The 113,110-nt window shown below is 72.7% G+C and carries 100 protein-coding genes (2 of these 100 cut by a window edge); 41 read left to right on the top strand and 59 right to left on the bottom strand.

Features of this window, described 5'->3' with window-relative positions; translation table 11 throughout:
- Positions 1-27, bottom strand: the 5' portion of a protein-coding gene (locus ACIPPS_RS18145) for a LuxR C-terminal-related transcriptional regulator (protein ID WP_401432691.1). It extends 3,084 nt beyond the left edge of the window; 27 of the gene's 3,111 nt are visible here — the first part of the coding sequence; the start codon lies at positions 25-27; the stop codon falls past the left edge of the window.
- Between the two features lie 395 nt (positions 28-422).
- Between ACIPPS_RS18145 and ACIPPS_RS18140 the strand changes: the two genes are divergently transcribed.
- Positions 423-2,165 (top strand): putative Ig domain-containing protein, encoded by a 1,743-nt coding sequence (locus ACIPPS_RS18140; RefSeq protein ID WP_401432688.1) that lies wholly within the window; start codon positions 423-425, stop codon positions 2,163-2,165.
- Between the two features lie 29 nt (positions 2,166-2,194).
- Here the strand turns inward: ACIPPS_RS18140 and ACIPPS_RS18135 are convergent, their stop codons facing one another.
- Positions 2,195-2,377, bottom strand: a complete 183-nt coding sequence (locus tag ACIPPS_RS18135; protein ID WP_401432685.1) for a hypothetical protein — start codon at positions 2,375-2,377, stop codon at positions 2,195-2,197.
- Between the two features lie 137 nt (positions 2,378-2,514).
- Positions 2,515-2,829: a MazG-like family protein gene (locus ACIPPS_RS18130; protein ID WP_401432682.1), complete on the bottom strand. Its 315-nt coding sequence runs from the start codon at positions 2,827-2,829 to the stop codon at positions 2,515-2,517.
- Positions 2,830-2,939: 110 nt separating this feature from the next.
- Here ACIPPS_RS18130 and ACIPPS_RS18125 point away from each other — a divergent pair, with 110 nt between their 5' ends.
- Complete coding sequence (locus ACIPPS_RS18125) at positions 2,940-3,263, top strand: nuclear transport factor 2 family protein (protein WP_401432679.1); 324 nt, start codon at positions 2,940-2,942, stop codon at positions 3,261-3,263.
- 206 nt (positions 3,264-3,469) lie between these two features.
- Here ACIPPS_RS18125 and ACIPPS_RS18120 read toward each other — a convergent pair whose 3' ends face one another.
- Positions 3,470-4,225, bottom strand: a complete 756-nt coding sequence (locus tag ACIPPS_RS18120) for an SDR family oxidoreductase (protein ID WP_401432676.1) — start codon at positions 4,223-4,225, stop codon at positions 3,470-3,472.
- Between the two features lie 135 nt (positions 4,226-4,360).
- Here ACIPPS_RS18120 and ACIPPS_RS18115 point away from each other — a divergent pair, with 135 nt between their 5' ends.
- A complete protein-coding gene (locus ACIPPS_RS18115; protein ID WP_401432673.1) occupies positions 4,361-6,004 on the top strand; it encodes an alkaline phosphatase D family protein in 1,644 nt (547 codons plus the stop codon).
- On the opposite strand, the gene ACIPPS_RS18110 is transcribed toward ACIPPS_RS18115, so the two are convergent.
- Positions 5,991-7,016: a Gfo/Idh/MocA family protein gene (locus ACIPPS_RS18110; protein WP_401432670.1), complete on the bottom strand. Its 1,026-nt coding sequence runs from the start codon at positions 7,014-7,016 to the stop codon at positions 5,991-5,993. The two genes, ACIPPS_RS18115 and ACIPPS_RS18110, sit on opposite strands and share 14 nt — an antisense overlap.
- A gap of 80 nt (positions 7,017-7,096) precedes the next feature.
- On the opposite strand from ACIPPS_RS18110, the gene ACIPPS_RS18105 reads away from it, so the two are divergent.
- Together ACIPPS_RS18105 and ACIPPS_RS18100 are read left to right on the top strand one after the other, a co-directional pair.
- Entirely contained in the window at positions 7,097-8,386 is a 1,290-nt protein-coding gene (locus tag ACIPPS_RS18105; RefSeq protein ID WP_401433148.1) for a Bcr/CflA family multidrug efflux MFS transporter, read from the top strand.
- Positions 8,387-8,523: 137 nt separating this feature from the next.
- Complete coding sequence (locus ACIPPS_RS18100; protein ID WP_401433145.1) at positions 8,524-9,471, top strand: small ribosomal subunit Rsm22 family protein; 948 nt, start codon at positions 8,524-8,526, stop codon at positions 9,469-9,471.
- 129 nt (positions 9,472-9,600) lie between these two features.
- Here ACIPPS_RS18100 and ddaH read toward each other — a convergent pair whose 3' ends face one another.
- Positions 9,601-10,425: a dimethylargininase gene (gene ddaH / locus ACIPPS_RS18095; protein ID WP_401432667.1), complete on the bottom strand. Its 825-nt coding sequence runs from the start codon at positions 10,423-10,425 to the stop codon at positions 9,601-9,603.
- A 174-nt stretch (positions 10,426-10,599) separates the two neighbouring features.
- On the opposite strand from ddaH, the gene ACIPPS_RS18090 reads away from it, so the two are divergent.
- Both ACIPPS_RS18090 and ACIPPS_RS18085 read left to right on the top strand, forming a co-directional pair.
- Entirely contained in the window at positions 10,600-11,244 is a 645-nt protein-coding gene (locus ACIPPS_RS18090; protein WP_401432664.1) for a TetR/AcrR family transcriptional regulator, read from the top strand.
- A gap of 100 nt (positions 11,245-11,344) precedes the next feature.
- Positions 11,345-12,115 carry a bifunctional DNA primase/polymerase gene (locus ACIPPS_RS18085; protein WP_401432662.1) on the top strand — a complete coding sequence of 257 codons (771 nt, stop codon included), beginning with the start codon at positions 11,345-11,347 and terminating at the stop codon, positions 12,113-12,115.
- A gap of 87 nt (positions 12,116-12,202) precedes the next feature.
- Here the strand turns inward: ACIPPS_RS18085 and ACIPPS_RS18080 are convergent, their stop codons facing one another.
- From ACIPPS_RS18080 to ACIPPS_RS18050, 7 genes are all read right to left on the bottom strand, one after another.
- Positions 12,203-13,222, bottom strand: coding sequence for a hypothetical protein (locus tag ACIPPS_RS18080; protein ID WP_401433143.1), 1,020 nt, complete (start codon positions 13,220-13,222; stop codon positions 12,203-12,205).
- Between the two features lies 1 nt (position 13,223).
- A complete protein-coding gene (efeU, locus tag ACIPPS_RS18075; protein ID WP_401432659.1) occupies positions 13,224-14,099 on the bottom strand; it encodes an iron uptake transporter permease EfeU in 876 nt (291 codons plus the stop codon).
- Positions 14,100-14,141: 42 nt separating this feature from the next.
- On the bottom strand, positions 14,142-15,413 hold the full coding sequence (gene efeB / locus ACIPPS_RS18070; RefSeq protein WP_401432656.1) for an iron uptake transporter deferrochelatase/peroxidase subunit: 1,272 nt from the start codon (positions 15,411-15,413) through the stop codon (positions 14,142-14,144).
- A gap of 11 nt (positions 15,414-15,424) precedes the next feature.
- Complete coding sequence (gene efeO, locus ACIPPS_RS18065; RefSeq protein WP_401432653.1) at positions 15,425-16,579, bottom strand: iron uptake system protein EfeO; 1,155 nt, start codon at positions 16,577-16,579, stop codon at positions 15,425-15,427.
- 153 nt (positions 16,580-16,732) lie between these two features.
- Complete coding sequence (locus ACIPPS_RS18060) at positions 16,733-17,614, bottom strand: heme ABC transporter ATP-binding protein (protein WP_401432650.1); 882 nt, start codon at positions 17,612-17,614, stop codon at positions 16,733-16,735.
- Entirely contained in the window at positions 17,611-18,648 is a 1,038-nt protein-coding gene (locus ACIPPS_RS18055) for a FecCD family ABC transporter permease (protein WP_401433141.1), read from the bottom strand. Before ACIPPS_RS18055 ends, ACIPPS_RS18060 begins: the two co-directional genes overlap by 4 nt.
- Positions 18,649-18,665: 17 nt before the next feature.
- Positions 18,666-19,658 carry a hemin ABC transporter substrate-binding protein gene (locus ACIPPS_RS18050; protein ID WP_401433138.1) on the bottom strand — a complete coding sequence of 331 codons (993 nt, stop codon included), beginning with the start codon at positions 19,656-19,658 and terminating at the stop codon, positions 18,666-18,668.
- Between the two features lie 141 nt (positions 19,659-19,799).
- Between ACIPPS_RS18050 and ACIPPS_RS18045 the strand changes: the two genes are divergently transcribed.
- From ACIPPS_RS18045 to ACIPPS_RS18035, 3 genes are all read left to right on the top strand, one after another.
- Complete coding sequence (locus ACIPPS_RS18045; RefSeq protein WP_401432647.1) at positions 19,800-21,212, top strand: HtaA domain-containing protein; 1,413 nt, start codon at positions 19,800-19,802, stop codon at positions 21,210-21,212.
- A gap of 227 nt (positions 21,213-21,439) precedes the next feature.
- Entirely contained in the window at positions 21,440-22,972 is a 1,533-nt protein-coding gene (locus ACIPPS_RS18040; protein WP_401432644.1) for an HtaA domain-containing protein, read from the top strand.
- A gap of 155 nt (positions 22,973-23,127) precedes the next feature.
- Positions 23,128-23,808: a PhzF family phenazine biosynthesis protein gene (locus ACIPPS_RS18035; protein ID WP_401432641.1), complete on the top strand. Its 681-nt coding sequence runs from the start codon at positions 23,128-23,130 to the stop codon at positions 23,806-23,808.
- Between the two features lie 145 nt (positions 23,809-23,953).
- On the opposite strand, the gene ACIPPS_RS18030 is transcribed toward ACIPPS_RS18035, so the two are convergent.
- Complete coding sequence (locus tag ACIPPS_RS18030; protein ID WP_401432638.1) at positions 23,954-24,607, bottom strand: heme oxygenase (biliverdin-producing); 654 nt, start codon at positions 24,605-24,607, stop codon at positions 23,954-23,956.
- Positions 24,608-24,722: 115 nt separating this feature from the next.
- Entirely contained in the window at positions 24,723-25,580 is an 858-nt protein-coding gene (gene map / locus ACIPPS_RS18025; RefSeq protein ID WP_401432635.1) for a type I methionyl aminopeptidase, read from the bottom strand.
- Positions 25,581-25,638: 58 nt separating this feature from the next.
- On the opposite strand from map, the gene ACIPPS_RS18020 reads away from it, so the two are divergent.
- Complete coding sequence (locus ACIPPS_RS18020; RefSeq protein ID WP_401432632.1) at positions 25,639-25,881, top strand: hypothetical protein; 243 nt, start codon at positions 25,639-25,641, stop codon at positions 25,879-25,881.
- Between the two features lie 105 nt (positions 25,882-25,986).
- Here ACIPPS_RS18020 and ACIPPS_RS18015 read toward each other — a convergent pair whose 3' ends face one another.
- A complete protein-coding gene (locus tag ACIPPS_RS18015; protein ID WP_401432629.1) occupies positions 25,987-27,357 on the bottom strand; it encodes an MFS transporter in 1,371 nt (456 codons plus the stop codon).
- Between the two features lie 64 nt (positions 27,358-27,421).
- Positions 27,422-28,024 (bottom strand): hypothetical protein, encoded by a 603-nt coding sequence (locus ACIPPS_RS18010; protein WP_401432626.1) that lies wholly within the window; start codon positions 28,022-28,024, stop codon positions 27,422-27,424.
- A 286-nt stretch (positions 28,025-28,310) separates the two neighbouring features.
- Here ACIPPS_RS18010 and npdG point away from each other — a divergent pair, with 286 nt between their 5' ends.
- Together npdG and ACIPPS_RS18000 are read left to right on the top strand one after the other, a co-directional pair.
- Complete coding sequence (gene npdG / locus ACIPPS_RS18005; protein WP_401432623.1) at positions 28,311-29,009, top strand: NADPH-dependent F420 reductase; 699 nt, start codon at positions 28,311-28,313, stop codon at positions 29,007-29,009.
- Positions 29,010-29,090: 81 nt separating this feature from the next.
- The gene (locus ACIPPS_RS18000; RefSeq protein ID WP_401432620.1) at positions 29,091-29,324 is read left to right on the top strand and encodes a hypothetical protein; all 234 of its coding nucleotides are present in this window, start codon (positions 29,091-29,093) and stop codon (positions 29,322-29,324) included.
- Positions 29,325-29,362: 38 nt separating this feature from the next.
- Here the strand turns inward: ACIPPS_RS18000 and ACIPPS_RS17995 are convergent, their stop codons facing one another.
- Entirely contained in the window at positions 29,363-30,157 is a 795-nt protein-coding gene (locus tag ACIPPS_RS17995) for a site-2 protease family protein (protein ID WP_401432617.1), read from the bottom strand.
- Positions 30,158-30,256: 99 nt separating this feature from the next.
- Between ACIPPS_RS17995 and ACIPPS_RS17990 the strand changes: the two genes are divergently transcribed.
- A complete protein-coding gene (locus tag ACIPPS_RS17990; RefSeq protein ID WP_401432614.1) occupies positions 30,257-33,673 on the top strand; it encodes an AfsR/SARP family transcriptional regulator in 3,417 nt (1,138 codons plus the stop codon).
- 11 nt (positions 33,674-33,684) lie between these two features.
- Here the strand turns inward: ACIPPS_RS17990 and ACIPPS_RS17985 are convergent, their stop codons facing one another.
- The 3 genes from ACIPPS_RS17985 to panB form a co-directional block, all read right to left on the bottom strand.
- On the bottom strand, positions 33,685-34,539 hold the full coding sequence (locus ACIPPS_RS17985) for an ABC transporter permease (RefSeq protein ID WP_401432611.1): 855 nt from the start codon (positions 34,537-34,539) through the stop codon (positions 33,685-33,687).
- Positions 34,536-35,537 carry an ATP-binding cassette domain-containing protein gene (locus ACIPPS_RS17980; protein WP_401432608.1) on the bottom strand — a complete coding sequence of 334 codons (1,002 nt, stop codon included), beginning with the start codon at positions 35,535-35,537 and terminating at the stop codon, positions 34,536-34,538. The genes ACIPPS_RS17985 and ACIPPS_RS17980 overlap by 4 nt, the downstream gene beginning before the upstream one ends.
- 155 nt (positions 35,538-35,692) lie before the next feature.
- Positions 35,693-36,556, bottom strand: a complete 864-nt coding sequence (gene panB, locus ACIPPS_RS17975) for a 3-methyl-2-oxobutanoate hydroxymethyltransferase (protein ID WP_401432606.1) — start codon at positions 36,554-36,556, stop codon at positions 35,693-35,695.
- A 346-nt stretch (positions 36,557-36,902) separates the two neighbouring features.
- On the opposite strand from panB, the gene ACIPPS_RS17970 reads away from it, so the two are divergent.
- Positions 36,903-37,925, top strand: coding sequence for an endonuclease/exonuclease/phosphatase family protein (locus ACIPPS_RS17970; protein ID WP_401432603.1), 1,023 nt, complete (start codon positions 36,903-36,905; stop codon positions 37,923-37,925).
- A 114-nt stretch (positions 37,926-38,039) separates the two neighbouring features.
- A complete protein-coding gene (locus ACIPPS_RS17965; RefSeq protein WP_401432600.1) occupies positions 38,040-39,338 on the top strand; it encodes an MFS transporter in 1,299 nt (432 codons plus the stop codon).
- Here the strand turns inward: ACIPPS_RS17965 and ACIPPS_RS17960 are convergent.
- Together ACIPPS_RS17960 and ACIPPS_RS17955 are read right to left on the bottom strand one after the other, a co-directional pair.
- Positions 39,304-41,064: an NAD+ synthase gene (locus ACIPPS_RS17960; protein ID WP_401432597.1), complete on the bottom strand. Its 1,761-nt coding sequence runs from the start codon at positions 41,062-41,064 to the stop codon at positions 39,304-39,306. The two genes, ACIPPS_RS17965 and ACIPPS_RS17960, sit on opposite strands and share 35 nt — an antisense overlap.
- Positions 41,065-41,247: 183 nt before the next feature.
- On the bottom strand, positions 41,248-42,039 hold the full coding sequence (locus ACIPPS_RS17955; RefSeq protein ID WP_401432595.1) for a DUF4190 domain-containing protein: 792 nt from the start codon (positions 42,037-42,039) through the stop codon (positions 41,248-41,250).
- A 357-nt stretch (positions 42,040-42,396) separates the two neighbouring features.
- On the opposite strand from ACIPPS_RS17955, the gene ACIPPS_RS17950 reads away from it, so the two are divergent.
- Both ACIPPS_RS17950 and ACIPPS_RS17945 read left to right on the top strand, forming a co-directional pair.
- Positions 42,397-43,347, top strand: coding sequence for a DUF998 domain-containing protein (locus ACIPPS_RS17950; RefSeq protein WP_401432592.1), 951 nt, complete (start codon positions 42,397-42,399; stop codon positions 43,345-43,347).
- Positions 43,348-43,391: 44 nt separating this feature from the next.
- Positions 43,392-44,249: an alpha/beta fold hydrolase gene (locus ACIPPS_RS17945; RefSeq protein ID WP_401433135.1), complete on the top strand. Its 858-nt coding sequence runs from the start codon at positions 43,392-43,394 to the stop codon at positions 44,247-44,249.
- On the opposite strand, the gene ACIPPS_RS17940 is transcribed toward ACIPPS_RS17945, so the two are convergent.
- The 4 genes from ACIPPS_RS17940 to ACIPPS_RS17925 all read right to left on the bottom strand — a co-directional run bounded on the left by ACIPPS_RS17940 (position 44,246) and on the right by ACIPPS_RS17925 (position 46,612).
- A complete protein-coding gene (locus ACIPPS_RS17940) occupies positions 44,246-44,665 on the bottom strand; it encodes a CBS domain-containing protein (protein ID WP_401432589.1) in 420 nt (139 codons plus the stop codon). The genes ACIPPS_RS17945 and ACIPPS_RS17940 overlap by 4 nt on opposite strands.
- A 180-nt stretch (positions 44,666-44,845) precedes the next feature.
- Positions 44,846-45,481, bottom strand: a complete 636-nt coding sequence (locus ACIPPS_RS17935; protein ID WP_401433132.1) for a DUF305 domain-containing protein — start codon at positions 45,479-45,481, stop codon at positions 44,846-44,848.
- Between the two features lie 2 nt (positions 45,482-45,483).
- Positions 45,484-46,137 carry a DUF3105 domain-containing protein gene (locus ACIPPS_RS17930; protein WP_401432587.1) on the bottom strand — a complete coding sequence of 218 codons (654 nt, stop codon included), beginning with the start codon at positions 46,135-46,137 and terminating at the stop codon, positions 45,484-45,486.
- Between the two features lie 82 nt (positions 46,138-46,219).
- Complete coding sequence (locus tag ACIPPS_RS17925) at positions 46,220-46,612, bottom strand: hypothetical protein (protein WP_401432585.1); 393 nt, start codon at positions 46,610-46,612, stop codon at positions 46,220-46,222.
- Positions 46,613-46,847: 235 nt separating this feature from the next.
- On the opposite strand from ACIPPS_RS17925, the gene glnA (ACIPPS_RS17920) reads away from it, so the two are divergent.
- Together glnA (ACIPPS_RS17920) and ACIPPS_RS17915 are read left to right on the top strand one after the other, a co-directional pair.
- Positions 46,848-48,209 carry a type I glutamate--ammonia ligase gene (gene glnA / locus ACIPPS_RS17920; RefSeq protein WP_401432582.1) on the top strand — a complete coding sequence of 454 codons (1,362 nt, stop codon included), beginning with the start codon at positions 46,848-46,850 and terminating at the stop codon, positions 48,207-48,209.
- A gap of 51 nt (positions 48,210-48,260) precedes the next feature.
- On the top strand, positions 48,261-48,773 hold the full coding sequence (locus ACIPPS_RS17915) for a GNAT family N-acetyltransferase (RefSeq protein WP_401432579.1): 513 nt from the start codon (positions 48,261-48,263) through the stop codon (positions 48,771-48,773).
- Positions 48,774-48,864: 91 nt separating this feature from the next.
- On the opposite strand, the gene ACIPPS_RS17910 is transcribed toward ACIPPS_RS17915, so the two are convergent.
- The 3 genes from ACIPPS_RS17910 to ACIPPS_RS17900 are packed head-to-tail and all read right to left on the bottom strand — an operon-like array spanning position 48,865 to position 52,212.
- Positions 48,865-49,296, bottom strand: coding sequence for a VOC family protein (locus tag ACIPPS_RS17910; protein ID WP_401432576.1), 432 nt, complete (start codon positions 49,294-49,296; stop codon positions 48,865-48,867).
- An 11-nt stretch (positions 49,297-49,307) separates the two neighbouring features.
- Positions 49,308-49,808, bottom strand: coding sequence for a pyridoxamine 5'-phosphate oxidase family protein (locus tag ACIPPS_RS17905; protein ID WP_401432573.1), 501 nt, complete (start codon positions 49,806-49,808; stop codon positions 49,308-49,310).
- A 58-nt stretch (positions 49,809-49,866) separates the two neighbouring features.
- Entirely contained in the window at positions 49,867-52,212 is a 2,346-nt protein-coding gene (locus ACIPPS_RS17900; protein WP_401432570.1) for a PIG-L family deacetylase, read from the bottom strand.
- 293 nt (positions 52,213-52,505) lie between these two features.
- On the opposite strand from ACIPPS_RS17900, the gene ACIPPS_RS17895 reads away from it, so the two are divergent.
- On the top strand, positions 52,506-55,493 hold the full coding sequence (locus tag ACIPPS_RS17895; protein ID WP_401432567.1) for a bifunctional [glutamine synthetase] adenylyltransferase/[glutamine synthetase]-adenylyl-L-tyrosine phosphorylase: 2,988 nt from the start codon (positions 52,506-52,508) through the stop codon (positions 55,491-55,493).
- Between the two features lie 34 nt (positions 55,494-55,527).
- Here ACIPPS_RS17895 and ACIPPS_RS17890 read toward each other — a convergent pair whose 3' ends face one another.
- On the bottom strand, positions 55,528-56,148 hold the full coding sequence (locus ACIPPS_RS17890; protein WP_401432564.1) for a TetR/AcrR family transcriptional regulator: 621 nt from the start codon (positions 56,146-56,148) through the stop codon (positions 55,528-55,530).
- 105 nt (positions 56,149-56,253) lie between these two features.
- On the opposite strand from ACIPPS_RS17890, the gene ACIPPS_RS17885 reads away from it, so the two are divergent.
- Positions 56,254-57,846, top strand: coding sequence for an APC family permease (locus tag ACIPPS_RS17885; RefSeq protein ID WP_401432562.1), 1,593 nt, complete (start codon positions 56,254-56,256; stop codon positions 57,844-57,846).
- Positions 57,750-59,324 (top strand): amidohydrolase, encoded by a 1,575-nt coding sequence (locus ACIPPS_RS17880; protein ID WP_401432559.1) that lies wholly within the window; start codon positions 57,750-57,752, stop codon positions 59,322-59,324. Before ACIPPS_RS17885 ends, ACIPPS_RS17880 begins: the two co-directional genes overlap by 97 nt.
- Positions 59,325-59,384: 60 nt before the next feature.
- Here the strand turns inward: ACIPPS_RS17880 and ACIPPS_RS17875 are convergent, their stop codons facing one another.
- From ACIPPS_RS17875 to ACIPPS_RS17865, 3 genes are all read right to left on the bottom strand, one after another.
- Positions 59,385-60,293 (bottom strand): phosphatase PAP2 family protein, encoded by a 909-nt coding sequence (locus tag ACIPPS_RS17875; protein ID WP_401432556.1) that lies wholly within the window; start codon positions 60,291-60,293, stop codon positions 59,385-59,387.
- Positions 60,294-60,407: 114 nt separating this feature from the next.
- Positions 60,408-61,436, bottom strand: a complete 1,029-nt coding sequence (locus ACIPPS_RS17870; RefSeq protein ID WP_401432553.1) for a LacI family DNA-binding transcriptional regulator — start codon at positions 61,434-61,436, stop codon at positions 60,408-60,410.
- Positions 61,437-61,461: 25 nt separating this feature from the next.
- On the bottom strand, positions 61,462-63,153 hold the full coding sequence (locus ACIPPS_RS17865) for a glycoside hydrolase family 13 protein (RefSeq protein WP_401432550.1): 1,692 nt from the start codon (positions 63,151-63,153) through the stop codon (positions 61,462-61,464).
- A gap of 347 nt (positions 63,154-63,500) precedes the next feature.
- On the opposite strand from ACIPPS_RS17865, the gene ACIPPS_RS17860 reads away from it, so the two are divergent.
- The 7 genes from ACIPPS_RS17860 to pulA all read left to right on the top strand — a co-directional run bounded on the left by ACIPPS_RS17860 (position 63,501) and on the right by pulA (position 76,716).
- On the top strand, positions 63,501-64,781 hold the full coding sequence (locus tag ACIPPS_RS17860; RefSeq protein WP_401432547.1) for an extracellular solute-binding protein: 1,281 nt from the start codon (positions 63,501-63,503) through the stop codon (positions 64,779-64,781).
- Between the two features lie 19 nt (positions 64,782-64,800).
- Positions 64,801-65,814 (top strand): carbohydrate ABC transporter permease, encoded by a 1,014-nt coding sequence (locus ACIPPS_RS17855; RefSeq protein ID WP_401432544.1) that lies wholly within the window; start codon positions 64,801-64,803, stop codon positions 65,812-65,814.
- The gene (locus tag ACIPPS_RS17850) at positions 65,808-66,662 is read left to right on the top strand and encodes a sugar ABC transporter permease (protein WP_401433129.1); all 855 of its coding nucleotides are present in this window, start codon (positions 65,808-65,810) and stop codon (positions 66,660-66,662) included. The genes ACIPPS_RS17855 and ACIPPS_RS17850 overlap by 7 nt, the downstream gene beginning before the upstream one ends.
- Positions 66,663-66,742: 80 nt before the next feature.
- On the top strand, positions 66,743-68,395 hold the full coding sequence (locus ACIPPS_RS17845; RefSeq protein WP_401432541.1) for a glycoside hydrolase family 13 protein: 1,653 nt from the start codon (positions 66,743-66,745) through the stop codon (positions 68,393-68,395).
- Positions 68,383-69,453, top strand: coding sequence for a LacI family DNA-binding transcriptional regulator (locus tag ACIPPS_RS17840; protein ID WP_401432538.1), 1,071 nt, complete (start codon positions 68,383-68,385; stop codon positions 69,451-69,453). The genes ACIPPS_RS17845 and ACIPPS_RS17840 overlap by 13 nt, the downstream gene beginning before the upstream one ends.
- Positions 69,454-69,587: 134 nt before the next feature.
- A complete protein-coding gene (locus ACIPPS_RS17835) occupies positions 69,588-71,291 on the top strand; it encodes a carbohydrate-binding module family 20 domain-containing protein (protein ID WP_401432535.1) in 1,704 nt (567 codons plus the stop codon).
- 67 nt (positions 71,292-71,358) lie between these two features.
- Complete coding sequence (gene pulA / locus ACIPPS_RS17830) at positions 71,359-76,716, top strand: pullulanase-type alpha-1,6-glucosidase (protein ID WP_401432532.1); 5,358 nt, start codon at positions 71,359-71,361, stop codon at positions 76,714-76,716.
- Between the two features lie 203 nt (positions 76,717-76,919).
- Here pulA and ACIPPS_RS17825 read toward each other — a convergent pair whose 3' ends face one another.
- On the bottom strand, positions 76,920-77,642 hold the full coding sequence (locus ACIPPS_RS17825) for a TetR/AcrR family transcriptional regulator (RefSeq protein WP_401432529.1): 723 nt from the start codon (positions 77,640-77,642) through the stop codon (positions 76,920-76,922).
- Between the two features lie 38 nt (positions 77,643-77,680).
- On the opposite strand from ACIPPS_RS17825, the gene ACIPPS_RS17820 reads away from it, so the two are divergent.
- Positions 77,681-77,947 (top strand): hypothetical protein, encoded by a 267-nt coding sequence (locus ACIPPS_RS17820; protein WP_362013524.1) that lies wholly within the window; start codon positions 77,681-77,683, stop codon positions 77,945-77,947.
- Positions 77,948-77,963: 16 nt separating this feature from the next.
- Here the strand turns inward: ACIPPS_RS17820 and ACIPPS_RS17815 are convergent, their stop codons facing one another.
- The 4 genes from ACIPPS_RS17815 to ACIPPS_RS17800 form a co-directional block, all read right to left on the bottom strand.
- A complete protein-coding gene (locus tag ACIPPS_RS17815; RefSeq protein WP_401433127.1) occupies positions 77,964-79,028 on the bottom strand; it encodes a PDR/VanB family oxidoreductase in 1,065 nt (354 codons plus the stop codon).
- On the bottom strand, positions 79,025-79,909 hold the full coding sequence (locus tag ACIPPS_RS17810; protein WP_401432525.1) for a metal-dependent hydrolase: 885 nt from the start codon (positions 79,907-79,909) through the stop codon (positions 79,025-79,027). Before ACIPPS_RS17810 ends, ACIPPS_RS17815 begins: the two co-directional genes overlap by 4 nt.
- Before the next feature lie 82 nt (positions 79,910-79,991).
- Complete coding sequence (locus ACIPPS_RS17805; protein ID WP_401432522.1) at positions 79,992-81,935, bottom strand: hypothetical protein; 1,944 nt, start codon at positions 81,933-81,935, stop codon at positions 79,992-79,994.
- Positions 81,936-82,089: 154 nt separating this feature from the next.
- Positions 82,090-82,890, bottom strand: a complete 801-nt coding sequence (locus ACIPPS_RS17800; RefSeq protein ID WP_401432519.1) for a tyrosine-protein phosphatase — start codon at positions 82,888-82,890, stop codon at positions 82,090-82,092.
- Positions 82,891-83,010: 120 nt separating this feature from the next.
- On the opposite strand from ACIPPS_RS17800, the gene ACIPPS_RS17795 reads away from it, so the two are divergent.
- Complete coding sequence (locus tag ACIPPS_RS17795) at positions 83,011-83,415, top strand: hypothetical protein (RefSeq protein WP_401432516.1); 405 nt, start codon at positions 83,011-83,013, stop codon at positions 83,413-83,415.
- Between the two features lie 49 nt (positions 83,416-83,464).
- Here ACIPPS_RS17795 and ACIPPS_RS17790 read toward each other — a convergent pair whose 3' ends face one another.
- Entirely contained in the window at positions 83,465-84,838 is a 1,374-nt protein-coding gene (locus ACIPPS_RS17790) for a DUF1996 domain-containing protein (RefSeq protein WP_401432514.1), read from the bottom strand.
- A gap of 212 nt (positions 84,839-85,050) precedes the next feature.
- Between ACIPPS_RS17790 and ACIPPS_RS17785 the strand changes: the two genes are divergently transcribed.
- Positions 85,051-85,674 (top strand): hypothetical protein, encoded by a 624-nt coding sequence (locus ACIPPS_RS17785; RefSeq protein ID WP_401432512.1) that lies wholly within the window; start codon positions 85,051-85,053, stop codon positions 85,672-85,674.
- 45 nt (positions 85,675-85,719) lie between these two features.
- Complete coding sequence (locus ACIPPS_RS17780; RefSeq protein ID WP_401432509.1) at positions 85,720-87,135, top strand: PepSY-associated TM helix domain-containing protein; 1,416 nt, start codon at positions 85,720-85,722, stop codon at positions 87,133-87,135.
- A gap of 97 nt (positions 87,136-87,232) precedes the next feature.
- On the opposite strand, the gene ACIPPS_RS17775 is transcribed toward ACIPPS_RS17780, so the two are convergent.
- The 3 genes from ACIPPS_RS17775 to glnII all read right to left on the bottom strand — a co-directional run bounded on the left by ACIPPS_RS17775 (position 87,233) and on the right by glnII (position 89,150).
- Positions 87,233-87,763: a winged helix-turn-helix domain-containing protein gene (locus tag ACIPPS_RS17775; protein ID WP_401432506.1), complete on the bottom strand. Its 531-nt coding sequence runs from the start codon at positions 87,761-87,763 to the stop codon at positions 87,233-87,235.
- Between the two features lie 96 nt (positions 87,764-87,859).
- On the bottom strand, positions 87,860-87,982 hold the full coding sequence (locus ACIPPS_RS17770) for a hypothetical protein (RefSeq protein ID WP_401432503.1): 123 nt from the start codon (positions 87,980-87,982) through the stop codon (positions 87,860-87,862).
- A 136-nt stretch (positions 87,983-88,118) separates the two neighbouring features.
- Complete coding sequence (gene glnII / locus ACIPPS_RS17765) at positions 88,119-89,150, bottom strand: glutamine synthetase (protein ID WP_401432501.1); 1,032 nt, start codon at positions 89,148-89,150, stop codon at positions 88,119-88,121.
- Positions 89,151-89,611: 461 nt separating this feature from the next.
- Here glnII and ACIPPS_RS17760 point away from each other — a divergent pair, with 461 nt between their 5' ends.
- Entirely contained in the window at positions 89,612-90,544 is a 933-nt protein-coding gene (locus tag ACIPPS_RS17760; RefSeq protein WP_401432498.1) for a Gfo/Idh/MocA family protein, read from the top strand.
- A 29-nt stretch (positions 90,545-90,573) separates the two neighbouring features.
- On the opposite strand, the gene ACIPPS_RS17755 is transcribed toward ACIPPS_RS17760, so the two are convergent.
- A complete protein-coding gene (locus tag ACIPPS_RS17755) occupies positions 90,574-90,933 on the bottom strand; it encodes an arsenate reductase family protein (protein WP_401432496.1) in 360 nt (119 codons plus the stop codon).
- Between the two features lie 149 nt (positions 90,934-91,082).
- Here ACIPPS_RS17755 and ACIPPS_RS17750 point away from each other — a divergent pair, with 149 nt between their 5' ends.
- Positions 91,083-91,358: a hypothetical protein gene (locus ACIPPS_RS17750; RefSeq protein WP_401432493.1), complete on the top strand. Its 276-nt coding sequence runs from the start codon at positions 91,083-91,085 to the stop codon at positions 91,356-91,358.
- Positions 91,359-91,442: 84 nt separating this feature from the next.
- Here the strand turns inward: ACIPPS_RS17750 and ACIPPS_RS17745 are convergent, their stop codons facing one another.
- Together ACIPPS_RS17745 and glnA (ACIPPS_RS17740) are read right to left on the bottom strand one after the other, a co-directional pair.
- Complete coding sequence (locus ACIPPS_RS17745; protein WP_401432490.1) at positions 91,443-92,171, bottom strand: excalibur calcium-binding domain-containing protein; 729 nt, start codon at positions 92,169-92,171, stop codon at positions 91,443-91,445.
- 306 nt (positions 92,172-92,477) lie between these two features.
- Positions 92,478-93,887: a type I glutamate--ammonia ligase gene (gene glnA, locus ACIPPS_RS17740; RefSeq protein WP_401432487.1), complete on the bottom strand. Its 1,410-nt coding sequence runs from the start codon at positions 93,885-93,887 to the stop codon at positions 92,478-92,480.
- A 221-nt stretch (positions 93,888-94,108) separates the two neighbouring features.
- On the opposite strand from glnA (ACIPPS_RS17740), the gene ACIPPS_RS17735 reads away from it, so the two are divergent.
- Positions 94,109-94,576, top strand: coding sequence for an RDD family protein (locus ACIPPS_RS17735; protein WP_401432484.1), 468 nt, complete (start codon positions 94,109-94,111; stop codon positions 94,574-94,576).
- A gap of 193 nt (positions 94,577-94,769) precedes the next feature.
- Here the strand turns inward: ACIPPS_RS17735 and ACIPPS_RS17730 are convergent, their stop codons facing one another.
- The 4 genes from ACIPPS_RS17730 to lipB all read right to left on the bottom strand — a co-directional run bounded on the left by ACIPPS_RS17730 (position 94,770) and on the right by lipB (position 97,886).
- On the bottom strand, positions 94,770-95,474 hold the full coding sequence (locus tag ACIPPS_RS17730; protein WP_401432481.1) for a DUF4191 domain-containing protein: 705 nt from the start codon (positions 95,472-95,474) through the stop codon (positions 94,770-94,772).
- Positions 95,475-95,484: 10 nt separating this feature from the next.
- A complete protein-coding gene (locus tag ACIPPS_RS17725) occupies positions 95,485-95,697 on the bottom strand; it encodes a hypothetical protein (RefSeq protein WP_401432479.1) in 213 nt (70 codons plus the stop codon).
- A 298-nt stretch (positions 95,698-95,995) separates the two neighbouring features.
- Positions 95,996-96,964: a lipoyl synthase gene (gene lipA / locus ACIPPS_RS17720; RefSeq protein ID WP_401432476.1), complete on the bottom strand. Its 969-nt coding sequence runs from the start codon at positions 96,962-96,964 to the stop codon at positions 95,996-95,998.
- A 106-nt stretch (positions 96,965-97,070) separates the two neighbouring features.
- On the bottom strand, positions 97,071-97,886 hold the full coding sequence (gene lipB, locus ACIPPS_RS17715; RefSeq protein ID WP_401432474.1) for a lipoyl(octanoyl) transferase LipB: 816 nt from the start codon (positions 97,884-97,886) through the stop codon (positions 97,071-97,073).
- Between the two features lie 298 nt (positions 97,887-98,184).
- Here lipB and ACIPPS_RS17710 point away from each other — a divergent pair, with 298 nt between their 5' ends.
- A complete protein-coding gene (locus ACIPPS_RS17710; protein ID WP_401432471.1) occupies positions 98,185-99,663 on the top strand; it encodes a regulator in 1,479 nt (492 codons plus the stop codon).
- Positions 99,664-99,739: 76 nt separating this feature from the next.
- Here the strand turns inward: ACIPPS_RS17710 and ACIPPS_RS17705 are convergent, their stop codons facing one another.
- Together ACIPPS_RS17705 and ACIPPS_RS17700 are read right to left on the bottom strand one after the other, a co-directional pair.
- Entirely contained in the window at positions 99,740-101,134 is a 1,395-nt protein-coding gene (locus tag ACIPPS_RS17705; protein WP_401432469.1) for an NAD(P)/FAD-dependent oxidoreductase, read from the bottom strand.
- Between the two features lie 166 nt (positions 101,135-101,300).
- Positions 101,301-102,197, bottom strand: a complete 897-nt coding sequence (locus tag ACIPPS_RS17700) for a TIGR01777 family oxidoreductase (protein WP_401432466.1) — start codon at positions 102,195-102,197, stop codon at positions 101,301-101,303.
- 52 nt (positions 102,198-102,249) lie between these two features.
- Between ACIPPS_RS17700 and ACIPPS_RS17695 the strand changes: the two genes are divergently transcribed.
- The gene (locus tag ACIPPS_RS17695; RefSeq protein WP_401433125.1) at positions 102,250-102,753 is read left to right on the top strand and encodes a GNAT family N-acetyltransferase; all 504 of its coding nucleotides are present in this window, start codon (positions 102,250-102,252) and stop codon (positions 102,751-102,753) included.
- A 129-nt stretch (positions 102,754-102,882) separates the two neighbouring features.
- Here ACIPPS_RS17695 and ACIPPS_RS17690 read toward each other — a convergent pair whose 3' ends face one another.
- Positions 102,883-103,524: a TetR family transcriptional regulator gene (locus ACIPPS_RS17690; RefSeq protein ID WP_401432464.1), complete on the bottom strand. Its 642-nt coding sequence runs from the start codon at positions 103,522-103,524 to the stop codon at positions 102,883-102,885.
- A gap of 135 nt (positions 103,525-103,659) precedes the next feature.
- On the opposite strand from ACIPPS_RS17690, the gene ACIPPS_RS17685 reads away from it, so the two are divergent.
- Positions 103,660-104,445, top strand: a complete 786-nt coding sequence (locus ACIPPS_RS17685; RefSeq protein WP_401432461.1) for an SDR family NAD(P)-dependent oxidoreductase — start codon at positions 103,660-103,662, stop codon at positions 104,443-104,445.
- A gap of 105 nt (positions 104,446-104,550) precedes the next feature.
- On the opposite strand, the gene ACIPPS_RS17680 is transcribed toward ACIPPS_RS17685, so the two are convergent.
- Positions 104,551-105,081 carry a DUF4240 domain-containing protein gene (locus tag ACIPPS_RS17680; protein ID WP_401433123.1) on the bottom strand — a complete coding sequence of 177 codons (531 nt, stop codon included), beginning with the start codon at positions 105,079-105,081 and terminating at the stop codon, positions 104,551-104,553.
- Positions 105,082-105,181: 100 nt separating this feature from the next.
- Between ACIPPS_RS17680 and ACIPPS_RS17675 the strand changes: the two genes are divergently transcribed.
- Positions 105,182-106,120, top strand: coding sequence for an SDR family oxidoreductase (locus ACIPPS_RS17675; protein WP_401432458.1), 939 nt, complete (start codon positions 105,182-105,184; stop codon positions 106,118-106,120).
- On the opposite strand, the gene ACIPPS_RS17670 is transcribed toward ACIPPS_RS17675, so the two are convergent.
- From ACIPPS_RS17670 to lpdA, 5 genes are all read right to left on the bottom strand, one after another.
- On the bottom strand, positions 106,111-107,076 hold the full coding sequence (locus tag ACIPPS_RS17670) for a helix-turn-helix transcriptional regulator (RefSeq protein WP_401432455.1): 966 nt from the start codon (positions 107,074-107,076) through the stop codon (positions 106,111-106,113). The genes ACIPPS_RS17675 and ACIPPS_RS17670 overlap by 10 nt on opposite strands.
- 59 nt (positions 107,077-107,135) lie before the next feature.
- Complete coding sequence (gene aceE, locus ACIPPS_RS17665) at positions 107,136-109,841, bottom strand: pyruvate dehydrogenase (acetyl-transferring), homodimeric type (RefSeq protein WP_401432452.1); 2,706 nt, start codon at positions 109,839-109,841, stop codon at positions 107,136-107,138.
- A 283-nt stretch (positions 109,842-110,124) separates the two neighbouring features.
- Positions 110,125-110,748, bottom strand: coding sequence for a GntR family transcriptional regulator (locus tag ACIPPS_RS17660; protein ID WP_401432449.1), 624 nt, complete (start codon positions 110,746-110,748; stop codon positions 110,125-110,127).
- 121 nt (positions 110,749-110,869) lie between these two features.
- Complete coding sequence (gene sucB / locus ACIPPS_RS17655; RefSeq protein WP_401432445.1) at positions 110,870-112,696, bottom strand: 2-oxoglutarate dehydrogenase, E2 component, dihydrolipoamide succinyltransferase; 1,827 nt, start codon at positions 112,694-112,696, stop codon at positions 110,870-110,872.
- A 62-nt stretch (positions 112,697-112,758) separates the two neighbouring features.
- Positions 112,759-113,110: the final stretch of a dihydrolipoyl dehydrogenase gene (gene lpdA, locus ACIPPS_RS17650; RefSeq protein WP_401432443.1), read on the bottom strand. 1,037 nt of this gene lie beyond the right edge of the window; 352 of the gene's 1,389 nt are visible here — the last part of the coding sequence; its start codon lies beyond the right edge, outside the window — the gene reads right to left on this strand; its stop codon occupies positions 112,759-112,761.

Below are 113,110 nucleotides of genomic sequence, written 5' to 3'. Positions count from 1 at the left end.
GAACTCAGGTACCCCGGGTCCCTTCATACCGGGCACCGTAGTTGCCGCCCTTCCGGCCCGGAAGGCCGTCGATCCCGGTGTGCAGGCACGCAAGGGATACCCCCGATGCCCGTCCGGTCGTCCGCCGCCCCCCCTCGCCACCCGCAACGTCCCGTTCTGTCGCGTCCGTCGGCGAACCGCCGGCGCAGCGGCAGGCGTCCGCACGGCTCCACCCGGAGCCCGGTGTCCGGATTCCGGCGCCGGTGACGCAAGGGAACGCCCGGATACCCAGGCCGACTTCGTGCGATGACGCTGTGGCCCTCCGGGACAGCGGTCCCACCCGTGCCCTCCCCGCACCCCGCTTCCCGGAACGTCCCGGCCGGCCGGTGAAACCCCCCTTCCACCGGCGGCCCCAGCGGTTTCATCGCCGAAAGGAACGCCCCATGCGCGTTGCAAGCAGCCGGTCCGCCCTGGCCGGTCTCGTGGCCGCGGCGGCGCTGGCCGGACTGGCCGTCGCGCCGGCCCACGCCGGTGCCCCGTCCGGTGCCTCGCCCGCCCACCAGGTGCCCGCCGACATCCAGGCCGCCATGGCCCGCGACCTCGGTCTGACGGCCGACGGGGTCCGTGACCGCATCGCGGCCGAACAGCAGGCGACCACCGCCGCGACCGTCGTCCGCGCCACGATCGGCGACCGGGTGGCCGGACTGTGGTTCGACGCCGGTGACGGTCGGCTGCACGCCGCCGTCACCGGCGCCGCGGACGCGGCGGCGGCCCGCCGGGCCGGCGCCGTCGCCCACGACGTGCGCCACACCCGCGTCCAACTCGACGACGCGGTCCGCTCCATAGGCAGTTGGGCCGAGGACGTTCCTGGCGTGCTGTCCTGGGGCGCCGACGGGCGCGCCAACCGGATCGACGTCACCGTCGACCCGTCCCGCTCCACGACCGAGACCACCGCACTGCGCGCCCGCCTCGCCGCTCTGGGCGACCTGGTCCGTGTGGTGGAGTCCGGCGACGCGCCCCGGCAGCAGGGCGGAAACGTCGTGGGCGGCGACAAGTGGGTCCCCGGCAGCGAGAGCCCCTGCTCGATCGGGTTCGCCGTCACACGAGCAGGCGGCGGCAAGGCGTTCCTGACGGCCGGCCACTGCACGAACGACGCGAACCAGGCCGCGTACGGCAAGGACGGCACCCGGGTCGGCACCTCCAACAAGGGCGGTACGGGCAGCGTCAACGCCACCGAGGGCGACTTCGGCATCGTCGAGGTCGACCAGGCCGGGTGGAACCTGTCGCCGACCGTCTCCAAGGGCAGCCAGGGCGAGGTCGCCGTCACCGGGTCGGCCGAGGCCGTCGTGGGGACCGCCGTCTGCCGGTCCGGCCAGACCACCGGCTTCCAGTGCGGTGAGGTCACCAAGGTCAACCAGACCGTCGACTACGGCAACGTGGTCATCGCGGGCCTGTCCTACTCCAGCGCCTGCTCCGCGGGCGGCGACTCGGGCGGCGCCTACGTCACCGCGACCGGAGGCAAGGCGGTGGGCCTGCACTCCGGCGGCGGCAGCGCGACCTGCTCCGGCGGTTCGGGGGAGAAGTACACGATCTTCCAGCCCGTCAACGAGGCCCTGAACCGCTTCGGTGCCTCGCTGGTCACCTCCGCCCCCCAGCCCGGTGAGGTGACCGTCGGCGCCGTCTCCGCGAAGACCTCCGCGACCGGCACCCGGGTCGAGGCCACCAACACCGCCGAGGGCGGCACCGCCCCCTACACCTGGAGCGCGAGCGGCCTCCCGGCCGGCCTGACCATCGCCTCCGCCACCGGCACCATCACCGGCACACCGACCACGGCCGGCTCCCACACCGTGACGGTGACCGCCACCGACGCCACCGGGAAGAAGGGCTCCACCAGCTTCTCCTGGACCGTCACCGCCCCGGGCTCCGGCACGCCCACCCTGGCCCACCCCGGCAGCCAGACCCTCTCCGTGGGCCGCGCCTTCGGCCTCGCCCTCACGGCCACCGGCGGCACCACCCCGTACACGTTCGGCGCCGTCAACCTGCCCGCCGGGCTCTCCCTCAACGCCTCCACGGGCGTCGTCTCCGGGACCCCGACCACCTGGGGCTTCCGCAACGCGACCCTGACGGTCACCGACGCCGCCGGCAGGAAGTCCTCGGTGTCGGTCACCTTCACCGTCTGGTCGTAGCAGGTCCGCACTGTGACGCCGTCGCCCCGTCAGAAGAGCGGCATCGTCTCCTCCACTCCGGGGGCCGCCTGGTCACCGGAGTGGAGTTCCAGCTGCCAGGCCGTCGCGTGGGCCAAGGGCACATGGGTCTCCGAACCGGCGCACAGCATCAGGGACTTCCGCTCGCGCTTGTGGTCGACGACCACGCCGTGGCCCAGTCTCCTCGTGGGCATCAGGGCGACGGCACGGCCACAGACGGGGCAGGCAGCTCGGGGTAGGGGCATGTCACCAGGATGACGTACGGGACTGACAGCGAGGCCCGCCGGCCGCTCCGGCAGCGGCGGGGCCGCCGGGCCGCCGGGCCGGCCGGTCAGGCTTCCAGCGAGCGTTCCGCGACCCGCCGGACGTGGCCCGCGAAGACGTCCGGCGCGTCCGGGGTCAGCGTGCGCAGGGCCACCATCGCCGTGATGATCACGTCGCACAGCTCCGACTCGACGTCCTGCCAGCTGTGTGTCGTCCCCTTGCGCGGGTTCTGGCCCGTCGCGCCGATGACGGCCTGGGCCACCTCGCCGACCTCCTCCGAGAGCTTCAGGACCCGCAGCAGGACGTCCTGTTCGGGCGGGAGATCGTGGTGGGCGGAGATCCAGGAGGCGAGCCGGTCGATGGTGTTCCACGGGTCGGTCATGGCGGTCAGCCTGCCAGCTCGCCCAGGTGGCCGAGTGCGGTCACCGGCGCGCGCCACACCTCTGGCCGGGGTCCCCTGCGAGGAGGGCGGCGCGGTGTACGGCTAGGGCCATGACCATCCCCGTGGACAGACTCAGCGACCCTGCCGTACGTGCCTTCGTCGCGGCCCTCAACGCCAACGACCGCGACGCCTTCTTCGCGGTCCTCACCCCCGACGCCACCATGTCCGACGACGGCTCGGACCGGAGCGTCGACGAGTGGACCGACAAGGAGATCTTCTCCTCGCGCGGCCACATGGAGATCGAGTCGGAGAAGGACGGCGGGCGCGCCCTCGTCGCCCGCTACCGCAACGACACCTGGGGCGAGATGCGGACCGCCTGGCGGTTCGACGTGAAGGACGGGAAGGTCGCCCGGTTCGAGACCGGGCAGGCGTAGGGCTCCGCGGGCCCGAGGCCTCCGCGGGCCCCAGGCCCCCGCGGGCCCGAGGCCTCCGCGGGCCCCAGGCCCCCGCGGGCCCCAGGCCTCCGCGGGCGTACCCCCACCCGCGGGCGTACCGATGTGCCCCCCGGGCAGGGGCGGAGCCTCTCCCCCGGGCTGGGGCGTACCCCTGTGCCCCCCCGGGCGGGGGCGGAGCCCCGCTCCTACCCCCGCCCGATGTACGGCATCGTCGTCGCCATCACCGTCGCGAACTGCACGTTCGCCTCCAGCGGCAGGGCCGCCATGTGCACCACCGTCGCCGCCACGTCCGCCGCGTCCATCACCGGCTCCGCCGCCAGCTCCCCGCTGGCCTGCAGGATGCCCGTCTGCATCCGCGCCGTCATCTCCGTCGCCGCGTTGCCGATGTCGATCTGACCGCAGGCGATCCGGTACGGACGCCCGTCCAGCGACAGTGACTTCGTCATCCCCGTCATCGCGTGCTTCGTCGCCGTGTACGCGATCGAGTGCGGGCGCGGTACGTGCGCGGAGATCGAGCCGTTGTTGATGATCCGGCCGCCCTGCGGCGACTGCTCCTTCATCGCCCGGAACGCCGCCTGGGCGCACAGGAACGCGCCCGTCAGGTTGACGTCCACGACCGCGCGCCAGGTCTCGTGGGGCAGGTCCTCGACCGGTGTCCCGCCGCCCGCGAACGTGCCGGCGTTGTTGAAGAGCAGGTCGACCCGGCCCCACCGGTCCCGTACCGCCTCGAAGAGCGAGGCCACCGCCTCCGGCGACGTCACGTCCGTCGGGACGCACAGGACCTCGGCTCCGCCGGCGGCCGACGCCGTCTCCTGAAGGGGCTCGGCGCGCCGGCCCGCCAGCGCCACCGACCAGCCCGCCCCGGCGAGGGCCAGGGCCACCCCCCGGCCGATCCCCGAACCCGCTCCCGTCACCACTGCGATGCGCGACTCAGTGCTCATGGGCGCGCAGCGTACGGGAGATCCGTGCACAGGGAACTCATCTGTCCGACACGCGGATGTCCTGTACCCGACAAGCCGCCGTCGTTCCGTGCCACTCCAATGCCTCACGGACACCATCCGTCAGGGGAGGGGCATATGACACCCGCACAGGCTTCCATGCCGAACCACACCGACGAACTCCGCGCCGCGGCCCGGCACTTCGGGCGGCGCCGCTTTCTCACCGCCACCGGCGCGGCCGCCGCGCTCGCCTTCGCCGTCCAGCTGCCGGCCGCCGGCGCGGCGAGCGCCGCCGAGCTGAACCCGCGCCGCATCACCGAGAACCCGTTCACCCTGGGGGTGGCGTCCGGCGACCCGCTGCCCGGCTCCGTCCTGCTGTGGACCCGGCTCGCGCCCCGCCCCTTCGAGGCCGACGCCGGGCTGCCCCGCGCCCGGGTCGCCGTCCGCTGGGAACTCGCCCACGACGAGCGCTTCACCCGGACGGTCCGGCGCGGCTCGGTCACCGCCCACCCCGAGTTCCAGCACAGCGTCCACGTCCCCGTCGACCACCTCGACACGGACCGCGTGTACTACTACCGGTTCCTCGTCGGCGACTGGACCAGCCCCGTCGGCCGCACCCGCACCGCCCCCGCCGCCGGCGCCCGGATCTCCGAGCTCAGCATCGCCGCCGTCTCCTGCCAGGCGTACCACGACGGTTACTTCACCGCCTACCGGCACCTCGCGCAGGAGGACGTCGACGTCGTCTTCCACCTCGGCGACTACCTCTACGAGTACGCCGTCACCGCCACCGGGGGCGCCCGCGCCTACACCGACCGCCGGCTGCCCGCCGTCTTCAACCGGGAGACGATCACGCTGGAGGACTACCGGCTGCGGTACGCCCTCTACAAGTCGGACCCCGACCTGATGGCCGCCCACGCCGCGCACCCCTTCGCCGTCACCTGGGACGACCACGAGACGGAGAACAACTACGCGGGCGGCACCCCCGAGAACGACGTGCCGCCGGAGGAGTTCCTGCTCCGCCGCGCCGCCGCCTACCGCGCCTACTGGGAGAACCAGCCGCTGCGCAGGCCCCAGCAGCCCGAGGGCGCGGACATGACGCTCTACCGGCGCCTCCGCTTCGGCCGGCTCGCCCAGTTCGACATCCTCGACACCCGCCAGTACCGCTCCGACCAGGCCTACGGCGACGGCTGGCGGGTGCCGGGACCCGAGTCGGAGGACCCGGCGCGCACGATGACGGGCGCCACGCAGGAGCGCTGGCTGCTCGACGGCTGGCGCGCCTCGAACACGCTGTGGAACGTCGTCCCGCAGCAGGTCGTCTTCGCCGAGCGGCGCGACGTGCCGACCGCCGACTTCAAGCTCTCCATGGACTCCTGGGACGGCTACCCGGCCTCCCGGCAGCGGATCCTGGACGGCGCGGCGGCGGCCGGCGTCGAGAACCTGATGGTGCTCACCGGTGACGTCCACGTCGGCTACGGCCTCGACATCAAGGCCGACCACCGCGACCCGGGCTCCCGCACCCTCGGCACCGAGATCGTCGCCACCTCGATCGCCAGCGGCAAGGACGGCGCCGACCGGCCGGCCAACTACGACAACCTCACCGCCGCCAACCCGCACCTGAAGTTCTACAACGGCCGGCGCGGCTATGTGACGGTCGCGCTCGGCGAGGACGGCGCCCGCGCCGACTTCCGTACGGTCTCGGCCGTGACGACCCCGGGCGCACCGGTCACCACGGCCGGGTCCTTCGTGACGGAGGTCGGCGACCCCGGCCTCAAGCCCGCGTAGCGACCAGCCCGGCGGTCTCCTCGCCCGCCCCTTCGCCGGGATAGCGGACGCCGATGCGGTCCCGTACCGCGTCGAGCGTCCGCATCACGGCGAGCGAACCGGCCTGCGGGACGAGCGGGGACTCGGTCAGACCGGCGCGCAGGCACCGCATGACCTCCTCCGCCTCCGGCCGCAAAGACTGCCGGTCGCCGTCGAGGACGAACTCCTCCGGCTCCCTGCCGGGCCGCCGCAGCGTGAACCGGTCCGGGAAGAAGAAACCGGCCGGGAGGTCGACCCGGCCCGCCGAGCCCGTCACGGACGCGGTCATCGGGGTGTCCGCCACGAGCGAGCAGGACAGCAGGGCCGAGGCGCCCGAGGACCAGCCGAGGAGCATCCCCGTGTTCAGGTCCACGCCCTCGGGCGAGAGCAGCGCGTGCGCCTGCACGCTGTCGGGCTCGCCGAGCAGCAGCTGGGCGAAGGAGACCGGATAGACGCCGAGGTCCAGGAGCGCCCCGCCGCCGACCGCCGGATCGCGCAGCCGGTGGTCCGGGGCGAACGGGCCCGCCAGGCCGAAGTCCGCCTGGACGGTCCTGATCTCGCCGATCGCCCCGTCCCCGACCAGCTCCACCAGCCGCCGGACCAGCGGGTTGCAGTACATCCACATGGCCTCCATCAGGAAGAGACCACGGTCCCGGGCGAGCGCGACCAACTCCTCTGCCTCGCGCGCGTTCAGAGTGAGAGCCTTCTCGCAGAGGACCGCCTTGCCCGCCTCCAGAGCCAGCCCGGCGGCCTGCCGGTGCGCGTGGTGCGGGGTCGCCACGTACACCACGTCGACGTCCGGGTCGGCGACGAGCGCGGACCACGCGCCGTACGCCTTCGGTATCCCGAACCGGTCGGCGAAGGCCCGCGCCGACGCCTCCGTACGGGAGGCCACCGCCACCACCTCCGCGTCCCGCGCCGCCCGCAGATCCTCGACGAACTTCGCCGCGATCCCGCCCGTGGCCAGCACACCCCACCGCACGGTCCTCGCCATGCCCCACCCCTTCAGAAAGGTCCCGACCCGCCCCGACGAGCTGAGAGCATAGGGAAGGTTTCAACGAAATGGAGCAGTCGATGCCGGAGAGCGGCCAGCCCACGAAGCAGGGATCGCAGGAACACATACCCGGGGGCCCCGCCGGCCCCCTCGCGAACACCCCCGCCCGGCGCGCGAGCCTGCTCGTCACGCTCGTCCTCGGCGGGCTCACGGCGCTCCCGCCACTCTCCATGGACATGTACCTCCCGGCGCTCCCGGAGGTCACCGAGGCGCTGCGCTCGCCCGCCGCGACCGTCCAGCTGACCCTGACCGCCTGCCTCGCCGGCATGGCGCTCGGCCAGCTCGTCGTCGGCCCCATGAGCGACAGGTGGGGCCGCCGCCGCCCGCTGCTCATCGGCATGATCGTCTACGTCGCCGCCACCGCCGTCTGCGCCTTCGCGCCCACCGTCGAGCTGCTCATCGCCTTCCGGCTGCTCCAGGGCCTGGCGGGCGCGGCCGGCATCGTCATCGCCCGGGCCGTCGTCCGCGACCTGTACGACGGCGTGGCGATGGCCCGGTTCTTCTCCACCCTGATGTTGATCTCCGGCGTCGCCCCGGTCGTCGCCCCGCTCATCGGCGGCCAGATCCTGCGGATCACCGACTGGCGGGGCGTCTTCCACGTCCTGGCCGTCATCGGCGTCCTGCTCACCCTGGTCGTCTGGAAGTGGCTGGGCGAGACGCTGCCGCCGGAGCGGCGCCACGAGGGCGGGGTCGGCCAGGCGCTGCGCACCATGCGCGGGCTGCTCGCCGACCGGGTCTTCACCGGCTACGTGCTGGCCGGCGGCCTCGGCTTCGCCGCGCTCTTCGCGTACATCTCGGCCTCCCCCTTCGTCGTCCAGGAGATCTACGGCGCCTCGCCGCAGACCTTCAGCCTGCTCTTCGGCGTCAACTCGATCGGTCTGGTCGCCGTCGGCCAGATCAACGGCAAGCTCCTCGTCGGCCGGGTCAGCATGGACAAGACGCTGGGCTGGGGGCTCGGCGTGATCCTGCTCGCGGCGGTGGCGCTGCTGGTCATGACGAGCGGGGTCCTCGGGAAGCCCTCGCTCGCGGCCGTGGCCACCGGCCTCTTCGTCCTGATGTCGGCGATGGGTCTCGTGCTGCCCAACACCAACGCGCAGGCGCTGATGCGCACCCCGCACGCGGCCGGCTCCGCCTCCGCCCTCCTCGGCACCTCGTCCTTCCTGATCGGCGCGATCGCCTCGCCGCTCGTCGGCATCGCGGGGGAGGCCACGGCCGTGCCGATGGCCGTCGTCCAGCTGGTCTGCGCGGCCGGGGCGCTCGCCTGCTTCCTGGGCCTGTGCCGCCCGTGGCGTACCCCGGAGACCGTCTGACGGAAGGCGCCTAAAATGTCGAGGTGAACGCCTTCCCCTCCCTCCCCTCCGGCGACCGGCTCCCGTCGGGCGACGCCTCCGCCGACGCCCCCGCCGACGCGGACGGCGGAGCCTTTGGTGACGCTTCCGGTGACGCGCTGCGTGGAGCGCTCGCCGGACTCCTCGCCGGACTGCCGCCGCGCCAGGCGACCTCGGCCGTCGACCGGCTGATCGCCAGCTACCGGGGCACCACCCCGACCGACGCCCCCGTGCTGCGCGACCGCTCCGACGTCGCCGCGTACGCCGCGTACCGGATGCCGGCGACGTTCGAGGCCGTACGGGCGTCCCTCGACGCCCTGCGGGACGCGGCGCCCGCGTGGCGGCCGGCCACGCACACCGATGTCGGCGGCGGCACCGGAGCGGCGAGCTGGGCGGTCGCGGAGGCCTGGGACGGCACCCCGCGCACGACGGTGCTCGACTGGGCGGAGCCCGCCCTCGCGCTGGGCGAGGAGCTCGCGGACGGGGTCTTCGACGCGCAGTGGCGGCGGGCCAGGATCGGCGGCGCCCTGCGCCTCGACCCGACGGACCTGGTGACCGTCTCGTACGTGCTGAAGGAGCTGACCGAGGCCGACCGGACGGCGCTGGTGACCGAGGCGGCGCGGGTCGCGCAGGCGGTCGTGATCGTCGAGCCGGGCACGCCCGACGGCTACGAGCGGATCATCGCCGCGCGCTCCCTCCTCGTCGAGGCGGGCTTCACCGTGGCCGCGCCCTGCCCGCACAGCGGGAGCTGCCCGATCGAGCCCGGCAAGGACTGGTGCCACTTCGCGGCCCGGGTGAGCAGGTCCTCGCTGCACCGGCAGGTGAAGGGCGGCTCGCTGCCGTACGAGGACGAGAAGTTCGGTTACGTGGCGGCGACCCGGTTCCCCGTCACGCCGGCGGTCGCGCGGGTGATCCGGAAGCCCCAGATCCGCAAGGGCCAGGTCCTGCTGGACCTCTGCGGTCCCGAGGAGACCGGGCTGACCCGCGAGACGGTCACCAAGCGCCACGGTGCGCTGTACAAGGCGGCCAGGGACGTCGACTGGGGCGACTCGTGGCCGCCGGAGTAGTCGGCACGAGGCCGCCGCGCGCCCCGGCCGGGATCGCCGGACGGGACGCGCGGCTGCAAGGACGTCGGGAACGTCAGCTGACGTCCGAGACATCGGGAATATCGGCTGACATCCGAGACGTCGGGAATCTCAGGGACGCAGCTCCTGGGTGCAGCACTTCACGCTGCCGCCGCCCTTGAGCAGTTCCGACAGGTCCATGCCCAGGGGCTCGTAGCCCCGGTCACGGAGCGGCTCGAAGAGGCCCACCGCGGCCTGGGGCAGCACCACGTGGAGGCCGTCGCTGACCGCGTTCAGGCCGAGCGTCTCGGCGTCCCGCTCCGTCGCGAGCAGGGCGTCGGGGTAGAGCCGGGACAGCACCGCCCGGCTGCCCGGGGAGAAGGCGCCGGGGTAGTACATGATCTCGTCGCCCTCGGCGTCCAGGACGCACAGCGCGGTGTCCAGGTGGTAGTAGCGGGGGTCCACCAGCTCCAGGCCGATCACCGGGCGGCCGAAGAACTCCTGCGCCTCCAGGTGCGCGAACGGGATGGAGCGGAAGCCCCGGCCGGCCAGGATCCACGACGAGGTCACCGCGAAGTCGCCCTCGCCCTCGTTCACGTGGTCCGGGACGCGCACCTCCGCGTAGCCGTTGGCGCGGAACCAGTCCAGGTGCGCCTCCTCCTCGCCCGTACGCTCCGGGTGGGCGAACCGGGCGCCGAAGACGCGGCCGTCCACCACGGTCGCGCCGTTGGCGGTGAAGACCATGTCCGGCAGGCCGGGACGCGGGTCGAGGAGTTCGACCGTGTGGCCGAGGGCGCGGTAGCGGGCCGTCAGGTCCTCCCACTGGGCGAGGGCGAGCGGCAGGTCGACCGGTTTCGTGGGGTCCATCCAGGGGTTGATGGAGTACGTCACCTCGAAGTGCGCGGGTGGGCACATCAGATAACGGCGGGGCGAGGCCTCGCGCGGGGTCTGGCGCAATGAGGGCTCCTCACGGACGGAGAGAATGTCGTCTGACGGTGCCCATGGTCCGCCCTCCACCGGCTCGGCGCAGTGAACCGTTCGGGTGGTTCCGTCGACCACCGGACGGGGCATAGGGACGCGCGGGCCGCGCCAGGCGAGACGTAGCGTCTCGCCCGCTGCTAGATTGGGGCCATGCCCGACACCACGAGCCCCCGGGACCCCGCCGCGAGGACCCCCGACGCCTCCCGTCGCAGCGAGCGCTCCCGCCGCGCCATCTTCGACGCCGCCCTCGCCCTCGTCTCCGAGACCGGTTACGCGAAGACGACCGTCGAGGGCATCGCCGCCCGTGCCGGAGTCGGCAAGCAGACCATCTACCGCTGGTGGCCCTCCAAGGCCGCCGTCCTCCTCGACGCCTTCCTGGACCTCGCCGCCCAGGCGAACGAGGCGCTGGGCGGCGACGCCGACAGTGAGATCCCCGACACCGGCGACCTCGCCGCCGACCTCAGGTACGTGCTCCGTGCCACCGTCGACGAGCTGAACGACCCCACCTACGACGGCCCCTCCCGCGCCCTCGCCGCCGAGGGCGTCGTGAACCCCGAACTCGGCGCCCAGTTCGTCGAGAAACTCCTGGAACCCCAGCTCCAGCACTACGTACGCCGCATCGAGGCCGCCCAGGCCGCCGGCGACGTCGACCCCGACATCGACCCCCGCGTCGCCCTCGAACTCCTCGTCGGGCCCCTGAACCACCGCTGGCTCCACCGCACCCTGCCGCTCACCCACGCCTACGCCGACACCCTCGTCGACTACGCGCTGCGCGGGCTCGCGCCCAGGGCGTAACCCCGGTACGTACCCCGGTTGGGTACTCCGGTCACCTGAAGCACGGGAAGATGCGACGATGGGCAGAGCCGAACAGGCGAGTACAGGTGTGAGGGGATAGATGGGCGACGGTATCGGCCGCTACCGCGGCACGGAGAGCAGAATCCCGCAGTGGCTGCGCAGGCGCCCGAAACGCACCGCGGCCGAGGACGAGAACCGCCGCGAGGAACTGCTCCTGGCCACCGCCGCCGCCGGCTTCCCGCTCGCCCCCGCCGCCTATCCCGTCGGCTACCGCTGTTCCTGCGAGCGCATCGGCTGTCCCACCCCCGCCCGGCACCCCGTCTCCTTCGCCTGGCAGACCCAGTCGACCACCGACAGCGCCCAGATCGAGCGCTGGGCCCGCAACGAGCCCGAGGCGAACTTCATCACGGCCACCGGCATGGTCCACGACGTCCTCGACGTACCGCTGGCGGCCGGCCGGGCCGCCCTGGAGCGGCTGCTCGACCAGGGCATCGAGGTCGGACCCGTCGCCGGGTCCGCGGAGAGCGCCGGCGACGGCGGCCGGATGCTCTTCTTCACCGCGACCCGGGGCACCCCCGAGGACGAGGACGAGTGGTGGCCCTGCGAGCTGGACTGCCATCCGGAGACCATGGACGAGCATCCGGGGCTGCGCTGGCACTGTCGCGGCAGCTACGTCCTCGTACCCCCGGCCCGGCTCATCGGTGACGAGGACGAACAGCCGTCGGTGGCCTGGGTCCGCGGCCCCGAGCACGCGCTGCCGGACCCGCTGAACCTCCTGGAGACCCTCACCGACGCCTGCGCCCGCCACGCGGCCGAGCGCGGCGACCAGCACGTCGAACCCGAGGTCGCCTGGCCGCTGGGCCGCCGCTGAGCCGCGGGACCTTGGGCCGCCGCTGAGCCGCGGGACCCTGGGCCGCCGCTGAGCCGCGGAACCCCGAGCCGTCGCGGCCCGCTCCCGTCACGAACCCTTCGCGCTCGTGACGCCCTGGAGCCTGCCGGTGACCGTGACGCCGTCGCGGTCCGTGCCCGCGGGCCTCACCAGGACGGACTGGCTCGACACCCACTCCTTCGTGACGGTGTTCTTCACCTCGCCCGTCATCAGCGCCTTCACATCGGCGCTGACCTTCGGCCGGTACCCCTGGGCCGCCGTCTGCTGCTCGAAGAAACGCGTCGCGAAGAAGACCAGCGCCCCGCCGTCCTCGGTCGCGAGGGCCAGCGGCGTGAAGTCCCCGGTGTCCGTGGGCTGGTCGGCGTACTGCGTCGCCATCCCCACCCGCTTCGCGTTCTTCTTCCGCTGCTCCCGCCACTCGGTGGTGTGCGGCCCGGCCGCGAACGGCCCCGGCTCCCCGTCCGTCAAGAACGAGACGTACTCCCGGCCCAGGTCCTTGGGCGCGACGGCGAGGGCGGTGGAGTCCGTCGGGACCGGCACCGCGAACCCACCCTCCGTCCTGAACGCCGGGATCTCGTCCGGGGTCAGGATCGCCATGTAGGCGACCTCCCACAGCTGGTCCGGGCCGTTGCGCACGAACGCCAGGAGCCAGCGGTTGTCGCCGCTGCCCTCGTCGGTGTCCCGGTTGGAGTCGGTGTCCGCGACGAACCAGCGCGGCCAGCCCGCCTTCTTGGGGAGGACGAACGTCGCGTCGGTGAGCTCCAGGGGCTTGTGCTCCGCGTTGCCCTCGGGCGCGGTGATCGAACGGGACTTCAGACCGGCCTGGTTGATCGCCCCGAGCGGCCCGGTCACCCGGTCCGCGTCGAGGGTCGGATCATGGGCCTTGTCGGCCTTGTTGTAGGCGGCGGTGAAGTCCTTGAGGGCCTGCGCGGCCTCGGCCTCCGTCGCCGCCGGCACCAACTCCCGCTCGCCGTGCACCGTCACGCAGCCACCGGCCGTCAGGGCCAGCACGCTCGCCGCCGCCGTCGCCAGCCACGTCCTCGACGGTCGTCGCCCGAGCCCGGCACCCGCCCTCGACGCTCGCCCCAGCTCAGTGCGTGCCCTCGACGGGCGCCTCGGCCTTCTCATCGGTCGCCTTCTGCTCCTCCACCGGCACGGACGGACCCGACCCTACCGGGGCGAGGAACAGCGCGAGCGTCGGGACCAGATAGAGCGCCCACACCGTGACCTGGAGGACCGTCGGGTTCGGCTGGAAGTTGAAGACGCCCTTGAGGAGCGTCCCGTACCAGCTGTCCGGCGGGATCGTCGCCGAGATGTCGAAGGCCTTGTTCGCCAGGCCGACCAGGAAGCGCGCCTCCTGGAGGTCGTGCACTCCGTACGCGAGGACACCGGCCGCCACCACGACCAGCATGCCGCCGGTCCAGGTGAAGAACGTCGCGAGATTGATCCGCAGCGCGCCCCGGTAGAACAGCCAGCCGAGCAGCACCGCCGTCGCGATGCCGAGCAGCACCCCGACCAGCGGCGCGGAGGTGCCGTCCGAGGAGGCCCGTACCGACGCCCACACGAAGAGCGCGGTCTCCAGACCCTCGCGGCCCACCGCCAGGAAGGCGGTGGCGACCAGGGCGCCGGTGCCCATCCGAAGCGCCGTGTCGAGCTTGCCGTGCAGCTCCGCCTTCAGATGCCGGGCCGTGCGCCGCATCCAGAAGACCATCCAGGTGACCAGGGCCACCGCCAGGAGGGAGAGCGAGCCGCCCAACAGTTCCTGCGCCTCGAACGTCAGCTCACGCGAGCCGAATTCGAGCGCGGCGCCGAAGGCGAGCGCGATGCCGACCGCCACCCCGATGCCGATCCAGATCGGCCTCAGGGCGTCGCGGCGCCCGGTCTTCACCAGGTACGCGATGAGGATGCAGACGACCAGGCTGGCTTCCAGCCCCTCGCGCAGACCGATCAGATAGTTGCCGAACACGTCGGTCCTTCCCGTCCCGGAGAGCCCGGGGTCTCTCGTTCTCTAGGAGAAAAGCGCACGGCCCCACCAGTCGTCCTCGTCGTGGACGCCCGGAGGGACGGCGAAGAGCGCCGAACCCACGTGCTGGATGTACTCGTTGAGGACGTCCGCGCGGGCCAGCGAGGTCTGCACCGGGATGAAGCCGGTGCGGACGTCCCGCTGGTACGCGAGGAAGAACAGGCCCGCCTCCAGGCGGCCCAGGCCGTCGGTGCCGTCGGTGAAGGAGTAGCCGCGGCGCAGGAGCGTCGCCCCGCCGTTGGTGTCGGGGTGGGCGAGGCGGACGTGCGCGTCGGGCTTCATCGCCTTCAGGAACGGTTCGTCGTGCTCCTTGGCCTTGCCGACGGGCGCGCCTTCCTTCTTGTCGCGGCCGAAGATGTCCTCCTGCTCGGCGAGCGGGGTGCGGTCCCAGGTCTCGACGTTCATCCGGATGCGGCGGGCGACGAGGTAGGAGCCGCCGTCCATCCAGGAGGCGGCTCCCTCGGCGTCCCTGCCGGAGACCCATACGTGCCTGTCGAGCCGCTCGGTCTCGGTGCCCGCGATGTTGCGGGTGCCGTCCTTGAAGCCGAACAGGTTGCGCGGGGTCTGGGCGTCGGGCGTGGTGGAGGAGGTCTTGCCGAAGCCGAGTTGCGACCAGCGGACGGCGACCTTGCCGAAGCCGATGCGGGCGAGGTTGCGGATGGCGTGCACGGCGACCTGCGGGTCGTCGGCGCAGGCCTGGACGCAGAGGTCGCCGCCGCTGCGTGCCGGGTCGAGGTTGTCACCGGGGAACCGGGGCAGGTCGACCAGGGCCCCCGGGCGCCTGTCCTTCAGGCCGAAACGCCCGTCGAAGAGGGTGGGCCCGAAGCCGAGGGTGAGGGTGAGCCGGGACGGCTGGAGGCCGAGGGCCTCGCCGGTGTCGTCCGGGGGAGCCTCCGGCAGGCCGCCGTAGGCGCCCTCGCCGACCTCGTGACCGGCCGTCATCCGCTCGGCCGCGCGGGTCCAGTCCTTGAGGAGCTGGATCAGCTCGGCGCGGTCGGTCGTCTTCACGTCGAAGGCGGCGAAGTGCAGCCGGTCCTGGACGGCGGTGGCGATGCCGGCCTGGTGCGCGCCGTGGAAGGGGACGGCCGAGCCGCTGTCGGCCGCGGGGACGGTCTCCTCGTCGGTACGGGACAGGGCGACGGCGCCGCCGGCCGCGGCGGCGCCGAGCGCGAGCCCGGCACCGCCCCAGCTCAGGACCGTGCGCCGGGAGGCGCCGGGGGGCGCCGTGCTCGCCCCGTTCTCGTGGGTGTCGGGCATGCCGGCGCCCCCTACTTCACGACCGCGGCGGCGAGCTTGGAGAGCGGCTCGGCCAGCGCGTTGACGCCGTCCGACAGCTCCTTGCGCTGGTCCTTGCCGACCTTGTCGTACGAGGTGAAGACGTAGCTCGCCTTGTCCGTGCGGTACTTGTCGAGCAGCGCGTTCAGCGCCGCGAACTGCTTGTCGAGCGTGGTGACGAGCGCGGGGTCGTTCTTCGAGGCGACCGGCTTGAGGAGCTCGAAGGACTTCTGCGCGCCTTCCACGTTCGCCTTGAAGTCGACCAGGTCGGTGTGGGAGTAACGCTCCTCCTCGCCGGTGACCTTGCCGGTGGCGACCTCGTCCAGGAGCTCCTTGGCGCCGTTGGCCATCGAGGTCGGGGTGATGTCGGCCTTGCCGACCCGCTTCACCCAGTCCGCGAGGTCCTTGTCGAGGATGTCGGCGAGCTGCTTCTCGCGGTCGCCGATCTTCTTGTCCTGCCAGAGCGCCTTCTCCAGGCGGTGCCAGCCCGTCCAGTCCTTCGCCGGGTCCTGACCGGCCTCCAGGCCGTCCTCGCGGACGTCGACCTTCGGGTCGATGTCGCCGAAGGACTCGGCGACCGGCTCGGTGCGCTCCCAGCCGATACGCGAGTCGGCGTACGCCTTCTTCGCGGCCTCGACGTCACCCGCGCGGACGGCGTCGGTGAAGACCTTCACCTTCGGCAGGGTGGCGTCGGCCTGCGCCTGCACGTACTGGCGGTAGGCGGCGACGGCGGCGTCCATCTCGGGGGAGCGCTTGGCGGCCGCGGCGCCACCGGTGACGGTGACCTTCTGGCGGATGCCGTCACCTGTCATGCCGGGCTTGCAGGCGATCTCGTACTCACCGGCCTTGACCTCGGCGGTGATGGTGGCCTTGGTGCCGGGGCCGATGTTCTCGCGCTCGGTCACGATCCGGTCGTCCGGGTGGAGGACGTAGACCTCGGTGACCTTGGTGCCGCGGTTCTCGACGGCGAGCTCCACGTGCCCCGCCGGGAACTCCTTCGCCGAGACCTCGCAGGAGTCGTCCTTGGCGACGACCTGGACGGAGCCGTCCCCACCCTTGGCGTCGCCCTTCTCGGCGCAGCCCGTGACGGCGGCCAGAGCCGCGGCGGTGGCGGCGGCGGTGACGACGGTGAGACGGACGGCGCGCATAGGGGCTCCAGGAAGGGCGACGGCGAGGTGAGGCGGGCCTAACTTAACCGAGGCTTACCTCACCCGAAACGGGACGTCCAGTGATTCGGCTCTCACCTTCCGGGCTCGGCTACGGCAAGGTCACAGACCCCCCATCGACGTGCCATGGGTGCGTCAAGTGCGGGTCAAGACGCCCGGTTCGTCCGTTTCGCCGCTGTGGGCGGCGCGGCGCGGAACGACCAGCGGAACCCCGGTCCTCGGATGCGCGAGCACCTCCACCGGCTGCCGGTACACCCGGCTCAGAAGCTCCTCCTCGAAGACCTCCGACGGCGGCCCTTCGGCGGCGATCCGGCCGGCGTGCAGCACCCCGACCCGATCCGCGTGCGCGGCGGCCAGGCCGAGGTCGTGCAGGACGACCACCACCGCCACGCCGGCGGCGGCGCGTTCGCGGCAGACCCGCAGGACGAGCTCCTGGTGGCGCAGGTCGAGCGCGGCCGTCGGCTCGTCGAGCAGCAGCAGCGCGGTGCGCTGGGCGAGCACCCGGGCCAGGGCGACCCGGGCCCGCTCGCCGCCGGAGAGCGCGGAGAAGGGGCGGTCCGCGAACGGGGCCACCTCGGTGGCCGCCATCGCCTCGGCGACGGCCGCCTCGTCCTCCTCCTCGCACCGGGTCCCCGCCCAGGGGGCTCGGCCCATCCGGACCACCTCGGCGACCGGGAACGGGAAGGCGAGCGCCGCCGCCTGCGGCAGCACCGCCCGGCGCAGGGCGAGTTCGGGCGCCGACCAGGCCGTGGCGGGCCGGCCACAGATCCGTACCTCGCCGCCGGCCGGGGCGAGATCGGCGGCGAGGGCGCTCAGCAGGGTCGACTTCCCGGCGCCGTTGGGCCCCACCAGAGCCAGCACCTCACCGGCCCGTACGCGGGTGTCCACCCCGCCGAGGACCTCCCGCCCGCCGAGCCCGACCCGAAGTCCCCGGGCCTCGGCCACGACCTCGCCCGGCGCCGGCGGGTCGGGAAGCTCGCGGCCCCGGACCGTGAGACGTGACAGACCGCGGATCATGCCCAACCACCTTGCCTACGACGGGTCCTGCGCAGCAGCCAGAAGAAGAAGGGGCTGCCGAAGAGGGCGGTGAGGACGCCCAGGGGGAGTTCGGCCGGGGCCGCGACCGTGCGGGCCGCCAGGTCGCCGGCGGCGAGGACCACCGCGCCGCCGAGCGCGCTGCCCGGGACCAGGAAGCGGTGGCCCGGGCCGTTCGCCATCCGCAGCAGGTGCGGGACGAGCAGGCCCACGAAGGTGATGATGCCCGCCACCGCGACCGCCGCGGCGGTGAGCAGGGCGACGACCAGGATCAGTACGATCCGCAGCCGCTCCACGTCCACGCCCAGGTGTCGGGCGGGCCGCTCGCCGAGGGCGAGGAGGTCCAGCCTGCGGGCGTAGAACGGGGCGACGGCCAGACCGGCCAGCGCGCACGGAAGCACGGCGAGCACCTTCGGCCACGTGGCCTGGGCGAGCGAGCCGAGCTGCCAGAAGGTGATCTGGGTGATCTGCGTGTTGTCCGCGAAGAAGATGAACAGGCCGATCAGGGCGCCGGCGAAGGCGTTCACCGCGATGCCGGTGAGGATCAGGGTCACCACTTCCGTACGGCCGCCCGCGCGGGACATCGCGTACACGAGGAAGACGGTGGCGAGCCCGGCGACGAACGCGCAGACGGTCACGGTCCAGTTGCCGAAGAAGCTGAGTCCGAGCGCGATCGCCCCGACCGCGCCCACGGCCGCGCCGGCCGAGATGCCGATCACCCCGGGCTCGGCGAGCGGGTTGCCGAACACGCCCTGCATCAGGGCGCCCGCGCAGCCGAGCGAGGCGCCGACGAGGATCGCGAGGACCACCCGGGGGAGCCGGATGTTCCACAGCACGCTCTCCGCCGACCGCTCCAGGGCGTGGCCGCCGAGGCCGAGCCGGTGCTGCACGGAGGCGAGCACGTCCCCGAGCGGGATCTCGTACGCCCCGATGCCGGCCGACAGCAGCGCGAGGACCACCAGGACGGCGAGGAGCACGAGGGCGAGCGTGGCGGCCCTGCCACGCGGCTGTGCCACCGAGTCGTCGACGGCGGTCACTCGGTCGCCCCGTACAGCTGGTCGACGAGAGACTTCAGGACCTCGTCGGTGCGCGGGCCGTAGTTGAGGAGGACGCCGTCGTCGATGGAGACGACCCGGCGGTCCATGCCGGCCGGGGTCTCCGCGACGCCCGGGATCTTCACCAGTCCGTCGACACCGCCGACCGACTGGAGTCCCTTGCTCATGACGAGGATCGCGTCGGGCGCGGCGGCGGCCAGCGCCTCGCTGGTGATGGGCGTGAAGTCCTTCTTCAAGCCCGACTCCTTGCCCGCGTCGACCGCTCCCGCCGCCTCCAGGAGGGAGGCGGCACCGGACTCGGCGCCGCCGAGCAGGTAGACGGCGGCCGAGCCGCGCACGTAGAGGAAGGCCACGCGCGGGCTGTCCTTCGTGCCGTTCCGGGCGGGAATGCCCTGGCGGACGGCGTCGATCCGGTCCTGGGTGCGCTGCTTCAGCGCGGCCCCGGCCGCCGGTGCGCCGAGCGCTGCGGCGACCGTGTCGATCCGGGAGGACACGTCCGCGAGCTCCTTCGCCGGCGTCACCACGACGAGCGGGACGCCCGCGTCGCGGATCTGGTCGATCGCCTCGGCCGGGCCCGTGGAGGTGTCGGCGAGGACGAGCGTCGGCCGCAGCGAAAGCACGCTCTCGGCGGAGACGTCGTGAGCGCGGGTCACCACCGGGAGCTTCGCGGCCTGTTCGAAGGTGGCCGTGATGTCCCGGGCGACGACCCGGTCGCCGAGACCGAGGGTGAAGACGATCTCGTTGAGGGAGCCGGTGAGCGGGACGATCCGCTCGGTGGAGGTGACGGTCACCTTCCGGCCGTCCGCCGAGTCCACGGTCGCCGGGAGCGTGGACTCCGGGGCGCCGGGCAGCGGTTCGACCCGGTCGGGGGCGGCCTTCGCCCGCGTGGAGTTCGCCGGGGAGGCGTCCTGCCGCGGGGCGCTTCCGTCGCCGCAGCCGGTCGCCAGGAGTGCGAGCGCGAGCGCTGACATCAGCACGCCCGCGAGGCGGGATCTCTGCACGAGGAAGCACCGTCCTGTTCCGTCCTGTTCGTTCTGGGTGGCAGTCTGTCGCCCCGCCTCCGGATAGCTTAGGTTAGCCTTACCTCACTTGCTAGCCCTCGGAGGGGTTCCATGCTGCTGTCCAGACCCGCCCGGGTCTTCGTCGTCATGCTCTTCGCGGCGCTCCTCGGTTCCCTGCTTCCGGCCACCGCCGCCCAGGCCGCGGGCCGTACCGTGCAGGGGGGCAGGCTCGACTGGGGAATCAAGTCCTCGTTCCAGAGCTACGTCACGGGTCCCATCGCACAGGGCGGTTGGAGCCTCACCGGCGGCGCCGCCACCGTCGGCGGCAGCCAGTTCCGCTTCCACTCCGCGCGGGGCTCGTACGACCCCGCGACCGGAGCCTTCACCGCCGGCTTCTCCGGCGGGGTCCGCTTCCTCGGACACCGCAGGAGCGACGGCGCCCACGAGCTGGATCTGACGATCAGCCGGCCCCGGGTGCGGATCGAGGGCGGGCGCGGCACGCTCTACGCCGACATGGCGAGCAAGGCCAAGGGGTCGGGGCGGACCACCACCTCCTCCCAGGTGCCGCTCGCCTCGCTCGGCCTCGGCGGTATCGACATGCGCGGCGGCGGCAGCCCGGTCTCCCTGACCGACGTGCCCGCCACGCTGACCTCGCAGGGCGCGAAGGCCTTCGCCGGGTACTACACCGCCGGCACACCGCTCGACCCGATCAGCCTGACCGTGGACGTGCAGGCGGGCACCGCCGCGCCGACGGCGACCACGCCGCCCCAGCCGTCCGCGTCCCCCTCCGCCACCACCGGCGGCTTCGCGGACGGGGCCGTCGACTGGGGCGTGCGCCGCACCTTCCGCGAGTACGTCACCAGCTCCATCGCCCAGGGCAGGTGGACCCTGTCGGCGGGCGCCCAGGACGGCGGCGCACTCTTCCGCTTCCCCCGCGGGAAGGGCACGTACGACCCGAGGAAGCAGAGCCTCGACGCCGACTTCGCGGGCTCGGTCCGCTTCACCGGCGCCCACCTCGACCTCGCCCTCGACCAGGTCTCGGTCACGGTGACCGGCGGCACGGGCACGCTCAGCGCCGATGTCACCAGCGCCGGTACGGTCCGGAAGGCCGTGCCCCTGATCACCTTCACGGCCCGGGACTTCGCCCCGAAGAACGGCCTCGCCGTCCTGACCGAGGCGCCGGCGACCCTCACGGAGGGCGGCGCGAAGGCGTTCGGGGGGATGTACAAGGCCGGTACGGAGATGGACCCCGTGTCGCTGGCCCTCGCGGTCGACGCGAAGGCGCAGCTCCCGGCCCTGCCCGACCTCGGCAGCGACACCAGCCCCTCGGCGTCGGCCGCCGCCCCGGGGCGGGCGGCGGGATCCGCGTCGGCTTCCGCCCCGGCCGCTCCGGCGAACGCGGCGGCCGCCGACGACTCCTCGACGACGGCCCCGTACGTCGCGCTCGGCGTGGGTGTGCTGTCGGCGGCGGCGATCGCCGTCTTCGTCGCCGTACGCCGCCGCTCGCGCACGTCGGCTTCCTGAGCCCCACTTCCTCCCCGCCTCACCCCCGGATCCCACCGGATCCCACCGATCCCCCCGGATCCCACCGATCCCCCCGGGTCCACCGGATCCCGCCGATCCCCCCGGGTCCCACCGAACCCCGCCGATCCCGTAAGCCCCCCGGCCCCCCGGGATCCCGCAATCCCCCGATCCCCCCCCGGGATCCCCCTGATCACCCCCGATCCGTTTCCCGTAGGAGACCACCCACCATGGCCACGACCACTCGCCGACCCGTCGCCCTCGCGGCGGCCGTCGCCACCGCCGCCGCCCTCGGGGCGAGCGTCCTCGCCCTGCCCGCCCTCGCCGCGGACGGACCCGACAAGGCGGCCGGCGGCTCCCCCGTCATGGAGCTGAAGGAGGGCACGCTGGACTGGGGCTTCAAGGAGTCCTTCCGGACGTACCTCGCCTCTCCGATGGCGCAGGGGAAGACGACCGTCGCGGGCGGTGCCAAGCAGGCCGCGAACAACGGGGTGTTCACCTTCGTCGACGGCACGGGTACGTACGACACCGGCACCCACGCCACCGCCAACTCCTTCAAGGGCAGCGTCCACTTCGAGGCCCACCACGGCGTCCTCGACATCACGCTCTCCGACGTGAAGCTCTCGACCAAGGGCACGGCCGCGCCGACCGGCGAGATCACGGCCGACACGGTCACGAAGGCCAATGACGGCACGTTCGTCACCCGCGACGACGTCGCGATCGCCGCGCTCGACATGACCGCCGTGCGGCCGGGGCAGGGCGCGGGCGGCGCGATGGTCTTCAAGGACATACCGGCGAAGCTGACCAAGGCCGGCGCCGAGGCCTTCGCGGGCTTCTACCAGGAGGGTGCCGCGCTCGACCCGGCCACCCTCACGGTGAAGGCGGGCGGCGGCCCGAAGCCGACCCCGACGAAGACCACCACGCCCACCCCCACCCCGAAGCCGACCAGGACCACCGCCCCGCCGACGGCCGCCCCCACCACCGCGGCCCCCACGACCGCGCCGACCACCGGCACGCCGTCCGTCCTGAACGGCAAGCTCACCTGGGGCGTGAAGGAGTCCTGGCGCTCGTACGTCGTGAACACCTGCGGCGGCAAGGCCACCACCACCGGCGGCGCGACGAAGAACGGCGCGGTGTACGACTTCGCCCTCGGCTCGGGGACCTGGGACGCGAAGGCCCGCGAGACCGACGCCGCGTTCACGGGCACGGTCCGCTTCGAGTGCGCCGCGCACACCATCGACCTGGCGATCAGTGATGTGAAGGTGAAGGCCGACGGCTCCTCCGGCACGGTCGTCGCGGACGTCACCACGGCCAAGGGCACGAGGAACGACGTGACGTTCGCCGCCCTCGACCTCGCCAAGGCGGACTACGCGGCCAAGAACGGCGTCGTCACGCTCACGAACGTCCCGGCGACGCTGACCAAGGACGGCGCGGCCCAGTTCGCGGGCCCGAACGGCGAGGCCTTCTACACGCCGGGCACCGCCATCGACCCGGTGACCGTCGCCCTCACGGTCGACAAGGACGCCACGCTGCCGTCCACGACCACCGGCGGCACCACCGGCGGCACCTCGGGCGGTGGCTCGGGCGGTGGCTCGACCGCCGGCGGCTCGACCACGGTCGGCGGCACGGTCGGCGGCTCCGGCGCGCTCGCCGCCACCGGCGCGGACCTCCCGACCGGCGCCCTGCTCGGCGCGGCCGGCGCCACCGCCGCCGCGGGCGCGGCCGTCGTCCTCGCGGTCCGCCGCCGCGCCACGCGGTCCTGACGCGACGACGCCCGAGACAGCCACCCCCCACCAGGCATGGCCGCACCCCCGACACGGCGGTGCGGCCCTGCCGCATGCCCGGGGTCTGTGCCCGCCCGGCTGCCGATTCCGGGTGCGTCCCGCGCGCGGGACGAGCAGGATGCTTGAATTCCTGCATGAACACGACCGGGACGAGGGCGGCCACCGACATCGACGTGCTGCGCGTCTTCTGCGCCGGTGACGGCGGGTACGGCAACGCGCTGGGAGTCGTACGGGACGGGCGCGCGTACCCCGACGAGGCGGCGCGACAGGCGCTGGCCAAGGAACTCGGGTTCAGCGAGACCGTGTTCGTCGACGACCCCGAGCGCGGGGTCGTCGACATCTACACGCCCGGAGTCCGGCTGCCGTTCGCCGGGCATCCGCTGGTCGGGGCGGCCTGGCTGCTCGACCTGGAGGCCGTCCGGCCGCCCGCGGGCGAGGTGTGGGTGCGCGGGGACGGGGAGTTCACCTGGATCGAGGCCCGCGCCGAGTGGGCCCCGCCGCGGACCCTGCGGCGGTACGGCTCTGCCGCCGAGGTCGACGCGCTGGACGTGCCCGAGCCGGGGGACTGGATCTACGCCTGGGCCTGGGAGGACGAGGCCGCCGGGCGGGTCCGGGCGCGGGGCTTCCCGGGGCGCGGGGACGGCATCGAGGAGGACGAGGCGACGGGCGCGGCGGCCCTGCTGCTCACGGCCCTGCTGGGCCGGGCCCTGAACATCACGCAGGGCCGGGGGTCGCAGCTCCTGACCGCCCCCGGCCCTGATGGTGTGATCGAACTCGGCGGCCGTGTCCGCCTGGAGCGGACCCTCACCCGCTAGGTCACGCCCTTCACCGGCTAGGACGCGCCCTTCACGCGCCAGGTCACGCCCCGCCAGGTCACGCCGGCCAGGTCATGCCCCGCCAGGTCACGCCCTCCATCCGCCAGGACGCGCCCTTCACCCCTTGGTCACGCCCGCCGTACGGTCAGGCGGCGGTCAGCGGGAACTCGCTGCCCAGCTCCCGGAAGACCGCGCCGTTGAAGTCGAACGCGCGCTTGCACTCGTCGATGATCCGCTGCTTCTCCAGGTCGTCCGCGTTCACCCCGTCGAGCAGTTCGCGATACCCGCGCTTGAAGGCCGCCGGGTTCGTGATCTCGTCGAAGACGTAGAAGCGGACGCCGTCGCCCTTGCGCGTGAAGCCCCAGGTGCGCTCCGCCTTGTCGCGGATGATCTGGCCGCCCGAGAGGTCCCCGAGGTAGCGCGTGTAGTGGTGCGCCACATAGCCGGCCGGCCACTCCCGCGCGCACTCGGCCACCCGCGCGGCGTACGCGGCGGTGGCCGGCAGCGGGGAGAGCCCGGCGCGCCAGTCCGGGCCCCGCAGATGAGCGAGGTCCTGCTCCAGGGCGGCCGTGCGGAACAGCTCCGGCTGTATGAACGGACCCGCCACCGGGTCGCCCTTCAGCGCCTCGGCGCCGTCCTCCAGCGCGCGGTAGACGAACCAGAGCTGCTCCGTGTACCGCGTGTACGCCTCGACGGCGAGCCGGCCGCCGAGGAGGTCGCTCATGAAGGTCGACGTCTCCGCCTCGGTGTGCTGCTCGTGAGAGGCCGTGCGGATGAGCGTCGAGAAGGGCGTGTCCAAGGCGTGCCTCCGAGGCCGATGGGGACGGGAACCTGTGAAGATACTGCTACTTAGGCTTACCTAAGTCAATTGGTTCCCGACGTCCTGTCGGTAAAAACGCTACCCCGGGGAGGTGTCAGGGCAACGTGAGAATCTCGGCCCCGGTGTCCGTGACGACGAGCGTGTGCTCGAACTGAGCCGTCCGCTTACGATCCTTGGTCACGACCGTCCAGCCGTCCTCCCACATGTCGTACTCGTGCGTGCCCAGCGTCAGCATCGGCTCGATCGTGAACGTCATGCCGGGCTGGATGACCGTGGTGGCGTGCGGGGAGTCGTAGTGCGGGATGATCAGCCCGGAGTGGAACGACGAGTTGATGCCGTGTCCGGTGAAGTCGCGCACGACGCCGTAGCCGAAGCGCTTGGCGTACGACTCGATGACCCGGCCGATGATGTTGATCTGGCGGCCCGGCTTGACCGCCTTGATGGCCCGTTCGAGCGACTCGCGGGTCCGCTCCACCAGCAGCCGGGACTCCTCGTCCACGTCGCCGCACAGGTAGGTGGCGTTGTTGTCGCCGTGGACCCCGTTGATGTACGCCGTGACGTCCAGGTTCACGATGTCGCCGTCGCGCAGGACGGTCGAGTCGGGGATTCCGTGGCAGATGACCTCGTTGACCGAGGAGCAGAGCGACTTGGGGAAGCCGCGGTAGCCGAGGGTGGAGGGGTACGCCCCGTGGTCGCACATGAACTCGTGCGCGACCCGGTCCAGCTCGTCCGTGGTGACCCCCGGAGCGATGTGTTTGGCGGCCTCCTCCATCGCCTGCGCGGCGATGCGGCCGGCGATCCGCATCCGCTCGACGGTGTCGGAATCCTGCACCTCGGGCCCCGCGTACGGGGTGGGTGCGGGCTTCCCGACATACTCGGGACGGCGGATGGCTCCGGGGACGGAGCGGTGGGGGGAGAGCTCCCCGGGTACGAGCAGCGACTGGCCAGACATGCCAGCGAGTCTAACGACCGCGACTGGGGCAGCATGGCCTCAGAGGAAGGAGCCGACGATGGCCCTGTTCAAGAAGCGCACGGTGGGCAAGCCGGGCGAGTGGTTCTACTGCCTGGAGCACAAGAAGGTCGAGGAGGGCCCGGACTGCCCGGCGAAGAATCGGTTCGGCCCGTACGCCAGCCGTGAGGAGGCGTCCGCCGCGATGGAGACCGCGGCGGAGCGCAACCTGGAGTGGGAGACCGACCCGAAGTGGCACGACGCCCCCAAGGACGCGCCGAAGACGGACGGGACGCCCGACTAGGCCCACACGGCGAGGGCGGCCGGACCGCGCCGTAGCGCACCGTGCACGGCATCGCGCCGCACCACGCGGCTGCGCGTCGCGCCGGACCGGTCCGGTCCGGTCCGGTCAGGCCGGGGCCCCTGTGGTCCCGGCCTCGCGCGCCTCGTCCCCCTCCGGCGCCTCGTTCCCCCCGCGCGCCTCGTCGGCCCCCGCCGCGTTCCGCGCCTCGCGTGCCCGCTGCGCCTCCCGGTGGCGCCGTGCGTCCTCGTCCGTGTCCGCGTCGTACGTGAGCAGCTTCGGCAGCGTCAGGCAGAGCAGCCCCACCGCCGCCACGCAGGCCACGCCGCCGCTCCAGACCGACGCCCGCGTCCCCGTCCAGCCCGCCATCGCGCCCGCCCGGACCTGGCCGAGCTGGGGGCCGACGCTGTAGGACAGCACCTCGATCCCGGCGAGCCGCCCGCGCAGCTCCTCCGGGATCGTCTGGTTCCAGATCGTGGAGCGCCCGAGTCCGCTCAGCATGTCGCCGGCGCCCGCGAACCCCAGGCAGAGCAGCACCAGCCACACGTTGTCGAACCAGCCGGCCGCCGCGATCGCGAGCCCCCAGCCCGCCGCACCGAAGACCACGAGCAGCCCGTGCCGCCGGACCCTCGACGTCCAGCCGCTGGTCATGCCGAGGGCCAGGGAGCCGACCGAGCCCGCCGCGTACATCAGACCGAGCGACCACTCCGCGTCCAGCTCCGTCGCCAGGAACGGGAAGATCGCGTTCGGGAAGGCGAAGAACATCGCCGCCAGATCGATCGCGTACGTCCCGAGGAGCACCGGCCGCGACCAGGCGTACCGCGCGCCCTCCACGATCCCGCGCAGCGACGGCTTCTCGGCGTCGTGCGCGGGCGGCGCGGGGGAGAGGCGGCGGCACAGCAGGACGGAGAGCGCGAAGCCGGCGACGGTCACGCCGTACGCCGTCCCGTGCCCCGCGTACGCCACGACCAGGCCCGCGAGCGCGGGGCCCGCGATGGCGCCCATCTGCCAGCGCAGCGAGTTCAGCGCGGCGGCCGCCGTCATCTGGTCGTGCGGGACGATCCGGGCCATGAGCGAGTCGAGCGCGGGGCGCTGGAGCCCGGCCAGCGCGGAGACGCCGGCGGCGACGACGTACAGCGGCCACAGCAGCGGCTCCGCCAGCAGCGCGTTCAGCAGCAGGATCAGGGCGAGCAGCCCGATCCCCGCCTCCGTCGCGACGATCACCTTCCGCCGGTCGACGGCGTCCGCGAGCGCGCCGCCGTACAGCCCGAAGACGACCAGGGGGACCAGTTCGACGGCGCCCATCAGACCCACGGCGAGCGGTGAACCGGTCAGCTCCATGATCTGCAGCGGCAGCGCGATCAGCGCCATGAAACTGGCGAAGGTGGTCACCAGCCCCTGGACCCAGAGGAGCCGGAAGTCACGGGAGGAACGCCAGGGCGCCGGATCGGGCAGGACGGCGGAGAGCTTCGAGGTCACGAAGGGCCATGCTCCGTCGCCCGCCGACCGGCGAGCAAGCCAATTATCGGGCACGTGACACGGGTCACCAGCCCGTCGGCGGTGGTGACGTCAGATGGTCCGCGAGGAGCGAGAGCCGGTCACGGAAGCGACGCCGTCCGCGCGGCGGCGGCAGGCTGTTCTCCCCGGCCGCCGCGCTCACCAGGTGCTGGACCGTGTCCAGGTCCACCTCCGCGCCCGCCCGTACCGCCAGCACCTCGTGCGCCAGGGCGTCCACCTCCGGGTCACCGTCGTCGAGCGAGAGCACCGTCGCCCCCGCCCGGCGCGCGTCGTGGACCCGCTCCAGGAGCCCCGCGTCGGGCCGCTCCGGCGCAACGAGCAGCAGCGTCGCCCCGCGCCGGGCCGCCTCGAGCCGCCCGAGACCGACGGCCAGGTGCGCCGGGTCGCCCGGCCGCACCCGGTGACGTACCAGCGTCGGCGCCAGCTCCGGCTGCCCCGACCAGGCGGCCTCGTCCACGAGGTGCGCCGCCAGGTGCCAGGGCTCGTACCCCTCCGTCCCCACCAGCAGCAGCCCGCCCCCGTGCGCGACGACCGAGGACCGGAGCGACCCCGCGAACCGACGGGCCGCCCTCGGCCACTCCGTCCCGGCGAGCACCTCGCGCAGCAGCGCGACCCGTACGGCATCCATGGGGCCGCATCCTGCCGCAGCGGGACCGCCCGTGCGGCCCGGTTGCCGAGGGTCCACCCGTACGGGAGGTGGAGGCCCCCGTACGGGAGGCGGAGTGCCGACCCGTACGGGAGTCGGGGGCCCACCCGTACGGGAGGCGGAGGCTTCCGTACGGGTGGGAGTCGGGGGCCCGATACGGCGGCGGAGGGTTCCGTACGTACGGGGAGGCGAGGGTCCACCCGTACGGCGGCGGAGGGCTGCGCACGTACGGGGACGGACCGGGCGACCGGCCAGTAATGTCGGGGCCATGACTACGACTGACAGCAAGCCCGCCCCCAAGGACCCCTGGGACCTCCCGGACGTGTCCGGCCTCGTCGTCGGCGTCCTCGGCGGCACCGGCGACCAGGGCCGCGGCCTCGCCTACCGGCTGGCCAAGGCCGGCCAGAAGGTGATCATCGGCTCCCGCGCCGCCGACCGCGCGCAGACCGCGGCCGACGAGCTGGGCCTCGGCGTCGAGGGCGCCGACAACGCCGAGTGCGCCCGCCGCAGCGACATCGTGATCGTCGCCGTGCCGTGGGACGGGCACGCCAAGACGCTGGAGACGCTGCGCGCCGAACTCGCGGGCAAGCTCGTCGTGGACTGCGTCAATCCGCTCGGCTTCGACAAGAAGGGCGCCTACGCCCTCAAGCCCGAGGAGGGCTCCGCCGCCGAGCAGGCCGCCGCCCTGCTGCCCGACTCCCGGGTCGCCGCCGCCTTCCACCACCTGTCGGCCGTGCTGCTCCAGGACCCCGCGATCGACGAGATCGACACGGACGTGATGGTCCTCGGTGAGGAGCGCGCCGACGTCGAGATCGTCCAGGCGCTGGCCGGCCGTATCCTCGGTATGCGGGGCGTCTTCGCCGGTCGGTTGCGCAACGCCCATCAGGTCGAGGCGCTCGTGGCCAACCTGATCTCGGTCAACCGCCGCTACAAGGCCCACGCCGGCCTCCGGGTCACCGACGTCTGACCGGCCCGGCCGCGCCGGACGCGACCGGTGTCTCCGGCCCGGCCGCGCCGGACGCCGACCGCGTGCCGTATGCGCGGGGGCATGGGGGACACTGGACGGGCACCATCAGCCGTACCCGGACAGGAGCCGACCCCCATGCCCCGCCTCGCTCTGTACGCCCTCGCCGTCTGCGCCCTCGCCGTCGTCGCGGCCGTCATCTCGTTCGCCGCGGGCAGCTGGCTGGGGATCGTCTGGGTCCTCCTCGCCGGCCTCTCCTCCAACATGGCCTGGTACTACTTCCGCCGCGCGAAGACCCGGACCGCCGAGACCGCCTGAACGGCGGACCGGGCCAACCGGTCAGACCGGCCAACCGGTCAGACCGGGCAGAGCTCCGGGGCCTCCTGCCAGAACCGGTAGAGGTTCGAGCCGCAGTAGCGGGAGATCTCCGGCACGCCGAGCGCCCGCATCAACGCGTCGATCGTGTCGAAGAACGCCCCGTTGATCGCCGGGACGAAGAGCAGCGCGATCACCACGAAGAAGCCGTACGGCGCGTACGGCTCGATCCGCCGCTTGAACCTGTACGACAGCCAGGGCTCCACCACGCCGTAGCCGTCGAGGCCCGGCACCGGCAGGAAGTTCAGCAGCGCCGCCGTCACCTGGAGGAACGCCAGGAAGGCGAGCGCGTACTGGAACGCCGGCGGGACCCCGTCCAGCGCGTCCAGCCAGAACGGGGCCGTGCAGACGATCGCGAACAGCACGTTCGTCAGCGGGCCCGCGGCCGAGATGAGGCTGTGCTTCCAGCGGCCCCGGATCCGCCCCTGCTCGATGAAGACCGCGCCGCCCGGCAGACCGATGCCGCCCATGATCACGAACAGCACCGGCAGGACGATGCTGAGGAGCGCGTGTGTGTAGGCGAGCGGGTTGAGCGTGAGATAGCCCTTGGCGCCGACCGTGATGTCCCCGCCGTGCAGCGCGGTGCGGGCGTGCGCGTACTCATGGAGACAGAGCGAGACGATCCACGCCGAGGTCACGAAGAGGAAGATCGCCAGGCCCGTGGAGGACGCGAAGTCGCTCCACACCGCCCAGCCGGTGACCGCCATCACGGCGAGGATCGCCAGGAAGACCGGGCTGATCCTCCGCTCGTGGGTGCGGGTGGTGGCCGTGGTCATCGGTGGGTCTCCCTGGGGCGCGGCGGGGTGTGTGCGGGAAACGTGCCGGGGCGGGGGTGAGTTCCTGCGAAGATCCCCGGCTCACGGAGAATAGGGCCTGTGCTCTATTCCGTCCTCGGTCCCACCCAGGTCCACACCGCCGACGGCGGCCCCGTCGCCCTCGGCGGCGCGCGGCTCCGGTCGCTGCTGACCGTGCTCGCCCTCCGTGCGGACCGGACGGTTCCGGTCGGGGCCCTGGTCGCCGAGGTCTGGGCCGACGACCCGCCGGCCGACGAGGTCGCCGCGCTCCAGGCCCTGGTCGGCCGGTTGCGCCGGGTGCTCGGCCGGGACGCCGTGGTCTCCGCGCCGGGTGGCTACCGGCTGGCGGCGGGCCCCGACGACGTGGACGCGCACCGGTTCGAGCGGCTCGTGGGGGAGGGCGTACGGGCGCTCGACGCGGGCGACCCGGCTCGGGCGGCGCGGCTGCTCGACGAGGCGCTGGCCCTGTGGCGCGGGCCCGCGCTCGCGGACCTGCCGGACCGCGCGGTGGAGGTCGCCCGCTGGGAGGCGCGGCGGCTCGACGCCCGAAGAGCCCGCTTCGCGGCGGCCCTCGCGCTGGGGCGGGCCGCCGCCGTCCTCCCCGAACTGGCCGCCCTCTGCGAGGCGCACCCCCTGGACGAGCCGTTCCAGGCCCTGCGGATCCGCGCGTTGCGCGCCGCGGGCCGCGAGGCGGAGGCGCTCGCCTCGTACGAGTCCTTCCGCCGCGCCCTCTCCGACAGTCTCGGCACCGACCCCTCGCCCGAACTGCGCGCCCTCCACGCGGAGCTGCTCGCCCAGGAGCCCGCGGCCCCGGCCCCCGCTCCCTCCACCGCCCCTTTCCCGGCTCGTTCCTCCGCCCCTCCCTCCGCTCCTTCCTCCGCCCCTTCCTCCGCTCCTTCCCCTGCCCCCGCCCAGGCTTCCACCCACGCCGCCGCCTCCGCCCCCGCCACCGTCCGCCCCGGCAACCTGCGGGCCCGGCTGACCAGCTTCGTCGGGCGGGACCAGGACATCGCCCGGCTTCAGGAGGACCTGCGCGGCAGCCGGTTCGTCACGCTCCTCGGTCCCGGCGGGGCCGGCAAGACGCGGCTCTCGCAGGAGGCGGCCGAGCGGGCCGCCGACGCCGGAGCCGCCTGGCCCGACGGGGTGTGGCTGGCCGAACTGGCGCCCGTCACCGACCCCGAGGCCGTCCCCGAGACCGTGCTCGGGGCCCTCGGGGCGCGGGAGACCGTGCTGCGCGGCGCGGGCGCCGAGGGGCTGCGGACCACGGACGACCCGCTGGGGCGGCTGGTGGAGCACTGCGGGACCCGCCGGCTGCTGCTGGTGCTGGACAACTGTGAGCATGTGATCGGTGCGGCGGCGTCGCTGGTGGAGGTGGTGCTGGCGCGCTGCCCGGGGGTGTCGGTGCTGGCGACGAGTCGTGAGCCGTTGGGTGTGCCGGGGGAGTTCGTGCGTCCGGTGGAGCCGTTGCCGCAGGACAAGGCGGTGCGTCTGCTGGCGGACCGGGGTGCGGCGGCGCGGCCGGGGTTCGATCCGGCGGACGACCCGGGGGCGTGTGCGGAGATCTGCCGCCGTCTGGACGGCCTCCCGTTGGCGATCGAGCTGGCGGCGGCGCGGTTGCGGATGTTGTCCCCGCGTCAGGTGGCGGACCGGTTGGACGACCGGTTCCGGTTGCTGACGTCGGGTGCGCGGACGGTTCTGCCGCGACAGCAGACGTTGCGTGCGGTGGTCGACTGGTCGTGGGAGCTGCTGGCCGAGGCCGAGCGGGCGGTGTTGCGCCGGTTGTCGGTCTTCTCGGGCGGGTGCGGTCTGGAGGCGGCGGAGGCGGTCTGTGGGGCCGGGGCGGAGGGGGAGGTCCTGGATCTGCTGGGTTCCCTTGTCGACAAGTCGCTGGTGGTGGCGGCGCCCGGCGACGACGGGGGGATGCGGTACCGGTTGCTGGAGACGGTGGCGGAGTACGCGGGGGAGCGGCTGGAGGAGGCCGGGGACCGGGCCGAGACCGAGCGGCGCCACCTGGTCCACTACCGCGAGCTCGCCCGCCTGACCGATCCCGAACTGCGCGGCGGCGGCCAGGTACGGGCGATGGCCTGGTTCCGGACCGAGTACGAGAACCTGCGCACCGCCCTGCGCCGCGCCGTCGCCGCCCGGGACGAGCACGAGGCGCTCGTGCTCGTCCATTGCCTCCTCTGGTACTGGCAGATGCGGGACCTCCGCGCCGACGCCCTGCACTGGGCGGAGGCCGCCGCCGCCCTCGGCCCCGACCCCTTCGAGCCGCCCACCGCCCCCGTCGTACCGCTCCACGAGCCCTGCACGGCCGCGCCCCCGCCGCTGAGCCAGGAGCAGCTGTGGGAGGCCCGGCGCGGGGTGCGGCTGGTCGGGCTCCTCAACATGGACCACATGACGGCCGACTGGACCTCCCCCGAGGGGGTCGCGCGGCTGAAGCGGATCACCGCCGTGTACCCGCCCGGGCTCCCGCAGACCTGCCGGCTGCCCGGCTCCTTCGTCGTCTTCGCCGTCATCCTCGTCGGCGAGCCCGGCCGGATGCGCGACCTGCTCGACGCCACCGTCGAGGCCTGCCGCCGCTTCGGCTACGACTGGGACCTCGCCAACGTCCTCCAGCTGCGCGCCAACCTGCTGGCCAACCGCGCCGACTGGGCCGGTGACGCGGCGGACGACGCCGAGGAGAGCCTGGAGATCTTCGTCCGCCTCGACGACTCCTGGGGTGCGGCCGAGGCCCTCTCCTCACGGGGCGAGGCCCAGGAGCGGCAGCTCCGCTTCGAGGGCGCCGCCGAGGACTTCGCCGCCGCCATCGGCTACGCCGAGCGGATCGGCGCCCAGTCGCAGATGGCGCTGCTGCGCGCCCGGTACGCCGACATGCTCGCGCTGACCGGTCGTGCCGAGGAGGCGGAGCGGATCCTGCGCGAGGTCCTGGCGGCGGGCGAGAACCGCAGCCACGAACCACTGCTCGCCGCCCGGCTGTTCCTGGCGATCCTGCTCGGCAGGACGGGCCGCGTCGCCGAGGCCCGCGCGCAACTGACCTCGCTCCTCGACGACTTCAGCCCCGAGACCCTGTCGATCTTCGGTGGGTTCACCCTCGGCCACCTGGGCTGGCTGGACAACCTCGACGGGCGGTACGTCTCGGCGCTCGGCCTCGCCCGGGAGGCCCTGGAGCGCTCTCTGGGCACCCTGTCGATGATGGTCGCCCCACAGATGCCCGCCATCCACCTGGCCACCGCCGCCTGGGCCCTGGCCGGTCTCGGCGGCCCCGCGGCGGTCCTCGGCGCCCAGCTTCTCGGGGCGCACGCGGGCCTGCTCCCGGAGGGCCACCTGCTCGCCCCGGTCGAGCGCGAGAACCTGGAGCGCGCCACGAAACTGGCCCGCTCCGCCCTCGGCGACGAGGCGTTCGAGGCCGCGTACGCCGAAGGCGGCGGCCTCTCCGTGGAGGAGGCCGCCGCCCTGCTCGTACGCGCCGACGCGATCCAGGGGCGCGCCGAGTCCTGAACTCCGCTGGGTCAGGTCTTCTTGCGGAACTTGGACACCGCGAGCGGCGCGGTCACGGCCGTGATCAGCACGGCCCAGCCGAGCACCATCCACACCGAGTTGCCCACCGGGGTGCCGTTGATCATGGCCCGGGCGGCGTCGGCGAGGTTCGACAGCGGGTTGTAGTCCGTGAAGGACTCCAGCCAGCCGGGCATCGAGGACGTCGGGGCGAAGATCGAGGAGCCGAACTGGAGCGGCATCAGCACGAGCATCGCCATGCCCTGGACGGCCTGCGCGGTCTTCATCGTCAGACCCAGCAGGATGAAGATCCACATCAGGGAGGCGCCGAAGACCATCGACAGACCGATCGCGCCGAACAGGTCCAGGACCGAGGTCTTGATCTCCAGGCCGAGCAGGAAGCCCATGCCGAGCAGGATCGCGGTGGCGATCAGCATCCGGCCGATCTCGACGACGATCTTCGCTATGAGGACGGAGGACCGGGCGATCGGCATCGTGCGGAACCGGTCCATCACCCCCTTCTTGAAGTCGTCGTTGACCCCCGTGCCGACGGCCATGGCGATGTTCATGCCCATCATCGCCATCAGGCCGGGGACCACGTAGTTGACGTACTCGTCGTTGTTGCCCTTGCCGGAGATCGCGCCGCCGAAGACGTAGACGAAGAGCAGGACGAAGATGATCGGCATCAGGACCGCGTCGAACATCGACTCCGGGTCCTGCTTGATCTGCAGCGCGTTGCGGCGCACCAGGGCGCCGATGTGGCGGAGGTTGGCGCGCAGGCCGATGCGGCCCTCGTCGACGGGCTCCCGCCGCACCCGGGGAGGGGTGTCGACGGGCGGCTTGGTGACCGTGGTCGTGGTCGTGCTCATGCGGCGACCTCCTCGGTGATCGTGTCGGAAGCGGACGTGGCGGAGGTCTTCTCGCCCGTGATGGCCAGGAACACCTCGTCCAGGCTGGGCAGGTGGGTGCCGATGTGCGCGATGCCGAAGCCGCGCGCGCCCAGCAGGCCCACGACGGCGGTCAGCTGCTCGTCGCTCAGGATCGGGACGTACATCGCGCCCTCGTCGGGGACGACGGACGAGCCGGCGATGCCGTCCAGACCGGTCTCGCGCAGCGCCGTCGCCATCGCGGGCAGGTCGGCCGGGTCCACCGGGCGGACCGTGAGCGTGCGGCCGCCGACGCGGGCCTTGAGCTCGTCCACCTTGCCGTTGGCGATGACCTTGCCCCGGTCGACGACCGTCAGCTCGCTCGCGAGCTGCTCGGCCTCCTCCATGTACTGGGTGGTGAGCAGCACGGTCACTCCCTCGGCGACCATCTGCTTGACCTCGTCCCAGACCTCGTTGCGGGTGCGCGGGTCGAGGCCGGTGGTGGGCTCGTCCAGGTAGAGGACGGCCGGGCGGCCGATCATCGACGCGGCGAGGTCGAGCCGGCGGCGCATACCGCCGGAGTACTGCGCCGCGGGCCGCTTGGCGGCCTCGGTGAGCGAGAACCGCTCCAGCAGCTCGTCGGCGCGGCGCCGGGCGTCCTGGCGGGAGAGGTCGAGCAGCCGCCCGATCATGTACAGGTTCTCCCAGCCGGACAGCTTCTCGTCGACCGAGGCGTACTGGCCGGTGAGACCTATGGTGCGGCGGAGCTGGCGGGGCTGCTTCACCACGTCGTAGCCCGCGACGGTGGCGGTCCCGGCGTCCGGGACGATCAGGGTGGACAGGCAGCGGACGAGGGTGGTCTTCCCGGCGCCGTTCGGACCGAGCACGCCGAGGACCGTGCCCTCCCGGACATCGAGGTCGACCCCGTCGAGGGCCTTCGTCTCGCCGTAGTGCTTCACGAGGCCTCGTACCTCGACGGCGTTGTGTGTGGATCGCGTCATGGAGCCACTACATCAGGCACCACCGACAACGCACCGACAGACGACCGACAGGCGGCCCACATCCCGTCGACGGAAACCGACAGCCCGCCGATGGGGGAAGGTCGGCGGGCTGTCGTTCGTACCACTGTGGCCAGGGGCGACTAGCCGAGGGGGGACTAGTGGAAGGTGTGCTCCTCGGCGGGGAACGCCCCGCCGCTGACGTCCTCCGCGAAGGCCCGGGCGGCATCGCCGAGGGTGGCGCGGAGGTTCGCGTACTGCTTGGTGAAGCGCGGCACCTTGCCGCCGGTCAGCCCGGCCATGTCGGTCCAGACGAGGACCTGGGCGTCGGTGTGCGGTCCGGCGCCGATGCCGATGGTCGGGATGTGCAGGGAGCGGGTGACCTCGGCGGCCAGCTCGGCCGGGACGAGTTCGAGGACGACGGCGAAGGCACCCGCGTCCTGGGCGGCCTTGGCGTCGCTGAGCAGCCGGTGCGCGGCCTCGTCGGTGCGGCCCTGCACGCGGTAGCCCATGGTGTTCACGGACTGCGGGGTCAGGCCCAGGTGCGACATGACCGGGATGCCGGCCTGGACGAGCAGCTCGGTCTGCGGCAGCGAACGCTCGCCGCCCTCCAGCTTGATCGCTCCGACGCCCGCGTCCTTGACGAGCCGGGTCGCGTTGCGCAGGGCCTGGACGGGCCCTTCCTGGTACGAGCCGAAGGGGAGGTCGCCGACGACGAGGGCGCGCTTGGTGCCCCGTACGACGGCGGCGGACAGGAGGGTCATCTCGTCCATCGTGACGGGCACGGTGGTGTCGTACCCGAGATGGCAGTTGCCCATGGAGTCGCCGACGAGCACGACCGGGATGCCGGCCTCGTCGAAGACGGACGCGGTCATCGCGTCGTAGGCGGTGAGCATGGGCCACTTCTCGCCACGGGCCTTGGCGGCGGCGATGTCGTGGACGGTGATACGGCGCGTGCCCTTGCCTCCGTACAGCGCCTTGCTGCTGTCGGGGGACTGCGTCGGGGCAGGCTGAGGCGTCATGGTGAACGGCTCCTTCGTCATCTCGAGGCGCCCTGACGGCGTCCCCGGACCACATCCATGGTGGCACTTCCCGCGGGGGCGGGGGAAGTGCGGCGAAGTGGCGCTCTTCACACCACCGTGGCCGCCGCACGGCCGCCGTCGTGCCGGCCACCGGCACCGAAGATTTTCGGCATGTGCGTACGAATGTGCGCGTTCTGTCACAGCCCCCGGCAGGGCGTCGAACGCCGGAACCCGCCGCGCGGCCCTGTCGTCCCACGTGGCAGTACGGCGGACCCCGGCATCACCTAGTGTCGACGTCGGGTCGCAGAGCAAGGCAGCACGACGGCAAGGCAGTGAGGACTGAGTGATGGCGCGGGTGGACATGGCGGAGACCGAGAACGGCGGCGCCCGGGACGAGCGCTCCGGATCCCGGTTCCGAGCGGCGCTCGGCCGCCTGCGCGAGGACCGGGGCATCTGGCGCCGGGGCATCGTCCTGGCCTTCTGCGCGGTCCTGGTCACCCTGCTCATGGTCTTCCACGCCGAGATCCCCAACCGGATCGGCAACCTGGGCAGCCTCACCGAGACCTTCCTGCCCTGGCTGGGCGTCCTCCTGCCGGTCCTGCTGGTCCTCGCCCTGCTGCGGCGCTCCGCGACCGCGCTGATCGCCCTGCTCCTGCCGACCGTGGTCTGGGCGAACCTCTTCGGCGGCCTGATCACCGACAAGTCGGAGACGGGCGGCGACCTCACCTTCGCCACCCACAACGTGAACGCCGACAACCCCGACCCCGAGGGGACCGCACGCCAGATCGCCGGGTCCGGCGCGGACGTGGTCGCCCTGGAGGAGCTCAAGGGGGACATGGTCCCGGTCTACGAGAAGGGCCTGGCCGACACGTACAAGTACCACGCGGTCGAGGGCACGGTCGGGCTGTGGAGCAAGTACCCGCTGCGTGGCGCCGCCCCCGTCGACATCGGGATGGGCTGGACCCGGGCGATGCGCGCCACCGTCACCACGCCGAAGGCCGAGGTCGCCGTCTACGTCGCCCACCTCCCCTCCGTGCGGGTCAAGATGAACGCGGGCTTCACCGCCAACCAGCGCGACAACAGCGCGAACCTGCTGGGCGAGGCGATCGCCGGCGAGTCGCACGAGCGGATCGTCCTGCTCGGCGACCTCAACGGCACGATGAACGACCGCGCCCTCAACGCCGTCACCGCGCAGATGCGCTCGACCCAGGGCGCGTCCGGCGACGGCTTCGGCTTCAGCTGGCCGGCCTCGTTCCCGATGGCGCGGATCGACCAGATCCTGGTGAAGGGCGTGGAGCCGGTCTCCTCGTGGACGCTGCCGGAGACGAAGAGCGACCACCTGCCGATCGCGGCGCGCGTCACGCTCTGACCGAACCGCGGCCGGGACGAAACCTCCTCGTCACCGGGCGGAGGCCGAGCGGAACATTCCACCTGAGAGTATTTGTTCAGTCGAAGAACTATTTCGTCTGGAAAGGCTCTCCCCATGCCCCTGGCGCTGCTCGCGCTCGCCGTCTCCGCCTTCGGCATCGGCACCACCGAGTTCGTGATGATGGGCCTGCTGCCCAACGTCGCCGCCGACCTCGGCACCTCCGTCCCGACGGCCGGGCACCTCGTCTCCGCGTACGCCATCGGCGTCGTCGTCGGCGCTCCGCTGCTCACCGCGCTCGGCTCGCGGGTGCCGCGCAAGCGGATGCTGCTCCTGCTGATGGCGCTGTTCGTCGTCGGGAACCTGGCCTCCGCGCTCGCACCCGGCTTCGGCTGGCTGGTCGCCGGCCGGGTCCTCGCGGGCCTGCCGCACGGCGCGTTCTTCGGCGTCGGCGCCGTCGTCGCCGCCCGCCTGGTGGCGGAGGGGCGGCAGGCGCGGGCGGTCGCCACGATGTTCCTGGGTCTCACGGTCGCCAACATCCTCGGCGTACCGGCGGCGACCCTGCTCGGCCAGCACCTCGGCTGGCGCTCCACCTTCCTCGTGGTCACCGTCATCGGCCTGCTGGCCATGGCGGCGCTCGCCCGGCTCGTGCCGGACGTCCCCGTCGACGAGCGGCAGAGCCTGGGCCGCGAGGCCCGCGCGCTCGGCCGGGCGCAGGTGCTGCTCGGCCTGCTGACCGCCGTCTTCGGCTTCGCGGGCGTCTTCGCCGTCTACTCCTACCTCGCCTCGATGACCACCGAGGTGATGGGCTTCGGGGAGTCCTCCGTCACCCTCGTCCTCGCCCTCTTCGGCATCGGCATGACGGCCGGCGCCCTGGCGGCGGGCCCGCTGACCGACCGGGCCCTGCGGCCGACGCTGTACGGCTCGCTCACCGCCCTGATGCTCGTCCTGGTCGCCTTCCGCTTCACCATCCACGTGCCGTGGCTGGCCCTGGTGACGGTCGTCGTCCTCGGCGCCGTCGGCTTCATGACCACCACCCCGCTCCAGATGCTGGTCATGAACAAGGCCAAGGACGCCCCGACCCTGGCCTCCGCCTCCAACCACTCCGCCTTCAACCTGGCCAACGCGGGCGGCGCCTGGGCGGGCGGCGCGGCCGTCGCCACCGGCTGGGGCTGGACCTCCCCGACCCTGGTCGGCGCGGCCCTGGCGGCCGTCGGCCTGGCGATCGCGGTGGCGGCGGGCCTGCTGGACCGCACCCGCACACCGGGGGCGGCCTCCCGCGTCATCACGGGAGGCGCCTCGGTGACCTCGGATTCGTCGGTGCCTTCCGCCTCTGCCGCCGCCTCTGCCGTCGCCGTCGCGGACGGGCAGGCGGCGGCGGTCAGCGGATCGGGGACTCGCGCCAGCGGTTCGTGATCGGGAGGCGGCGGTCCTTGCCGAAGCCCTTGGCCGAGGTCTTGGTGCCCGGCGGGTACTGGCGGCGCTTGTACTCCGCCGTGTCCACCATCCGCAGGGTCCGCGTCACCAGCTCCTCGTCGAAGCCGGCCGCGACGATGGCGTCCCTGCCCTGGTCGCGGTCGACGTACAGGGACAGGATCCGGTCCAGGATGTCGTAGTCCGGCAGGGAGTCCGTGTCGACCTGGCCCGGGCGGAGTTCGGCGCTCGGGGGCTTGGTGATCGAGCTCTCCGGGATCGGCGGGGTCATGCCGCGTTCCTCCGCCGCCCGGTTGCGCCAACGCGCGAGTCGGAACACGGTCGACTTGTAGACATCCTTGATCGGGCCGTACGCGCCGACCGAGTCGCCGTACAGCGTCGAGTACCCCACCGCGAGCTCGGACTTGTTGCCCGGCGCGAGGACGAGGTGGCCCTCCTGGTTGGAGATCGCCATCAGCGTCGTGCCGCGCAGCCGGGACTGGAGGTTCTCCTCCGCGAGCCCGGTGAGGGCGAGCGCGCCCATGTACGCGTCGAACATCGCCTCGATCGACACCGTACGGAAGTTCAGCCCGGTGCGCCGGGCCAGGTCCGCCGCGTCGCCACGGGAGTGGTCCGAGGAGTACTTCGACGGCATCGAGACGCCGTACACGTTCCGCGCGCCGACCGCGTCGCAGGCGATCGAGGCCACGAGCGCCGAGTCGATGCCGCCCGACAGGCCGATGAGCACCGAACGGAAACCGTTCTTCGCGACGTACGCGCGCAGGCCCACGACCAGCGCCGAGTACACCTCCTCGTCGTCGTCGAGCCGGTCCGCGTGACCGCCCGTCAACTCCCGTTCGTAGGGCGGCAGCGGGTCCTCGGAGAGGATCACCCGGTCGATCCGCAGCCCGTCGTCGACGGTGCCGCTCGGCGCGTCGGGGGCGGCGGCCGGCAGGTCGAGGTCCACGATCACCGTGCCCTCCGAGAACTGCGGAGCCCGCGCCACCACCTCGCCCCGCGCGTCGACCACGATCGAGTCGCCGTCGAAGACCAGTTCGTCCTGGCCGCCGATCATGGCGAGGTAGGCGGTCGTGCAGCCCGCCTCCTGGGCCCGCTTGCGGACCAGTTCGAGGCGGGTGTCGTCCTTGTTCTGCTCGTACGGCGAGGCGTTGATCGACACGAGCAGCCCGGCACCGGCGCTGCGGGCCGCCGGCACCCGGCCGCCGTCCTGCCACAGGTCCTCGCAGATCGCGAGGGCCACGTCGACGCCGTGGACCCGCACGACGGGCATCGTGTCGCCCTGGACGAAGTAGCGGTACTCGTCGAAGACCCCGTAGTTGGGCAGGTGGTGCTTGGCGAACCGCAGCACCACCTCGCCCCGGTGCAGCACGGCGGCGGCGTTCTCCGGCGAACCGGCGGGCCGGCCGAGCCGGGGCCGGGCCCGGTCCGAACGGTCGAGGTAGCCGACGATCACGGGCAGCTCCCCGAGCCCCTCGGCGTCGAGGCGCCGGGCGAGCGCCCGCAGGGCGTCCCGGGACGCCTCGACGAAGGACGAGCGCAGCGCGAGGTCCTCGACGGGATACCCGGTCAGGACCATCTCGGGGAACGCGGCCAGATGCGCGCCCTGCTCCGCGCAGTGCCGGGTCCAGTGGACGATCGCCTCGGCGTTGCCGGAGAGATCGCCGACGGTCGAGTCGATCTGATTCAGAGCGAGGCGTAGTTGAGGCACGCGCCCAGTGTAATCGTCAGAGCGACGCTATGTCCTGTGGACGCGTGCCTCACGTGCCTGTGTGGCTCGTGTGGCCGCGTGCCTCGTGTGCCTGTGTGGCTCGTGGGGCCGCGTGCCCGTGTGCCTGTGTGGCTCGTGGGGCCGCGTGCTCGTGTGTCGTGTGTGCGCGGGTCGGGCGTCCGGCTACTTCGTCGGGCCGATCCAGATCGCTTCCTCGTGGTCGAGGATCGTCGGGCTGAGCTCCACCTGCATCTCGCCGTCCGCGGCGGCGGGGATCGAGAAGGCGAAGGAGCCCTTGGCCTGTTTGCCGGGGAGCACGTTGCCCCGGAACATCTCCGTCGCGTTGCTGCCGTCGAAGATGGCCTCGGCCTGCGCGCCCTCCGCGTCGCTCGCGTCCACCAGGGCGCCCGAGACGTCGAGCGTCTCCTTGCTGCCGTTGACGATCGTGACCGTCACCTGGAAGGCGCTGTTGCCCTTGGTGTGGCCGGCGGCGAACTGGTCGGGCCGGTAGACGCGCGGCTTGGAGACGGTGACCTTGATGCCGTCCTCGTACGTGAAGGTCTGGCCGAACTTCAGCGCCGCCGGGACGGTCTCGGTGGGCTCCGGCGCGGCCTCGCTCGTGGCGCCGGGCGCGGACGGGGCGGAGGACGCCTTCTCCTGCTTGGCGATCTCCTCGTCGATCCCCTTCGCGAACTCGTCCACGGCGAAGGCCAGGGCGATCAGCCACACGATCGAGACGACGAGCGCGACGGACCCGAGGACGAGGCCGGCGAGAGCCATGCCCTTGTTCGTCGCCTCGCCCTTGCGGGCGCGGCCGTGGCCGATGATGCCGAAGATCAGGGCCAGCACGCCCAGGATCGCCCCGAGCCAGAACGTGAACGGGAAGACGCCGAAGAGCAGGCCCACGAGGCCCAGGACCAGCGCGGTCACGCCGAGCCCGTTACGGGGCTGCTGGAACATCGGCTGAGGCGGCATCCCAGGTATCCCCGGCATCCCCGGCATCCCCGGTCCCCCCGGTCCGGCGGGGCCCGGCATCCCCGGGGCTCCCGGGGTTCCCAGGGCGGTCGGAGGCGTGCCGGGCGGCGTCGAGGGCGGAGGACTCCACGGGTTCTGATCGGGGGCGTTGTTGGGCGTGGTCATGCGGGTGTCCTCCGGGATGGCTGGGCTCAGGGAGCCGACGCTGGCCAGCTGATTATGGAGGAGCCAGGGGTTTTGTGATCAATCGGTGTCCGTACGGCGCGATCCGGGCGGCCTCGCCGAACTGCCGCGAGCCCGCGCGGCCCCACCCCGATCACCCGACGCGACGCTTCCCGCATAGCATCACGTACCACTATGTCCCGTTCCCGGCCCGACCCCAGCGCCGGCCCCCGGCCCGACCCCCGGCCCCGTAGGCCCGCCCCCCGGTCCGCGGTCGCCGCCCTGCTCGGGCTCGGCGCGCTCGCGTACAGCGCATGGGTCCTCGAAGTCGTCCTGCAGACCGGTCTCGACCCGCTGCGGACGTACGTCTCCGAACTGGCCGCCACCGACCAGCCCTTCGGCGGCTTCTTCCGGGCGAGCGACCTCACGGCCGGGCTCCTCGTCCTCGCGGCGGCGCTCACCGCACTCCTGACGTTCCGTCACCGGCGGGCCGGTCGTCTCACGCTCGGCGGGTGGATCGCCCTCGCGCTCTTCGGGGCGGCCACCGCCGTCGACTCCCGGCTGCCGCTCAGCTGCGCGCCCACCGCCGACCCGGCGTGCGCCGCCCGCGAGGCCGCCGGCCTGGTCCCGGCCACCCACACGGCCCACGCCGTCAGCTCCAGCCTCGCCGTGGCGGCGGCCCTGGCAGCCATGCTCGCCCTGACCGCCGCCGCACGCCGCCACCACGCCGGAACGCCCCTCTCCGGAACGCCCCTCGCCCGGCCGCCCCAAGCCGGACCGCCCCTCCCCGGAACGCCCCTCGCCCGGCCGCCCCAAGCCGGACCGCCCCTCTCCGGAACGCCCCTCGCCCGGCCGCCCCAAGCCGGACCGCCCCTCCCCGGAACGCCCCTCCCCGGAACGCCCCTCTCCGGAACGCCCCTGTGGCAGCCGCCCCTCGCCCGGCCGCTCCTCGTCCGGACCGGCCCGGTCCTCGTCGTCCTCGAACTGGCCGCCACCGTCTGGACCCTCACCGCCGTCGCCGCGTCCGAGGCGGGCCGGGGCACCTGGGCCCTGGGGGCCGGGCAGCGGCTCCAGGTCCTGCTCGTGGCAGTCTGGCTCGGCGTACTCGCCGCCTCGGTGGTCTCCGCCGACAGGGCGCGGCCGTGAGCAGCCGACAGGAAGCGGCCGTGAGCAGCGGACAGGGAGCGGCCATGAACATGTTCGTACGCGTCGGGGGCGTGGCCCACCACGTCGTCGTCGAGGGGGCCGGACCCGTCTGTGTGCTCAGCGCCGGTCTCGGCATGAGCTGGTTCGACTGGGACCCGGTCGTCCCGCTGCTCGCGCCCCACCGCACAGTCGTCCGCTTCGACCGCCCCGGCCACGGCCTCTCCGCCCCCGCCGCCGTCCCGCCCTCCGCCACGGGCGAGGGGCACCGCATCGCCGGCCTCCTCGACGCGCTGTCACTGCCGGGCCCGGTCACCGTCGTCGGGCACTCCATCGCCGGCTTCCACGCGGAGGCCTTCGCGCGGCTGCACCCGGCGCGCGCCGCCGGGCTCGTCCTCGTCGACGCGTCCGTGGAGGAGGACGCCCGTACGCCCGCCGCGCCCGCCCTGCGCACCGCCGCCGCCCGTGGCCTCGGCGCCCTGCTGTCGGCCGCCGGAGCCCCGGCCGCCCTCGGCCCTGCCGTCCGCCGCGCCACCGTACGGCTCTCCCGCGCCGCCGGTGGGGACCCGGCCCCCGCCGCCCTGGTACGCCGCTGCTACCGCACCTCCCGCGTGCTGCACGGCACGCTCCTGGAGAACACCCACTACCGCGCGGTCGCCGCCGAACTCCTCGCCCTGCGCGAGCGCGCCCCGCTGCCGCCCGACGTCCCCGTCACCGTTCTCGCCGCCCCGGACGGCTCCGCCCGCTGGGCGGGCCGCCAGCACGCACTGGCCCGGCGGCTCGGCGCCCGCTACGAGGCGGTCGAGCCGTCGGGCCATCTGGTGATGTTGGACCGCCCGGACGCGGTGGCCCGAGCGGTCCTGCACGCCCGCGAGACGCCGCGGGCCATGCCGCGGGAGGGCTAGGAAGCGGCGTAGACGCTCTCGCAGAACGCCTTGATCTGCTCGTCCGACAGGTGCTGGGCGAGATCGGCCTCGCTGATCATGCCGATGAGCCGCTTGTTCTCGATGACGGGGAGACGGCGGATCTGGTGGCTCTGCATCTCCTCCAGGACCGCGCCCACGTCCGAACCCGCGTCGATCCAGCGCGGGGTGCCGTGGGCCATCTCGCCACAGGTGATCTTCGACGGGTCGTGGCCCATGGCCACGCAGCCGACCACGATGTCGCGGTCCGTGATGATCCCGCAGAGGCGTTCGTTCTCGTCCGCGATCGGCAGCGCGCCGACATTGAGGTCGCGCATCATCTGGGCCGCGCGGTCGAGCGTCTCGTGAGCCGGGATCCACTGGGCCCCGGAGTGCATGATGTCCTTCGCCGTGGTCATGGGGTGCGTACCTCCGTTGCACGTCGTCGTACGTCCCCGAGCCTCCACCATTGTCCGCGTACGCGGCGGCCCCCGCGACCGCTGGGGTCACGGGGGCCGTATCAAGGGCCGGCGGGCGCGACGGCGGTCGCCACCGGGCTCACGGTGGCGGGCGCGACGGCGCGGCGGTCGCCACCGGGCTCACGCGCGTGGCTTCGCGCCCCGCTCCTTCAGCAGCTGCGCCATCAGGCCGATCTCGGACTCCTGCGCGTCGACCATGCCCTGCGCGAGGTTCCGCTCGATCTCCACCGAGCACCTGTCCACACAGCCCTGGGCCATGTGCACCCCGCCCTTGTGGTGGTCGGTCATCAGCTGGAGGTAGAGGATCTCCGCCTCCTTGCCGTCGGCCTTCCGCAGGCGGTCCAGCTCGGTCCGGGTCGCCATGCCCGGCATCAGCGCCCCGTCGAGCGGACCGGCGTCGCCGTGCCCGCCCATGCCCATCCAGGACATCGGCTCGGTGCCCGACTCGACCTTCGGCAGCCCCCACATGTCCAGCCAGCCCAGCATCATGCCGCGCTGGTTGGCCTGGGTGTTGGCGATGTCGTACGCCAGCCGGCGCACGTCCGCGTCGTCGGTGCGGTCGCGGACGATGAAGGACATCTCGACGGCCTGCTGGTGATGGACCGACATGTCTCGGGCGAACCCCGCGTCCGCCGAGGCCGACGTCGGGGTGGCCGGCGCGTCCTCCCGGTCGGCGGAGGCGACCGTCACCGCGCCCCCGGCGAAGAGCAGGGCGAGGACGACCGCGGCGATCGAGGCCCCGTGCGTACGGGTCAGCTTCACTGGGTGGCCCCGACGCCACCGGTGCAGGCGGCGCCCGGCTCCGGGGTCTGCGGGCCCTGCAGGTACTTGGTGAAGAAGGCGTCGATGCGCGGGTCGTTCGCGTCGTCCACGGTCACCTGCTTGCCCCAGGCGCTCAGCATGATCGCGCCGGCCTGGTCGTCGACCGGGCTCATCAGGGAGTACGGGGTCTTGCCGACCTTGTCGGCCAGCTTCTTCACGTCGGCCTCCGCGGCCTTCTTGCTGTACGTGACCCAGACCGCGCCGTGCTCCAGCGAGTGCACGGCGTTCATCTCGGCGATCTTCGTCGTGTAGACGTCGCCGTCGCAGTTCTGCCAGACCTGGTCGTGGTCACCGCCGACCGGGGGCTTCATCTCGTAGGTGACGGGGGTCGTCACGTGGTTGCGCCCGAGCTTCTTGGCGTCCCAGGACTTCTCGTCCTTGATGGGGGCCTTGGCGGCGGCCTCCTGCTGCTCCTTCTTCTCGGACTGCTGGTTGAGGACGTAGCCGCCGAAGCCGACGAGGCTCAGGACGACCACGGCGGAGACGCCGATGGTGATGAAGCGGTTTCTGCGCTCGCGGGCCTGCTCGGCGCGGCGCATCTCCTCTATTCGGGCGCGGCGGTCGGCGTTGGCGGAGCGGTTGGCGGCCATGGTGGTGTCGTCCTTCTCGGATGTGGGGTGGCGTCAGGCGTCGGGCGTGAGCCGGGGGCGGGCGGTGGGTACGACCCGTCGGCTATGTCCGCAGGACTTGAAGGACGTGCAGGTCCGGCGCGCGCGGCTGCGCTCCGGAGCGGGACACCCGGCCGGTGGCGTACGCCGGTACGGGGCCCGCGAGCCGGCCCTCCGCGTGTGGCGGGGGCGCCGGCGGCGGCGCGGTGAGCACCGCGGGGCTGAGCGAGGGGAAGAGGGAGCAGCCGCCTCGGTCGTACGGGCAGACGTACTCGTCCACGGCGACGGCGGCGGTCCGGTGATGGGCGCGGGGCGACCCGTCGTGGGCGGCGGCCGAGGTCGGGTCACCGGTGGCACCCAGACAGACGAAGAGCGCGGCGAGGAGCGTCGCCACGGCACTCGCCAGTGCCATGGGACGCGCGCGCCGGGACAGGCGTACGAGTGGAGTGCCCCCCATGGGCCGAGATCGTAGTGGCCGGAGCGTCGCGAGGGGACAGCCGGGGGGAACGTGAGGAGGAACAGCAGGGAACGGACGCCCGGATCCGGCCGTTCCCCCATTACCTGAGTCACATCCGAGCGGGCACTATGGGTGTGCAACGTGCGCGAAACCATGTGGTGGGATGCTCAGGTGCCCCCCGATGTGCCCGAGGCGGTGGGAACAGGCGGCCTGACCAGCAAAGATGGGTGTGGAAATGGACAAGCAGCAGGAATTCGTGCTCCGGACGTTGGAAGAGCGTGACATCCGGTTCGTGCGCCTGTGGTTCACCGACGTACTCGGCTTCCTGAAGTCGGTGGCCGTGGCGCCCGCCGAGCTTGAGCAGGCGTTCGACGAGGGCATCGGCTTCGACGGCTCCGCCATCGAGGGCTTCGCCCGGGTGTACGAGTCGGACATGATCGCCAAGCCGGACCCGGGCACGTTCCAGATCCTGCCGTGGCGTGCGGAGGCCCCGGGCACCGCCCGGATGTTCTGCGACATCCTGATGCCGGACGGCTCGCCGTCCTACGCCGACCCCCGTTTCGTCCTCAAGCGCATCCTGGCCAAGACCTCGGATCTGGGCTTCACCTTCTACACCCACCCCGAGATCGAGTTCTTCCTGCTGAAGAACAAGCCGCTGGACGGTACGAAGCCGACGCCTGCCGACAACTCCGGCTATTTCGACCACACCCCGCAGAACGTGGGCATGGACTTCCGCCGCCAGGCCATCACCATGCTCGAATCCATGGGCATCTCGGTGGAGTTCTCCCACCACGAGGGCGCGCCGGGCCAGCAGGAGATCGACCTCCGCTACGCGGACGCGCTCTCCACGGCCGACAACATCATGACCTTCCGCCTGGTCATGAAGCAGGTGGCGCTGGAACAGGGCGTGCAGGCCACGTTCATGCCGAAGCCGTTCTCGGAGTACCCCGGCTCGGGCATGCACACCCACCTCTCCCTCTTCGAGGGCGACCGGAACGCGTTCTACGAGTCGGGCGCGGAGTACCAGCTCTCCAAGGTGGGCCGCTCCTTCATCGCGGGCCTCCTGAAGCACGCGGCCGAGATCTCGGCCGTCACCAACCAGTGGGTCAACTCCTACAAGCGCATCTGGGGCGGCTCGGCCCGCAGCGCGGGCGCGGGCGGCGAGGCCCCCTCGTACATCTGCTGGGGCCACAACAACCGCTCGGCCCTGATCCGCGTCCCGATGTACAAGCCGGGCAAGACGGGCTCGTCCCGCGTCGAGGTCCGCTCGATCGACTCGGGCGCGAACCCCTACCTCACCTACGCGGTCCTGCTCGCGGCGGGCCTCAAGGGCATCGAAGAGGGCTACGAACTCCCGGCCGGCGCCGACGACGACGTCTGGGCCCTCTCGGACGCCGAACGCCGCGCGATGGGCATCGAACCCCTCCCGCAGAACCTGGGCGAGGCGATCGCCCTGATGGAGAAGAGCGAACTGGTCGCGGAGACCCTGGGCGAGCACGTCTTCGACTTCTTCCTGCGCAACAAGAAGCAGGAGTGGGAGGAGTACCGCTCCGAGGTCACCGCCTTCGAGCTGCGCAAGAGCCTGCCGGTGCTCTAGCCGTCGGGAAATCGGCTGCGGGGCGGCGGGGGCGGGTGGTAGTCAGGCCCGATGGATGGGTTGTGGACCGAGCGGCTTGAGCTGCACCGCCTCTCCGTCGGGGAGGCCGAGCGGATCGTCGGGAGGGAGTCGCGGGGCTCCGACCGGTGGGCCGAGGGGTATCCCGGCGACGGGGACGTCGCAGGCGCGCGCGGGTTCCTGAGCGGGTGGGCCGCGCGCGGGGATCCCGGGGTGTTCGGGGCGTACGAGATCCGGCGACGCCTCGACCGGGTCGCCGTCGGGGGGATCGGGTTCCACGGGCCGCCCGACGAGGGGCGGTTCGTGACCGTGGGCTATGGGCTCGTGCCCGGCGTACGCGGGCAGGGGTACGCCACCGAGGCCCTGCGCGCCCTGCTCGAACTGGCCCGGGCGCAGGGGGTCGCCGGAGCGAAGGGCGACGCCGACCTCGGCAACGTCGCCTCCCAGCGCGTGATGCGGGCCGCCGGCATGCGGTACGCCGGTGAGGACGAGCGCGTGCGGTACTACCGCGTGGAGTTCGACGGAGGCAGCGCGCGGGAGGGGTGAGCCGGGCCCGGTCGGGTAGGGCGGGGCCTGCGGTCGGCGGTCGGCGTTCGGACCGCGGGGATCTCGCCTCGCCTCCGGACCCGCCCCCCGCTCAGCGTTCCGAGAGTTCCGACGGGGCCTCCTGGACCACCCAGCCGTTGCCGTCCGGATCCGTGAAGGTGAGGAAGGAGTTCCAGGTCTCGCCCTTGCCCGGTTCCCAGCCCGTCGCGCCCACGTGGCGGACGGGGCTGACGTCCACGCCCCGGGCCGCCAGCTCGTCGTGGGCCGCCTCGATGTCGGTGACGCAGAGCTGGAGGCCCTGCAGGCTGCCCGGGGCCATCGCCTTCGCGCCCGGCATCGGCGGCATGCCGCTCTCCATCGCGATCGAGCAGCGCGAGCCCGGGGGCGTCACCTGGATGAGGCGGATGCCCGGCGAGACCTCGGTGTCGAGGTCGACCGTGAAGCCGCACTTGTCGCCGTAGAACTCCTTGGCCCGGTCCAGATCGGTCACGGGGACGAGGACGACTTCGAGCGTCCAGTTCATGACAGGTCTCCTCAGAAACGCCAGCGGGTCTGACCGAAGGGGTCGCCCTTGGCGAAGCCGAAGACCGTGCGCGGCGCGACGGCGAACACCAGGGCGGTCCCACCGTCGCCCACGAACGCCCCGTCGCGCACGTCGAATCGCCAATCAGGACCGTACTTCTCGACATACGCGTCAGCCAGCGCCCGTAGCCGCGCCTCATCCGTCAGCTGGACGGCCTCGCCCTCCACCACCACGTCGAAGCCCGCGCCGAGCGCCGGCGTCCCGGTCGTGAGGACGACCTCCCTGTTCTGCGCCAGGTTGCGCGCCTTGCGCTCCTCCGGGCCGGTGCAGAAGTGCAGCGCGTCCGCCGACCAGACCGCGATCAGCGGAGTGACATGGGGACGGCCGTCCGGGCGGACGGTGGTCAGCCAGAAGACCTCGGCGTCCGCGAGCCGCTCGGCCGCCGCCGACCACGCGGCGGGACGGGCCTCCGGGTCGCTGAAGCGGGGGTCCAGGGTCGGTTCGGGGGTCATCGTCGTCTCCTCCGGAGGGGGATGCCTACGTACCTATGACCCTCGGCCCCGCCCCGACTCATCGCACCGCGGGTGTCCAGTGCAGCTTTCCGTCCAGGCCCATCGCCGCCACGCCGTCCACGACCCCGCCCGGCGCGCCCGAGACGAGGAAGTCCTGCAGCGTCCACAGCGGCTGCGCGTTCGTGCCCCCGTTCCCGGACAGGCCGCCGGTCGTGCCCCGGCCCGCGCGTCCGGCCGCCTCCGGGGCCGTCGCCAGGACACCCGTACGGGAGCGGACCGCGAGCATGCCGGGGCCGCCGCCCACCGGGCCGTAGCCCGCGACGCCGCCCGCCACCTCGGTGACCGGCGAGGCGAGGCCACCGCCGGTGCCGGGGAGGTCGGCCGTGCGGAGGTCGGCCGAGGCAGGCTTGCGGAACCAGAGCCGTATGCCGTCGCCGTCGGGCGAGGGGCCTGCGTTCAGCGCCAGCGTCGTCGTCGGCAGACCGGTCGGCCTGGCCGCGCCCAGCGGCGCGCCGGGGCGCGTCTGCGACCAGGTGAGGACCGTCTTCGCGGTGCCCGCGAAGACGTGGACCCGGCCCGCCGCGTCCGTCGTCGCCACCGGATCGCCGTAGAGGGTGGCCGGGGTCGCGATGACGGCGGTGCCGGTCCGCCCGCCGGCGCCGACGGTCGCCCGGGGGGAGGCGCCGGCCTTGCCGGAGGACCCGGCGCCGAGAGCCGCCTCGCCGGACGCGCCGGTCGCCGAAGTGCCCGCCCCGGACGTCCCCGTGGCGGTCGTCCGCGCGACCGCCGCCAGACGGCGCCACGGGCCCCAGACGCCGTCCCCGCCCTGCTCGCGGGCGGTCAGCCGGTGCGCGCTGTCGCGCAGGACCAGCGTCAGCCGGCCGGTGCCGTCGACCGCCACCGCCGGGGCGCTGATGTCCGACGTGCCCCGGGCGTCGTTCCGCTCGGGCGTGCCGAGCGAACGCCACGGCCCGAAGGAGCCGCCCGGCGCCGACTGCGTGGTCGTCACGACCTCACGGCGGTACGTCCCCGCCGACGCGCCGATGGTCGTCCGGGTGCCGAAGACGGCGATCCGCTCGTCCGGCAGGCGTATCGACGTCACCCCGCTGTCCAGGCCGGCGCCGGGCAGCAGCACCGGCCCCTGCCACTCGGCGGCCGCGCCCGTCGGCTTCGTCCACACCGCGAGGCGCCCGTCGAGCACCGCGAACGCGTGCAGGCCGCCGTCCCGGTCGCGCTGCACCCAGGAGGTGGAGGTGTTCCGGGCGTACCGGAGGGTCTGCGTCCAGCCGACGCCCGCCGGCCGCTCGGCGACCTTGAGATCGCCGCAGCCGGCCGGGTCGCCGCAGTCGTTGACGCCGTCGGACCAGGCGTACGTCCGCAGGGTGCGCAGCTTGGCCTCGGCCGACACCGGGTCGAGGGTGTGCGGCAGCGAGCCCGTGGGATAGCCGAGGTAGTTCTGGACGCCGAAGTGCGGGCGGCCCGAGGCGGTGGCCCGCGCGGCGTACCGCTCCAGGGCGGCCTGCGCGAACCGGGCGCCGTAGAGGTGGTCCTGGTGGTCGGTGAGCGCCCCGGTCTTCGCGTTCCGGCCCGGCGTCGGGTCCTGCATCCGGACGAACGTCGGCCGGATCCGCTCCAGGATCCCGGTGAGGGCGTCGATCACCTGGTCCTTGCTGTACGTGAAGTCGGCGGCGACCGGGGTGCCGGTGGCGCGCTGGGACGCGAGGACCGGGACCCGGCCGTTCCACAGGCCGTTCAGGCTGTGCGGCCGGTCGGCGTTGATCGCGCCCGCCTCGCTCAGCTGGAGCCAGGCGAGGCTGACCTGGGGGGCCGCGCGCAGGATGTCCAGTTCGGCGGCCCCGCCGCCGACGGTGGGTATGGAGACGCGGTCCCATGGGCTGGTGCGGTTGCCGGTGGCCATCTCGGCGTACGCCGCGCGTATGCCGTTCTGCCGGGCCGCCGCGAAGCCGGCCTTGTCGGGGGCGGGCTTGACGGCGGTGCGCCGGCCGGCGTTGACGCCGTCCGACTCGCCGGACGTCAGGTACACCGTCGTCAGCGACCTGCCGGAGCGGATCGACTGGGCGGTGTCCGGGTTCATGAAGTAGAGGTCGTCGTCCGGGTGGGCCACGATCTGCGCCACGGCGACATCCGGGGTACGGACCGGTGTCACGGCGTGCCGCCCGGCCCGCCCGTCGGCCTTCCCGGACCCGCCCTCGGCCTTCCCCGGCCGGCCGTCGGCCCCCTCACCCCGGTCGGCGACCGACCCGGGTGGCACCGCCCGGCCCTCGTTCGCCTCGGCTCCGAAGACGGAGCCGGAGGTCAGCTGGAGGAGTCCCACGAAGGAACCGGCGACGACGGCGGTCGTCGTCAGGACGGAGACAGGGCGGAGGCGGCGGCGGACGGGCATCGAGTGTGTGCTGCGCTTTCGAAGGTGGGGCAGACGTGACGAGGGTGACGTGATGAGGCTGAGGTGGCTTGCGCCTGGAAGACGGACCTTTAAGCAATACGGTTCATCGGCGGCGAATAGTGAGGAATGTGCGAGGCGTCACGTGTGATCTGTTCCGAAACAAAGGTCCGATCTGGGAAGGGATCGGCGGACCCCACCTGACCCACGCGCCCCGGGGCGACCCGGCACCCCCCGCCGGATAGGCTCGATCGCGGAGCTCGGAGGAGCCCCGACGGTGGTGGAGGGAGCGGCGGATGACGGTGCCGGGGCGCAGGAGCAGTACCTTCAGCCGCCTGCTGCGGCACGGCTTCACCGATCCGTCCGACGCCCGGCGGCTGCTCGACCTCCCCGAGCTGGCCGCGCTGCGCGACGACTCCGTCCTGCTCGACGCGCTCGGCGCGACCGCCGACCCCGACCTCGCCCTGCGCGGCCTGGTCCGGCTCGTCGAGGCCCAGCCGGACGAGGAGCGCCCGACGTTCACCTCCACCCTGCTGTCGGCCAAGCCCTTCCGGGACCGGCTGCTCGGCGTCCTCGGGGCGTCCGAGGCGCTCGCCGACCACCTGGCCAGGCACCCCAGGGACTGGCAGGCCCTGGTCACGTACGAGGCCGCCGACCTGAACCCCGGGGTCGCCGAGTTCGAGCAGGGCCTCGCCGAGGCCGCCGACCCGGTCGCGCTGCGGGTCGCCTACCGCCGCTGCCTCCTCGCCATCGCCGCCCGCGACGTCTGCGGCACCGCCGAGGTCGCCCAGACCGCCGCCGAACTGGCCGACCTCGCCACCGCGACGCTGCGCGCCGCTCTCGCCCTCGCCCGTGGTGCCGCTCCCGACGACGCGGCCGTCTGCCGGCTCGCCGTCATCGCCATGGGCAAGTGCGGCGGCCACGAGCTGAACTACGTCTCCGACGTGGACGTCATCTTCGTCGCCGAGCCGGCGGAGGGAGCCGAGGAGGGCAAGGCGATGCAGGCCGCGACCCGGCTCGCCTCCCACCTCATGCGGATCTGCTCCGAGACGACCGTCGAAGGCACCATCTGGCCCGTCGACGCCAACCTCCGCCCCGAGGGCCGCAACGGCCCCCTGGTGCGCACCCTCACCTCCCACCTCGCCTACTACCAGCGCTGGGCCAAGACCTGGGAGTTCCAGGCGCTCCTGAAGGCCCGGGCGGTGGCGGGCGATCCCGAGCTGGGCGCCGCTTACATCGAGGCCGTCTCCCCGCTGGTCTGGCAGGCCGCCGAGCGCGAGAACTTCGTCGCCGACGTGCAGAAGATGCGCCGCCGGGTCGTCGACAACATCCCGGCCGCCCAGGTCGACCGTGAGCTCAAGCTCGGCCCCGGCGGTCTGCGGGACGTCGAATTCGCCGTCCAGCTCCTCCAGTTGGTGCACGGCCGCAGCGACGCCACGCTGCACAGCGGCTCCACCCTCGACGCCCTGAAGGCGCTCGCCGCCGGCGGCTACGTCGGCCGCGCCGACGCGGCCCAGCTGGACGAGGCGTACCGCTTCCTGCGCGCGATGGAGCACTTCATCCAGCTCTACCGGCTGCGCCGCACCCACCTCGTCCCCGAGGGCGAGAGCGACCTGCGCCGCCTCGGCCGCTCGCTCGGGCTGCGCACCGACCCGGTCGCCGAGCTGAACAAGCAGTGGAAGCGGCACGCCGCGGTGGTCCGCCGGCTGCACGAGAAGATCTTCTACCGGCCGCTGCTCGACGCCGTCGCCCAGCTCGCCCCCGGTGAGACCCGGCTCAGCCCGAAGGCGGCCGGGCAACGGCTCGAAGCGCTCGGGTACGCCGATCCCGCCGCCGCCCTGCGCCATCTGGAGGCGCTCGCCTCCGGAGTCACCCGCAAGGCCGCGATCCAGCGGACCCTGCTGCCGGTGCTGCTCGGCTGGTTCGCCGACTCCGCCGACCCGGACGCCGGACTGCTCGGCTTCCGCCGGGTCTCCGACGCGCTCGGCAAGACCCCCTGGTACCTGCGGCTGCTGCGCGACGAGGGCGCGGCGGCGGAGAACCTCGCCCGCGTCCTCTCGGCCGGGCGGCTCGCCCCGGACCTGCTGCTGCGCGCCCCGGAGGCGGTGGCGATCCTCGGCGACCCGGAGGGTCTGAAGCCGCGCGGCCGTGACCATCTGGAGCAGGAGATCCTCGCGGCGGTCGGCCGCGCCGACGGCGCCGAGCAGGCGGTCGCGGCGGCCCGCGGCGTACGGCGCCGCGAGCTGTTCCGTACCGCCGCGGCCGACCTCATCGGCTCGTACGGTACGGAGGAGAGCCCCCGCGAACTCGACCCGGGCGCGCTGGTCGACGGGGTCGGCCGGGCGCTCACCGACCTCAACGCGGCGACGATCTCGGGCGCGCTGCGCGCCGCCGTCCGGGAGGGCTGGGGCGACACCCTGCCGACCCGTTTCGCCGTCATCGGGATGGGCCGCTTCGGCGGCAACGAACTCGGCTACGGCTCCGACGCCGACGTCCTGTTCGTGCACGAGCCGCGCGAGGGGGTCGACGAGCAGGAGGCGGCCCAGGCGGCGAACCGGGTCGTCTCCGAGATCCGGCGGCTCCTCCAGGTCCCCACCGCCGACCCGCCGTTGCTGATCGACGCGGACCTGCGGCCGGAGGGCAAGAGCGGCCCGATGGTCCGTACGCTGAACTCCTACGGCGCCTACTACCGCCGCTGGTCCCTCGTCTGGGAGAGCCAGGCGCTGCTGCGCGCCGAACCGATGGCGGGCGACAGGGAGTTGGCCGACCGGTTCATCGAGCTGATCGACCCGCTGCGCTACCCGGCCGAGGGCCTCGGGGAGGAGGCGGTCCGCGAGATCCGGCGGCTGAAGGCCCGGATGGAGACCGAGCGGCTGCCGCGCGGCGCCGACCCGACGCTCCACACCAAGCTCGGCCGGGGCGGTCTGAGCGATGTCGAGTGGACGGTCCAGCTGCTCCAGATGCGGCACGGCTGGGCCGAGCCGGGGCTGCGCACGACCCGTACGCGGGACGCCCTGGCCGCCGCCCACGCGGCGGGGCTCATCCCCACCGAAGAGGCCCAGACGCTCGACGAGGCCTGGGTGCTCGCCACCCGCGTCCGCAACGCGGTGATGCTGGTACGGGGCCGGCCCGGCGACACCTTCCCCTCGGACGGACGGGAACTGGCGGCGGTCGGGCGGTACTTGGGCTACGGCCCCGGGCACGTGGGGGAGATGGTCGACGACTACCGGCGCACCACGCGCCGGGCCCGGGCGATCGTCGAGGAACTCTTCTACGGAGCGTAGGCGCGCGGCCCGTGGCGGAGTGCGCGGCGCCCGCTCAGCCCTCCGTGGGCTCCAGGTCAAGGAGGGCCCGGCAGTGCGCCAGGAACGCCTCCAGGGCCAGGTCGAAGGCGGAGTCGGCGCGCGCCGGGCCGACCGCCGCGAGGGCCTGCGCCAGTCGTGGCGTGGTGACCTCGTCGGGGAGCTCCCACATGGCGGCCGGGGCGGCGAGGTCGAGCGCCGAGCCCAGGACCATGTTCTCCAGGGCGACGATCACCGTCATCACGTCCGCTTCGGCGAAGCCGACGCCGAGCAGCACGGTCACCGCCCGCTCGTACTGGGCGAGCACCTTCGGCGCCCGGACCGGTGAGGTCATCAGCATCGGGATCGCCCGGGGGTGCGCGGCGAAGGCGGCGCGGTAGGAGCGCGCCCAGGCCGCCATCGCCGCGTCCCACGGCTCCGCGTCCAGGGTGGCGCCGTCGATCGCGTCGCTGACCCGCTCGCGCAGCAGCTCCACGATCCCGTCCCGGCCGTCCACGTGGTGGTACACCGACGCGGTCTGCACCCCGAGCCGCCTGGCGATCTGCGGGACGCTGAACTCGCCTTTCTCATCGACGAGTTCGAGCGCGACCGTGGTGATCCGCTCGCGGTCGAGGAGGGGTTTGCGCGGCCGGCCCATGAATGATTTCCCCCTGGTCAGGTCTTCCCGAATCGTTGGACGCGAGGTTACATTGCGCGAACCGAAAGCCTTTAGGTTTCCTGCCTCGGAAGGGCTTCCCGTTCCATGTCGTCACAGATCACCACCGCTCCCAAGGGGCTGAGAACCGGCACACTCTCCACCGCCGACGTCTCCTTCTTCGTCGTCTCCGCCGCCGCCCCGCTCACCGTCATGGCCGGCGTCGCCCCGGTCGCCGTCGTCCTCGGCGGAGTCGGCGCCCCCGCCGGCTACCTCCTGGCCGGCATCACCCTCGCGGTCTTCGCCGTCGGCTTCACCGCCATGAGCCGGCACGTCCGCAACGGCGGTGCCTTCTACGCGTACATCACCCGAGGCCTCGGCAAGCCCGTCGGCATCGCCGCCGCCCTGCTCGCCATGCTCGGCTACAACGGCATGGAGATCGGCGTCTACGGGCTGCTCGGCACCGCCACCGCCGACACCGCGGGCGCCCTGTGGGGCGTCGACGTCCCCTGGCTCCCCGTCTCCCTCGTCGGCCTGCTGCTCATCTGGTACGGCGGCTTCCGCTCCATCGACTTCGGCGCCAAGCTCCTCGGCGTCCTGCTGGTCGCCGAGACCGGCATCCTGGTCCTGCTCGCCGGCGGGGTCCTCCTCGACGGCGGCGCCGACGGGCTCTCCCTGACCTCGTTCACCCCGGACAACGTGCTCGTCCCCGGCACCGCCGCCGTCCTGGCCTTCGCCTTCGCCGCCTTCACCGGCTTCGAGTCGACCGTCATCTACCGCCGCGAGGCCCGCGACCCGGAGCGCACCATCCCCCGGGCCACCTACATCGCGGTCGGCTTCCTCGGCCTCTTCTACGCCTTCGTCGTCTGGACCGTCATCCAGGCCTTCGGTCAGGACAAGGTCGTCCAGGCCGCCACCGACGACCCGGGCGGTCTCTTCTTCGCCGCCATCACCACCTACGTGGGCGCGTGGGCCGCGGACCTGATGCACATCCTGATCGTCACCAGCGTCCTCGCCTCGCTCCTCGCCTTCCACAACGCGATCAACCGCTACGGCCTGGCGCTCGCCGAGGAGGGCGTCCTGCCCGCCGCCTTCGGCCGCGTCCACCCGCGCCACCGTTCCCCGTACGTCTCCGGCTTCCTCCAGACCGTCCTCGGCGCCGTCGTCGTCCTCGGCTTCGCGGTCGCCGGAGCCGATCCGTACCAGCAGCTGCTGCTCTGGGTGAACACCCCGGGCATGATCGGACTGATGGTCCTGCAACTGCTCGCGGCGCTCGCCGTGCCCCTCTTCTTCCGCCGGATCGACCACGGCGAGGGCAGGCTGCGCACGGTGGTCGCGCCCGTCACCGCCTTCGTCCTGCTCGCCGGGGCGATCGGTCTCGTCGTCACCCACGTCGACCTCTTCACCGGCGCCTCCACCACCGTCAACACGGTCCTGATCTCCCTCGCCCCCGCCGTCTTCGCCCTCGGACTCCTCCTCGCGTACCGGCTGCGCCGCACGCGCCCGGAGATCTACGCGAAGTTCGCCGCGGAGCCCGCGGAGCCCGCAGAGCACGCAGCACACGCAGAGCCCGCAGCAGCAGAGCCCGCAGAAGGAGCAACCCCGTGCCCGGAACCGCACCCGGTCTCGTCCTCGTCAACGCCCGTGTCCGGACCCCCGAACTCTCCGGCCACACCGCTGTCGCCGTCCACGACGGACTGATCACCGCCGTCGGCGACGACGCCGACGCCCGCGACTGGCGCGGCCCCGGCACCGAGACGATCGACCTCGGCGGCGCCACCCTCACCCCCGGCCTCACCGACGCCCACAGTCACCCCGTCTGGGGCCTGGAGATGTTCACGGGCACCGACCTCTCCGCCGTCCGCGACCTCGACGAGCTGCGCTCGGTGCTCGCGAGCGCCGAGCGCCGCGACGGCTGGATCATCGGCGCCGCCCTCGACCACAACGTCTTCGGCGGCCGTCCGATCCACCGCGCGCTCGTCGAGGACGTCCTCGGCGGCGCCCCCGCCTTCCTGCGGCTCTACGACGGACACTCCGCCCTCGCGAGCGAAGCGGCCCTGAAGGCCGCCGGCATCGACGGCCCCCGCGCCTTCGCCCAGCGCTCCGAGATCGTCTGCGACGCCGACGGACGGCCCACCGGCCATCTGATCGAGCACGCGGCGATGGACCTGATGACCCCGGTCCTGCCCGCCCAGCCCTACGCCGAGCGCCGCGACCGGCTGGTCGGGCTGCTCACCTCCATGGCCGCCACCGGACTGACCGGCGCGCACGTCATGGACCTCGGCGGCCACGACGTACCCGGCCTGCTCACCGCCGTGGAGGCCGACGGCGACCTGCCGCTCCGGCTCCGGCTCGCCCCCTGGTGCATGCCCGGCGCGACCGCGGACGACCTGGAGGCGCTGGTACGGCTCCAGGAGCGGGCCGGGCGGCTGTGGCGGGTCGGCGGCGTGAAGTTCTTCATGGACGGCACCGTCGAGGGCGGCACGGCCTGGCTGGAACACGCCGACTGCCACGGCCAGGGCACGGACGCCTTCTGGCCCGACCCGGCCGCCTACTCCTCCGCCGTACGCCACCTCCACGAGGCCGGGATCGGCACGGCCACGCACGCCATCGGCGACGCGGCGGTCCGCCACGTCCTGGACACGGTGGAGGTCCTGGGCGCGGGCGGACCCCGCCACCGGATCGAACACATCGAGACGGTCCCCGACGACCAGCTGGGCCGGTTCGCGGCCCTCGGGGTCGTCGCCTCGATGCAGCCCCCGCACACCGCGTACACCCGCGCCGACCACACCGACGAGTGGTCCAAGCGGCTCGGCGACGTCCGGGCGGACCGCGCCTGGCGCTGCCGGGACCTGCGGGAGGCGGGTGCCCATCTGGCGCTCGGCTCGGACTGGCCGATCGCCCACTACGACGCCCGCCAGGTCCTCGCCACCGCCCAGGCCCCTCGCGGCGCCGCCTCCGCCCGGCACGGCCTCACGGGCCTGATGGCGTTGGAGGGCCTGACCACGCACGCGGCGGTCGCGGCGGGGGAGGAGCGCCTCGGCGGCCGGATCGCCCCGGGCCTGCGCGCGGACCTGACCGCCTTCGCGGTCGACCCGGTGGAGGCTCCCGCCGACGAGACCGAACAGGCCCCGATCCGTCTCACGATGACGGGCGGCCGCGTCACCCACCGTGGGTAGCGGACCGCCCGTTGTGCCGGACCGGCCGGCTGTCCGGCCGACCGGGCCGAGCCGGCCGGACTAACGGGACAGGCGTGCCTTCTCCTGCTCCTCGGCGCGCTCGTCGTCCGTCCCGGGGTGCCGGGACGGACCGCCGCGCGCCACCGGGGCTGGGGTCTCCACCAGCTTCGGCAGGCCCTTCGGGAACGAGCCGTACCAGAACCAGGAGACGGCGAAGCCGAAGGCGAGGCAGATCATGCCGCCCACCGCGTCCAGCCAGAAGTGGTTCGCGGTGGCCACGATCACGACCAGGGTGGCCGCCGGGTAGAGCAGGCCGAGGATGCGCGCCCAGGGCGCCGAGGCCAGGGCGAAGATGGTCAGACCGCACCAGAGCGACCAGCCGATGTGCATCGACGGCATCGCCGCGTACTGGTTCGACATGTGCTTGAGGTTGCCCGAGGCCATCGAGCCCCAGGTGTGGTGGACCAGGACCGTGTCGACGAAGGACTGGCCGTTCATCAGCCGGGGCGGCGCGAGCGGATACAGGTAGTAACCGACCAGGGCCACACCGGTGGTGGCGAAGAGGATCGTGCGGGACGCGGCGTAACGGCCCGGCTGCCATCGGTACAGCCACACGAGCACACCGATCGTCACGACGAAGTGCAGGGTGGCGTAGTAGTAGTTCATCGAGACGATCAGCCATGTCACCGAGTTCACGGCGTGGTTGACGGTCTGCTCGAAGGCGAGTCCGAGGGATTTCTCGACGTCCCAGATCCAGTCGGCGTTCTTCAGCGCCTGGGCCTTCTGCTCCGGAACCGCGTTGCGGATGAGCGAGTAGGTCCAGTAACTGACACCGATGAGCAGGATCTCGAACCAGATCCGGGGGCGTCGTGGCATACGGAGCCGAGCCCGCACTCCGTCACCGTCCGAGATGGGTGACGGGCTGGCCGCCGTCCGGCCTTCCAAACTCTTCACGGTCGCTTCACCCATAGGAGGAGAGTCTGCCAGATCCAATACCCTCGTCCGATCATCCCTCCGACGGGTTCGGGGCGCACATGCTCCGTCTTGAGTCGGAGGGCCCTGGGGGGACCTTCGGGGGCACCGTCAGGGATTTCCCTGACTCGGCGCGGAAGCGGTTGAACCGCGAACGACCAGCTCAGGCATGAAGACGAACTCGCTGTGCGGCGCCGGGGTGCCCCCGACCTCCTCCAGGAGCGCCCGGACCGCCGCCTGCCCCATCGCCTGCACGGGCTGGCGGATCGTGGTCAGCGGCGGGTCGGTGAAGGCTATGAGCGGGGAGTCGTCGAAACCGACCACCGAGACGTCCTGGGGGACCTGGAGCCCCTGCTGCCGGGCGGCCCGGATGGCGCCGAGCGCCATCATGTCGCTCGCGCAGACGACCGCCGTGCAGCCGGCCGAGATCAGCGCGCCGGCGGCGGCCTGCCCGCCCTCCAGGGTGTACAGGGAGTGCTGGATCAGCTCCTCGGACTCCTCCGGGGAGAGCCCGAGCCGCTCCTTCATCCCGCGCTGGAACCCCTCGATCTTGCGGAGCACCGGCACGAACCGCTTCGGGCCCACCGCGAGCCCGATCCGGGTGTGCCCGAGCGCGGCGAGATGGGTCACCGCGAGCTGCATCGCGGCCCGGTCGTCGGGCGAGACGAAGGGGGCCTGCACCTTGGGGGAGAAGCCGTTGATCAGGACGTACGGGACGCCCTTGCCGCGCAGCTGGTCGTAGCGCGTCATGTCGGCGGTGGTGTCGGCGTGCAGCCCGGAGACGAAGATGATCCCGGAGACGCCCCGCTCGACCAGCATGTCCGTCAGCTCGTCCTCGGTGGACCCGCCGGGGGTCTGCGTGGCGAGCACGGGGGTGTAGCCCTGACGCGTCAGGGCCTGCCCGATGACCTGCGCGAGCGCGGGAAAGATCGGGTTGTCCAGTTCGGGGGTTATCAGGCCGACGAGCCCGGCGCTGCGCTGGCGCAGCCGCACGGGACGTTCGTAGCCGAGGACGTCGAGTGCGGCAAGCACGGATTCACGGGTGGCGGTGGCCACACCGGGCTTGCCGTTGAGCACGCGGCTGACTGTGGCTTCACTGACCCCCGCCTGGGCTGCGATGTCGGCAAGCCGCGCGGTCATGGGATTGGACTGTACCGGTCGCACGTCAGATTGCCCACCAAACGCAGGAGTCGGCGGGAACCCGGACGTTGTGCCCCTGTGCGGCGCGGTCGGTGAACTCCGCGGCGGGGGAGGGGAGTACGGGAGCGGGCGGCGCGCTGCTCAGCAGCGGGGCGCCGGAGAGCGGCAGTTCCACCTCCCGGTCCGTCGTGTTCAGGGTGACCAGCACCGCGCCGCCCTCGCCGCCGTCGCCCTCGCCGCCGAGGCCCTCCGGCCGGCGGCGGAAGGCGAGCACCCCCTCCGGGAGGCCGTCCAGCCACTCCACCGCCTCGCCCGCGCCCAGCGCCGGGTGGTCGCGCCGCACGCCCAGCGCCCGCCGGTAGAGCTCCAGGGTGGAGGAGGGGTCCGCGCTCTGGGCCTCGACGCTCAGCGCCTGCCACTGAGGGGGCTGCGGCAGCCAGGAGCCGCCCGGTCCGAAGCCGTACGACGGGCCGTCCTGGGTCCACGGCAGCGGCACCCGGCAGCCGTCGCGCAGCCCGTCCTGCCCGTCCCCGCGCAGGAACGCCGGGTCCTGCCGGGCCTCGTCCGGGAGGTCGACGACCTCCGGCAGGCCCAGCTCCTCGCCCTGGTAGACGTAGGCCGAACCCGGCAGCGCCAGCATCAGCAGCGCCCCCGCACGCGCGCGTGCCGGGCTGCCGTACCGCGTGGAGTGCCGTACGACGTCGTGGTTGGAGAGGACCCAGGTCGTCGGCGCGCCCACCGAGGCCGTGGCGCGCAGCGAGTCGTCGACGACGGCCCGCAGCGCCGTCGCGTCCCACGGACAGTTCAGGAACTGGAAGTTGAAGGCCTGGTGCAGTTCGTCCGGGCGTACGTACAGGGCGAGCCGCTCCGGTGTCGGTGCCCAGGCCTCCGCGACCCCGATCCGGTCGGGGCCGTACGACTCCAGGAGCCGGCGCCAGCCGCGGTGGATCTCGTGCACCCCGTCCTGGTCGAAGAAGGGCAGCCGCTGGGTGCCGATCAGCTTCGCCTGCTGGCCGTGCCCGATGTCCGGCAGCCCCTCCGCCTTGACCATGCCGTGGGCGACGTCGATCCGGAAGCCGTCCACCCCGAGGTCCAGCCAGAACCGGAGCACGGAGTCGAACTCGGCCCGTACCTCGGCGTTCGTCCAGTCCAGGTCCGGCTGCTGGGGCGCGAAGAGGTGGAGGTACCAGGAGCCGTCCGCCACCCGGGTCCAGGCGGGGCCGCCGAAGACCGACTCCCAGTCGTTGGGGGGCTCGGCGCCGCCCGGACCACGGCCCGGCCGGAAGACGTACCGGTCCCGGCCGATCCCGGCGAGCGCCTGGAGGAACCAGGGGTGCCGGTCGGAGGTGTGGTTGGGGACGATGTCCACGATGACCTTCAGACCGAGGCCGTGCGCCGCGCGCACCAGGTCGTCGGCGTCCGCCAGGTCCCCGAAGACCGGGTCCACCGCGCGGTAGTCCGCCACGTCGTAGCCGCCGTCCGCCTGCGGGGAGGCGTAGAAGGGCGTCAGCCAGACCGCGTCCGCGCCGAGCCCGGCGATGTGCGGCAGCCGCTCGCGCGCCCCGCGCAGGTCCCCGATCCCGTCGCCGTCGCTGTCCGCGAAGGAGCGGACGTACACCTGGTAGATCACGGCGTCCCGCCACCAGCCCGGGCGGGAGGGGCGCTCGCAGGAGCGTGCGGAGTCCGACAACGACGGTGAGGTGAGCTCGTGGGCCATGTGCGGTGTCCCTCTCGCGTGATCCGGGAACGGGGCGTCGTACTGACAACGAGGTCGGGCCGACCGTGAAACGGTCCTGCAAGAGATGATGCAAAGACTTGCAGGCCTGCGGGGCAGGCCGCAAGAGGGCCCTGGAGTGGGGCGGGGTGCGCTGTCAAGCGACTCGTCGGCAACCTTCAGGACACGCCGATGTAACGATCGCCGCTCCTTGCAGAAAGTTCTCGCAAGCTCTTTCGGCTCGTTTTCATCCCTGTTACGTTCCTGGCAACCCGGCGCGCCGCGAGGGAGCGGTCGCATGAGGCAGGTTCCAGCCCCTCGTCACCCCGGGATCAGTTGAAGGAGTTCACATGCGGCGTGGCATAGCGGCCACCGCGCTGGTCGCGGCCCTGGGCGTGACCCTGGCGGCGTGCGGAAGTGACGACGGTTCGGCGAACGGCGGCGGCTCGAAGGGCTCCGGCGAGCTCGCCGGCACCGTCACCTGGTGGGACACCTCCACGGTCGGCTCCGAGGACAAGGTCTTCAAGAAGATCGCCGAGGACTTCACCAAGAAGCACCCGAAGGTCACCGTCAAGTACGTGAACGTGCCGTTCGGTGAGGCGCAGAACAAGTTCAAGAACGCCGCGCAGTCCGGCTCCGGCGCCCCCGACGTCATCCGCTCCGAGGTCGCCTGGACCCCGGACTTCGCCAGCCTCGGCTACCTCCAGCCGCTGGAGGGCACCCCGGCGCTGAAGGACGAGGGCGACTTCCTCAAGCAGGCCGCCGCCTCCACCAAGTACGACGGCAAGACCTACGCCGTGCCGCAGGTCATCGACTCCATGGGCATCTTCTACAACAAGAAGATCCTCAAGGACGCCGGCGTCGAGGTCCCCAAGACCATCGCCGAGCTGAAGACGGCCTCCGCCACCATCAAGCAGAAGACCGGCAAGACCGGCATGTACCTGCGCGGCGACGACCCGTACTGGTTCCTCTCCTTCCTCTACGGCGAGGGCGGCGACCTGGTCAACGCCGAGTCGAAGACCGTCACCGTCGACGACGCCAACGGCGTCAAGGCGCTGGCCACCGTGAAGGACCTGGTCGACTCCAAGGCCGCGATCACCGACGCGACCAACGGCTGGGACAACATGCAGGCCGCCTTCAAGGACGGCAAGGTCGCGATGATCATCAACGGCCCGTGGGCCGTCACCGACACCTTCGCGGGCAAGGAGTTCGCCGACAAGGCGAACCTGGGCATCGCCCCGGTCCCGGCCGGCTCGGCCGGCCAGGGCGCCCCGCAGGGCGGCCACAACCTCGCGATCTACGCGGGCTCCAAGAACCTGGACGCCTCGTACGCCTTCACCGAGTACATGACCTCGGTCGAGACCCAGACGCAGATCGCCAAGGAGCTCAGCCTGCTCCCCACCCGCGAGTCCGTCTACGTCAAGCCGGACGTCGCGAGCAACGAGATGATCGGCTTCTTCAAGCCGGTCGTCGACAAGGCCGTCGAGCGCCCCTGGATCCCCGAGGGCGGCAGCCTCTTCGAGCCCGTCAAGGTCGAGTACGCCAAGGTCCTCACCGGCCAGACCACCCCCGAGAACGGGGCCAAGGCCATCGGCGACTCCTACCGCAAGCTCCTGAAGGACTGGAAGTAGAAGGAAGGCAGGCCGGCTGATGGCTGTGGACACCAGCAGCCAGTCGGTGGCGAAGGCCGCGGGCGACAGTGTCGCCCGCGGCCGGAGCCGCGGTACTGGCACGTCCCGGGGCTCGCTGAGGCGCTCCCTCTCCACCCACTGGTACGCCTGGGCGATGGTCGCCCCGGTGGTGATCGTGGTCGGCGTGATCATCGGCTACCCGCTGATCCGCGGCGTGTACCTGTCGCTGACCGATGCGAACGAGCGGAACGTCGCGCGCTCCATCGGCGTGAACGAGATCCCCGCGACGTACGACTTCGTCGGCCTGGACAACTACGCCGACGCGCTCAGCGGCGACCAGTTCCTCTCCACCCTCGGGTGGACGCTGGTGTGGACGGTCGCCTGTGTCTCCGTCACGTTCGGCCTGGGCCTGGTCCTCGCCAACATGCTCAACCGGAAGATCGCCGGCCGCTCCTTCTACCGGATGCTGCTCATCCTGCCGTGGGCCGTGCCCGGCTTCGTCTCGGTCTTCGCCTGGCGCTTCCTCTACGACGAGCGCCGCGGCCTGCTCAACCAGATCCTCGCCGGCGGCGGCCTCGACGCCGTGCCCTGGCTGAACGACCCCACCTGGGCCAAGTTCTCGGTCATCGCCGTCAACGTCTGGCTCGGCATCCCGTTCATGATGGTCGCCCTCCTCGGCGGGCTGCAGTCCATCCCCGGCGAGCTCTACGAGGCCGCCGAGATGGACGGCGCGAGCGCCTGGCAGCGTTTCCGGCACATCACGATGCCCGGTCTGCGCTCGGTCTCCACGACCGTGATCCTGCTGAGCACCATCTGGACCTTCAACATGTTCCCGGTGATCTTCCTGCTCACCCGCGGCGGCCCCGGCGAGGCCACCCAGATCCTGGTCACCCAGGCGTACAAGTTCTCCTTCGAGATCAGCCCCCGTGACTTCGCCCAGTCCTCCACCTGGGGCGTCCTGATCCTCGTCCTCCTGATGGTCTTCGCCGCGGTCTACCGGCGCGTCCTCCGCAAGCAGGGAGAAGTCTGGTGACCACCGCCTCCAACGCCCCGACGCGCGGCCGTCGTTCGCCGCTCGCCTCGGTCGGTCTGCACGCCACGCTCGTCGTGGCCTCCGTGATCGCCGTCTTCCCGGTGCTGTGGGTCTTCCTGACCTCGGTCAAGCCGGCGAAGTACGCGACCACGACGGACTTCGTCAGGGAGACGACGTTCGAGAACTACACGAACCTGCTGAACGACACCCCGTTCCTGACCTGGTTCGGCAACTCGCTGCTCGTCGCCGGGCTCACCACGGTCCTCGGCGTCTTCATCGCCTCCACCACCGGCTACGCCGTCAGCCGCTTCCGGTTCCCCGGCAAGCGCGGACTGATGTGGACGCTGCTGATCACCCAGATGTTCCCGGTCGCCGTCCTGATCGTGCCCATCTACAACATCATGTCGTCGATGGGGCTGCTCAACGAGCCCGCCGGCCTGGTCATCACGTACCTGACCATCGCCGTGCCGTTCTGCGCCTGGATGATGAAGGGCTTCTTCGACACCATCCCGCGCGAGATCGACGAGTCGGGCCAGGTCGACGGCCTCACCCCGTTCGGCACCTTCTGGCGGCTGATCCTGCCCCTCGCCAAGCCCGGCATCGCGGTGACGGCGTTCTACTCCTTCATCACCGCCTGGGGCGAGGTCGCCTACGCCTCCGCCTTCATGGTCGGCGACGAGAACCTCACCCTGGCCGGCGGCCTGCAGAAGTTCGTCAACCAGTACGGCGCCCAGTGGGGGCCGATGTCCGCGGCGTCCGTCCTCATCGCCATCCCGGCCGCGCTGGTGTTCCTCTTCGTCCAGCGGCACCTGGTGACCGGCATGTCCGCCGGCGCCGTGAAGGGCTAGCCCGCCCGGGGCCCGGCCCGTCCGGGGGGCGAGCGCCCCACTCGTACGCCCACGCCATCTCCTTACCGATCAAGGAAGACATGACCCAGCATCTCGCTGCCCCCGCCGCCGCCCCGACCACCGGCACGCACACGGGCTGGTGGAGAGACGCGGTGATCTACCAGGTCTACCCGCGCAGTTTCGCCGACGGAAACGGCGACGGCATGGGCGACCTGGAGGGCATCCGCGGCCGGCTGCCCTATCTGAAGGACCTCGGCGTCGACGCCGTCTGGCTCAGCCCGTTCTACGCCTCCCCGCAGGCCGACGCCGGCTACGACGTCGCCGACTACCGGGCCATCGACCCGATGTTCGGCAACCTGCTCGACGCCGACGCGCTCATCCGCGAGGCCCACGAGTTGGGCCTGCGGATCATCGTCGACCTGGTGCCCAACCACTCCTCCGACCAGCACGAGTGGTTCCAGCGCGCACTGCGCGAGGGCCCCGGCTCCCCGCTGCGCGAGCGCTACCACTTCCGGCCGGGCAAGGGCGCCGAGGGCGAACTCCCGCCCAACGACTGGGAGTCCATCTTCGGCGGGCCCGCCTGGACGCGGACCGCGGACGGCGAGTGGTACCTGCACCTCTTCGCCCCCGAGCAGCCCGACTTCAACTGGGAACACCCCGCCGTACGCGACGAGTTCCGCTCCATCCTGCGGTTCTGGCTCGACATGGGCGTGGACGGCTTCCGCGTCGACGTCGCCCACGGCCTGGTGAAGGCCGCGGGGCTGCCCGACATCGGCGCCCACGACCAGCTGAAGCTGCTCGGCAACGACGTCATGCCCTTCTTCGACCAGGACGGCGTCCACGAGATCTACCGCTCCTGGCGCCAGGTGCTGAGCGAGTACGACGGGGAGCGCGTCCTCGTCGCCGAGGCCTGGACCCCGACGGTCGAACGCACCGCGCACTACGTGCGCCCCGACGAGATGCACCAGGCCTTCAACTTCCAGTACCTGGGCACCCATTGGGACGCCGAGGAGCTGCGCCGGGTGATCGACGCCTCGCTCGCCGCGATGCGCCCGGTCGGCGCGCCCACCACCTGGGTGCTCTCCAACCACGACGTCACCCGGCACGCCACCCGCTTCGCCAACCCGGCCGGCCTCGGCACCCAGTTGCGCGAGCCCGGCGACCGCGCGCTCGGTCTGCGCCGGGCCCGGGCGGCGACGCTGCTGATGCTGGCGCTGCCCGGCTCGGCCTACGTCTACCAGGGCGAGGAGCTCGGCCTGCCGGACGTCACCGACCTGCCCGACGAGGTCCGGCAGGACCCGTCGTTCTTCCGCGCCACCGGCCAGGACGGCTTCCGCGACGGCTGCCGGGTGCCGATCCCGTGGACCGTCGACGGCTCCTCGTACGGCTTCGGCGACGGCGGCAGCTGGCTGCCGCAGCCGCCGACCTGGGGCGGGCTCAGTGTCGAGGCGCAGGCCGGCGACCCGGGCTCCACCCTGGAGCTGTACCGCAGCGCGCTCGCCGTGCGCCGCGAGCGCCCCGAACTCGGTGCGGGCGAAGGCGTCGAGTGGCTGGAGGCACCCGAGGGTGTGCTCTCCTTCCGCCGCGACGGCTTCGTCTGCACCGCCAACACCACCGGCCGGGCCATCTCCGTCCCGCTGCCCGGCCGGTTCCTCCTCTCCAACGAGCCGGTCTCCCACGGGGACGGCGTCGTGGAGCTGCCCGCCGACACCACCGTCTGGTGGGCGGTGTGACCGTTCCCCTGCCGCGGGGCGCCGGGAACGGCGGCCCGCGGCTCGCGGACATCGCGGCCCAGTCCGGTGTCAGCGAGGCCACGGTCAGCCGGGTCCTCAACGGCAAGGCGGGCGTGGCCGGCGGGACCCGGCACCGCGTGCTCGCCGCGCTCGACGTGCTCGGCTACGAACGTCCCGTACGGCTGAAACGCCGCAGCGCGGGGCTGGTGGGTCTGGTCGTCCCCGAGCTGACCAACCCGATCTTCCCCGCCTTCGCCCAGGTCATCGAGCAGGTCCTGGCGGGACACGGCTACACCCCGGTGCTCTGCACCCAGATGCCCGGCGGCGCCACCGAGGACGAGCTCGTCGAGCAGTTGGAGGAGCGCGGCGTCACCGGCATCGTCTTCCTCTCCGGGCTGCACGCGGACGCCACCGCCGACCCGGAGCGGTACGTCCGACTGGCCGCGCGGGGCGTCCCGTTCGTCCTCATCAACGGCTACAACGAGCGCGTGGACGCCAACTTCGTCTCGCCCGACGACCGGGCCGCCGCGCGGATGGCGGTACGGCACCTGGTCGAACTGGGCCACGAGCGGATCGGCCTGGCGATCGGGCCGACCCGCTACGTGCCCTCGCGCCGCAAGGCGGAGGGGTTCGCGGCCGAGCTCCACCAGCTCCTCGGGATGGAGCGGGCGGAGGCCGAACGGTACGTCCGGCCGACCCTGTTCGGCGTCGAGGGCGGGCACGCGGCGGCCGACATCCTGCTCGACCAGGGCTGCACCGGGATCGTCTGCGGCTCCGACCTGATGGCGCTCGGCGCCATCCGCGCGGTGCGCGCCCGGGGCCTGGACGTGCCCCATGACGTGTCGGTGGTCGGCTTCGACGACTCACCCCTGATCGCCTTCACCGACCCGCCGCTGACCACCGTGCGCCAGCCCGTGCAGGCGATGGCGACGGCGGCGGTCGGCGCGCTCCTGGAGGAGGTGGAGGGCAACCCCGTGCAGCGCACGGAGTTCGTCTTCCAGCCGGAGCTGGTGGTCCGCGGCTCGACGGCGCAGCCGCCCGCCGACGCCTCGCTGTAACTCCTTGCGACGTCCCTTGCGTTGAGGGGTCCAAAGGGTTGACCCCGCACCGGGGCACTCGTACGGTCACGGCTGAAAACAGTTGCTGTCATTTTCGGCAACTTCTTGCGACAGGGACGTCGTCAGGAGGAATCATGGCCAGAAAGACCGTGGCCGCTGCACTCGCCTTGGTGGCGGGAGCCGCTGTGGCCGTCACGGCGCCGCCCGCCCCCGCGCAGGCGGCCACGCCCGGCCCGAAGGACGTCACCGCGGTGATGTTCGAGTGGAAGTTCGCCTCGGTGGCCAAGGCCTGTACGGACCAGCTCGGTCCGGCCGGCTACGGCTACGTACAGGTCTCGCCGCCCCAGGAACGGATCCAGGGACCGACCTGGTGGACCGCGTACCAGCCCGTCAGCTACAAGATCGCCGGACCGCTCGGCGACCGCACCGCCTTCAAGGCCATGGTCGACACCTGCCACGCGGCGGGCGTGAAGGTCGTCGCGGACACCGTCATCAACCACATGGCGAACGCCTCGGGCACGGGGACGGGCGGGACCTCCTTCTCCAAGTACGCCTACCCCGGCCTGTACTCGGGCGCCGACATGGACGACTGCCGGGCCACGATCTCGAACTACCAGGACCGCGCCAACGTCCAGAACTGCGAGCTCGTCGGCCTCCCGGACCTGGACACCGGCGAGGACTGGGTGCGGGGCCGGATCGCCGCGTACATGAACGACCTGCTCTCGCTCGGCGTCGACGGCTTCCGGATCGACGCGGCCAAGCACATGCCGGCGGCCGACCTCGCGAACATCAAGTCGCGGCTGAGCGACCCGGGCGTCCACTGGAAGCAGGAGGCGATATACGGGGCCGGCGAGGCGGTCTCCCCGAGCGAGTACCTGGGCAACGGAGACGTGCAGGAGTTCCGCTACGCCCGTGACCTCAAGCGGATCTTCGACTCGGAGAAGCTCGCGTACCTGAACGACTTCGGCGAGTCCTGGGGCTACATGGCCTCCGGGAAGTCGGGCGTCTTCGTCGACAACCACGACACCGAGCGCGGCGGCGACACCCTCACCTACAAGAACGGCGCCGCCTACACCCTGGCGAGCGTCTTCATGCTCGCCTGGCCGTACGGCTCCCCGGACGTCCACTCCGGCTACGAGTGGTCCGACAAGGACGCGGGCGCGCCGAACGGCGGCCAGGTGAACGCCTGTTACAGCGACGGCTGGAAGTGTCAGCACGCGTGGCGCGAGATCGCCTCCATGGTGGGCTTCCGCAACGCGACCCGGGGCACGGCGGTCGGCAACTGGTGGGACAACGGCGCCGACGCGATCGCGTTCGGGCGGGGCGACAAGGGGTACCTCGCGATCAACCACGAGGGCGCGTCGCTGACCCGTACCTTCCAGACGGCGCTGCCGGCCGGAACCTACTGCGACGTGCAGTCGAACACGGGCGTGACGGTGAACGCGGCCGGCCAGTTCACGGCGACGCTGGGCGCCCACACGGCCGTGGCCCTGCACGTCGGCGCGCGGAGCTGCGGCGGCGGCACGACGACCCCGCCGCCGGCCGCCACGGGCGCTTCCTTCCACGTCGACGCCACCACGGTCTCCGGCCAGAACATCTACGTGACCGGCGACCGCGCGGAGCTGGGCAACTGGTCCCCGGCCGCGGCCCTGAAGCTGGACCCGGCCTCGTACCCGGTCTGGAAGCTCGACGTCTCCCTGCCGGCGGGCACGACCTTCGCGTACAAGTACGTCCGCAAGGACGCGGCGGGCAACGTGACCTGGGAGTCCGGCGCGAACCGCGTCGCGACCGTCCCCGCCTCCGGCCGGACCGTCCTGAGCGACACCTTCCGCACCTGACCGCACCCCCCACCAGGGCCGCCCCGCCGGGGCGGCCCCCCTTCCCGTACCTCCAGGGAGAACCCCCGTGATACGCAAGAGAACGGCGGCCGTCGTGGCCACCGCCCTGTGCGCGGCGCTGGCGCCCGCCCTCCCGGCCGCCGCCGTGGCGCCGCCCCCGCCCCCGCCCTCCGACCGGGCGCTCGCGGCGCAGCCCGCCCGGCACGACCTCACCCGTGAGCAGTTCTACTTCGTGCTGCCCGACCGGTTCGCCAACGGGGACACCGCCAACGACCGCGGCGGCCTGACCGGCACCCGGCTCGACACCGGGTTCGACCCCGCCGACAAGGGGTTCTACCAGGGCGGCGACCTCAAGGGCCTCACCACGAAGCTGGACTACATCAAGGGCCTCGGCACGACCGCCATCTGGCTCGCGCCGATCTTCAAGAACCAGCCCGTGCAGGGCACCGGCAAGGACGCCGGCGCCGGCTACCACGGCTACTGGATCACCGACTTCACCCAGGTCGACCCGCACTTCGGCACCAACGCCGACCTGGAGAAGCTCATCGACCGGGCCCACGACAAGGGCATGAAGGTCTTCTTCGACGTCATCACCAACCACACCGCCGACGTCGTCGACTACGAGGAGAAGAGCTACGGCTACCTCTCCAAGGGCGCCTTCCCCTACCTGACGAAGGACGGCGCCCCCTTCGACGACCGCAGCGGCTCCTTCCCGCGCGTCGACACGGACTCCTTCCCCCGCACCCCCGTCGTCCCCGCCGCCAAGAAGAACCTCAAGGTCCCCTCCTGGCTCAACGACCCGACGATGTACCACAACCGGGGCGACTCCACCTTCGCCGGCGAGTCCTCCCAGTACGGCGACTTCGTCGGCCTGGACGACCTGTGGACCGAACGTCCCGAGGTCGTCGAGGGCATGGAGAAGATCTACCAGCGCTGGGTCCGCGACTTCGACATCGACGGCTTCCGCATCGACACCGTCAAGCACGTCGACACCGCGTTCTGGACCCAGTGGGCCACCGCCCTCGACGAGTACGCCGCGAAGCGCGGCCGGGACGACTTCTTCATGTTCGGCGAGGTCTACTCCGCCGACCCGGCGATCACCGCCCCGTACGTCACCGAGGGCCGCCTCGACGCCACCCTCGACTTCCCCTTCCAGGACGCCGCCCGCGCCTTCGCCTCCCAGGGCGGTACGGCGGACAAGCTGGCGAACCTCTTCGGCCAGGACTACCGCTACACCACCGACAAGGCCAACGCCTACGAGTCGGTGCCCTTCCTCGGCAACCACGACATGGGCCGCTTCGGCACCTTCCTCACGCAGGACAACCCGAAGGCCGACGACGCCGAACTCCTCGCCCGCTACCGGCTCGCCAACGAGCTGATGTTCCTCACCCGCGGCAACCCCGTCGTCTACTACGGCGACGAACAGGGCTACACCGGCGCCGGCGGCGACAAGGACTCCCGCCAGACCCTCTTCGCGTCGAAGACCGCCGACTACCTGGACGACGACCAGCTCGGCACCGACCGGACGCACGCCACCGACGCGTACGACACCGGCCACCCCCTGTACCGGCAGATCGCCGCCCTCTCCGCGCTCACGAAGAAGCACCCCGCGCTGCGCGACGGCGTTCAGGAGCAGCGGTACGCCGAGGGCTCCGTCTACGCCCTCTCCCGTACCGACGCCCGCACGAGGAACGCGTATGTCGTCGCGGTCAACAGCTCCACCGAGGCGAGGACCGTCGAGATCCCGACCGGCTCCGCGGGCACGCGCTTCACCGCGATCCACGGCGGCGACGCCCGCGTCACCAGCGCCGGTGACACGAAGATCAAGGTGACCGTCCCGGCGCTGGGCTCCCTCGTGCTCAAGGCCGACAAGCCGCTCGGCGCGCCCGCCGCCACGCCCACGATCACGCTGAAGGCGCCCGAGACCGGGGCCACCGGCACCGTCGAACTCTCCGCCGACGTCACCGGCGGGCAGCTCAACCGCGTCGTCTTCGCCGCCCAGACCGGCGACGGCAGGTGGCAGGTCCTCGGCTCCGCCGACCACGCCCCGTACAAGGTCACCCAGAAGGTCACCGCCCCCGCGGGAACGGCCCTGCGCTACAAGGCCGTCGTCGTCGACAGCGCCGGCCGCACCGCGAGCGCGACCGCCGCGACCACCAGTGGCGCCCCGGCCGTCGAGCAGCCGCCGACCGCCACCCAGCGCGACTACGCGATCGTCCACTACAAGCGCCCCGCCGGGGACTACGCGGACTGGGGCCTGTACGCCTGGGGCGACATCGCCGACGGCGAAGGCACCACCTGGCCCGCGGGCAAGCCCTTCACCGGCCGGGACGCGTACGGCGCCTTCGCCCACGTCAAGCTCAAGCCCGGCGCCTCCTCGGTCGGCTTCATCGCCGTGAACAAGGACGGCGTGAAGGACACCGACGCCGACCGGACCGTCGACCTCTCCACGACCGGCGAGGTCTGGATCGAGCAGGGCAAGCCGGAGGTCCTGACCACCGCGCCCGAGGGGGCCTACCCGCCCCAGGACACGACGAAGGCCGTCCTGCACTACCAGCGCGCCGACGGCGACCACGCCGGCTGGGGCCTGCACACCTGGACCGGCGCCGCGAACCCCACCGACTGGAGCAAGCCGCTGGAGCCCGTGCGCACCGACGCCTACGGAGCGGTCTACGAGGTCCCGCTCGCGGCCGGCGCCACCTCCCTCTCGTACATCCTGCACAAGGGCGACGAGAAGGACCTGCCCACCGACCAGTCCCTCGACCTGAAGGCCCACGGCCACGAGGTCTGGATGCTCGGCGGCCAGGAGAAGTACCTGCTCCCGCAGCCCAGGGGCAGCGGCGCCGCGCTCGACCTGACCACGGCGCAGGCCGTCTGGATCGACGACACCACGCTCGCCTGGAACGGCAACGACGCCGCCGCCTCCAGCATGCTCCTCTCCTCCCGCGACGGTGCGATCGCCGTCGAGGACGGGACGCTCACCGGCGACCGCCAGGTGCTGCGCCTCACCCCGACGCAGCTGACCGACGCCCAGAAGGCCGCCTTCCCGCACCTGAAGGCGTACGGCGCCTTCACCGTCGACCCGCGCGACCGGGACAGGACCCGCGAGGCCCTGCGGGGTCAGCTCGTCGCCGCCCAGTACGCGGCGAACGGCGCCGTCCTGACCGCCACGGGCGTCCAACTCGCCGGAGTCCTCGACGACCTGTACGCGCCGAAGGCGACCCGCGCCGCCCTCGGCCCGGTCTTCCGCGACGGCCGCCCCACCCTCTCGCTCTGGGCGCCCACCGCCCGGTCCGTCGCCCTCGAACTCGACGGCAGGACCGTGCCCATGCGCCGCGACGACGCCTCCGGCGTCTGGTCGGTCACCGGCACGCGCGCGTGGAGCGGAAAGCCGTACCGGTACGTGGTGCGGGTCTGGGCGCCGAGCGTCCGGCAGCTCGTCACCAACAAGGTCACCGACCCCTACGCCACCGCCCTGACCACCGACTCCACCCACAGCCTCGTCGTCGACCTCGCCGACCCGAAGCTCGCCCCGAAGGGCTGGACCGGGCTGCGGAAGCCGACGGCCGTGCCCCTGCGGGACGCCCAGATCCAGGAACTCCACATCCGCGACTTCTCGATCGCGGACCCGACCACCCCGGTCCGCCACCGCGGCACCTACCTCGCCTTCACCGACACCGGCAGCAAGGGCTCACGCCACCTGCGTGACCTCGCCGCCTCCGGCACCTCCTACGTCCACCTGCTCCCGGCCTTCGACATCGGCACCGTCCCCGAGAAGAAGTCCGACCAGACCGCCCCCGCCTGCGACCTGTCGGTCTACGCCCCCGACTCCGAGGAGCAGCAGGCCTGCGTGGCCGCCGCCGCGGCCAAGGACGCCTACAACTGGGGCTACGACCCGCTGCACTACACCGTCCCCGAAGGCTCCTACGCCACCGACCCCGACGGCACCCGCCGCACCGTCGAGTTCCGCGAGATGGTCAAGGCCCTCAACGGCGCCGGACTGCGCACGGTCATGGACGTGGTCTACAACCACACCGTGGCGAGCGGCCAGGCCGACAAGTCCGTCCTCGACAAGGTCGTCCCCGGCTACTACCAGCGCCTCCAGGCCGACGGCTCCGTCGCCACCTCCACCTGCTGCGCCAACACCGCGCCCGAGAACGCCATGATGGGCAAGCTCGTCGTGGACTCGGTCGTCACCTGGGCCAAGCAGTACAAGGTGGACGGCTTCCGCTTCGACCTCATGGGCCACCACCCGAAGGAGAACATCCTCGCCGTCCGCAAGGCCCTGGACGCGCTGACCGTCGCCAAGGACGGCGTCGACGGCAAGGCGATCGTCCTCTACGGCGAGGGCTGGAACTTCGGCGAGATCGCCGACGACGCCCGCTTCGTCCAGGCCACCCAGAAGAACATGGCCGGCACCGGCATCGCGACCTTCTCCGACCGGGCCCGAGACGCCGTGCGCGGCGGCGGCCCCTTCGACGAGGACCCGGGCGTCCAGGGCTTCGCCTCGGGCCTCTACACCGACCCCAACTCCTCGACCGCCAACGGCACCCCCGAGCAGCAGAAGGCCCGGCTGCTCCACTACCAGGACCTGATCAAGGTCGGCCTCTCCGGCAACCTCGCGGACTACACCTTCACCGACACCTCGGGCCGTACGGTCAAGGGCAGCCAGGTCGACTACAACGGCGCCCCCGCCGGCTACGCGGCCGCCCCGGGCGACGCCCTCGCCTACGCCGACGCGCACGACAACGAGACCCTCTTCGACGCGCTCGCCTTCAAGCTCCCGGCGACCACCACGGCCGTCGACCGGGCCAGGGCGCAGGTCCTCGCCATGGCGACGGCGACGCTCTCGCAGGGTCCCGCGCTCTCCCAGGCGGGCTCGGACCTGCTGCGCTCCAAGTCCCTCGACCGCAACTCGTACGACAGCGGCGACTGGTTCAACGCGATCCACTGGGACTGCCGGGACGGCAACGGCTTCGGCCGCGGCCTGCCGCCCGCCGCCGACAACAAGCCCAAGTGGTCCTTCGGGAAGCCGCTGCTCACCGCCCCCGCGCTGACCGTCGGCTGCGCGCAGATCGACGGCGCCTCCGCCGCCTACCGGGACCTCCAGCGCATCCGTACGACCGAGCCGGCCTTCTCCCTCGCCACCGCCGGGCAGGTCCAGGACACCCTGTCCTTCCCGCTGTCGGGCACCGGCGAGACCCCGGGCGTGATCACCATGCGCCTGGGCGACCTGGTCGTCGTCCTCAACGCCACCCCGCAGCGGCAGCCCCAGCGGATCGCCGCCCTGGCCGGCAAGGGCTACGCCCTCCACCCGGTCCAGGCGGCGGGCGCGGACACCACGGTGAGGTCGGCGTCCTACGAGGCGGCGACGGGCACCTTCACCGTCCCGGCCCGCACCGTGGCCGTCTTCAAGGCCGGGTGAGCGCCTGCTCCAGGAGCGTGACCCCGTGACGCGTGCCGTCGGCGGCGAGCTTTCCCGGCTCCTCGCCGACGACGCCGTAGCCCGCGGCTCCGTGCGTACGTACGGAGCCGCGGGCTGCTCGTCACACAGTCCAGCCGGGCCACCGCCCACCCGCCGGCCGGAAGGTCACCTCTAGCGTTCATGCCGCTCCCGGTACGACCGCCCTAGAGCGCGGCCTGACCGCCCTGAACCGGCACCCGGGGCACCAGCGTCATGAGCCGGACGACCAGCTCGCCGAACGGTCCGTCCGCCGGTTCGTCGGCGAGGATCCGGATCAGGATGTCCGCCATCTCCGTGTCGTAGGCCGCGCTCACCGCCGCGAGGGCCGCGAAGTCGTGCACGAGCTGGAGCTCCAGCTCGGCGCGCGGCACCCGTCGCCCGTCCAGCCAGAGCAGCGCCGTCGACTCGGCCAGCGACACCCAGGAGCGGACGACCAGTTCGAGCCGGGCCGAGGGGGTCTCGACGTCCAGGTGCGCCAGGATCTGCTCGTAGGCCGCCTGCCGCACCTCGTCGATCATGGCGTTGGTGGTGGAGGAACCCACCGCGGGGCCGCCCCGCATCAGCGCCGCGAAACCGGGGCCGTGGTCGTCGACGAAGTCGAAGAACCGGCCCATCACCCGCAGCAGCCGCCCGCCCAGCGGACCCTGCGGCGGCTCCAGGAAACGGGCGGCAAGCTCGTCCGCCGCCCGCCGCAGCGCCGCCTCGTACAGACTCTGCTTGCCGGGGAAGTAGTGGTAGACCAGCGGCCGCGAGATCCCCGCGGCCGCGGCGATCTCGTCGATGGAGACCTCGTCGGGAGAACGGTGGCTGAACAGCTCAAGAGCCACCCCGATCAGCTGCTGCTTGCGCTCCTCGACGCCCATCCTGCGGCGCACCCCGGTCGTCATGCGAACAGCCTAACGGGCGTCCGTTACGCTCCCTGGACATGAGCACATCCGGTTTGAGCCCGAAGCAGGCCCGCCAACTGCGGATAGCGGCCGCCTCCGTTCTGCTGGTCGCCATGGCCGTGGTCCTGGCCATCCGGCTCGCCAGCCGTACCTCGGTGCTTGTCGTCGGCGTGTACGGGCTCGCGATGATCCTCTGCGGCGTCGTGATCGAGCTCTCCCGCAACGGGCGCACCCGGCTGGGCACCTGGCTCCTGGTGGGCGGCCTCGCGGCCGCCCTCGCCTTCGACTGGCTGATCCTGCCCTGACCGGCGGGCGCCGACCCTAGAGGTCGAGGACCAGCCGTTCCCCGGCGCCCCGCGAGACACAGATCAGCATCGACCCGGCCCGCTCGGCGTCGGTGAGGAGCTCGTCCCGGTGATCGATCTCGCCCTCCAGGACGCGCTGTTGGCAGGTGCCGCAGAAGCCCTGCTCGCAGGAGTACGCGACGCCGGGCACCTGGCCCCGCACGGCGGCCAGCACCGACTGGTCCGGCGCCACCGTCACCGTACGCCCGGAGCGGCGCAGTTCGACCTCGAACGGGCCGCCGCCGGCCGTGACGGCGGGGGAGAACCGCTCCAGGTGCGGCGTCCGGCCCGCGGGCAGCGCGGCGGCCACCGCCGCCATCAGCCCCTCCGGGCCGCAGCAGTACACCGCCGTCTCCTCGGGGACCCCGGCGAGGAACCCCAGCTCGGGGCGGCCCTCCTCGTCCTCGGCGACCACCGTCACCCGGCCGGCGCCGCCGTCGAGCTTCTCGATCTCGTCGAGGAACGGCAGGGTGGCGCGCCCGCGCCCGCAGTACAGCAGCCGCCAGTCCGCCCCGGCCGCCTCCACCGCGCGCAGCATCGGCAGGACGGGAGTGACACCGATGCCTCCCGCCACGAAGACGTACGCGGGCGCGTCGACGAGCGGGAACCGGTTGCGCGGCCCGCGGATCTCGATCTCCGTGCCCACGTGGAGCTGTTCGTGCACCTCGCGCGAGCCGCCCCGGCCGTCCTCGACGCGGCGGGTCGCCACGGTGTACGTGTCGGTCTCGGCCGGGTCGCCGCAGAGCGAGTACGGGCGCACCAGGCCGGACGGCAGCACCAGGTCGACATGGGCGCCCGGCTGCCAGGCGGGCAGGCCGGTGCCTTCGAGGCGGAGCAGGACCACGCCCTCGGCGGGCTCGGTGCGCGCGGTGACGATCGCCCTGCGGGTCACGGTGGCGAGCCTGCCCCGGCCCGAGACGGGCTCGTCGAGGGTGGGCATCGGCCAGAGCGGGGCGGAGGTGATCCGGCGCCGCATGGCCCGCTTGGCGAGGACCGCGGCCCCGACGGCCAGGACGACGGTGAGCGGACGGGGCATGGTCAGCGGCCTCCGTTGGCGCCGGGGGAGCCGGCCAGGTACGCGACCGCCTGGGCGGTGTTCCCCTCCTGGGAGGGGTGGTAGCCGCGGCTGAGGTACCGCGGGACGGCCCGCAGCAGGTCGGGCGTGGAGGGCAGCACGCCCTCCCGGCCCTTGCGGACGAGCTGGCCGACCGACGCCCTGCCGTTCACGAGGGTGGGGTCGTTCTCCATGAAGAAGCGGGTGCCGCGCTGCCAGAGGAAGACCATGGCGGTGAAGGCGGTGGCCCAGGTGCGGGCGCGCCGCCGGTAGCCGCCGTCGAGGTGCATGAAGAGCTCGAAGGCGACGGAGCGGTGCTCGACCTCCTCGGCACCGTGCCAGCGCAGCAGGTCCAGCATGGTCGGGTCCGCGCCCCGGCGGTCCAACTCCTCCGCGTTGAGCACCCAGTTGCCGAGGAAGGCGGTGTAGTGCTCGATGGCGGCGATGAGCGCGACCCGCTCCATCAGCCACCAGCGCCGAGCCCGGCCGGGCGGCAGCGTCCGGTCGCCGAGCAGCTTCTCGAAGAACCAGTCGACCTGGGCGGTGTACGGAGTGGGGTCCAGGCCGAGCTTCTTGAGGTGCGGCAGCACGTCGTCGTGCGCCTGGGAGTGGACGGCCTCCTGGCCGATGAAGCCGATGACGTCGGTACGCAGCCGGTCGTCGGTGATGAACGGGAGCACCTGCTTGTACACGTGCACGAACCATCGCTCGCCGGCCGGGAGCAGCAGGTGCAGCACGTTGATGGTGTGGGTGGTGAACGGGTCGCCGGGAACCCAGTGGAGCGGGGTCTCCTCCCAGTCGAAGGAGACCTTGCGGGCCCTGAGTTCGATGTGCTCCGACGCCACCGGTGCAGGCTGCGTATTAGACATGCCGTCAATGTACTGAGGGGTAAGCAGTTGGCAACAGGGTCGTGCACGACATTTCACGGGCCCCCGGCCGTCCGCCGAACCGTTACCGCAGGGCGCCCACCCGCGTCCCGTCCCCCAGGGTCCCGTCGAGGTCGGCGCGGGCGCCCGCCTTCGCCCGCACCGCGAGCAGCCGGCCGTCCGCCGCCCCCTTCACCCCGCCCGTGGTCCGCAGCGACACGAAGTCCCCGCTGCCCGCCGCGAGGACGTACCAGGAGCCGCTCTTCGCCTGCCAGAGCACCCCCGCGAGGACCCTGGGCTCACGCGCACCGCACGCCGGGGACTCCTCCGCCTGCGCCACCACGGCCGCCGCCACCCCCGGCGCCGGGACCTGGAACTGGGCGAGGACCCGGGTCCCCGTGCCCCGCCAGGTCTCCGCCCGCGCGCACACCCAGGCTGCCCGGCCGCCGTCCTCCGGCAGCCGCTGCTCGGCGAACGGCCAGGCGTTCACCGACCGCACCCCGAGCGAACGGACCGCCGTCAACCGGCAGGCCGTCCGCGCCCACAGCTCCCGCGCCCCCCGCGCCGTCACGTCCACCGGAGCCGCCGGCGGCCCCGAGGTCAGCCGGGCCGGGGCCAGCTCACCGAGGTCGGCGAGGAGCCGTACCCCCGTCGCGTCCCGCACCTGGAGGGTGTTCCACGCCGTGCACCCGCGCGCCTGCGCCGGGCTGAGCAGCGGCTCGGTCACCCCGTGCGCGTCCCGCGCCAGCGACCAGGGCTCCTTGGCCGGCGCCAGCAGGTCCCGTACGGCCGTCTCCCGTACCCAAGGCGCCGTCAGATAGCGCACGTTGGCCGTCGTGCGAGAGAGGACGAGCGCCGCCGAGCCCACCGCGTCCGCGCCGTCCGTCCGCGCGAAGTCCAGCGCCGCACCCGCCGTCCCGGCCACCGGCTCCGCGTACCGCACCGCCCGCAGCCCGTCGTGGAGGAGCACCACCCGAGACCCGTCGACCACGCCCGCGAACAGCAGGGTCGGCGCGCCCATCGGCGGGCCCACCGGCGTCCCCGGTGTCGCCGACGACCGTACGGAGCCGCCGGGGCGGGCCCACACGGCCAGTGCCCGCCGCAGCAGCGCCCGGTCGGCCACCAGGCCGCCCCTGGCCGGCCACACCGAGAAGTCCGTCCGCGCCGAGCTCTGCCAGAACCCGGCCGGGACGCGCCGCACCTTCCCCGGGTCGAGCGCCGCCTCGGCCGCCGGATTGCGCGCGTACGGGGGCGCGGCGGCGCCTGCCCGCCCCCAGCCGTCGCCGGGGAGGCCGAGCAGCGTCCCGCACACCAGGACGGCCGCCGCCGCCGCGAGCGCCGCCCGGCCGTGCTGGCGGCGGCGCATCAGGTCGGGCGGCCGGACCTGGAGGGAGCACGGATCGAACTCCGGCGAGTCGAGCAGCCCGGCCGAGCCGACCCCGAGGGCCGCCTCCACCGCGTCCGCCTCGCCGAGCGCCGCGCGAGCCACGGGCTCCGCCACCCCGGCCGCCGCGAGCACCCGCAGCACCTGCGGATCGCCCTGCCGCTCCAGGCCCCGCAGCACGTAGACCGCGCGGGCGGGGCCGGACAGGGCGGAGAGCCGCTGGTCCAGGGCCAGTTCGTCGGCGCCGCCCGCGCGCGGGAACACCCGCAGCCCCCACACCTGCGGCAGCAGCGGCGGGAACTGCGCCCGCCGGGGGAGCGCCCGGCGCAGCAGCGGCAACCCCGCGACCAGGGCCTGTCGCAGCACCTCGCCCCGGACGTACGCGTACCCGGGGTCGACCGCGTCCTCGGCGTGACGCGGTCCGGGGACCTCGCCCCCCGACGTCCGGCGGGCGGGCAGCGAGCGCTGGACCAGCGCGTGCGCCGTCAGGACCCGCCGGTTGCGGCCGAGCGAGGGCGGCAGCACGAGGTACGCGATCCGGACCAGGCGGGGGTAGTGCTCGACGAGCGCGGCCTCGGCCTGGTCGACGTCGACCGGATCGAGGGGGGAGCCGTGGGGGGAGGGGCCGAGTTCCTGGGTGCTCACGTTCAGCAGAACGAGCGAATCGTGCGATGGTCACCCCGGACGCGGAGGGCCGGGCGCCGGGCCCCGGACCCCGGAAGGCGGCGCCCGGGGCGGGGCGGGGGCGAGGCCGATGGGGCAGGGCCGGGGCCGACTCCGCCCCCGCGTCCGGACCGCGTCAGACGTCGTACACGGTCAGCCGCTCCCGGATCACGGCCGTCACCTCGTCGGGGACGCCGAGCCCGTCCCGTACGTACGCCTCCATCGAGCCGTGCCGGACCACCACCTCGTCGAGCGCCGCCGCCAGGTACTCCGGGACGACCCCGATCAGGGCGAGCGCCAGCTCCGGGTCGCCGCCCTGCGCCGTGAACCCCTCGATCATCGGCGCGAACGCGTGCCGCACCGCCGGATTGACCGCCAGGTACTCCGTCATGACCGTCTTCTCGTCCGCGCCGAGCAGCGTCAGCACGATCGTCGCCGCCCAGCCCGTGCGGTCCTTGCCCGCCGTGCAGTGGAAGAGCAGCGGACCGCCGTGCGGGTCGCCCAGCTCGACGAGGAACGCCCGGTAGGCGAGGCGGGCGGAGTCGGTCGACACGAAGGCCCGGTACGTCCGCGTGAAGGCCTCGTGGGCCCGGCCGCCGCCGAGGGTCTGCTCGGCCAGCATCGGATGGGTGAGCAGCGACTTCAGCTGGGCGGCGGGCGGCAGGCCGCTGCTGGCCAGGAAGTCGGCGAGCACGTCCGCGAGGAGCAGCCGCCCGCCCGGCGGGACGTGGTCGGGCCGCTCCGCGCGCTCGTACGCGGTGCGGAAGTCGACGACGGTACGGATGCCGAGCGCGGCCACGGCGGGCTCGGCGGGGTCGAGCCGGTCGAGCTGCGCGGAGCGGAGGAGCCGGCCGGAGCGGACGCTACGGCCCCGGCCGAGGGGGAGGCCGCCCAGGTCGCGGAGGTTGGCGACGCTGGCGGCGGGAATGGCGGGCACGGCGTCGGCTCCTCCGTATCGGTACAGCAGGCACATGATCCGGGCAATGCCTACCAAACCGTAACCGATGGGATTCCGCCCACCTGCGCGCGACCGGGCGGGCAGGATGGGCGGATGCTGATGCGTACGCGACGAACGGCAGCCGTGGCCGCGCTCCTCCTCGCCCTCGCGGCGTGCGAGTCCGCGCCGAAGGAGGCTCCCCAGGAGACGAGCGGCAGCCTGGAGGAGATCGCGGAGCGGGCCGGCTGCGCCCCGGACGTGCAGACGGACGCGTCGGAGCTGCGCCAGACGAGCTGTGCCACGGACGACGGGACGTACGTCCTGACCACCTTCGCGACCGACCGGGGGCTGCGCGAGTGGCTCAACCAGGCCAAGGACTACGGCGGTTCGTACCTCGTCGGCCGCAGGTGGGCTGTGTCGGGCGAGGTGGCGACGGTGGAGCGGGTACGCGAACGGCTCGGTGGTCGCATCGAGACCACCGAGCCGCACGGGGCGCACCCCTCCGATACCGCCGGGCACCACTAGGTCGCGTTTCGAACGTGGCGTCGTCCGCCCGGAGGGCGGGCGCGGAGGGTCAGGTGCACCGGCGTCCGCTGTTGACGCAGTCCACCACCCTCCGCATCAGCCGCTGGTCGAAGACGTTGATGAAGTCGCCGTGGTCGGTGACCGGCTTGTGCAGCTGCTCGGGGAACGAGTCGACGGCGAAGCCGGGACCGGGCGGGACGTCGTAGACGACCCGCTGGACGAGCTGGGGGATCGCACGGAAGCCCTTGCCGCACCGCCCGCTCGCCGGATCGGCGAAGGCCACGTGGGTGCGGTGGTTGGCGCTGTCGGTGTTCCGCCCGTCCCAGCAGCTCTGGAAGCGGAACGTCCGCACCACCTTGCTGCCCTGCGGGCAGATCGGGTACTTGTCCTTCAACTGGCGGTTCTCGAACCCGGTGCAGGACCACGAGGCGTTGGCATTCGCGTCGCCGTTGGTGAAGGCCTTGGCGTCGCCGGTGATGATCCGCAGGAAGCGGGGCATGGCCGTGACCCTGGAGACGGGGCTGCCGACGAAGTTCAGGGTGACCTGGGCGGGCGTCTGGATCTCTCCGACGTTCTGGTCCTTGCCGCCGCCGTCCGCCTCGGCGTCGTCCTCCTCCTGCCCGTTCTGGAGCCGGAGCACGGGCCAGTAGTACGTCGAACGGTCGCCCTGGTTGCGGCAGGTCGTCCGGCCCCGCGCCAGGTCGTCGTCGCTCGCGAAGGCGTCGTTGGCCTGGTTGCCGACGTAGTCGTGCATGTGGTGGGCGCCGTTGCTGACACCCGGCGCGACGATGACGTTGTCGGAGTTGAACGTGCCGTTCTGGTTCCGGCCGCAGTCGGTGGCGAACGAGCCGCGCGAGCCGCCCCGGCGCTGCTGGGGGAGTTTCACGTTCGGGCCCACGGAACGGATGTCGACGAAGTCGGCGGCCTCCGGCCCGTTCCCGGACTGCCCCTGCTCGTCCCCTCCCCGGCCGCCCCCGCTCGGCTCGTCGTCGGCGCGCAGGGTGCAGGGCGCGAGACCGTCGAGCGGCTCATCCACGGACTGACCGATCCGTTGCAGGACGGGAAGCCGCTCGTCCTTGAGCGGCGCCAGGATCTGCTCCTCGGCGAAGTCCGGGTCGCTCTCCACCCGCTCCCGGTCGTCGGCGAGCCGCTGGTAGGCGACGGTGATCTGACTGTCCAGGGCGGCGAGGTCGCGGTCCACGGAGTCCCGCGCCTCCTCGGGGACGTCGGTGAGCTCCTCGGCGGGGTCGGGACAGTCGATCGTCGAGACCGCGTTCTGCCGGTCGGGCGGCGGGTCCCCCCGGCGTTCGCCGGCGGAGGCGTAGACATTGGCGGCGACCAGACCGCCCGCACCCAGAATCAGGGCGACGGAGGCGGCCACCGCTCGTTTCGCGCGTGTCGAACGTTTTCTTGTGCGTCGCATGGGCCTCCATACGCACACCACGCCCCATCCGTTCAGCGGATCGGATACGGATATGCGTGCGATGCGCTGACCTGGGAGGCGGTCTCCCGCTCTCGGCGGCGGGATGTCACCATGGCCGAATCATGACGGACGCCCGGTCGCCTATACGCGCCCTGCGAGCCGCGCTTTTCGCGGCGGTGTGTGTGGTGTTGGCCGCCGTGGGGCATTCGTCCATGTCTGCGCACGAGATCCCGGCGGGGCCGCTGTACCTGGCGTTCGCCGTCACGGGCGGCCTGGCGTGGCTGGCGGGCGGCCGCAGACGGGGCCGGTACGCGATCGCCGGCGGTCTTGCCGCCGTGCAGACGGCGCTGCACCTGATCTTCTCGGCGGGCCGGTCGCACGCGGCGACGGCCGGCGACGGCGGGGCCTTCGGCGGCGGGGCGACGACCGGCCACCGGGCGACCGGCCATGCCGGGACGAGCCATCCCGGCATGGACCACGAGGCGATGGGCCTGGGCGACACCGCCACGGACCCGGTCGTCGAGATGGCGGCGAACGCCGGATCGTCCTCCCTGGGCATGCTCGCCGCCCACCTCCTCGCCGCCCTCGTCTGCGGCCTCTGGCTGGCCAGGGGCGAGGCCGCGCTCTTCGCGCTGGCCCGGACCGTCGGCGCGAGCGCCTTCACACCGCTGCGCCTGCTGCTCGCCGTCGTCCGCGTGCCCGAGCTTCCGCGGCCCCTCCGCCCCCGCCCGCACCACCGCCGGCTGCACGGCGTCGCCCTCGCCCACACCCTCTCCCGGCGCGGCCCGCCCCGGCTGTCCGCACCCCGCGCCACCGCCCTCGGAGCGCACGTCTGACCCGGGGGCGATTCCCCCTGTCGACACCCGACTCCCAGGACAGCCATGACCATCGACGATGTCGCGCGCCCGGAAACCCCCGAAGCGCCACCCGAGAACACCACCACCACGACCACCGGCACCTGGAGCGCGCTGCGCCCCCTGGTCCTGCGCCTGCACTTCTACGCCGGCGTGCTCATCGCCCCCTTCCTCCTCGTCGCCGCCGCCAGCGGCCTGCTCTACGCGCTCTCCTTCCAGGCCGAGAAGATCGTGTACGCGCACGAGTTGGAGGCCCCCGTCGGCGACACGGTCCTGCCGCTCTCGCAGCAGGTCCACGCCGCGACCGAGGTGAACCCCAACGGCACCGTCACCGCCGTCTGGCCCTCCGCCGAGGACGGCGCCACCACCCGCGTCCTGATGGCCGACCCGGACGTGGAGGAAGGGAAGTCCCTCGCCGTCTTCGTCGACCCGTACACCGGCGAGATCCGGGGTCAGCTTCCCAGCTACGGCAGCTCAGGCGCGCTCCCGCTGCGCGCCTGGATCGACGAACTCCACCGCGATCTGCACCTGGGCGACCTCGGCCGCAACTACAGCGAGCTGGCGGCCAGCTGGCTGTGGCTGACAGCCCTCGGCGGTCTGCTGCTGTGGCTCGGCAGGCGCCGGAAGAACCGCCGCGCCCTCTTCGTACCGGAAGGCGGCCCGAAGTCCCGCCGTCGCACGCTGTCCTGGCACGGCACGGTCGGCCTGTGGGCGGTGCTCGGTCTCGTCATGCTCTCCGCCACCGGTCTGACCTGGTCGCGGTATGCCGGCGAGAACATCGGAGCCGTCCAGGACCAGCTCGGCGGCGCCACCCCGACCGTCTCCGCGAGCCTCGACAGCGGCGCGGTCGGCGGCTCCTCGGAGCACGAGGGCCACGACATGGGCGGCCACACGGCCGGCCCGACGGGCGTGGACGTCGGCATCGACGCGGTGGTCGAGGCGGCCGGGGCGAAGGGCGTCGAGGGCAGGATCTCGGTCGTCCTGCCCTCCGAGGGCACGGGGTACGTCGTCAAGGAGACCGACACCGTCTTCCCCGTGCACCTGGACTCCGTCGCGGTGAACCCGGCCGACGGGACGGTCATGGACGAGCTGCGGTTCGCCGACTACCCCGTCCTCGCCCAGCTGACCCGCTTCGGTATCGACGCCCACATGGGCGTGTTCCTGGGCCTGTTCAACCAGCTGGCGCTGGCGGCCCTCGCCCTCGCGCTCATCCTGCTGATCGTCTGGGGCTACCGGATGTGGTGGCTCCGCCGCCCCGGCCGGCCGGTCGCGCGCGGCACGTGGCGAAAGGTTCCGCCGACCATGCTGCTGCCGCTGCTCGCGGCGACGGCCCTGGTGGGCTGGTTCGTCCCGATGCTGGGACTCAGCCTGGTGGCGTTCCTGGCCGTGGACCTCACCCTCGGCCTGGTGGCCCGGGTGCGGGCGAGGTCCACGGCGGCGTGAGCGGGCCTGCGCCGGCCTGGGCCTGAGCGGGCCTGGGCCTCAGCGGGCCTGGGCCGGCGTCGACCTGAGCGGGCCGGGGCCGGCCTGGGCGGCGTGATCAGGGCGCGTACTTGTAGCCGACCCGCCGCACGGTCTGGATCGTGCGGCGGTGCTCGGCGCCCAGCTTCCGGCGCAGCCGCGCCACATGGACGTCGACGGTCCGCCCGTCGCCCACGTGTCCGTACCCCCAGACCGTCGTGACCAGCTGGTCGCGGGTGTGGACCCGGTGGGGGTGGGAGACGAGGTGGGCGAGCAGCTCGAACTCCAGGTACGTGAGGTCCATCTCGACCCCGTCCACCTGGGCCACGCGCCGGGCGGTGTCGATGGTGACGGGCCCCGCCTCGTCGGGCGTCACGGGGGCCGGCTGCCGGTCGGCGGGCAGGAGGACGAGATACCCGACCATCGGCGGCCGCCCCGGCAGCGTCGGCAACGCGTGCGGCGGGGCTGGCAGCAGGGTGGCACCGGGCGGCAGGAACTCCGCGACCTGGGAGAGGTCGACGACCTCGTTCGGATCGACGGCTCGGAGCCGGTGCCGACCGGGTCGCAGCGGCGTGAGGGAAGCGGTGGAGGCGGTCTGGGTGTGGGCCATGGCAGAACTCAGCTCTTTCGCGCGAGTCGGAGACGTACGACGACGTTCGCGCGTCGGCCGAAGGCCGCGGGACCGGGTCACATCCCGGTCGGGGCGTTAGAGGGCCGACGCGTTCCGCACGCGCCGACAGCACCGGTCGAAGTCGTGGTGCTGCCGCGAGGGCCAGAACGGCTCGAGGTCGAAGCGACCTGTCGAGGCGGCGTTCTGGGTGAGGTCCATATCCCTATTGAACCAGAAGGGAATGCGGCCGACGACCCCCTGGGCCTCTCGACAGTCGCCGACCCGCATCCGACAACGCCCTGGGGGCGCCCACCGAGTTCACGGTGGACGCCCCCAGGGGGACAGCGGGTGGGGATCAGACCTGGCCGGCCTTCTCCAGGGCCTCGCAGCAGGTGTCCACCAGGAGGCGGGTCACCACGTACGGGTCCACGTTCGCGTTCGGGCGGCGGTCCTCGATGTAGCCCTTCTGGTCCTGCTCGACCTGCCACGGGATGCGGACCGAGGCGCCGCGGTCGGAGACGCCGTAGGAGTACTGGTCCCACGGGGCGGTCTCGTGCAGGCCCGTCAGACGGTCGTCGATGCCGGCGCCGTAGTTCTTGACGTGGTCGAGCGGCTTGGAGCCCTCGCCCAGCGACTCGGCCGCGGTGATGATCGCGTCGTAGCCCTCGCGCATCGCCTTCGTCGAGAAGTTGGTGTGCGCGCCCGCGCCGTTCCAGTCGCCCTTCACCGGCTTCGGGTCGAGCGTCGCCGAGACCTTGAAGTCCTCGGCCGTGCGGTAGAGCAGCCAGCGCGCCACCCACAGCTGGTCCGCGACCTCCAGCGGCGCCAGCGGGCCGACCTGGAACTCCCACTGGCCGGGCATGACCTCGGCGTTGATGCCGGAGATGCCCAGACCCGCCGTCAGGCAGTTCTCCAGGTGGGCCTCGACGATGTCACGGCCGAAGATCTCGTCGGCGCCGACGCCGCAGTAGTAGCCGCCCTGCGGGGCCGGGAAGCCGCCGACCGGGAAGCCGAGCGGGCGCTCGCCGTCGAAGAAGGTGTACTCCTGCTCGATGCCGAAGATCGGCTCCTGCGAGGCGTACTTCGCGTAGACCTCGGCCAGCGCGGCACGCGTGTTGGACTCGTGCGGCGTCATGTCCGTGTTGAGGACCTCGCACATCACCAGGATGTCGGAGCCGCCGCGGATCGGGTCCGGGCAGACGAAGACCGGCTTCAGGACGCGGTCGGAGGCGTGGCCCTTGGCCTGGTTCGTGCTGGATCCGTCGAAGCCCCAGATCGGCAGCTCCTCCAGGGTGGCGCCGGTGCCCGGCAGAATCTTCGTCTTCGAGCGAAGCTTCGCGGTCGGCTCGGTGCCGTCGATCCAGATGTACTCAGCCTTGAAGGTCACGGGCCTCATCCTTTGGCGTGCTGCTGCTGCGGGGAGCGTGCTGCGGCTCGCGACGCTGCGAGAGCTGCGGTGTGTGTGTCTGCGCGCAGCTTCGCAACACGGGATTTCCCGGTGGTTGCCCGAATGTGAACCCCGTGTTACTCAGCTTTCCTCTGTTTCCCGGCCCCGCCGGGCGACCTCGTGCACCTGCGACAACGCGCCGAAACCGGCGGACCGCGAGCGTGGATCTCGAAGTTCGGCGACGCCTCCGCGAGGTGGTGCGAGCGGCACACGGGAACGGTGCGCGGCTCGTCGCTCCCGTCCCGCGTCGTATACGGGGCCCACCGCGAGCAGCGGGAACGTTGCTTCAGGCAGGTCCCGGACGTCGCACCGGAGTCCCGCGGCCGGCGCGGGCGACGTGGCACCGGGGGAGGGCGCCGCCGCCGGCCCGGCTGTCGGTGGGACACGGCAGACTGGGGCGCATGACGACACACTCGGGACACGCGGGCCGAGCGGGCGCGAAGGTCCGCATCGGCCTCCTCGGCACCGGCCCCTGGGCGGCACGGACGCACGCGCCCGCGCTCGCCGCGCACCCCCAGGTGGAGTTCGCCGGCGTCTGGGGCAGGCGGCCCGAGGCCGCGGCCGAACTGGCCGCCGCCTTCGGCACGACCGCGTACGCCGACGTGGACGCCCTCTTCGAGACCTGCGACGCCGTCGCCTTCGCGCTGCCTCCGGACATCCAGGCCGCCCTCGCGGTCCGGGCGGCGGCCATGGGCTGCCACCTGCTCCTGGACAAGCCGGTGGCCACGACGGTCGAGGCCGCCCGGCAGGTCGCCGACCACGCCGCGCTGGCCGGGGTCGCCTCCGTCGTCTTCTGCACCCTCCGCTTCGCGGAGCCGACGGCACGCTGGATCGACGAACAGGCGGCGGCGGGCGGCTGGTTCCTCGGCGAGGCGCACTGGCTCGGCTCGCTCTACGCACCCGGCTCGACGAGCGCGTACGCGGCCTCCCCGTGGCGGCGCGAGAAGGGCGGCCTGTGGGACGTCGGCCCGCACGTCCTCTCCGTCTACCTGCCGATCCTCGGCGACGTCATCGACGTGACGGCCGCCCACGGCCCGGAGGGCACCCACCACCTGATCCTGCGGCACACCTCGGGCGCGAGCAGCACGGCGACGCTCACCCTCGCCGCGCCCCCGCAGGCGGCGGAGGCCGCACTCACGCTGTACGGCGAGCGCGGCCGCTCCGCACTGCCGAGCTGGGACGGCGCGGTGGACGCGTTCGGCCGCGCCCTGGACGCCCTCCTCGAAGCGTCCCGCACGGGCACCCCCCACCCCTGCGACGCCACATTCGGCGCCCGGCTGACGGAGATCCTGACCCAGGCGGAGGAACAGACCCAGAAGACGACCACCCCCTGAGGCGCCTGAGGCGCTGACGAGGGCGCCCGTCAGCGGGACAGGGCGTCCCGTACCGCCTCGTCGGTCCGGGCCACCACAGCCGTGCCGTCGTCGGCGGTGATGATCGGTCGCTGGATGAGCTCGGGGTGCGTGGAGAGCGCCTCGATCCATCGGTCGCGGCTCGCCTCGTCGCGCGTCCAGTCCTTGAGCGCCAGCTCCTTCGCGGCGGCCTCCTGCGTCCGCGCGATGTCCCACGGTTCGAGGCCGAGCCGCTCCAGGACGGCCCGGATCTCGTCCGGCCTCGGTACGTCCTCCAGGTAGCGCCGCACGGTGTAGTCGGCGCCCTCCTCGTCGAGCAGACGCAGCGCGCCACGGCACTTGGAACAGGCGGGGTTGACCCAGATCTCCATGCCGTCCACGGTACCTCTCCCGCCCTGCTCCACCAGCCGTCAAATGCGGTCTGAACAGGGGCGATTGTCAGTGGTAGCGCCTAAAATAGGGGGTGAAGGTGAGGGTCCCGGGGAGGGCCCGCACCCCGCTTTTCGCCAGGAGGTCGCCCATGGCAGTCGCCGTGATCCGGACACCGTCCCTCGAACCCTGGAAGCCCCTCCAGAAGCAGCCGCTCCCCGCGGGTCGCCCCCGCGAGTGGTACGTGAGCCACAACCGTCGCCTGAAGGCCATGCGCCTCGCGATCGTGCTCCTCGACGCGGGTGTCCACGACCCCGCGAAGGCCGGCAACGCGAAGATACGCACCACGGCCGAGCTCCTCGGCATCCACCCGCCCTCCGACACCACCTGCCACATGGTCCGCGCCCTGATCCGCTACGGCCGCTGACCCCGACGCGCGGAAGCACGGCCGAGGCACGGGGAGCATCCGCTCCCCGTGCCTCGGCCGTTCACCACGTCGCACGCACGCCGCTCACTCGCAGGCGACGCCGTCCCCGTCCCGGTCCAGATGACGGCCGTAGCCCGGGTCGCCCGCGCGGATCGGGTCGGCACCGGCGGCCCGTACGGCGGTGCAGTTCTTGTAGTAGACGGAGTCGACGCTGTCCCGCGTGGGCTCGGGAGCGGCGGTCGTGCGCTTCGGCTTCGGCTGGGGCGCGGGAGTCGGCGTGGGCGTCGGTGTCGGCGTGGGCGTCGCCGTCTTCGACGGCTCCGGGCGCAGCTTCGTGCCCGTCCGGGCGGGGCAGTTCGTGCCGGGCGCGACCAGCTGGACCGTGGGGTCCGCGGTCCGCGGCGCGAGCCGGGCGCCGGCCGCCGGATCCTGGAAGCAGACGATCCAGGTCGTGTGGCTCGCGGGCAGCGTGACGTCCGTGTAGGCGGCGGACGCCCTCAGCTCGCCGTCGATCAGCGCCTCCACGGCAGCCTCCGCCTCCGTGAACGCCTTCCCGCCCACGTCCGGCATCAGGACGTCCGCGCTCGGCGTCGGCGCCGCCGAGGTCGCCGCCGCCTGCGTGGCGCTCGCCGACGCCGCCGCCTTCGGCCTGGCGTCGTCCTTCTTCTCCGCGGGCGAGTCGCCGAAGAACGGGAGCACGAACCAGATCGCCGACAGCACCGTGGCCAGGATCTTCTGGTTTCCCTTCCACGGACTCAGCCAGACCAGCGCGATCCCGCCGGGCGGGAAGAGGACCAGGGCCACGACGATCACGGCCGGATGCTGCCACCACCGTCGCCGCACCGGCGGAGGAGGCTGCGTCCCGTACGGGCTCGGATACGGCTGAGGGGGCTGGTTCGAGTACACGGAGCTCCTGGCGGCAGGGCCGCTCGTCGAGCGGCGACACGATACGGAGGGATCGTAAACACCAAGTGAAGATCAGCGCACAGAAGTTGCACATTTTGAGATCTGTCGGGGGAGCGCTCGGGAAACGCCGAGGCCCCGCCGCTCTCCGGAAGAGAGTGGCGGGGCCTCGGGCGACACGGCCGCGGAGGTCGGGGCAGGCCCGACCGGGGCGGTCTAGAGGTCGAAGTAGAGCTCGAACTCGTGCGGGTGCGGGCGCAGCTGGATCGGGGCGATCTCGTTCGTGCGCTTGTAGTCGATCCAGGTCTCGATCAGGTCGGAGGTGAAGACACCGCCGGCCTGCAGGTACTCGTTGTCCGCCTCCAGGGCGTCGAGGACCGCCGGGAGCGAGGTCGGGACCTGCTGGACGTTCGCGTGCTCCTCGGGAGCCAGCTCGTAGAGGTCCTTGTCGATCGGCTCGGCCGGCTCGATCTTGTTCTTGATGCCGTCGAGGCCCGCGAGCAGCAGCGCCGAGAAGGCGAGGTACGGGTTCGAGGACGGGTCCGGCGCGCGGAACTCGACGCGCTTGGCCTTCGGGTTCGAGCCCGTGATCGGGATACGCATGGCCGCCGAGCGGTTGCGCTGCGAGTAGACCATGTTGACCGGGGCCTCGAAGCCGGGCACCAGGCGGTGGTACGAGTTCACCGTCGGGTTGGTGAAGGCGAGCAGCGACGGGGCGTGCTTCAGGATGCCGCCGATGTAGTAGCGGGCGGTGTCCGACAGGCCCGCGTAGCCCTGCTCGTCGTAGAAGAGCGGGTCGCCGTTGGCCCACAGCGACTGGTGGACGTGCATGCCCGAGCCGTTGTCGCCGAAGATCGGCTTCGGCATGAAGGTCGCGGTCTTGCCGTTGCGCCAGGCGACGTTCTTCACGATGTACTTGAAGAGCATCAGGTCGTCGGCCGCGGCCAGCAGCGTGTTGAACTTGTAGTTGATCTCGGCCTGGCCGGCGGTGCCGACCTCGTGGTGCTGGCGCTCGACCTGGAGGCCGACGTTCTCCAGCTCCAGGGAGATCTCCGCGCGCAGGTCGGCGAAGTGGTCGACCGGCGGGGCCGGGAAGTAGCCGCCCTTGTAGCGGACCTTGTAGCCGCGGTTGTCCTCGACCGCACCGGTGTTCCAGGCGCCGGCCTCGGAGTCGATGTGGTAGAAGCCCTCGTTGGCCGTGGTGTTGAAGCGCACGGAGTCGAAGACGTAGAACTCGGCCTCGGGACCGAAGTACGCGGTGTCGGCGATGCCGGTGGAGGCGAGGTACGCCTCGGCCTTCTTCGCGATGTTGCGCGGGTCACGGCTGTACTGCTCGCCCGTGATCGGGTCGTGGATGAAGAAGTTGATGTTCAGCGTCTTGTCGCGGCGGAACGGGTCCAGGCGGGCCGTCGACAGGTCGGCGCGCAGCGCCATGTCGGACTCGTGGATGGCCTGGAAGCCGCGGATCGACGAGCCGTCGAAGGCGAGCTCCTCGGACGGGTCGAACGCCGTCGCCGGGATCGTGAAGTGCTGCATCACTCCCGGAAGGTCACAGAAACGGACGTCGACCATCTTGATGTCGTTGTCCTTGATGAACTTCTTGGCCTCGTCGGCGTTCTGGAACATCCAACTCCTCCTACTCCCGGCCCGGGGCAGGGCGGGGTTGCAGCTCGTTCGTGCGGCCAGTGCGGTGGCACACGCTGGACCCGACCATAGGCAGGCGGGATTTCTCAAGCGTGACCCATTTGTTTCGCCCAAGTTAACCGCCCCGGGCACGCGCGGCAGCCCGGGGCGTCGACGCCGACCCGGGCCGAAGTGATCAAAAACGGGCGCAGTACCGTGGACGCGTGGACAACAGGGAAGCACTCGGATCATGGCTGTCCGGCCCCCGCGCGGCGGCCGAGAACGCAGGCGTCGACTTCGGTTACCGCGGTCAGCAGCTCGGGCTTCCCGAGGAGGGGCCCGGTTCGATCGCCCGCCCGGGTCGCCGGATCGGTGCCCTCGCCGTCGACTGGGCGCTCTGCATGGTGATCGCATACGGCCTCGTCACGGACGGCTACAGCCAGGCGACCGGCAACTGGGCGCTCCTGATCCTGCTCGTCCTGAGCGTACTGACGGTCGGCACCATCGGCTCCACCCCGGGCAAGCGGATCTTCGGCCTGCGGGTCGCCTCGGCGGCCGGCGGCCGGCTCGGCATCCTGCGCGTGCTCCTCCGCAGCGTCCTCGTCTGCCTCGCCATCCCGGCCCTGATCTGGGACCGCGACGGCCGCGGCCTCCACGACCGCCTCTCCGGCGCCGTCCAGGTCCGCGTCTGACACCCGTACGCTCGCGCACCCGTACGCTCGCGCACTCGTACGCACCCGTACGCTCACGCACCCGTACGCTCACGCACCCGTACGCTCACGCACCCGTACGCTCACGCACCCGTACGCACCCGCACTCGTACGCCGAAGGGGCGCCCCGGAACCGGTCGGTTCCGCGGCGCCCCTTCGGCGTCGTCTCGTGGGGTCAGCGCATCTTTCCGCCGCGCGGCATCCGCATGCCCTTCGGCATCGGACCCTTCGGCACCGGCATGTTGCTCATCAGGTCGCCCATCGCCCGCAGCCGGTCGTTGGCCGCCGTCACCTGCGGGCCCGAGAGCACGCGCGGGAGCTTCAGCATGGTCGTACGGACCTTCTTGAGCGGCACCTGGCCCTCGCCGTTGCCGACCACGATGTCGGTGACCGGCACGTCGACGACGATGCGGGCCATCTTCCGCTTCTCGGCCGCGAGCAGCGGCTTCAGCCGGTTCGGGTTGCCCTCGGCCACCAGCACGATGCCCGCCCGGCCGACCGCGCGGTGCACGACGTCCTGGCTCTTGTTCATCGCGATCGCCGGGGTCGTCGTCCAGCCGCGCCCGACGTTCTGCAGCACCGCCGCGGCCGCTCCCGGCTGGCCCTCCATCTGACCGAAGGCCGCGCGCTCGGCGCGCCGCCCGAAGATGATCGCCATCGCCAGCAGCGCCAGGATGAAGCCCAGAACGCCCAGGTAGACCGGGTGCCCGATCAGGAAGCCGATCGCGAGGAGGACACCGAGTACGACGATGCCCACGCCCGCGACGACAAGCCCGACCTTCGGGTCGGCCTTTCGGGTCATCTTGTACGTGAGGGCGATCTGCTTCAGTCGCCCCTGGTTCGCAGCGTCACCGCTGCCCGTGTTTGCCTTCCTCGCCATGTCCTGAAGTTTACGTGGCCCGGGAAGCGTGGCCAGCCACGGCCTCCATCACATGCTGGGCCTCGACCCGGTCCTTGGCCCGGCGGCGGTCCTCCAGGACCGACGTCCAGGCGTTGCGGCGGGCGGTTCGCTGGCCGCCGGAGAGCAGCAGCGACTCGACGGCCTTCAAGGCGTCGGTGACGGACGGGATGGCGGTGGCACGGACGTGTGTCGCGGCCTGCATGACGGGGGTCCTCCCTCAAGCGCGGATGAGATGAGGTGGGGGGCGGGGCGGCGAGCGGTGCTCACGGTGTGGCGGTGAGTGAAGCCAGGCTCACAGACTGGTGTTACCAGTGCGTGACCCGGCGGTCAAACACTGATGAAAGGTTGATGGGGCCATCTGCACGCCTCCGTGCACGCCGACGCGGCCCGTACGCACCCCTGACCTGCGGGGGCGTACGGGCCGCGGCGGATCCGGCCACTACCAGCCGGTAACTGCTTGTGCGCGAGTTCACACAGTCCGGGCTCGGGTCACCCGGAGCTCAGACCGCCTGGGTCGCGTTGTCGACCGCGTCGCGCTTCTCGATCGCCTGCTGGAACAGCCGTCCCGCGCGGTACGAGGACCGCACCAGCGGGCCCGACATCACACCGGAGAAGCCGATCTCGTCGGCCTCCTCCTTCAGCTCCACGAACTCCTGCGGCTTCACCCAGCGCTCCACGGGGTGGTGCCGGACCGACGGACGCAGGTACTGCGTGATCGTGATCAGCTCGCAGCCGGCCGCGTGCAGCTGCTGGAGCGCCTCGCTGATCTCCTCGCGGGTCTCGCCCATGCCGAGGATCAGGTTCGACTTCGTGACCAGACCGTAGTCACGGGCCCGGGTGATGACGTCCAGCGAGCGCTCGTAGCGGAAGCCGGGGCGGATCCGCTTGAAGATCCGCGGCACCGTCTCGACGTTGTGCGCGAAGACCTCGGGGCGCGAGGCGAAGACCTCGGCGAGGAGCTCCGGCACCGCGTTGAAGTCGGGGGCGAGCAGCTCGACCTTGGTACGGCCGTCGGCGCGGTCCGCGGTCTGCTCGTGGATCTGGCGCACGGTCTCCGCGTACAGCCAGGCGCCGCCGTCCTCCAGGTCGTCGCGGGCGACGCCGGTGATGGTGGCGTAGTTCAGGTCCATCGTGACGACCGACTCGCCGACGCGGCGGGGCTCGTCACGGTCCAGCGCCTCGGGCTTGCCCGTGTCGATCTGGCAGAAGTCGCAGCGCCGTGTGCACTGGTCACCTCCGATGAGGAAGGTGGCCTCGCGGTCCTCCCAGCACTCGAAGATGTTGGGACAGCCCGCCTCCTGGCAGACCGTGTGCAGCCCCTCGCTCTTCACGAGACTCTGCATCTTCGTGTACTCGGGACCCATCTTCGCCCGGGTCTTGATCCACTCGGGCTTGCGCTCGATGGGGGTCTGGGCGTTACGGACCTCCAGGCGCAGCATCTTGCGTCCGTCGGGTGCGACTGCGGACACGACCGGCTCCCTGTAGCTTCGATTCTTCGGCGCACACCAGGGTACGCCCGTTGTTCATGCGGTTTCGTCTACGCCTGGCCAACCTGTGGCCAGGGCTCGGCATTCCCTAGGCGGGGGCGACCACGGGCGCCTCTGGGCGCTCGATCTCCCGCGGCTTCGGCTCGGCGTTCTCCAGGACCGCCCGCAGGTGCTTCTCGACGACCGGCAGGACCTCGTCGATGGTGATGTCCCGGCCCAGCTCGCTCGCCAGCGAGGCCACGCCCGCGTCGCGGATCCCGCACGGGATGATCCGGTCGAACCAGACGTTGTCCGGGTTCACGTTCAGGGCGAAGCCGTGCATCGTGACGCCCTTGGCGACCCGGATGCCGATCGCCGCCAGCTTGCGGTCCTCGCGGCGCTGGCCGGCGTTGGACGGGGCGTACTCGGGCCCGTCGAGGCGCGGGTCGAACTCCTCGTCGGTCAGCCGGGGGTCGAAGTCCAGCGAGAGCCCGCCGAGCGCGGGGCGCTGCTCGACCGGGTCGCCCAGCACCCAGACCCCGCTGCGGCCCTCGACGCGGGTGGTCTCCAGGCCGAACTCGGCGGCCGTGAGGATCAGCGCCTCCTCCAGGCGGCGGACGTGTGCGACGACGTCGACCGGGCGGGGCAGCTTCAGGATCGGGTAGCCGACCAGCTGGCCCGGACCGTGCCAGGTGATCTTGCCGCCCCGGTCCACGTCCACGACCGGCGTCCCGTCCAGCGGGCGCTCGTTGTCCGCCGTCCGCCGACCCGCCGTGTAGACGGGCGGGTGCTCCAGGAGCAGGCACGTGTCGGGGACCTCGTCGGCGAACCGGGCGGCGTGCACCTCGCGCTGCTTGTCCCAGGCCACCTGGTACTCGACGGCTTCCTCGCCGAAGCCCAGACGGACGAATCGCAGCTCACTCACGGCAATGCCTCCTCCTGCGCCGGGGCCGGGTGCCGGGGATCATCCCGGGCCGGTCGGCACCATGCGTCATTCGCGCCCATGCCACTGTACGGCGGCGCCGTGGAAGCGGGTCCGGCAGGTGGAGACGGGCCCCGGGGGGCCGGGGCGGTAAATCCCGCCGCTGAATCCTCACACGATCGGATGAATGTGGGGCGAAGGTGGCGGTATAGGCGGTGAGGGCCGCTAAATTCACGCCGTTCCATGAGGGTCCACACGGGCTTCCCCCCCCGGGCCCGGAAGGCAGGAGACCGCACAGCTGATGACGGAACGACCCCCGCAGCGCATCCCGAACCGACAGCTCGCCGCGCTCATCGCGGAGGCCGGGTTCTCCAACGCGGGCCTGGCCAGACGGGTCGACCAGCTCGGCCTGGAACACGGACTCGACCTGCGGTACGACAAGACCTCCGTGACCCGCTGGCTGCGCGGCCAGCAGCCGCGGGGCACCACGCCCGCCCTCATCGCCGAGGTCTTCACCCGGCGACTCGGCCGCCGTCTCTCCGCACAGGACCTCGGGCTCGACGCCTGCGCTCCGGTCTACGCGGGCCTGGAGTTCGCCGCCTCGCCCGAGGAGGCGGTCGACATCGTCAGCGGGCTGTGGCGCAAGGACTCCGGCAGCCACGCCGAACTCCGCAAGATCGCCTTCACCCCCGCGGGCCTCGTCGTCCCCAGCCGGGACTGGCTGATCGGCCGCGCCGACGAGCGGGTGGCCCGGGGCGAGACGGCGGCGCCCAACGGGCGGCTCGGCGCGGACGGCCGGCTGGCGCAGGACCCGCGTGTCCCGCCGCAGAGCCGGCTCTCGGTGCCCCGGCAGCGCGGCACGGACCGGGGGCCGGGGCAGCGGGTCTCCAGCGGCGACATCGCCGCGCTGCGCTCGGTCGGCGAGCTCTTCCGCACCCTCGACCACGCCTACGGCGGCGGCCACGCCCGCCAGGCCCTCGTGCGCTACCTGGAGCACGAGGCCGAGCCGATGCTGCGCGGCACGTACGGCGAGTCCGTCGGCCGCCGTCTGTTCGCGGCGGCGGCCGACCTGACGCGGCTGGCCGGCTGGACCTCGTACGACATCGCCGCGCACGGACTCGCCCAGCGGTACTTCGTCCAGGCGCTGCGGCTCGCCCAGGCGGCCGGGGACCGGGCCTACGGCTCGTACGTCCTGATCACCATGAGCCGTCAGGCCGTCTACCTCGGCCACGGGCGCGAGGCCGTGCAGCTGGCCCGGGTCGCCCAGCAGGGCGTCGGCTCGGCCGCGCCGCCTGTCGTCCAGGCCCTGCTGCACTCCGTGGAGGCGCGCGGGCACGGCGTGCTGGGCGAGGCGCGGGCGTGCGGCTCCGCGCTGGCCCGGGCCGAGCGCGCGCTGGAGGCGGCCAGGCCCGGGGACGACGTGCCGTACTGGGCGCGGCCCTTCGACGAGGCGCAGCTCGCGGACGAGTTCGGGCACTGCCACCGCGACCTCCAGCAGTACCGCGCCGCCGCCCAGCACGCCGAGCGCTCCCTCCAGCTCCGCGCCCCCGGCTTCGCCCGCAGCCGGCTCTTCTGCCGGGTGGTGCTGGCCTCCGCCCGGCTCGGCCTCGGCGAACTGGACCAGGCCTGCGCCCTCGGCGCGGAGGCGGCCCAGCAGGCCTCCGAGATGCGCTCGGCCCGCGCGCTGGAGTACGTCCGCGACTTCGAGCGCCGCCTGGAGCCGTACCGCGACGCGGCCGCGGTCCGTACCTACCGCGACCGCGTGGCGGCGATCGGCTGAGCCGCGGGGGCCCGCCGGGTCCGGAGGGGTCCTGCCGGGCAGGGCCCGCCGGCCCCAGGGAGTCCGCGAGACCCCGCTACGCCACCGCCTCCGCCTCCGCGGGGGCGGTCTGCGGCGTGGGGACGCCCAGGTCCGTCAGGAGCGCGTGGGCGGCGCGGTGGGCCGAGGTGAGCGCGCCCTGGGGCGTGGACGTGTCGCGGTGGTCGCCGCAGACGTAGAGGCCGGCGAGCAGCCGGACCGGCCGGCGCGGGTCGTGCGGCGGGCGCATCGCCGGGATCGCCTCGGGCGTGTGGTGGAGCGCGAGCAGCTCCCACTCGTCGGTCGACGTCCCGTACAGCGTCGCGAGGTGTTTGCGGACCCGTCGCTCCATGTCGTCGGGCGGGGTGCCGAGGACCGTCGAGGTGACCAGGACCCGGCCGTCGGGGGCGCGGGTGGGGTCGACGGCGCTCATGACCGCCGTGTGCGCGACCGGGCCGCCCGGGTCGGACTCCAGGAGCAGCACCGGGTCCTGCGCGGGCGCCTCGGGGGCGGTGTGGTGCAGCACCGTCACCGCGTGGAAGTCGGGTACCCGCAGCCCCGGCAGCAGCTCGGCCGCCGTCCGCGCGCCGGTCGCCAGGACGACCGAGCGGCAGCCGAACACCCCGTGCTCCGCCGTCTCGACCCGGTTGATCGCGACCTCCGTGGCCCGGACCCCGGTCCGCACGGTGCCCGGCGGCAGCGCCGCCGCCAGCAGTTCGGGCAGCGTCCCCGAGCCGCCCTCCGGCACCGACAGCCGTCCCCGGGCGAACGCCCGCAGGGCCAGGTCGGCGTAGCGGCTGGACGTGCCCAGGTCGGGGTCGCCGAGCAGGGCCGCGACCAGCGGCCGCAGCACCCCCTGGACCGTGCGGGCGGGCAGCCGTGCCGTCAGGGCCTCGCGCGCGGTCCGCTCCTGACGCGTCAGCAGGCGCTGCGCGGGCGTGGCCGCGAGCCGGGCCAGGGACGCGCCGAGGCGCGCCTGGTCCAGCGAGGCCGCCGGATTGCGGGGGGCGCTCGCAAGGGCGCGCGCCACCGTGTACGCGCCCCCTACGCGCCAGGGCGCGTGCGAGGACGCCCACCCGTGCGCGGCTCCCCGGCCGGTGGCGCGACGGCGCGGGTGCGGGAACGGTTCGCCGATCCTCACGTACCGGCCGTCGCTGTGCACCAGGGCGCCCGGCGCGAACGGCCGCAGCGTCACCCCGGCGAGCCCCCGGGTGCGCAGCAGTTCGGCGTACGACGACGTGAGCGGCGGTCCCACCCGGTCGAGCAGGAAGCCGTCGACGTCCTCGGTGAGCGACCGGCCGCCGACCCGGGGGCCGGCCTCCAGGACCGTGACCCCGAGTCCGGCGCCGGTCAGCCGGTGCGCGGCCGCGAGGCCCGCGATCCCGGCTCCGACGATGACGACGTCCGTGACGGTGTCCGTGTCGACATCCGTGTGGCGTGCGGTACTGAGCACGTGCCCCTCCCCAGGTCGGCGCGGCTTGGTGGGAGGCCTATGCCCCCAACCGGCCCCCGGAATGCCCGTGTTCGCATTCAGGGCCTGCCAGCCTCGGGCAGCCGCGCCCACCCGCGCCAGCGGCGCGCACCGGGGTGCACGGAGCACGGGGTCGCACCGCGTGGGGTCAGGCGGCCGCCCGGATCGATTCGTCGATCGTCGGGAAGGCGAAGGAGAAGCCCGACTCCACCAGGCGGCCCGGCAGCACCCGCTGACTGCCCAGCACGTCCTCCGCGAACTCACCGAGCGCCAGGCGCAGCGCCGGCGCCGGGACGGGGAAGAGCGTCGGGCGGCGCAGGACCCGGCCCATCGCCGCGGTCACCTCCCGGTTGGTGACCGGTTCCGGAGCCGTCAGGTTCACCGGCCCCGCGAGGGACTCCGTGTCGAGCAGATGCCGCAGGGCGGCCACCTCGTCGTGCAGCGAGATGAAGCTCCAGTACTGCCGGCCGTCGCCCAGTCGTCCGCCGACCCCGGCGCGGAACACCGGGAAGAGCCGCCCCCACGCGCCGCCCTCGGCGGCCACCACCAGGCCCGTGCGGGCGTACGCGACCCGGATCCCGGCCTCCTCGGCCGGGGCGGCCGCCGCCTCCCACTCCACGCACACCGAGGGCAGGAAGCCCTCGCCGGCGGGCGCGCTCTCGTCCACGGCGCGTGAGCCGGTGTCGCCGTAGTAGCCCAGTGCCGTGCCGCAGACCAGGACCTTCGGCGGCTCGGCCAGCGAGGCGAGGGCCTGCGCGATCGCCCGCGTACCGAGCACGCGGCTGTCGCGGATCTCCTTCTTGTACGCCTCGCTCCACCGGCGCTCGCCGACGCCCGCGCCCGCCAGGTGCACGACCGCGTCGACGCCGACGAGCCCGGCCGCGTCCACGTGCAGCCGGGCGGGGTCCCACTCGATCTCGTCCGCGGTCCGGGCGGGGCGCCGCACCAGGCGGCAGACGTGGTGGCCGTCGGCGCGCAGGGAGCGCACCAGGGCCGAGCCGATGAGTCCGGAGGCGCCGGTGACGGCGATGCGGGAGCGTTCCATGCGCCCATCCTGCCCTTCCGGGCCCGCCCGTGGCACAGTGGCCGCCATGATCATGCCGGAGACGCGCATACGGACGGCCGTTCCCGCCGACGAGAGTGCCCTGGGGGAACTCGACCGGTCCACCTGGTCGCCGCTGCACGCCGTGCAGCCCGCGCCCGAACCCCCGTACCGGCCGTTCTTCGACGAGCGGCACCGGCCCGAGGAGTACCTCGTCGCCGAGCACGCCGGGGAGGTCGTCGGCTATCTGCGGCTCGCCGCCGCCACCCCGCTCGCCTGCAACCGGCACGTCCGCCAGATCCAGGGCCTCGCCGTGGCGGAGAGCGTGCGGGGCCGGGGCGTGGCCCGCGCGCTGCTGCGCGCCGCCATGGCCGAGGCCCGGCGCCAGGGCGCGCGCCGGATCACCCTGCGCGTCCTCGGCCACAACGCCCCGGCCCGCGCGCTCTACGCCTCCGAGGGCTTCGCCGTCGAGGGCGTCCTGCCCGGCGAGTTCCTCCTGGCCGGCGCGTACGTCGACGACGTCCTGATGGGCCGCTCGCTCGGCGACCTCACGCGCTAGGCGTCAAGGGGCAGCCTCGCCCGGCGGCCCTTCGCCCACGCCCTGGGGCGTCAAGGGCCCAGCCGCCCTCCGCCCGCGCCCTGGGGTGTCGAGGGGCCCGCCTCGCCCGGCAGCCCCCGTGCTCACCCTCTACGGAGTCAACGGGCCCATCCCGCCCATCAGTTCACGCAGGCAGCGCACCGCGAGCTCGGCCGGGGAGCCCGGGCCGCGGACCGGCGCGTCCGTCTCCGCCCAGGCCTCCAGGGCCACCCGGATCGCGTCCGTGGCCGCCGCCGCCGCGAGCCGTACCTCCAGCGGGTCCGCGTCGGGGCCCGCCAGCTCGGCCACGACGGCGAGCAGCTTCTCCTCCGACTCCTGGTTGACCCGGTACCAGACCGCCCGCAGCGCCGGGTCCTCGGCCGCCGCCCGCAGTAGCCCGCGCGTCCGGCGCAGCCCCTCGGCCGCCTCCTCGTCGGCCCCCGCGAGCGCCTCGGCGACCGACCGTTCGAGGGCGGTCGGCACCGTCGACCCCGGCTCCGCCGCCGCGAGCGACTCCCGCCAGCGGTCGGCGCCGCCCGCGAGGAGCGGGGCGACGGCGTCCTGCTTGGAGCGGAAGTAGCGGTAGAAGGTGCGCAGCGCGACCCCGGCGCGCAGGGCGATGTCCTCCGCCGTCGTGCCGTCCGGGCCGCGCTCGGTGAAGAGCTCCGCGGCGGCGCGCGCGATGTCGAGCTGGGTGGCCGCCTTGCGGCGCTCGGTCAGGGAGGTGGGCCTGGTGGGGGGCTGGGTGCTCACCGTACGAGGGTACGCCCGCCCCTGCCGTCCGTGCATTTCATGCAGCTATGGCAAAACGTGCCACCCAGGCGTACGGTGTCTCTGCGTCGAAGAATCGGGGCATCAGAAGCTCGCCGTCGAGAGGTCGGACAGGACATGAACCGCTACGAAGGACGCCGCGCACTGGTCACCGGTGGCGGCTCCGGCATCGGCCAGGCCACCGTGTTGCGCATGCTCGCCGAGGGCGGCCTCGTCGTCGCGGCGGACATCAGCGAGGACGGCCTCGAGGACACCGTCGCCAAGGCCGGCGCCGCCGCCGCCCGGCTGACCACACTGGTCGTGAACGTCGCCGACGAGACCTCGGTACGCGACGGGGTCGCCGCCGCCGTCACGGCCCTCGGCGGCCTGGACGTCCTGGTCAACGCGGCCGGTGTGCTGCGCTCCTCGCACACCCACGAGACCAGCCTCGCCGCCTTCGAGCAGGTCCTCCGGATCAACCTCACCGGCACGTTCCTGGTGATCCGCGAGGCGATCCCGGCCCTCCTGGCGGGCGACGGCTCCGCCGTCGTGAACTTCTCCTCCACCTCGGCGCTCTTCGCCCACCCCTACATGGCCGCCTACGCGGCCAGCAAGGGCGGCATCCAGTCGATGACGCACGCGCTCGCCGCCGAGTACGCCAAGCAGGGCATCCGCTTCACCGCCGTCCAGCCCGGCTCCATCTCCTCCGGCATGACCGACGGCACCGGCGCCAGCCGCCAGAGCGTCGGCCCCGGCCTGCCCGAGGACGCCGACCTGTCCCTCTTCATGAAGCTCGCCCCGGCCCTCGGCCAGGGCTTCGCCGGCCCGGAGACCGTCGCCGGCGTCGTCGCGATGTTGGCGAGCGAGGACGGGACGTTCATCACCGGCACCGAGGTCCGCATCGACGGCGGCACCCACTTCTGACGGTCGCCGCCGGGCCCCGGCTCGGCGGAGAGGCCCGACAAGCCGGTACGGGCCTGGGGTGGGACGGCCCCCAGGCCCGTACCTTCGACGCCTCGGCCCCCGGCCTCAGCCGCCGACCTGGGCGCCGAAGCGGCCCCACAGACGCGGGTAGCGGGCCTCCAGCGCGCGGTCGTCCTCCAGGTCGAAGGCGGTGCCCTCCGGCTCCGCCGGCTGCGGCGGGATACCCAGGTCCGGCGCCTCGATCCCGGTCAGCTGCTCGTACGCCTCGTCGGCGGCGAAGCCCAGCTCCTCGCCGTCGCCGTCGATCTCCTCGTCGAAGTCCTCCAGGAGCTCGGCCAGAGCGTCCGGATCGTGCACGGCGCCCTCGAAGACCTCCCGGCCCTGACCGATGAGCCAGCAGCGGAAGTAGTCGAAGGCGTCGTCGCTCGCCCCGTCCAGCAGCACCGCCGCCGCGCCCCACAGATCCCAGCGGTACGCGCGGTTGTAGCGGGCCTCGAAATGGCGGGCGAAGTCGAGCACGGAGTCGGGATCGAGCTGCGACAGCCGTTCGACGAGCAGGTCGGCGTGTTCCTCCGGGTCGCCCTCGGCGGCCTCTCGGGTCGAGTCGACGATCTGCCAGAACTCCGTTTCGTCCATCACGGCATCCAGCATCGACCGTGGGGGAGGGCGGCGCACCCGGAAACGGCCAAAATCAAATCGGACAGGAGATGTCGTACTTTCCTGTCACGCTCGTTCCATGGAGACCGAAACGAAGCCGCTGAGCGGCAGGATCGCCCTCGTCGCGGGCGCCACGCGGGGCGCGGGACGCGCCATCGCCGTCCAGCTGGGCGCCGCCGGCGCCACCGTGTACGTGACCGGGCGCACCACCCGGGCGAAGGCCAGCGAGGTCGGCCGCACGACGGAGACCATCGAGGAGACGGCCGAGCTGGCGACGGCGGCCGGCGGTGAGGGCGTCGCGGTGCCCACCGACCACCTGGAGACCGACCAGGTCCGCGCGCTCGTCCAGCGGATCGACGCCGAGCGCGGCCGCCTCGACATCCTGGTGAACGACGTCTGGGGCGGCGAGCACCTCCTTGTCCCCGCCTTCGGCAAGAAGATCTGGGAGACCGATCTCGACAGCGGCCTTCGGATGCTGGAGCTGGGGGTGAAGACCCATGTGATCACCAGCGCGCTCGCGCTGCCGCTGCTGGTCCGCAATCCCGGCGGCCTTGTCGTCGAGGTGACCGACGGGACGGCCGAGTACAACCGCCGGTTCCGGGAGAACTTCTTCTACGACCTCACCAAGAACGCGCCGATCCGGATGGCCTTCGCGCTCGCGCACGACCTGAAGGACGCGGGCGGCACGGCGGTGGCCGTCACCCCGGGCTGGCTGCGGTCCGAACAGATGCTGGACCACTTCGGGGTGACCGAGGCGAACTGGCGCGACGCGACCGAACAGCTTCCCGACTTCGCGGTCGCCGAGTCCCCGGTCTACGTCGGACGCGCCGTCGCCGCCCTCGCCGCCGACCCCGACCGGGCCCGCTGGAACGGCCGATCGCTCTCCAGCGGACAGCTGGCCAAGGAGTACGGCTTCACGGACGCGGACGGCTCGCAGCCGGACGCCTGGGGCTTCATCGGCGCCAAGGAGAACGCGGAGAAGAACGGCGGGGACGTGTCGGTGGAGGACTACCGGTAGAGCGCCGCCAGACCCTCCGCCGCCGCCGTGAACCGGCCCCGCAGGGACGCCGGGGCGAGCACCTCGACCTCGGGGCCGAGCGCGAGCAACTGGCCGAAGGCGACCTCCTCGTTCTCCACGAGGAGCGTCGCCGTCGTCCAGCCCGTGCCGTCGTCCTTCGTCCCGGCCGCGCGGGCCTCCTCGGCGGCCGCGCGGTCCGTGACGTACGGCAGTCGGCGCACCCCCGCCTCCGACAGCCGCAGCACGACCTCGGTGCGCAGCAGGGAGCGGGCGAACTCCTGCGCCCGCTCGGCCCAGAAGGCCGGCAGGTCGAAGTCCTCGTCCCGAACGAAACGTTCCTCCGTGAGCGCCACGGCCGTGAAGCGGTCCATCCGGTACGTACGGAAGGCCGTACCCGAACGCGCGCACAGGTACCAGACGCCCGCCTTCAGCACGAGACCGTACGGAGCGAGCTCCCGCTCCACCTCGCCGTCGCCCCGGCGGTAGCGTGCGGTGAGCATCCGGTCGTCCCAGACCGCCTCCGCGACCGGCGGCAGCAACTCCGGGGTCGCCGGCTCCTGGTACCAGCCCGGGGCGTCCAGCAGGAAGCGCCGGGCCGCCGAGCGGGGCGCGTCGCGCAGCGAGGGCAGCAGCGCCGCCGACACCTTCAGCCGGGCCGCCGACGCCGCGTCCTCCAGGCCCATGTCCCGCAGCGCGCCCGGCAGCCCGGACAGGAACAGCGCCTCGGCCTCGCCGCGCGCCAGGCCCGTCAGCCGCGTGCGGTACCCGCCGATCAGCCGGTACCCGCCGGCCCTGCCCCGGTCCGCATAGACCGGAACCCCCGCCTCGGAGAGGGCGAGGGCATCGCGGGTGATGGTCCGCTCGGACACGTCCAGCTCCTGCGCCAGCTCGGCCGCCGTCATCGACGGGCGGGACTGGAGGAGCAGGACCATCTTGATGAGCCGGGCGGCACGCATGACCCCATCATGCGTGCCGCCACCGACAGCCGGACGGAAGCCCGGTGGAGAGCCGGGTGCTACAGGCCGTAGCGCTCGCGCGCCTCCTTCACGGCCGAGGCCGGGACCTCGCCGCGACGGGCGAGCTGGGCCAGGGCCGCGACCACGATCGACTGCGCGTCGACACCGAAGTGGCGGCGGGCCGCGTCACGGGTGTCCGACAGACCGAAGCCGTCGGCACCGAGCGAGGACCAGTCCTGCTCGACCCACTGCGCGATCTGGTCGGGGACCTGACGCATGTAGTCGGAGACGGCCAGGACCGGGGAGTCCACGCCCTCCAGCGCCTTGCGGACGTACGGGATCCGCTCCTCGCCGCGCAGCAGCGCCGCGTCGGCCTCCAGCGCGTCGCGCCGCAGCTCCGTCCAGGAGGTCGCGGACCACACGTCGGCGCCCACGCCCCACTCGGCGACGAGCAGCTTCTGCGCCTCAAGGGCCCAGTGGATGGCCGTACCGGAGGAGAGCAGCTGGATCCGCGAAGCGTTCGCAGGCAGGTCGAGACCGGCCGACTCCGCCGTGTTGAAGCGGTACAGACCCTTGACGATGCCCTCGTCGATCCCGGCCGGCTTGGCCGGCTGCGGCATCGGCTCGTTGTAGACCGTGAGGTAGTAGAAGACGTTCTGGTCCTCGCCCTCGGCGGCCTCGCCGTACATCCGGCGCAGACCCTCCTTGACGATCACCGCGACCTCGTAGGCGAACGCCGGGTCGTACGTCAGGGCGGCCGGGTTGGTCGCCGCGATGACGGGGGAGTGGCCGTCGGCGTGCTGGAGACCCTCACCGGTCAGCGTCGTACGGCCGGCGGTCGCGCCGACCAGGAAGCCGCGGCCGAGCTGGTCGCCGAGCTGCCACATCTGGTCGGCGGTGCGCTGCCAGCCGAACATCGAGTAGAAGATGTAGAACGGGATCATCGCCTCACCGTGCGTGGAGTACGCGGTGGACGCGGCGATGAAGTCGGCCATCGAACCGGCCTCGGTGATCCCCTCGTTGAGGATCTGGCCGTTGACGGCCTCCTTGTAGTACATCAGCTGGTCGCGGTCGACCGGCTCGTACGTCTGGCCCTTCGGCGAGTAGATGCCGAGCGACGGGAAGAGCGACTCCATACCGAAGGTACGGGCCTCGTCCGGAACGATCGGGACCCAGCGCTTGCCGGACTCCTTGTCCCGGATCAGGTCCTTGACCAGGCGGACGAAGGCCATCGTCGTGGCCATCGACTGCGCGCCGGAGCCCTTGTCGAAGGCGGTGAAGGCCTTCTCGGCCGGGGCCGGCAGCGGGGCGAGCGGCTGGACGCGACGGGCCGGGGCCGGACCGCCGAGGGCCGCGCGGCGCTCCTGGAGGTAGCGGACCTCCGGGGAGTCGGCGCCGGGGTGGCCGTAGGGCACCACGCCGTCGACGAACTGCGCGTCCGAGATCGGCAGGTCGAGCAGGTCACGCATGGCCTTGAACTCGTCCGTGCTGAGCTTCTTCATCTGGTGGTTCGCGTTCTTCGACGCGAAGCCCTCGCCCAGGGTGAAGCCCTTCACGGTCTGCGCGAGGATCACCGTCGGCGCGCCCTTGAACTCCACGGCGGCCTTGTACGCGGCGTAGACCTTGCGCGGCTCATGGCCACCGCGGGAGAGGTGGAAGCACTCCAGGATCTTGTCGTCGCTCAGCAGCTGCCCCATCGCGACGAGCGAGGGGTTCGCGCCGAAGAAGTCCTGGCGGATGTAGGCGGCGTCGCGGGTCTGGTACGTCTGGACCTGCGCGTCCGGGACCTCACGGAGGCGGCGGACGAGGGCGCCGTCGTTGTCGAGCGCGAACAGCTCGTCCCAGGCGTTGCCCCAGAGCGACTTCACGACGTTCCAGCCGGCGCCGCGGAACTGGGCCTCCAGCTCCTGCACGATCTTGAAGTTGGCGCGGACCGGGCCGTCGAGGCGCTGCAGGTTGCAGTTGATGACGAAGGTCAGGTTGTCCAGGCCCTCGCGGGCGGCCAGTGCCAGGGCCGCCGTCGACTCGGGCTCGTCCATCTCGCCGTCGCCGAGGAACGCCCACACGTGCGAGGACGAGACGTCCTTGATGCCGCGGTTGGTGAGGTACCGGTTGAAGCGCGCCTGGTAGATGGCGGAGAGCGGGCCCAGACCCATGGAGACGGTCGGGAACTCCCACAGCCAGGGGAGACGGCGCGGGTGCGGGTAGGAGGGCAGACCGTTGCCGCCGGACTCCTGCCGGAAGTTGTCGAGGTGGGCCTCGGTGAGGCGGCCGTCGAGGAAGGCGCGGGCGTAGATGCCGGGGGAGGCGTGGCCCTGGATGTAGAGCTGGTCGCCGGAGCCGGCGGCGTCGCCGGACTCCTTGCCCTTGAAGAAGTGGTTGAAGCCGGTCTCGTAGAGCCAGGCCGCGGAGGCGAAGGTGGCGATGTGGCCACCGACGCCGTGCTTGGCGCCGCGGGTGACCATGGCGGCGGCGTTCCAGCGGTTCCAGGCGGTGATCCGGCGCTCCAGCTCCTCGTCGCCGTCGATGGCCGGCTCGGAGGAGGTGGGGATGGTGTTGACGTAGTCCGTCTCCAGCAGCTTGGGCAGGGCCAGGCCCGCGCCCTCGGCGTGCTGGAGCGTGCGGCGCATCAGGTAGGCGGCCCGGTGCGGGCCGGCGGCCTTGGTGACGGCATCCAGGGAGGCCGCCCACTCGGCGGTCTCCTCGGTGTCACGGTCCGGGAGCTGGTCGAGCTCGCTCGGAATCTTGCCTACGGGATCGGTCATGATCGCCGCCTTCCGGACAGATGGGGGTGGAGAAGGGGTGCCTTGTCTGGCAGGACAGGGCGAAGGGCCGGGGTACGGCCCGCCGAAGACTGTAAGCCGCCGATCGATGATCGATCAAAGTGTTGAAGGGAAAAACTTCCTCAGATCGCGAAAGTCGGCACAGGGTGCCGCGAAAACGGGCACCGGGTGCCTTGTTTTCGCAGGTGAGGCGGCGTATGAGAGGGGTCTCGCACGAATGAGCGGGCCCCGGTGCGGGGCCCGCTCACTCGGGGACGGACGGGCTTCAGGCCCTCGGCGCGCAGCCCAGGACGTGGGCCTTGACCAGGGCGCCGATGTTCGGGTCGGCCCGGCGGAAGGCCTCCACCAGCTCCTGGTGCTCCTCCGCGTACGACTTCTGGACCGTGCCGAGCCAGCGGATCGAGAGCGCCGTGAAGACCTCGATGCCCAGGCCCTCCCAGGTGTGCAGCAGCACGCCGTTCCCGGCCGCCTTCACCAACTCGCGGTGGAAGCCCACCGTGTGCCGCACCTGCGCCGTCCCGTCGGCCGTCCGGTCCGCCTCGTACAGCGCCGTCACGTGCGGCTCCAGGGCCGAGCAGTCGGCCGCGAGCCGGGTCGCGGCCAGCTCCGCCGCGATCTGCTCCAGACCGGCCCGGACCGGGTAGCTCTCCTCCAGGTCGGCCGCCGTCAGATTCCGTACCCGTACACCCTTGTTGGGGGAGGACTCGATCAGCCGCAGCGACTCCAGCTCCCGCAGCGCCTCGCGCACCGGCGTCTGGCTGACCTCGAGCTCCGTGGCGATCCGGCGCTCCACGATCCGCTCGCCCGGCTTCCAGCGCCCGCTGACGATGCCCTCCACGATGTGCTCGCGGATCTGTTCGCGCAGCGAGTGGACGACGGGGACGCTCATGAAGCCGCTCCTTAAGGGACGCGTTGACACTCAAGACAATACGGCGGCGCCCCCGCCCGGAAACACTTCCGGGCGGGGGCGCCGCAGGTGAGGCTTGTTACGTTGCCAAGCCCAGGTGGGCCTACAGGCCGAGGTCGACCTCGAACTCGCCGGCCTCCAGGATCGCCTTGACGGCCGTCAGGTAACGGGCCGCGTCGGCGCCGTCCACCAGGCGGTGGTCGTAGGAGAGCGTCAGGTACGTCATGTCACGGATGCCGATGACGGTGCCCTCGGCGGTCTCGATGACCGCCGGGCGCTTGACCGTGGCACCGATGCCCAGGATGGCGACCTGGTTCGGGGGCACGATGATCGTGTCGAACAGCGCACCGCGCGAACCGGTGTTGCTGATGGTGAAGGTCGCACCGGCCAGCTCGTCCGGGGTGATCTTGTTGCCGCGGACCTTGCCGGCCAGCTCGGCCGTGGCCTTGGAGATACCGGCGATGTTCAGGTCGCCCGCACCCTTGATGACCGGCGTCATCAGACCCTTCTCGGAGTCCACGGCGATGCCGATGTTCTCCGAGTCGAAGTACGTGATGGTGCCCTCGTCCTCGTTGATCCGGGCGTTGATGACCGGGTGGGCCTTCAGCGCCTGGGCCGCCGCCTTGACGAAGAACGGCATCGGGGACAGCTTGACGCCCTCACGGGCGGCGAAGGCGTCCTTGGCACGGCCGCGCAGCTTCATCAGCTTGGTGATGTCGACCTCGACGACCGAGGACAGCTGGGCCTGGCCGTGCAGCGCCTTCATCATGTTGTCGCCGATGACCTTGCGCATGCGGGTCATCTTGACGGTCTGACCGCGCAGCGGGGACGTCTCCAGGGCCGGGGCCTTGGGGGCGGCGGCCGCGGGAGCGGCGGCGGGGGCCGGAGCGGCCTTCTTGGCCTCGGCGGCCGCGAGGACGTCCTGCTTGCGGATACGGCCGCCGACGCCGGTGCCCTTGACGGACGCCAGCTCGATGCCGTTCTCGGAGGCGAGCTTGCGGACCAGCGGGGTCACGTAGGCGCCGTCGTCCGCCGGCTGTGCGGCGGCGGGGGCGGGAGCCTGGGCGGCGGGGGCCGGAGCCGGTGCGGCCGGGGCGGGCGCCGGAGCGGCCTGGGCCGGAGCCGGAGCCGGAGCCGGAGCGGCCTGCGCCGGAGCGGCGGCCGGGGCGGGGGCGGGAGCCGGGGCGGCGGGAGCCGGCGCCGCGGCCGGGGCGGTCTGCGCCGGAGCGGTCTGCGCCGGGGCCGGGGCGGCCGGGGCCTCGGCGGCGGCCGGAGCGGCACCCGGGGCGCCGATGACGGCCAGCTTGGCGCCGACCTCGGCGGTCTCGTCCTCGGCGACGACGATCTCCAGGAGGACACCCGAAGCCGGAGCCGGGATCTCGGTGTCGACCTTGTCCGTGGAGACCTCGAGCAGCGGCTCGTCGGCCTCGACGCTGTCGCCGACCGACTTCAGCCAGCGGGTGACGGTGCCCTCGGTGACGGACTCGCCGAGCGCCGGCAGGACGACGTCGGTGCCCTCGGCGGAGCCGCCGCCGGAGGTGGCCTCCGCGGTCGGGGCCGGGGCGGGCTGCTCGGTCTCGGTGGACGGCTGGGCCTGCGGGGCCTGCGGGGCCTCCTGCGCCGGGGCCGGAGCGGCCTCGGCGGCGGGGGCGGCCTCGGCGGCCGGAGCCTCGGCGGCGGCCGGCGCACCAGAACCGTCGTCGATGATCGCGAGCTCGGCGCCGACCTCGACGGTCTCGTCCTCGGCGACCTTGATGGAGGCCAGGACGCCCGACGCGGGGGCGGGGATCTCGGTGTCGACCTTGTCGGTCGAGACCTCGAGCAGCGGCTCGTCGGCCTCGACACGCTCACCCTCGGCCTTGAGCCAGCGGGTGACGGTGCCCTCGGTGACGCTCTCGCCGAGCGCCGGCAGGGTTACGGAAACCGACATGGTTTCAGTTGCTCCTAACGAATTGCGGAAAGTGGTCGTCGCGCCCGTAGCTGACGTGAGCGTCAGTCGTGGGAGTGCAGAGGCTTGCCGGCCAGCGCCAGGTGCGCCTCGCCGAGCGCCTCGTTCTGCGTCGGGTGGGCGTGGATGAGCTGCGCGACCTCGGCCGGCAGCGCCTCCCAGTTGTAGATCAGCTGCGCTTCGCCGACCTGCTCGCCCATGCGGTCACCGACCATGTGGACGCCGACCACGGCACCGTCCTTGACCTGGACGAGCTTGATCTCGCCCGCGGTCTTGAGGATCTTGCTCTTGCCGTTGCCCGCGAGGTTGTACTTCAGGGCGACGACCTTGTCCGCGCCGTAGATCTCCTTGGCCTTGGCCTCGGTGATGCCGACGGAGGCGACCTCGGGGTGGCAG

Source organism: Streptomyces sp. NPDC090127 (assembly GCF_044746945.1).
Taxonomy (GTDB): domain Bacteria; phylum Actinomycetota; class Actinomycetes; order Streptomycetales; family Streptomycetaceae; genus Streptomyces.
Note: the sequence above shows the minus strand (reverse complement) of the source record. Positions and strands in the feature narration are given on the sequence as shown.

Bases quoted from the DNA above. Each gene is read 5' to 3' on its own strand.
- ACIPPS_RS18040 (WP_401432644.1), top strand. From the start codon at position 21,440: ATGGCCACGACCACTCGCCGACCCGTCGCCCTCGCGGCGGCCGTCGCC.
- ACIPPS_RS17900 (WP_401432570.1), bottom strand. From the start codon at position 52,212: ATGCCCGTCCGCCGCCGCCTCCGCCCTGTCTCCGTCCTGACGACGACC.
- ACIPPS_RS18090 (WP_401432664.1), top strand. From the start codon at position 10,600: ATGCCCGACACCACGAGCCCCCGGGACCCCGCCGCGAGGACCCCCGAC.
- ACIPPS_RS17775 (WP_401432506.1), bottom strand. From the start codon at position 87,763: ATGGCCCACACCCAGACCGCCTCCACCGCTTCCCTCACGCCGCTGCGA.
- ACIPPS_RS18110 (WP_401432670.1), bottom strand. From the start codon at position 7,016: ATGGCGAGGACCGTGCGGTGGGGTGTGCTGGCCACGGGCGGGATCGCG.
- ACIPPS_RS17845 (WP_401432541.1), top strand. From the start codon at position 66,743: ATGACCCAGCATCTCGCTGCCCCCGCCGCCGCCCCGACCACCGGCACG.
- ACIPPS_RS18130 (WP_401432682.1), bottom strand. From the start codon at position 2,829: ATGACCGACCCGTGGAACACCATCGACCGGCTCGCCTCCTGGATCTCC.
- ACIPPS_RS17885 (WP_401432562.1), top strand. From the start codon at position 56,254: ATGTCGTCACAGATCACCACCGCTCCCAAGGGGCTGAGAACCGGCACA.
- ACIPPS_RS17835 (WP_401432535.1), top strand. From the start codon at position 69,588: ATGGCCAGAAAGACCGTGGCCGCTGCACTCGCCTTGGTGGCGGGAGCC.
- ACIPPS_RS17670 (WP_401432455.1), bottom strand. From the start codon at position 107,076: ATGCGTGCCGCCCGGCTCATCAAGATGGTCCTGCTCCTCCAGTCCCGC.
- glnA (WP_401432582.1), top strand. From the start codon at position 46,848: ATGGACAAGCAGCAGGAATTCGTGCTCCGGACGTTGGAAGAGCGTGAC.
- ACIPPS_RS18105 (WP_401433148.1), top strand. From the start codon at position 7,097: ATGCCGGAGAGCGGCCAGCCCACGAAGCAGGGATCGCAGGAACACATA.
- ACIPPS_RS18050 (WP_401433138.1), bottom strand. From the start codon at position 19,658: ATGTCAGCGCTCGCGCTCGCACTCCTGGCGACCGGCTGCGGCGACGGA.
- ACIPPS_RS17855 (WP_401432544.1), top strand. From the start codon at position 64,801: ATGGCTGTGGACACCAGCAGCCAGTCGGTGGCGAAGGCCGCGGGCGAC.
- ACIPPS_RS18045 (WP_401432647.1), top strand. From the start codon at position 19,800: ATGCTGCTGTCCAGACCCGCCCGGGTCTTCGTCGTCATGCTCTTCGCG.
- glnA (WP_401432487.1), bottom strand. From the start codon at position 93,887: ATGTTCCAGAACGCCGACGAGGCCAAGAAGTTCATCAAGGACAACGAC.
- ACIPPS_RS17685 (WP_401432461.1), top strand. From the start codon at position 103,660: ATGAACCGCTACGAAGGACGCCGCGCACTGGTCACCGGTGGCGGCTCC.
- ACIPPS_RS17895 (WP_401432567.1), top strand. From the start codon at position 52,506: ATGACGGTGCCGGGGCGCAGGAGCAGTACCTTCAGCCGCCTGCTGCGG.
- ACIPPS_RS18060 (WP_401432650.1), bottom strand. From the start codon at position 17,614: ATGATCCGCGGTCTGTCACGTCTCACGGTCCGGGGCCGCGAGCTTCCC.
- ACIPPS_RS17810 (WP_401432525.1), bottom strand. From the start codon at position 79,909: ATGTCTAATACGCAGCCTGCACCGGTGGCGTCGGAGCACATCGAACTC.
- ACIPPS_RS17865 (WP_401432550.1), bottom strand. From the start codon at position 63,153: ATGGCCCACGAGCTCACCTCACCGTCGTTGTCGGACTCCGCACGCTCC.
- map (WP_401432635.1), bottom strand. From the start codon at position 25,580: ATGTCTGGCCAGTCGCTGCTCGTACCCGGGGAGCTCTCCCCCCACCGC.
- ACIPPS_RS17915 (WP_401432579.1), top strand. From the start codon at position 48,261: ATGGATGGGTTGTGGACCGAGCGGCTTGAGCTGCACCGCCTCTCCGTC.
- ACIPPS_RS17910 (WP_401432576.1), bottom strand. From the start codon at position 49,296: ATGAACTGGACGCTCGAAGTCGTCCTCGTCCCCGTGACCGATCTGGAC.
- ACIPPS_RS18140 (WP_401432688.1), top strand. From the start codon at position 423: ATGCGCGTTGCAAGCAGCCGGTCCGCCCTGGCCGGTCTCGTGGCCGCG.
- ACIPPS_RS17710 (WP_401432471.1), top strand. From the start codon at position 98,185: ATGACGGAACGACCCCCGCAGCGCATCCCGAACCGACAGCTCGCCGCG.
- sucB (WP_401432445.1), bottom strand. From the start codon at position 112,696: ATGTCGGTTTCCGTAACCCTGCCGGCGCTCGGCGAGAGCGTCACCGAG.
- ACIPPS_RS17995 (WP_401432617.1), bottom strand. From the start codon at position 30,157: ATGACCACGGCCACCACCCGCACCCACGAGCGGAGGATCAGCCCGGTC.
- efeB (WP_401432656.1), bottom strand. From the start codon at position 15,413: ATGCCCGACACCCACGAGAACGGGGCGAGCACGGCGCCCCCCGGCGCC.
- ACIPPS_RS17940 (WP_401432589.1), bottom strand. From the start codon at position 44,665: ATGACCACGGCGAAGGACATCATGCACTCCGGGGCCCAGTGGATCCCG.
- ACIPPS_RS18020 (WP_401432632.1), top strand. From the start codon at position 25,639: ATGGCCCTGTTCAAGAAGCGCACGGTGGGCAAGCCGGGCGAGTGGTTC.
- ACIPPS_RS17905 (WP_401432573.1), bottom strand. From the start codon at position 49,808: ATGACCCCCGAACCGACCCTGGACCCCCGCTTCAGCGACCCGGAGGCC.
- ACIPPS_RS17970 (WP_401432603.1), top strand. From the start codon at position 36,903: ATGGCGCGGGTGGACATGGCGGAGACCGAGAACGGCGGCGCCCGGGAC.
- ACIPPS_RS18115 (WP_401432673.1), top strand. From the start codon at position 4,361: ATGACACCCGCACAGGCTTCCATGCCGAACCACACCGACGAACTCCGC.
- ACIPPS_RS17925 (WP_401432585.1), bottom strand. From the start codon at position 46,612: ATGGGGGGCACTCCACTCGTACGCCTGTCCCGGCGCGCGCGTCCCATG.
- ACIPPS_RS18010 (WP_401432626.1), bottom strand. From the start codon at position 28,024: ATGGATGCCGTACGGGTCGCGCTGCTGCGCGAGGTGCTCGCCGGGACG.
- ACIPPS_RS17985 (WP_401432611.1), bottom strand. From the start codon at position 34,539: ATGAGCACGACCACGACCACGGTCACCAAGCCGCCCGTCGACACCCCT.
- ACIPPS_RS18135 (WP_401432685.1), bottom strand. From the start codon at position 2,377: ATGCCCACGAGGAGACTGGGCCACGGCGTGGTCGTCGACCACAAGCGC.
- ACIPPS_RS17930 (WP_401432587.1), bottom strand. From the start codon at position 46,137: ATGGCCGCCAACCGCTCCGCCAACGCCGACCGCCGCGCCCGAATAGAG.
- ACIPPS_RS17695 (WP_401433125.1), top strand. From the start codon at position 102,250: ATGCCGGAGACGCGCATACGGACGGCCGTTCCCGCCGACGAGAGTGCC.
- ACIPPS_RS17680 (WP_401433123.1), bottom strand. From the start codon at position 105,081: ATGGACGAAACGGAGTTCTGGCAGATCGTCGACTCGACCCGAGAGGCC.
- panB (WP_401432606.1), bottom strand. From the start codon at position 36,556: ATGACGCCTCAGCCTGCCCCGACGCAGTCCCCCGACAGCAGCAAGGCG.
- ACIPPS_RS18085 (WP_401432662.1), top strand. From the start codon at position 11,345: ATGGGCGACGGTATCGGCCGCTACCGCGGCACGGAGAGCAGAATCCCG.
- ACIPPS_RS17870 (WP_401432553.1), bottom strand. From the start codon at position 61,436: ATGACCGCGCGGCTTGCCGACATCGCAGCCCAGGCGGGGGTCAGTGAA.
- ACIPPS_RS17755 (WP_401432496.1), bottom strand. From the start codon at position 90,933: ATGGAGATCTGGGTCAACCCCGCCTGTTCCAAGTGCCGTGGCGCGCTG.
- ACIPPS_RS17795 (WP_401432516.1), top strand. From the start codon at position 83,011: ATGCGTACGCGACGAACGGCAGCCGTGGCCGCGCTCCTCCTCGCCCTC.
- ACIPPS_RS18035 (WP_401432641.1), top strand. From the start codon at position 23,128: ATGAACACGACCGGGACGAGGGCGGCCACCGACATCGACGTGCTGCGC.
- ACIPPS_RS18000 (WP_401432620.1), top strand. From the start codon at position 29,091: ATGGGGGACACTGGACGGGCACCATCAGCCGTACCCGGACAGGAGCCG.
- ACIPPS_RS17860 (WP_401432547.1), top strand. From the start codon at position 63,501: ATGCGGCGTGGCATAGCGGCCACCGCGCTGGTCGCGGCCCTGGGCGTG.
- aceE (WP_401432452.1), bottom strand. From the start codon at position 109,841: ATGACCGATCCCGTAGGCAAGATTCCGAGCGAGCTCGACCAGCTCCCG.
- ACIPPS_RS18120 (WP_401432676.1), bottom strand. From the start codon at position 4,225: ATGAGCACTGAGTCGCGCATCGCAGTGGTGACGGGAGCGGGTTCGGGG.
- ACIPPS_RS17780 (WP_401432509.1), top strand. From the start codon at position 85,720: ATGACCATCGACGATGTCGCGCGCCCGGAAACCCCCGAAGCGCCACCC.
- ACIPPS_RS17825 (WP_401432529.1), bottom strand. From the start codon at position 77,642: ATGACGACCGGGGTGCGCCGCAGGATGGGCGTCGAGGAGCGCAAGCAG.
- ACIPPS_RS17675 (WP_401432458.1), top strand. From the start codon at position 105,182: ATGGAGACCGAAACGAAGCCGCTGAGCGGCAGGATCGCCCTCGTCGCG.
- ACIPPS_RS17890 (WP_401432564.1), bottom strand. From the start codon at position 56,148: ATGGGCCGGCCGCGCAAACCCCTCCTCGACCGCGAGCGGATCACCACG.
- ACIPPS_RS17660 (WP_401432449.1), bottom strand. From the start codon at position 110,748: ATGAGCGTCCCCGTCGTCCACTCGCTGCGCGAACAGATCCGCGAGCAC.
- ACIPPS_RS17820 (WP_362013524.1), top strand. From the start codon at position 77,681: ATGAGCACATCCGGTTTGAGCCCGAAGCAGGCCCGCCAACTGCGGATA.
- ACIPPS_RS17875 (WP_401432556.1), bottom strand. From the start codon at position 60,293: ATGGGTGAAGCGACCGTGAAGAGTTTGGAAGGCCGGACGGCGGCCAGC.
- ACIPPS_RS18125 (WP_401432679.1), top strand. From the start codon at position 2,940: ATGACCATCCCCGTGGACAGACTCAGCGACCCTGCCGTACGTGCCTTC.
- ACIPPS_RS17760 (WP_401432498.1), top strand. From the start codon at position 89,612: ATGACGACACACTCGGGACACGCGGGCCGAGCGGGCGCGAAGGTCCGC.
- ACIPPS_RS17700 (WP_401432466.1), bottom strand. From the start codon at position 102,197: ATGGAACGCTCCCGCATCGCCGTCACCGGCGCCTCCGGACTCATCGGC.
- ACIPPS_RS17750 (WP_401432493.1), top strand. From the start codon at position 91,083: ATGGCAGTCGCCGTGATCCGGACACCGTCCCTCGAACCCTGGAAGCCC.
- ACIPPS_RS17725 (WP_401432479.1), bottom strand. From the start codon at position 95,697: ATGCAGGCCGCGACACACGTCCGTGCCACCGCCATCCCGTCCGTCACC.
- ACIPPS_RS17955 (WP_401432595.1), bottom strand. From the start codon at position 42,039: ATGCCGCCTCAGCCGATGTTCCAGCAGCCCCGTAACGGGCTCGGCGTG.
- ACIPPS_RS17950 (WP_401432592.1), top strand. From the start codon at position 42,397: ATGTCCCGTTCCCGGCCCGACCCCAGCGCCGGCCCCCGGCCCGACCCC.
- ACIPPS_RS17980 (WP_401432608.1), bottom strand. From the start codon at position 35,537: ATGACGCGATCCACACACAACGCCGTCGAGGTACGAGGCCTCGTGAAG.
- npdG (WP_401432623.1), top strand. From the start codon at position 28,311: ATGACTACGACTGACAGCAAGCCCGCCCCCAAGGACCCCTGGGACCTC.
- ACIPPS_RS17730 (WP_401432481.1), bottom strand. From the start codon at position 95,474: ATGGCGAGGAAGGCAAACACGGGCAGCGGTGACGCTGCGAACCAGGGG.
- ACIPPS_RS17790 (WP_401432514.1), bottom strand. From the start codon at position 84,838: ATGCGACGCACAAGAAAACGTTCGACACGCGCGAAACGAGCGGTGGCC.
- ACIPPS_RS17770 (WP_401432503.1), bottom strand. From the start codon at position 87,982: ATGGACCTCACCCAGAACGCCGCCTCGACAGGTCGCTTCGACCTCGAG.
- ACIPPS_RS17965 (WP_401432600.1), top strand. From the start codon at position 38,040: ATGCCCCTGGCGCTGCTCGCGCTCGCCGTCTCCGCCTTCGGCATCGGC.
- ACIPPS_RS17785 (WP_401432512.1), top strand. From the start codon at position 85,051: ATGTCTGCGCACGAGATCCCGGCGGGGCCGCTGTACCTGGCGTTCGCC.
- ACIPPS_RS17945 (WP_401433135.1), top strand. From the start codon at position 43,392: ATGAACATGTTCGTACGCGTCGGGGGCGTGGCCCACCACGTCGTCGTC.
- efeO (WP_401432653.1), bottom strand. From the start codon at position 16,579: ATGCGCGCCGTCCGTCTCACCGTCGTCACCGCCGCCGCCACCGCCGCG.